The 115,343-nt window shown below is 45.4% G+C and carries 108 protein-coding genes and 1 pseudogene (1 of these 109 running past the window's edge); 54 read left to right on the forward strand and 55 right to left on the reverse strand.

The genetic code is table 11. From position 1 onward, the window contains the following. Window positions 1-103: 103 nt before the first annotated feature. On the forward strand, window positions 104-382 hold the full coding sequence (locus FBF61_RS13910) for a hypothetical protein (protein ID WP_166444519.1): 279 nt from the start codon (window positions 104-106) through the stop codon (window positions 380-382). Between the two features lie 173 nt (window positions 383-555). Here the strand turns inward: FBF61_RS13910 and FBF61_RS35545 are convergent, their stop codons facing one another. The 3 genes from FBF61_RS35545 to FBF61_RS13925 form a co-directional block, all read right to left on the reverse strand. Then, window positions 556-699, reverse strand: coding sequence for a winged helix-turn-helix transcriptional regulator (locus tag FBF61_RS35545; protein ID WP_374756613.1), 144 nt, complete (start codon window positions 697-699; stop codon window positions 556-558). Beyond that, entirely contained in the window at window positions 683-1,558 is an 876-nt protein-coding gene (locus FBF61_RS13920; protein ID WP_138478152.1) for a HEPN domain-containing protein, read from the reverse strand. The genes FBF61_RS35545 and FBF61_RS13920 overlap by 17 nt, the downstream gene beginning before the upstream one ends. 157 nt (window positions 1,559-1,715) lie before the next feature. Further along, window positions 1,716-2,606, reverse strand: a complete 891-nt coding sequence (locus FBF61_RS13925; RefSeq protein ID WP_166444520.1) for a LysR substrate-binding domain-containing protein — start codon at window positions 2,604-2,606, stop codon at window positions 1,716-1,718. A 114-nt stretch (window positions 2,607-2,720) separates the two neighbouring features. Here FBF61_RS13925 and FBF61_RS13930 point away from each other — a divergent pair, with 114 nt between their 5' ends. The 9 genes from FBF61_RS13930 to FBF61_RS13970 all read left to right on the forward strand — a co-directional run bounded on the left by FBF61_RS13930 (window position 2,721) and on the right by FBF61_RS13970 (window position 10,560). Then, window positions 2,721-3,272: a hypothetical protein gene (locus FBF61_RS13930; RefSeq protein WP_138478156.1), complete on the forward strand. Its 552-nt coding sequence runs from the start codon at window positions 2,721-2,723 to the stop codon at window positions 3,270-3,272. 220 nt (window positions 3,273-3,492) lie between these two features. Then, window positions 3,493-5,574, forward strand: a complete 2,082-nt coding sequence (locus FBF61_RS13935) for a sigma 54-interacting transcriptional regulator (RefSeq protein ID WP_138478158.1) — start codon at window positions 3,493-3,495, stop codon at window positions 5,572-5,574. Between the two features lie 195 nt (window positions 5,575-5,769). Beyond that, entirely contained in the window at window positions 5,770-6,510 is a 741-nt protein-coding gene (locus FBF61_RS13940; protein ID WP_138478160.1) for an SDR family oxidoreductase, read from the forward strand. A 42-nt stretch (window positions 6,511-6,552) separates the two neighbouring features. Beyond that, window positions 6,553-7,308 carry an SDR family oxidoreductase gene (locus tag FBF61_RS13945; protein ID WP_138478162.1) on the forward strand — a complete coding sequence of 252 codons (756 nt, stop codon included), beginning with the start codon at window positions 6,553-6,555 and terminating at the stop codon, window positions 7,306-7,308. A gap of 225 nt (window positions 7,309-7,533) precedes the next feature. Continuing rightward, on the forward strand, window positions 7,534-8,016 hold the full coding sequence (locus FBF61_RS13950) for a hypothetical protein (protein WP_229215045.1): 483 nt from the start codon (window positions 7,534-7,536) through the stop codon (window positions 8,014-8,016). 28 nt (window positions 8,017-8,044) lie between these two features. Continuing rightward, a complete protein-coding gene (locus FBF61_RS13955) occupies window positions 8,045-8,323 on the forward strand; it encodes a hypothetical protein (protein ID WP_138478164.1) in 279 nt (92 codons plus the stop codon). 115 nt (window positions 8,324-8,438) lie between these two features. Continuing rightward, on the forward strand, window positions 8,439-9,542 hold the full coding sequence (locus tag FBF61_RS13960) for an adenylate/guanylate cyclase domain-containing protein (RefSeq protein WP_138478166.1): 1,104 nt from the start codon (window positions 8,439-8,441) through the stop codon (window positions 9,540-9,542). 288 nt (window positions 9,543-9,830) lie between these two features. Next, complete coding sequence (locus FBF61_RS13965) at window positions 9,831-10,160, forward strand: hypothetical protein (protein ID WP_138478169.1); 330 nt, start codon at window positions 9,831-9,833, stop codon at window positions 10,158-10,160. A gap of 97 nt (window positions 10,161-10,257) precedes the next feature. Next, window positions 10,258-10,560: a hypothetical protein gene (locus FBF61_RS13970; RefSeq protein WP_138478171.1), complete on the forward strand. Its 303-nt coding sequence runs from the start codon at window positions 10,258-10,260 to the stop codon at window positions 10,558-10,560. A 1,379-nt stretch (window positions 10,561-11,939) separates the two neighbouring features. On the opposite strand, the gene FBF61_RS13975 is transcribed toward FBF61_RS13970, so the two are convergent. From FBF61_RS13975 to FBF61_RS13985, 3 genes are all read right to left on the reverse strand, one after another. Beyond that, on the reverse strand, window positions 11,940-12,311 hold the full coding sequence (locus tag FBF61_RS13975; protein ID WP_138478173.1) for a hypothetical protein: 372 nt from the start codon (window positions 12,309-12,311) through the stop codon (window positions 11,940-11,942). Beyond that, window positions 12,304-12,702: a DoxX family protein gene (locus FBF61_RS13980; RefSeq protein WP_138478175.1), complete on the reverse strand. Its 399-nt coding sequence runs from the start codon at window positions 12,700-12,702 to the stop codon at window positions 12,304-12,306. The genes FBF61_RS13975 and FBF61_RS13980 overlap by 8 nt, the downstream gene beginning before the upstream one ends. Before the next feature lie 69 nt (window positions 12,703-12,771). Next, a complete protein-coding gene (locus tag FBF61_RS13985; RefSeq protein ID WP_166444521.1) occupies window positions 12,772-13,188 on the reverse strand; it encodes a YciI family protein in 417 nt (138 codons plus the stop codon). Between the two features lie 62 nt (window positions 13,189-13,250). On the opposite strand from FBF61_RS13985, the gene FBF61_RS13990 reads away from it, so the two are divergent. Next, window positions 13,251-14,225: a GlxA family transcriptional regulator gene (locus FBF61_RS13990; RefSeq protein WP_166444522.1), complete on the forward strand. Its 975-nt coding sequence runs from the start codon at window positions 13,251-13,253 to the stop codon at window positions 14,223-14,225. Window positions 14,226-14,329: 104 nt separating this feature from the next. Here the strand turns inward: FBF61_RS13990 and FBF61_RS13995 are convergent, their stop codons facing one another. The 6 genes from FBF61_RS13995 to FBF61_RS14020 form a co-directional block, all read right to left on the reverse strand. Then, window positions 14,330-14,458, reverse strand: coding sequence for a lmo0937 family membrane protein (locus FBF61_RS13995; protein ID WP_138478182.1), 129 nt, complete (start codon window positions 14,456-14,458; stop codon window positions 14,330-14,332). A 240-nt stretch (window positions 14,459-14,698) separates the two neighbouring features. Further along, window positions 14,699-18,643 (reverse strand): Ig-like domain-containing protein, encoded by a 3,945-nt coding sequence (locus FBF61_RS14000; RefSeq protein WP_138478184.1) that lies wholly within the window; start codon window positions 18,641-18,643, stop codon window positions 14,699-14,701. Window positions 18,644-19,576: 933 nt separating this feature from the next. Continuing rightward, window positions 19,577-21,619 (reverse strand): heavy metal translocating P-type ATPase, encoded by a 2,043-nt coding sequence (locus FBF61_RS14005; protein WP_138478186.1) that lies wholly within the window; start codon window positions 21,617-21,619, stop codon window positions 19,577-19,579. Between the two features lie 40 nt (window positions 21,620-21,659). After that, window positions 21,660-23,960 (reverse strand): multicopper oxidase domain-containing protein, encoded by a 2,301-nt coding sequence (locus tag FBF61_RS14010; protein ID WP_229215046.1) that lies wholly within the window; start codon window positions 23,958-23,960, stop codon window positions 21,660-21,662. Between the two features lie 96 nt (window positions 23,961-24,056). Further along, entirely contained in the window at window positions 24,057-24,917 is an 861-nt protein-coding gene (locus FBF61_RS14015) for a DUF3347 domain-containing protein (RefSeq protein WP_138478187.1), read from the reverse strand. Window positions 24,918-25,812: 895 nt separating this feature from the next. Continuing rightward, window positions 25,813-27,921, reverse strand: a complete 2,109-nt coding sequence (locus tag FBF61_RS14020; protein WP_138478189.1) for a CBM96 family carbohydrate-binding protein — start codon at window positions 27,919-27,921, stop codon at window positions 25,813-25,815. Between the two features lie 501 nt (window positions 27,922-28,422). On the opposite strand from FBF61_RS14020, the gene FBF61_RS14025 reads away from it, so the two are divergent. Continuing rightward, on the forward strand, window positions 28,423-28,836 hold the full coding sequence (locus tag FBF61_RS14025) for a hypothetical protein (protein ID WP_138478191.1): 414 nt from the start codon (window positions 28,423-28,425) through the stop codon (window positions 28,834-28,836). A gap of 29 nt (window positions 28,837-28,865) precedes the next feature. On the opposite strand, the gene FBF61_RS14030 is transcribed toward FBF61_RS14025, so the two are convergent. Both FBF61_RS14030 and FBF61_RS35550 read right to left on the reverse strand, forming a co-directional pair. Further along, a complete protein-coding gene (locus FBF61_RS14030; RefSeq protein ID WP_166444523.1) occupies window positions 28,866-29,318 on the reverse strand; it encodes a DNA adenine methylase in 453 nt (150 codons plus the stop codon). After that, on the reverse strand, window positions 29,231-29,647 hold the full coding sequence (locus tag FBF61_RS35550) for a DNA adenine methylase (RefSeq protein WP_374756614.1): 417 nt from the start codon (window positions 29,645-29,647) through the stop codon (window positions 29,231-29,233). Before FBF61_RS35550 ends, FBF61_RS14030 begins: the two co-directional genes overlap by 88 nt. A gap of 276 nt (window positions 29,648-29,923) precedes the next feature. Here FBF61_RS35550 and FBF61_RS14040 point away from each other — a divergent pair, with 276 nt between their 5' ends. Further along, a complete protein-coding gene (locus tag FBF61_RS14040; RefSeq protein WP_138478198.1) occupies window positions 29,924-30,517 on the forward strand; it encodes a hypothetical protein in 594 nt (197 codons plus the stop codon). 127 nt (window positions 30,518-30,644) lie between these two features. On the opposite strand, the gene FBF61_RS14045 is transcribed toward FBF61_RS14040, so the two are convergent. The 10 genes from FBF61_RS14045 to FBF61_RS14090 all read right to left on the reverse strand — a co-directional run bounded on the left by FBF61_RS14045 (window position 30,645) and on the right by FBF61_RS14090 (window position 36,392). Then, window positions 30,645-30,968, reverse strand: a complete 324-nt coding sequence (locus tag FBF61_RS14045) for a dihydrofolate reductase family protein (protein ID WP_205748284.1) — start codon at window positions 30,966-30,968, stop codon at window positions 30,645-30,647. Between the two features lie 147 nt (window positions 30,969-31,115). Further along, window positions 31,116-32,054 (reverse strand): alpha/beta fold hydrolase, encoded by a 939-nt coding sequence (locus FBF61_RS14050; protein ID WP_138478200.1) that lies wholly within the window; start codon window positions 32,052-32,054, stop codon window positions 31,116-31,118. Window positions 32,055-32,170: 116 nt separating this feature from the next. After that, window positions 32,171-32,812 carry a DNA alkylation repair protein gene (locus FBF61_RS14055; RefSeq protein ID WP_138478202.1) on the reverse strand — a complete coding sequence of 214 codons (642 nt, stop codon included), beginning with the start codon at window positions 32,810-32,812 and terminating at the stop codon, window positions 32,171-32,173. Between the two features lie 13 nt (window positions 32,813-32,825). Next, window positions 32,826-33,260, reverse strand: a complete 435-nt coding sequence (locus FBF61_RS14060) for a class I SAM-dependent methyltransferase (protein WP_138478204.1) — start codon at window positions 33,258-33,260, stop codon at window positions 32,826-32,828. Next, window positions 33,250-33,765, reverse strand: a complete 516-nt coding sequence (locus tag FBF61_RS14065; RefSeq protein ID WP_138478206.1) for a VOC family protein — start codon at window positions 33,763-33,765, stop codon at window positions 33,250-33,252. Before FBF61_RS14065 ends, FBF61_RS14060 begins: the two co-directional genes overlap by 11 nt. Window positions 33,766-34,004: 239 nt before the next feature. Next, window positions 34,005-34,460, reverse strand: a complete 456-nt coding sequence (locus FBF61_RS14070; RefSeq protein WP_138478208.1) for a DUF1905 domain-containing protein — start codon at window positions 34,458-34,460, stop codon at window positions 34,005-34,007. Window positions 34,461-34,493: 33 nt separating this feature from the next. Continuing rightward, complete coding sequence (locus FBF61_RS14075; RefSeq protein ID WP_138478210.1) at window positions 34,494-34,976, reverse strand: DUF4385 domain-containing protein; 483 nt, start codon at window positions 34,974-34,976, stop codon at window positions 34,494-34,496. Window positions 34,977-34,985: 9 nt separating this feature from the next. Further along, window positions 34,986-35,375: a VOC family protein gene (locus FBF61_RS14080; protein WP_138478212.1), complete on the reverse strand. Its 390-nt coding sequence runs from the start codon at window positions 35,373-35,375 to the stop codon at window positions 34,986-34,988. Window positions 35,376-35,478: 103 nt separating this feature from the next. Continuing rightward, complete coding sequence (locus FBF61_RS14085) at window positions 35,479-35,808, reverse strand: hypothetical protein (RefSeq protein ID WP_138478214.1); 330 nt, start codon at window positions 35,806-35,808, stop codon at window positions 35,479-35,481. Then, the gene (locus FBF61_RS14090) at window positions 35,805-36,392 is read right to left on the reverse strand and encodes an RNA polymerase sigma factor (protein ID WP_138478216.1); all 588 of its coding nucleotides are present in this window, start codon (window positions 36,390-36,392) and stop codon (window positions 35,805-35,807) included. Before FBF61_RS14090 ends, FBF61_RS14085 begins: the two co-directional genes overlap by 4 nt. A gap of 145 nt (window positions 36,393-36,537) precedes the next feature. Between FBF61_RS14090 and FBF61_RS14095 the strand changes: the two genes are divergently transcribed. Then, complete coding sequence (locus FBF61_RS14095; protein WP_138478218.1) at window positions 36,538-36,891, forward strand: DUF6249 domain-containing protein; 354 nt, start codon at window positions 36,538-36,540, stop codon at window positions 36,889-36,891. Window positions 36,892-36,894: 3 nt separating this feature from the next. Next, the gene (locus tag FBF61_RS14100; protein WP_138478220.1) at window positions 36,895-39,288 is read left to right on the forward strand and encodes an ABC transporter permease; all 2,394 of its coding nucleotides are present in this window, start codon (window positions 36,895-36,897) and stop codon (window positions 39,286-39,288) included. Window positions 39,289-39,625: 337 nt separating this feature from the next. Here FBF61_RS14100 and FBF61_RS14105 read toward each other — a convergent pair whose 3' ends face one another. Continuing rightward, complete coding sequence (locus tag FBF61_RS14105; protein ID WP_138478222.1) at window positions 39,626-40,477, reverse strand: ThuA domain-containing protein; 852 nt, start codon at window positions 40,475-40,477, stop codon at window positions 39,626-39,628. A gap of 198 nt (window positions 40,478-40,675) precedes the next feature. On the opposite strand from FBF61_RS14105, the gene FBF61_RS14110 reads away from it, so the two are divergent. Together FBF61_RS14110 and FBF61_RS14115 are read left to right on the forward strand one after the other, a co-directional pair. Further along, window positions 40,676-41,890: a parallel beta-helix domain-containing protein gene (locus FBF61_RS14110; protein ID WP_138478224.1), complete on the forward strand. Its 1,215-nt coding sequence runs from the start codon at window positions 40,676-40,678 to the stop codon at window positions 41,888-41,890. Beyond that, complete coding sequence (locus FBF61_RS14115) at window positions 41,880-42,926, forward strand: SO2930 family diheme c-type cytochrome (protein ID WP_138478226.1); 1,047 nt, start codon at window positions 41,880-41,882, stop codon at window positions 42,924-42,926. Before FBF61_RS14110 ends, FBF61_RS14115 begins: the two co-directional genes overlap by 11 nt. 307 nt (window positions 42,927-43,233) lie before the next feature. Here the strand turns inward: FBF61_RS14115 and nhaA are convergent, their stop codons facing one another. The 3 genes from nhaA to FBF61_RS14130 all read right to left on the reverse strand — a co-directional run bounded on the left by nhaA (window position 43,234) and on the right by FBF61_RS14130 (window position 46,035). After that, on the reverse strand, window positions 43,234-44,436 hold the full coding sequence (nhaA, locus tag FBF61_RS14120) for a Na+/H+ antiporter NhaA (RefSeq protein ID WP_138478228.1): 1,203 nt from the start codon (window positions 44,434-44,436) through the stop codon (window positions 43,234-43,236). 83 nt (window positions 44,437-44,519) lie between these two features. Beyond that, window positions 44,520-44,834 (reverse strand): HPF/RaiA family ribosome-associated protein, encoded by a 315-nt coding sequence (locus tag FBF61_RS14125; RefSeq protein ID WP_138478230.1) that lies wholly within the window; start codon window positions 44,832-44,834, stop codon window positions 44,520-44,522. 46 nt (window positions 44,835-44,880) lie between these two features. Further along, the gene (locus FBF61_RS14130) at window positions 44,881-46,035 is read right to left on the reverse strand and encodes a baeRF3 domain-containing protein (RefSeq protein ID WP_138478232.1); all 1,155 of its coding nucleotides are present in this window, start codon (window positions 46,033-46,035) and stop codon (window positions 44,881-44,883) included. Between the two features lie 1,121 nt (window positions 46,036-47,156). Between FBF61_RS14130 and treA the strand changes: the two genes are divergently transcribed. Together treA and FBF61_RS14140 are read left to right on the forward strand one after the other, a co-directional pair. After that, on the forward strand, window positions 47,157-48,722 hold the full coding sequence (gene treA / locus FBF61_RS14135) for an alpha,alpha-trehalase TreA (RefSeq protein ID WP_138478234.1): 1,566 nt from the start codon (window positions 47,157-47,159) through the stop codon (window positions 48,720-48,722). A 51-nt stretch (window positions 48,723-48,773) separates the two neighbouring features. After that, on the forward strand, window positions 48,774-50,045 hold the full coding sequence (locus tag FBF61_RS14140; protein WP_138478236.1) for an NAD(P)/FAD-dependent oxidoreductase: 1,272 nt from the start codon (window positions 48,774-48,776) through the stop codon (window positions 50,043-50,045). A gap of 126 nt (window positions 50,046-50,171) precedes the next feature. Here FBF61_RS14140 and FBF61_RS14145 read toward each other — a convergent pair whose 3' ends face one another. The 7 genes from FBF61_RS14145 to FBF61_RS35555 form a co-directional block, all read right to left on the reverse strand. After that, window positions 50,172-50,762: a hypothetical protein gene (locus tag FBF61_RS14145; RefSeq protein ID WP_138478238.1), complete on the reverse strand. Its 591-nt coding sequence runs from the start codon at window positions 50,760-50,762 to the stop codon at window positions 50,172-50,174. Window positions 50,763-51,085: 323 nt separating this feature from the next. After that, a complete protein-coding gene (locus FBF61_RS14150; RefSeq protein WP_138478240.1) occupies window positions 51,086-51,520 on the reverse strand; it encodes a cupin domain-containing protein in 435 nt (144 codons plus the stop codon). A 73-nt stretch (window positions 51,521-51,593) separates the two neighbouring features. Next, window positions 51,594-52,337 carry a Crp/Fnr family transcriptional regulator gene (locus FBF61_RS14155; RefSeq protein ID WP_166444525.1) on the reverse strand — a complete coding sequence of 248 codons (744 nt, stop codon included), beginning with the start codon at window positions 52,335-52,337 and terminating at the stop codon, window positions 51,594-51,596. Window positions 52,338-52,372: 35 nt separating this feature from the next. Next, complete coding sequence (locus FBF61_RS14160; protein ID WP_138478244.1) at window positions 52,373-54,469, reverse strand: Ig-like domain-containing protein; 2,097 nt, start codon at window positions 54,467-54,469, stop codon at window positions 52,373-52,375. A gap of 592 nt (window positions 54,470-55,061) precedes the next feature. Further along, complete coding sequence (locus FBF61_RS14165; RefSeq protein WP_138478246.1) at window positions 55,062-57,233, reverse strand: cation:proton antiporter; 2,172 nt, start codon at window positions 57,231-57,233, stop codon at window positions 55,062-55,064. A 5-nt stretch (window positions 57,234-57,238) separates the two neighbouring features. Further along, window positions 57,239-57,997, reverse strand: a complete 759-nt coding sequence (locus FBF61_RS14170) for a carbonic anhydrase (RefSeq protein WP_166444526.1) — start codon at window positions 57,995-57,997, stop codon at window positions 57,239-57,241. Between the two features lie 168 nt (window positions 57,998-58,165). Further along, window positions 58,166-58,621, reverse strand: coding sequence for a DUF2254 family protein (locus FBF61_RS35555; RefSeq protein WP_138478250.1), 456 nt, complete (start codon window positions 58,619-58,621; stop codon window positions 58,166-58,168). Between the two features lie 250 nt (window positions 58,622-58,871). Between FBF61_RS35555 and FBF61_RS14180 the strand changes: the two genes are divergently transcribed. From FBF61_RS14180 to FBF61_RS14185, 3 genes are all read left to right on the forward strand, one after another. Beyond that, a complete protein-coding gene (locus tag FBF61_RS14180) occupies window positions 58,872-60,335 on the forward strand; it encodes a porin family protein (RefSeq protein WP_138478252.1) in 1,464 nt (487 codons plus the stop codon). 196 nt (window positions 60,336-60,531) lie between these two features. Further along, window positions 60,532-60,708 (forward strand): hypothetical protein, encoded by a 177-nt coding sequence (locus FBF61_RS34640; RefSeq protein WP_166444527.1) that lies wholly within the window; start codon window positions 60,532-60,534, stop codon window positions 60,706-60,708. Between the two features lie 61 nt (window positions 60,709-60,769). Then, the gene (locus FBF61_RS14185) at window positions 60,770-62,191 is read left to right on the forward strand and encodes an alanine/glycine:cation symporter family protein (RefSeq protein WP_138478254.1); all 1,422 of its coding nucleotides are present in this window, start codon (window positions 60,770-60,772) and stop codon (window positions 62,189-62,191) included. On the opposite strand, the gene FBF61_RS14190 is transcribed toward FBF61_RS14185, so the two are convergent. Next, window positions 62,188-63,657: a HAMP domain-containing sensor histidine kinase gene (locus FBF61_RS14190; protein ID WP_138478256.1), complete on the reverse strand. Its 1,470-nt coding sequence runs from the start codon at window positions 63,655-63,657 to the stop codon at window positions 62,188-62,190. The two genes, FBF61_RS14185 and FBF61_RS14190, sit on opposite strands and share 4 nt — an antisense overlap. A gap of 1 nt (window position 63,658) precedes the next feature. After that, complete coding sequence (locus FBF61_RS14195; protein ID WP_229215048.1) at window positions 63,659-64,363, reverse strand: response regulator transcription factor; 705 nt, start codon at window positions 64,361-64,363, stop codon at window positions 63,659-63,661. 139 nt (window positions 64,364-64,502) lie between these two features. Between FBF61_RS14195 and FBF61_RS14200 the strand changes: the two genes are divergently transcribed. The 6 genes from FBF61_RS14200 to FBF61_RS14225 are packed head-to-tail and all read left to right on the forward strand — an operon-like array spanning window position 64,503 to window position 69,517. Beyond that, window positions 64,503-65,789 (forward strand): spondin domain-containing protein, encoded by a 1,287-nt coding sequence (locus tag FBF61_RS14200; RefSeq protein WP_138478260.1) that lies wholly within the window; start codon window positions 64,503-64,505, stop codon window positions 65,787-65,789. 47 nt (window positions 65,790-65,836) lie between these two features. Beyond that, complete coding sequence (locus tag FBF61_RS14205; protein ID WP_138478262.1) at window positions 65,837-66,304, forward strand: YHS domain-containing (seleno)protein; 468 nt, start codon at window positions 65,837-65,839, stop codon at window positions 66,302-66,304. A 15-nt stretch (window positions 66,305-66,319) separates the two neighbouring features. Continuing rightward, the gene (locus tag FBF61_RS14210) at window positions 66,320-66,763 is read left to right on the forward strand and encodes a YHS domain-containing (seleno)protein (RefSeq protein ID WP_138478264.1); all 444 of its coding nucleotides are present in this window, start codon (window positions 66,320-66,322) and stop codon (window positions 66,761-66,763) included. Next, entirely contained in the window at window positions 66,760-67,158 is a 399-nt protein-coding gene (locus FBF61_RS14215; RefSeq protein WP_138478266.1) for a DoxX family protein, read from the forward strand. The genes FBF61_RS14210 and FBF61_RS14215 overlap by 4 nt, the downstream gene beginning before the upstream one ends. A 56-nt stretch (window positions 67,159-67,214) precedes the next feature. Next, a complete protein-coding gene (locus FBF61_RS14220; protein ID WP_138478268.1) occupies window positions 67,215-67,721 on the forward strand; it encodes a DinB family protein in 507 nt (168 codons plus the stop codon). Further along, complete coding sequence (locus tag FBF61_RS14225) at window positions 67,709-69,517, forward strand: NRDE family protein (RefSeq protein WP_138478270.1); 1,809 nt, start codon at window positions 67,709-67,711, stop codon at window positions 69,515-69,517. Before FBF61_RS14220 ends, FBF61_RS14225 begins: the two co-directional genes overlap by 13 nt. Here FBF61_RS14225 and FBF61_RS35405 read toward each other — a convergent pair. Next, entirely contained in the window at window positions 69,475-69,819 is a 345-nt protein-coding gene (locus FBF61_RS35405; RefSeq protein WP_138478272.1) for a four-helix bundle copper-binding protein, read from the reverse strand. The two genes, FBF61_RS14225 and FBF61_RS35405, sit on opposite strands and share 43 nt — an antisense overlap. A gap of 213 nt (window positions 69,820-70,032) precedes the next feature. Here FBF61_RS35405 and FBF61_RS14235 point away from each other — a divergent pair, with 213 nt between their 5' ends. The 10 genes from FBF61_RS14235 (at window position 70,033) to FBF61_RS14280 (ending at window position 83,885) form a co-directional block, all read left to right on the forward strand. Continuing rightward, entirely contained in the window at window positions 70,033-70,608 is a 576-nt protein-coding gene (locus FBF61_RS14235; protein ID WP_138478274.1) for a DJ-1/PfpI family protein, read from the forward strand. Window positions 70,609-70,714: 106 nt separating this feature from the next. Next, complete coding sequence (locus FBF61_RS14240; RefSeq protein WP_166444528.1) at window positions 70,715-71,731, forward strand: LacI family DNA-binding transcriptional regulator; 1,017 nt, start codon at window positions 70,715-70,717, stop codon at window positions 71,729-71,731. A 187-nt stretch (window positions 71,732-71,918) separates the two neighbouring features. Then, window positions 71,919-75,005, forward strand: coding sequence for a SusC/RagA family TonB-linked outer membrane protein (locus FBF61_RS14245; RefSeq protein WP_138478280.1), 3,087 nt, complete (start codon window positions 71,919-71,921; stop codon window positions 75,003-75,005). A 21-nt stretch (window positions 75,006-75,026) separates the two neighbouring features. Further along, window positions 75,027-76,742 (forward strand): RagB/SusD family nutrient uptake outer membrane protein, encoded by a 1,716-nt coding sequence (locus tag FBF61_RS14250; RefSeq protein WP_138478282.1) that lies wholly within the window; start codon window positions 75,027-75,029, stop codon window positions 76,740-76,742. 39 nt (window positions 76,743-76,781) lie between these two features. Beyond that, a complete protein-coding gene (locus tag FBF61_RS14255) occupies window positions 76,782-78,164 on the forward strand; it encodes a sugar porter family MFS transporter (RefSeq protein ID WP_138478284.1) in 1,383 nt (460 codons plus the stop codon). Window positions 78,165-78,185: 21 nt separating this feature from the next. After that, the gene (locus tag FBF61_RS14260) at window positions 78,186-79,658 is read left to right on the forward strand and encodes a glycoside hydrolase family protein (RefSeq protein ID WP_138478286.1); all 1,473 of its coding nucleotides are present in this window, start codon (window positions 78,186-78,188) and stop codon (window positions 79,656-79,658) included. An 18-nt stretch (window positions 79,659-79,676) separates the two neighbouring features. Continuing rightward, entirely contained in the window at window positions 79,677-80,648 is a 972-nt protein-coding gene (locus FBF61_RS14265; RefSeq protein WP_138478288.1) for an ROK family protein, read from the forward strand. Between the two features lie 19 nt (window positions 80,649-80,667). Continuing rightward, on the forward strand, window positions 80,668-82,734 hold the full coding sequence (locus FBF61_RS14270; protein ID WP_138478290.1) for a glycoside hydrolase family protein: 2,067 nt from the start codon (window positions 80,668-80,670) through the stop codon (window positions 82,732-82,734). A 279-nt stretch (window positions 82,735-83,013) separates the two neighbouring features. Next, a complete protein-coding gene (locus FBF61_RS14275; RefSeq protein WP_138478292.1) occupies window positions 83,014-83,571 on the forward strand; it encodes a hypothetical protein in 558 nt (185 codons plus the stop codon). Window positions 83,572-83,573: 2 nt separating this feature from the next. Then, window positions 83,574-83,885, forward strand: a complete 312-nt coding sequence (locus tag FBF61_RS14280; RefSeq protein WP_166444529.1) for a helix-turn-helix transcriptional regulator — start codon at window positions 83,574-83,576, stop codon at window positions 83,883-83,885. A 12-nt stretch (window positions 83,886-83,897) separates the two neighbouring features. Here the strand turns inward: FBF61_RS14280 and FBF61_RS14285 are convergent, their stop codons facing one another. The 4 genes and pseudogenes from FBF61_RS14285 to FBF61_RS14300 all read right to left on the reverse strand — a co-directional run. After that, a complete protein-coding gene (locus tag FBF61_RS14285; protein WP_138478296.1) occupies window positions 83,898-84,179 on the reverse strand; it encodes a Txe/YoeB family addiction module toxin in 282 nt (93 codons plus the stop codon). Then, complete coding sequence (locus tag FBF61_RS14290) at window positions 84,161-84,421, reverse strand: type II toxin-antitoxin system Phd/YefM family antitoxin (protein ID WP_138478298.1); 261 nt, start codon at window positions 84,419-84,421, stop codon at window positions 84,161-84,163. Before FBF61_RS14290 ends, FBF61_RS14285 begins: the two co-directional genes overlap by 19 nt. Before the next feature lie 60 nt (window positions 84,422-84,481). Continuing rightward, a complete protein-coding gene (locus FBF61_RS35560; protein WP_374756615.1) occupies window positions 84,482-84,619 on the reverse strand; it encodes a hypothetical protein in 138 nt (45 codons plus the stop codon). A gap of 53 nt (window positions 84,620-84,672) precedes the next feature. Beyond that, window positions 84,673-85,088: pseudogene (locus FBF61_RS14300) on the reverse strand (XRE family transcriptional regulator); the annotation flags it as partial. Between the two features lie 242 nt (window positions 85,089-85,330). Between FBF61_RS14300 and FBF61_RS14305 the strand changes: the two are divergent. Beyond that, window positions 85,331-85,675 carry a nuclear transport factor 2 family protein gene (locus FBF61_RS14305; RefSeq protein ID WP_138478300.1) on the forward strand — a complete coding sequence of 115 codons (345 nt, stop codon included), beginning with the start codon at window positions 85,331-85,333 and terminating at the stop codon, window positions 85,673-85,675. Between the two features lie 144 nt (window positions 85,676-85,819). Next, complete coding sequence (locus tag FBF61_RS34645; protein WP_166444530.1) at window positions 85,820-85,993, forward strand: VOC family protein; 174 nt, start codon at window positions 85,820-85,822, stop codon at window positions 85,991-85,993. 13 nt (window positions 85,994-86,006) lie between these two features. On the opposite strand, the gene FBF61_RS14310 is transcribed toward FBF61_RS34645, so the two are convergent. Beyond that, a complete protein-coding gene (locus FBF61_RS14310) occupies window positions 86,007-86,228 on the reverse strand; it encodes a hypothetical protein (RefSeq protein WP_138478302.1) in 222 nt (73 codons plus the stop codon). A gap of 85 nt (window positions 86,229-86,313) precedes the next feature. On the opposite strand from FBF61_RS14310, the gene FBF61_RS14315 reads away from it, so the two are divergent. The 11 genes from FBF61_RS14315 to FBF61_RS35090 all read left to right on the forward strand — a co-directional run bounded on the left by FBF61_RS14315 (window position 86,314) and on the right by FBF61_RS35090 (window position 93,345). After that, window positions 86,314-87,087, forward strand: coding sequence for an alpha/beta fold hydrolase (locus FBF61_RS14315; protein ID WP_138478304.1), 774 nt, complete (start codon window positions 86,314-86,316; stop codon window positions 87,085-87,087). Between the two features lie 28 nt (window positions 87,088-87,115). Continuing rightward, window positions 87,116-87,934, forward strand: coding sequence for an alpha/beta fold hydrolase (locus FBF61_RS14320; RefSeq protein ID WP_229215050.1), 819 nt, complete (start codon window positions 87,116-87,118; stop codon window positions 87,932-87,934). Between the two features lie 60 nt (window positions 87,935-87,994). Then, entirely contained in the window at window positions 87,995-88,858 is an 864-nt protein-coding gene (locus tag FBF61_RS14325) for an alpha/beta fold hydrolase (protein WP_138478308.1), read from the forward strand. 24 nt (window positions 88,859-88,882) lie between these two features. Beyond that, window positions 88,883-89,470, forward strand: coding sequence for a Crp/Fnr family transcriptional regulator (locus FBF61_RS14330; RefSeq protein WP_138478310.1), 588 nt, complete (start codon window positions 88,883-88,885; stop codon window positions 89,468-89,470). A 78-nt stretch (window positions 89,471-89,548) separates the two neighbouring features. Beyond that, the gene (locus tag FBF61_RS35565; RefSeq protein WP_374756619.1) at window positions 89,549-89,605 is read left to right on the forward strand and encodes a thioredoxin domain-containing protein; all 57 of its coding nucleotides are present in this window, start codon (window positions 89,549-89,551) and stop codon (window positions 89,603-89,605) included. 239 nt (window positions 89,606-89,844) lie between these two features. Next, a complete protein-coding gene (locus FBF61_RS14340; RefSeq protein WP_166444531.1) occupies window positions 89,845-90,027 on the forward strand; it encodes a hypothetical protein in 183 nt (60 codons plus the stop codon). An 83-nt stretch (window positions 90,028-90,110) separates the two neighbouring features. After that, entirely contained in the window at window positions 90,111-91,226 is a 1,116-nt protein-coding gene (locus tag FBF61_RS14345) for an alpha/beta hydrolase-fold protein (RefSeq protein WP_138478314.1), read from the forward strand. 441 nt (window positions 91,227-91,667) lie between these two features. After that, window positions 91,668-92,012 (forward strand): DoxX family protein, encoded by a 345-nt coding sequence (locus FBF61_RS14350; RefSeq protein ID WP_138478316.1) that lies wholly within the window; start codon window positions 91,668-91,670, stop codon window positions 92,010-92,012. A 10-nt stretch (window positions 92,013-92,022) separates the two neighbouring features. Next, window positions 92,023-92,922, forward strand: a complete 900-nt coding sequence (locus FBF61_RS14355; protein WP_138478318.1) for a helix-turn-helix domain-containing protein — start codon at window positions 92,023-92,025, stop codon at window positions 92,920-92,922. Between the two features lie 7 nt (window positions 92,923-92,929). After that, complete coding sequence (locus FBF61_RS35085) at window positions 92,930-93,253, forward strand: (2Fe-2S)-binding protein (protein WP_229215089.1); 324 nt, start codon at window positions 92,930-92,932, stop codon at window positions 93,251-93,253. Next, window positions 93,208-93,345 carry a 2Fe-2S iron-sulfur cluster-binding protein gene (locus tag FBF61_RS35090; protein WP_229215084.1) on the forward strand — a complete coding sequence of 46 codons (138 nt, stop codon included), beginning with the start codon at window positions 93,208-93,210 and terminating at the stop codon, window positions 93,343-93,345. The genes FBF61_RS35085 and FBF61_RS35090 overlap by 46 nt, the downstream gene beginning before the upstream one ends. Here the strand turns inward: FBF61_RS35090 and FBF61_RS14365 are convergent. The 4 genes from FBF61_RS14365 to FBF61_RS14380 all read right to left on the reverse strand — a co-directional run bounded on the left by FBF61_RS14365 (window position 93,342) and on the right by FBF61_RS14380 (window position 97,465). Then, window positions 93,342-94,577, reverse strand: coding sequence for an MFS transporter (locus tag FBF61_RS14365; RefSeq protein ID WP_229215051.1), 1,236 nt, complete (start codon window positions 94,575-94,577; stop codon window positions 93,342-93,344). The genes FBF61_RS35090 and FBF61_RS14365 overlap by 4 nt on opposite strands. A 19-nt stretch (window positions 94,578-94,596) precedes the next feature. Further along, window positions 94,597-95,700, reverse strand: coding sequence for a zinc-binding dehydrogenase (locus FBF61_RS14370; RefSeq protein WP_138478320.1), 1,104 nt, complete (start codon window positions 95,698-95,700; stop codon window positions 94,597-94,599). Between the two features lie 97 nt (window positions 95,701-95,797). Next, complete coding sequence (locus FBF61_RS14375; RefSeq protein WP_229215052.1) at window positions 95,798-96,490, reverse strand: phosphonatase-like hydrolase; 693 nt, start codon at window positions 96,488-96,490, stop codon at window positions 95,798-95,800. An 81-nt stretch (window positions 96,491-96,571) separates the two neighbouring features. Next, window positions 96,572-97,465 carry an alkaline phosphatase family protein gene (locus FBF61_RS14380; protein WP_138478322.1) on the reverse strand — a complete coding sequence of 298 codons (894 nt, stop codon included), beginning with the start codon at window positions 97,463-97,465 and terminating at the stop codon, window positions 96,572-96,574. Window positions 97,466-97,741: 276 nt separating this feature from the next. Between FBF61_RS14380 and FBF61_RS14385 the strand changes: the two genes are divergently transcribed. Continuing rightward, on the forward strand, window positions 97,742-98,605 hold the full coding sequence (locus FBF61_RS14385; RefSeq protein WP_138478324.1) for a DMT family transporter: 864 nt from the start codon (window positions 97,742-97,744) through the stop codon (window positions 98,603-98,605). 171 nt (window positions 98,606-98,776) lie between these two features. Here the strand turns inward: FBF61_RS14385 and FBF61_RS14390 are convergent, their stop codons facing one another. From FBF61_RS14390 to FBF61_RS14425, 8 genes are all read right to left on the reverse strand, one after another. Continuing rightward, window positions 98,777-100,174, reverse strand: a complete 1,398-nt coding sequence (locus tag FBF61_RS14390) for a PKD domain-containing protein (RefSeq protein ID WP_138478326.1) — start codon at window positions 100,172-100,174, stop codon at window positions 98,777-98,779. 169 nt (window positions 100,175-100,343) lie between these two features. Beyond that, complete coding sequence (locus tag FBF61_RS35570) at window positions 100,344-100,496, reverse strand: Tn3 family transposase (protein ID WP_138478328.1); 153 nt, start codon at window positions 100,494-100,496, stop codon at window positions 100,344-100,346. A gap of 158 nt (window positions 100,497-100,654) precedes the next feature. Further along, window positions 100,655-102,769 carry a CBM96 family carbohydrate-binding protein gene (locus tag FBF61_RS14400; protein WP_138478330.1) on the reverse strand — a complete coding sequence of 705 codons (2,115 nt, stop codon included), beginning with the start codon at window positions 102,767-102,769 and terminating at the stop codon, window positions 100,655-100,657. A 235-nt stretch (window positions 102,770-103,004) separates the two neighbouring features. Further along, window positions 103,005-103,253, reverse strand: a complete 249-nt coding sequence (locus tag FBF61_RS14405) for a T9SS type A sorting domain-containing protein (RefSeq protein ID WP_138478332.1) — start codon at window positions 103,251-103,253, stop codon at window positions 103,005-103,007. Between the two features lie 167 nt (window positions 103,254-103,420). Then, window positions 103,421-104,854 carry a flavin monoamine oxidase family protein gene (locus FBF61_RS14410; protein ID WP_166444532.1) on the reverse strand — a complete coding sequence of 478 codons (1,434 nt, stop codon included), beginning with the start codon at window positions 104,852-104,854 and terminating at the stop codon, window positions 103,421-103,423. A 93-nt stretch (window positions 104,855-104,947) separates the two neighbouring features. After that, window positions 104,948-107,836: a hypothetical protein gene (locus tag FBF61_RS14415; protein ID WP_138478336.1), complete on the reverse strand. Its 2,889-nt coding sequence runs from the start codon at window positions 107,834-107,836 to the stop codon at window positions 104,948-104,950. A gap of 690 nt (window positions 107,837-108,526) precedes the next feature. Next, window positions 108,527-110,047, reverse strand: coding sequence for a SusD/RagB family nutrient-binding outer membrane lipoprotein (locus tag FBF61_RS14420; protein ID WP_138478338.1), 1,521 nt, complete (start codon window positions 110,045-110,047; stop codon window positions 108,527-108,529). Window positions 110,048-110,060: 13 nt separating this feature from the next. Then, window positions 110,061-113,246: a SusC/RagA family TonB-linked outer membrane protein gene (locus FBF61_RS14425; protein WP_138478340.1), complete on the reverse strand. Its 3,186-nt coding sequence runs from the start codon at window positions 113,244-113,246 to the stop codon at window positions 110,061-110,063. Between the two features lie 473 nt (window positions 113,247-113,719). On the opposite strand from FBF61_RS14425, the gene FBF61_RS14430 reads away from it, so the two are divergent. Beyond that, window positions 113,720-114,661 carry an RraA family protein gene (locus tag FBF61_RS14430; RefSeq protein ID WP_138478342.1) on the forward strand — a complete coding sequence of 314 codons (942 nt, stop codon included), beginning with the start codon at window positions 113,720-113,722 and terminating at the stop codon, window positions 114,659-114,661. Window positions 114,662-114,721: 60 nt separating this feature from the next. Further along, a protein-coding gene (locus tag FBF61_RS14435; protein WP_138478344.1) for a mandelate racemase/muconate lactonizing enzyme family protein crosses the window boundary here: on the forward strand, window positions 114,722-115,343 show its beginning. The gene runs 662 nt beyond the window's last position; 622 of the gene's 1,284 nt are visible here — the first part of the coding sequence; the start codon lies at window positions 114,722-114,724; its stop codon lies beyond the right edge, outside the window.

Raw genomic sequence — 115,343 nt, forward strand, 5'->3', positions numbered from 1 at the left:
AGCCAACATTCTCGTTACTTCCTGCTTAAACTCAGCATCATAACTCTTTCGGGTTTTGCTCTCTTTCTGAACTCCCATTTTGCATCATGTTGTGCAAAAATGTGTGCCGCTTTCGGGAGCCACCTCAGGTTTCCTGATCGCACTGGGAATGCATAACAACTGGCTTCCGTTCGTGGACTGGTCGCAAGTGCCTTTCCTGGACAGAATGGGCTGGGTCTTCGTGATCTGCGTGATCGGAATGTTTATCCTGAGCTACGTTTTGCCCGACGAGAAACAGGGACTGGAAGTGGACGCTTCCATGTTCCGCGCGCATAAAAGTTTTATGCTGGGCGCGGCGGTGATTCTGGTGTTGCTGGTTTTCTTGTATAGTTATTTTTGGTAGAAAGAACCGGCGGGGGGTCGACCATGTAATCTATTTTCTACGGATTCGTTTTTCCTGGATTGATGTTGCAACCAGTCAGATTACAAATGGCCACCACCTGGTCGATAATTGGTTTGGTTCTGACAGATGTCAGCATAATCGGCCAGTTATAGCGCACGATTCAACAACATCACTCAGATATTGTATTTCAAAGACCACTTGAACATCTCAGATATAACAGGCTCTAAATCCCGACCGCAATTTGTTAAACTATATTCCACATGTGGCGTAACAACTGGCAAAGAAATTACCCTAACACTCCTATGATAGATCGGCACTAAACCCCGCAATCCGCTCCCTGCAAATCCGTTCCGTCAACTCTTTCAGCAAAGTCACCCGACCGCCAAGGTATTCTAATTCCTCTTTTTCAATCTTATAATTCTTTTCGTACCTCGCGTCAATGTAGGCCTTTTTTAGAAGTTTAAACATCCGGTCGTCCTCGGCTGTATTTCTAGGAAAAACCGTAGCAAAATTGGAATGGAGTTTTATCGCTTGACTTCCCAATTCCTCGATATCATGAATCTTTGGCTTGTAATCTGTGAAGACCAAAAGAACCGCGGTATAAAATCTTTCCGCCGCTTGGTGAAGTTCAAAAGCCGCATCGGTGTAGAAATCTGAATCTTTTTCTCCTTCCTGTAAATAGAATTTAAAGCCTATTAAACGTTTACTGGCAGATTTGAACCAATGCTCAAACGCATCCGTAGCTTTTATATGCCTTTCTTCTGAGTTCATCAATTTTGGCTCAGATAAGCTGTATTTCCCGGAATCGTAAAGGATAATTCCTTCCCTCAAAATATCGACAAAGAAGTAGTAATTCCGTTCGATCTTGTCGTTCACGAAGCCAATGCTGTGGTAAATAATGCTAGTTCGCGTGATATCCTCATTGGCTATCAGCTCTTCCTCGAGCTCACGCGATTTCTTGACTTGTTTTGCCGAATTTTTGTCTTTGGTGACGATCAGAATGTCAAAATCGCTCACATACTCATACTTTTCCTGATAATCCTCGACCCAGTCACCCCGCGCATAGCTGCCGAAGAGAATGATCATTTCTGCCGGGACTTTGTCGAGTACAATTTGGGTAAGCGCCTTTAATTGGTCTTGTTTGTTTTGTGGGAGATGAGCGAGGGATGTTTTCATTCGTGTGTGGGGTTTTTTAAAATTTCGGTAAGATACAAAATTTCAAAAACCATCAATGGCGAGCCCTAATGTTCAATCGCCATCATCCGCACTTTTCCATTTTCGAAGGTATAAGTATGAAATAGCAGCGCGCCGCTTAAAATCTGCCCGTCCGAATCTATGGTAGCTGATAGTCTGCGGCATGCAGAATCAACATGTCAGCCAATGACGAAGCGGACTTCTTTCTGTAAGCACCTTTTAGCCAGGCAATGGTTGCCCGGCGCTGCATGTCGGCTCCGGTGATAGGAATGGCCTTTAATTCGGGATGATGAAGTATTGTCGAGTTCATTAGCACGGTCACCCAGCGACTTGTTTGTGCAAATTGGAGCAGGGTGTGTATGTCATTGACCTCTATGCTCAGTGAAGGCGATACATCATGCTTTTGCATTACCAGGTCCAGGTAGCTGCGGATGCTGTATCCGGCCGAGGGTAAAACCAGTGGCAGATCAGGCAAGTCTTTCAGCTTAATATCGTTCTTGGCTGTCACGGGATGGTCGCGATGGGCGATCAGGGATAGCTGAGCGGAAAATAAATGATCTGTTGTAGTGCGTTCATTGTCTGGCTCATCGTAAAATGATAGCATTAAATCCAGATTGCCTCCTTCCAAATTTCGGAGCAGCTCCTGCGTTGTCCCGAAACTGATCATCAATTTGATCTGTGGGTGTTTTTCATTAAAGTCAGCTACTGCCTTGGTAAGCAGATTACTAAGGCCATACGTAACTCCAATAGAAAGTGTTCCTGTTTTGAGATTCATCAGATCCTTGAGAATATCCTTTCCATCTTCTGAATCCTTCAATGTTTTCAAAGCGTACGGCAAAAATGATCTCCCCGCTTCTGTGAGCCGCACGCGCTTGGCAATGCGATCAAAAAGCGGCAGTCCAAGTTCATCTTCCAACTGTTTGATCTGTTGCGACAATGTGCTCTGTGTAATAAACAGTGCTGCGGCTGCTTCTGTGAAATTTTGCAGCTCAGCCGCTTTTTTGAAATATTTCAATTGGCGTAACTCCATGCAGCAATATAACCACTTGATCGTTTTTAGCGATGAACCTGATCGAAAAAATGAGTTTAGACGATTAACTTTTGCATCGGACATTTGGACTATCAAACGAAAACAAAACAGATCATGGAAATCAAACAAACCACTGCCAATGCGTTGTCTCATGTTGTAGCCAAAGCGATCATCAACGCGCCCATCGAAAAAGTAAACATTGCTGACTGGCTGCTCAACCTGCCTGATGCCGAATATCAAAAATGTTCCGTCAATCATATCGCTGCCGGGGCTACGAGGACATACGACGGTCAGCCGATGTCGATCAATGTCGAGATGATCGGCGAGGCATTGGTAATCCAGCATTATGTTGCGACCGAATTCCGTGCCGACTATTGTCGAATGCTCTCGCAGTCTGATGTGATCAGCCAGAACGGACGCAGCAAAGTTCAGGTGCTTTGGGAGCTGAAAGCCACCAGAATTGATGATCAGCGTTGTGAATACACCAATGAAATTCATGCAACGGCAACACCGCAGTTTTTGGAATTTATTGATAAACACGGCATAACCCTTGCACAGGCAGCCGCAGCGCGCCAGGCTGCATCAGATCTTCACAACCAGGAAGAAACACCACTATTTGCAAAAAGTATTGAAGCAAAAGCACTGAATGGCATTTATGGATTTTAAGTAAAAAAACATGGAAATGATTTTGGGAACTTTGGACTAGAACCCCGTCCCTGGCCTGTGCATTAATTATGTTTTTAAGTGAATCCATTCTTGGCTGTTTTATATCTTTGGTTGATTTGTTTTGTTGATGCAAAGCACGCATAGTCGCGGATTTTAACCGCCGGACAATTTGGCGCAAATGGCGGACAAATCAGCTTAAATTCAGATATTCCTAGCACAGATGAAGCAGTTTTTAAACATCATCCAAAACGAAGAGACCCTGCAAAAGGAAAATGAAAAGTCATTCCTGCTTGATTTCAGCAATGATATGACGGCAGTCCGGACCAGGGAAGATCTGGCCATTGTCGTTAAAACAGCACTACGGAAGCTTAACCCTGAAAGAGGCTATGTGATTCGCAAGATCAATGAAGATGGCGAAACAATGTCTGCTTACCTGTACGATACGGGCGCTTCTGCATTCGATCCGGCATTGCTGGCGCTGGTGCTTGCTGAGAAGTACCCGATCAATGACGGCCTCCAAAACCGTATTCTGGATAGCTACATTCCGTTGCTTTTCAATGTGAGCCGCGAGTTGCAGAGAGGCTACAAGCTTTCCTACCTGGACCTTTGGGAAAACATGGGTTTCAAAACAATGGTAGGCATTGCACTGCGGAACGGTAACACGAATATTGGTCTGCTCTGGCTGAGCATTGACGAGATCAACATTCCGATCTTGCAGGGCATCTGCTCGCAGATTGCCATTGCGATGGGCAACATTATGGCCAACGAAGACATTTTGCGCAGGCAGGCCGAGCAGCAGCTGATGCTCACGTTTTCAAAAGATATCACGGGTGTTAAGTCCAAATCGGACTTGGATCATGTCATTTCCAGTGTTTTGCAGGGCCTGTTTAAAACCCAGATCGCCGTTTTGTATCTCTTGGCAGAGGACCAGGTTACCCTGCGGCCTTACCTTCTCGACCGGCGGTTTTTCAAGGAAAATGAGGTTGCAGAAAATGAGGAATTTTACTCCTTGAATATTAATGAACAGCATATAAAACAGGTTTTCGAAAGTAGCCAGCCGATTTTGCTGCACATTGATGAGAATCTGGAAGCGAAGTGTCTAAAACTATCCATCCAGCGTGAGCAGCGCGGGCTTAACAGCGTATATGCATCGGCGCTCAGATTGGGTGAACAGAATCTGGGGATGGTTTGGATGCTGGGTGAGCAGATCAGTGGGCCGCTTTTGCAAGGCATTTGCGCCCAAATCTCCACCGCGGTTTCCAATGTGCTTGCGCACGAACAGATCCTGCATTTGAAAAAGCAGCTGGAAGACGAAAACGACTATCTCAAACAAGAGCTCAATAAAGATTTTGACGAGATCGTCGGTGGTGGCGAGGCCATGCAGCAGGTGTACCGGCTGATTTCCCTGGTGGCTGAAAGCAACTCGACGGTGTTGCTGCTGGGCGAGACGGGTACTGGCAAGGAGCTGATCGCAAAGGCCTTGCATAACGCGTCTGCCCGAAAAGAAAGGCTGATGATCAAAGTCAATTGCGCGGCCATGCCAGCCAGCCTGATAGAGAGCGAGTTGTTTGGCCATGAGCGCGGCGCATTCACTGGGGCTGTCGAGCGGCGCATCGGAAAGTTTGAGCTGGCAAATAACAGCACCCTTCTTCTGGACGAAGTGGGGGAGATGCCATTGGAAACACAGGTGAAGTTGCTGCGGGTTTTACAGGAAAAAGAAATGGAGCGCATAGGCGGCAAAACCACCATCAAATTAAACGTCCGGATCATAGCGGCCACCAACCGCGACCTGGAAGCCGAAGTGAAAGCGGGCCGGTTCCGTTCGGACTTGTATTACCGTTTAAATGTATTTCCCATTAAGCTCCCGCCACTTCGCAACCGCCGCGAAGATATCGAAAGCCTTGCCGAATTTTTCTTATCCAAATTCAGCAAAAGTATAGGCAAGAAAACCGTGAAGCTCTCAGCCAATGCATTGCGGCAATTACAGGCCTATTTGTGGCCCGGCAATGTACGCGAACTCGAACACCTCGTTGAGCGCTCGGTCATATTGACCACAGGTCCGATGATCAGCGAGTTTTTCTTGCCGCAATCGGCCGCGGCAAATACCGACGCTAAGACGATGCAATCCGATTTGCCATTGGAAGAGGTCGAGCGCATGCATATCATACAAGTGTTGCGCCGGTGCGGCGGCAAGATTTCCGGCATAGGAGGGGCAGCCGAAATACTGGGCATTCCCGGAAACACCCTGCATTCTAAGATACGTAAGCTGGGCATCTCAAAAGCCGATTACTACGCTCATTAAGTCTTCTAATCAGACGCAACATTCCATCCATTCTCATCAAATAAGGTGATCCTTTTCATGATTTCACTAAATAAAGTGAAAATCAGAAGGAGCTATTTTAATTATATAGCTGATAATCAAATTACTAGCCAATTGGCATTGAAATGGCAAGTTTAAAGTCATCTGTAAGATTTTAAACTTAAACATTTCAAAACCATGAAAATTGTAATTGTAGGCGGCACCGGGTTAATCGGGTCAAAGGTCAGCGAAAAACTGCGGATATTGGGTCATCAGGTGGTGGTAGCCGCTCCTTCAACGGGGATCAATGCTTTGACTGGCGAAGGACTTGCTGAGGCCATGGAGGGTGCCGAGGTTGTCGTTGACCTCTCTAACTCGACTTCTCCCGAGGAGGAAACTGCGATTAATTTCTTTCGTACCGCCGGAAAGAACCTGGCTGCGGCGGAAATGACGGCCGGCGTTAAACACCACATCGTTCTCTCAATCGTAGGAACCGACCGAGCCTTGTACATCGGTTACCTTCGCGCCAAAAAAGAGCAAGAGGATATTATCAAAGCGTCCGGCATCCCTTACACGATCATCCGCGCAACGCAGTTCCACGAACACATGACGACTTTGATTGCGGTGCAATCCGACGAACAGGCTATCCATATTTCTAATGTTGATTACCAACCTATTGCGGCAGAAGACGTGGCCGCATTGGTCACGCGGCTCGCATTGGAAGAACCAAAAAATACGACGGTGGAAATCGCAGGGCCGGATCGTGCTCCCATGAACGAGTTCGTCAGCCATTATCTGTCTGTGAAAGGCGGGGAAAAGCCTTTGAAAGTAAACAACGACAATAAGTACATGTTCTTTGAAATCCCAAAATCCCTGTTAGTCCCTCAAGGCGATTTTTACCCTGGAGCAATCCGGTTCTGCGACTGGGTTAACCAATAAATCAAAGCTTATCCATTTTAATAATTCATAAAACCAAAAATCATGAAAATTGTAATCATAGGCGGCACAGGCCTGATCGGCTCCAACGTCACCAGAAAACTTCGCCAGCTTGGCCATACTGTCATAGCGGGATCACCTTCCACGGGCATCAATGCACTCACAGGCGAAGGCCTTTCGGATGCATTGGAAAATACGGATGTGGTCGTTGACCTTTCCAACTCTCCTTCATTCGACGAGGGACCGGCCATCCATTTCTTTCAGACCGTAGGCCGTAACATTTTGTCGGCCGAGCTGAATGCAGATATCAAACACCATTTGATCCTGTCCATTGTAGGTACACACATGATGGAAGGTATGGGGTATATGAAGGCCAAGAAAATCCAGGAAGACCTGGTAAAAAGCTCCGGCGTACCGTATACCATAGTCCGCAGCACCCAGTTCCAGGAATTTGTGCCGACGATTGCTGCCGGAGGCACGCAAGGGAATGAAGTTCATGTCTCAAAGATCGACTTCCAGCCCATTGCCGCAGAGGAGGTTGCGCTGTTCATTGCCCGGTTTGCAATTTCGGAACCTGCGAACGGAACTGTCGAAATTGCCGGCCCTGACCGTGGGCCTATGAATGAATTTGTCGAGAAGTATGTCAAGGCAACTGATGCGGGCAAATCAGTTGTGGTTAACGACAGTAATGAATACTTCGGTTTGGCAGTGCCAACATCGACGTTGGTACCGAAGGGAAATGCGTACTTGGGTGAAATTCGTTTTGAGGAGTATCTGCGTTCCCTCTCACCCCAAGCCTGACAACCTTTCAGTTTTTAAAATAGTCCTGAACATGCACGGTCGGTGGCTGCTACCGACCGTGCATGTTAGCAGCTTCAAATGCGTATTCCATGAACATTCGAAACTATAGAAGAAAATTAATTAAAACCTCGCATTACATATCCGGTGTTACGTTGTCGGTCTTGATAGCATTCTACTTATTAACATCTCTTTACACTGGATGGATCAGAAAAACATATACAGATCATGAGCCGGTTCCGGCTCGCCTACAGACATCCGGTCGTGGAAACGCTTCTGCTGGTCGTCATTTTATTCCAGATCGTTATGGGCATCAGATTGATTTACAAACGGGATGCCCAGGCGATTGCCGAGAAAATCCAGGTGTATTCCGGCCTTTACCTTTCATTTTTCCTCATTGCCCTCATGGGGGCAGTTCTTTCCGCACGGTACATCGAGCATCCGGACACCAATTTATACTTCGCAGCGGCCGGACTCAACTACTATCCTGCGACGTCCATTTTAATACCCTACTATTTCCTGGCCGTCGCTTCCATTAGCTTGCACCTTTCAACTATCCATTATTTGAAGACGAGATCAATGGGAATGGCAATCGGAATTGCGGTTATCGGTATTGCCACTTCATTTGTTATCATATTAAAGGATAGAATAGTAGCCCTATCAAAATTATTATTTCTGACTTTTAACTTTGAGACGTTCACTTTAACATAATTCTTTTTGATAATAAAAAGGACTTATCTTGGAAAATCAGCCTACTCATCACGACATACTTGGCGTGGAATATTTGGTCGATCAGATGACCAAAGCAGGATTTACGAGAGCCGCAACAAATGTTGCGACTCGAACATTAAAAAGAAAGAATCTCATAGATTTCACGCAAATCGAGGAAAGCTACTACAATGATAGCCGCATGATAACGCACTGTTTCCTAACAGAACTGGGAGTCGAGTGGCTAATTAATAATCAAGATAAAATAAGGATTAAGTTTGACGCTTCTGAAAGAGACATCCCTATGTAAGTATCCCTAACCTTGACAAAAATCAGGAGACAGCTATAATTTACATTTTTTTATTTTTTGGGCTTGTATTGAAAATTTAGGGTTATTTTGATGGTCGGTCCTCAATATCCAATCCATGCTGTCACCGAAAACCAAAAGAGATGTTGCCCTTGTCATTCCTTTTGGAGGGTTATGGTTTATTTTTAGCCTGATTTATTGCATACTAGAAAAAGGTATTCTCGGAGATCTGGACTACTATCCGTCTACGGGGAATCAGTACAAATTTGCAGCGAACATTTTTGCAGTCCCTATTGCGGGCCTGATGATGGGTCTAATTACCGGCGTTCTGGAGATTGGTTATTTCAGTAAGTGGTTTATAAAGGATAGCTTCGCCAGAAAGATCGTATTCAAATCCTTTTTTTACCTGATCATTGCTATCATTTTTCTTATTGTCATACTGTTGGTGAATGCACTATATACGCATAGTGAGCACTCTCTTGAAAATTTAGCGTCACCAGTCTGGGCATTTTTTACTGACTACGCTGCGGTCGGTCTTCTGGTATACATTGCTTCGGTAATTCTGATTACGCAATTCTACACTGAATTTAGCCAAAGTATCGGTCCAGGTACCTTGAGTAATTTTTTCTTAGGGAAATATCATCATCCGATAGAGGAAGAGCGGATATTTATGTTCCTGGATATGAAATCATCAACTACAATAGCAGAAAATCTTGGGCATGTCAGGTACTTTGAGATGCTGAAAGAATACTTTTTTGACTTGTCAGTTGCTGTTATTGATTATGCGGGCACAATCTACCAATACGCTGGTGATGAAATGATTGTCAGCTGGAAACTAAAAGACGGATTAAGAAATAATAACAGTATCGAGTGCTTTTTCGCGATGAAACGCGCTCTGGATATGAATGAGGAAAAATACATTAGTAATTTCGGCATCTTACCTGCGTTTAAAGCTGGGCTGCATTTTGGGATAGTGACTGCCGGGGAAATCGGATCGTTAAAAAAGGAAATCGTCTTTACAGGCGACGTCCTTAATACTTCCGCTAGGATACAGGGACTTTGCAATCATTTCGAGGCTGACCTGCTGGTGTCAGAAGACCTGGCCAAAATACTTAATCTTCCGGCTGCCTACGAGATCAGATCGGTGGGAGAGAACCTGCTGAAAGGCAGAAGCAAGACAATGGAGATATTTGCCATTTTCATTTCTAAGCAATCTATTTGATAAATTGCTTATTTCGTAAATCGCTGTTTTTTCGTGTGTCATTGTTTGCCTTGATTCTTGCAAACGCAAATTTAAACCCTCAAAAAGTGCTAGAATACCACTTAACGATAAGATAATGTGTTGCTCTTACTTCCCACATTCCTGCCAAGGCGGGACCCCTACATTTTTTTAATGTTAAGATTCGTCTTTGTTTGTTAACTTTAATGTGTCCTGACACCATCCATTTTTGCTTTTTAGCCAATTCCAGAAGATTCCAGTTAATGACCCGGTATTCTTTTCAAATAATATATGGCAAACGTTACAAAGGCAGCCCGCAGCAGCAGATCTTTAAATCTTAAACGACAAATCCGCAGAACTTTTTATGCTGTCTATGACTGTTGCATCAGCAACAACATCCCTAGCTGCGACGTTGCTTTCATTGAGCAGCGCTTTGGCCCTCGCAGTAAGCACGAACGAGTCGCCAGCGGCGAAAAATATTTCACATCTCTAAGCGCAGCCCAAAGATACGTAAAGAACCATTTCAAATCCGGCGGTGAATACTTCTCATTAAAACAGTCGTCACAACCTGATAACATCCTGCATGCAATCATTGACAAAATCACCTATCTTATGGCTTAACTTGGAGCGCAGGCCGGGTCGATTATGTTTTGTTAACTGGTGGTTTGCCTGGATACTTTTTTGTAAATTCACCCCTCGCATCACACACTAAGCAATCATGGTCTACGAGAAAATCTTCACAATGCCCGGTGGCAAACAGATAAAAATGGTTATCAGGGCGTATTACAGGCACCAGCAAACAGAGATTGAGCCGTTTATTGAAATATACATAAAGGAGCCCGTTCGGGCACATTACATTAAACCGACGGGGCTGAACCTGCCGCAATATGGAAGGTTTGGAAAAGCTGCGTCAAAAAATATTAAACAGCTGGTGGTTGAAGCCAATGGCATATCTGATCGGCAATATGACCAGGTGATGGATGAATTCAAGCAAATTAGCGGATCTTCCGTGCTGTTATAAGATCTGAAACTTTATATTGAAATTACATTTGGATCACAAGCCAATGGTCTTGAACCAGCCTGTGAGCAGATCGGGACCGGATATTTTGTAAGCGGTGGAGTACTGGTTGAAGTGATGACTTCGCTGGCGGCCGGATACAGCTAGCTTCTACCTATGGGAAAACAACAGCTTTTCTTCGATGTGGCATTGCTCGACAGTTACGCAGCTCGCGTCGATGAAGTCTTGTTAATTAAGCTAAAGCCTTCCAAGCAGCGGTGAGAGGACCTATAACGATACTGGCATCCATTATAAGCATGGGCTCAGCCAGGCCAGGGCGTTGCTGGAAACTCACGGCTTGTAATAATTATTACGTATATATAAGTGCGGACAAAAAAGGCAACATTGCGCAAGGCCGATAAGTATTACTTTTGCACCTTGCACGGTAAACAATGCACTTCACATGAAATGAAAACAAAGCAGTTCACAGCAAGTATTACAGAAACACTTTAAGACAAACTAAAAGACATAAAGGCGGATACAAAAAAAGCTTTCCAAAGCCATTAACAAGACGGCCAAAAACTAGCGAAGAAAGTGATCAAGGGGGCTATTAAGGAGCGAAAGAAGCTTGAAAAACAAAAAGGAACTAGCGATCTTGCTTAATCAGGATGAGACGAGCCTGGAATCGAAAGCTGGCTGAAAGGCATCAACGAGACGGAAGATGAATCGCTTGGCGTGCAGCATTAATTGCTAGCGATTTGAGATACTCCATATCATGCGTGATAGCTTGAACGCTTTTAGACCCTCATTCAATGCCAAACCCTAATACAAGTACAATGGCCTAAATGAAGGTGGACTTCCCTGATCTATTCGCAGTGATTAACTTTCTCATTAAAACCGCGTTATTATTATAAAAAGCTATTGGTTTGACGGTGAGCTTATTAGAGGAGCTATCTCACGGAAGATCTAGTTCGCGAAGATCTGATATTAGAGAACTCAGCTTTTGTATGCATTTTTCATGATGAAAAGTTTGACAAACGCAGACCTGTCGAGGCTCATACATTCGCCCAAGGTGCAGCAGTGTACTGCCAATGGCGCCGCTGCCCCCGCGGATCAGGATTCGCTGCCTGGATCTGACATTTGCATAATGAACAAACATCTGATAGGCAGAAATACCCGATAAAACCATGCAAGCGGCGGAGTGAGGGCCGCATGCTGGGGGATCCGGGTAATGGGCGGGTAAATGCCTTTCTTTATAAAAATATCCGTTGCCGAGACCGTGGAGGCTTCAATCCTGACCCTAACCTGTCCGGGTTTTGGTTCAGGAGATCGGTCCTTCCACGATCCGGATCGTACCCGGCTTTCCCGAAAGCGCCGATCATTGCTTTCCGGTTTTTCATCGCTTATCCAATAAACCGTTTGTCTTCCGAAAAGGCCAAAGCATACATAAATGCGCCGCCGATCATGTTAACAACCCTGAAAACGTTCAGCATTTCCATTGGGTCTTTGGCATTGGGCAGGTTGATCATCACCGTGACCAGCAGCAAGTAGACAGCCAGCAAAACGGCAGCCAGCTTATCGTATTTGCCGATAACGCAGCTGATCATAAAAGCCAGCATGCATACGCCTGTCAGGTAATTGAAAAAGTACGGATAGGGCAGGTATGTGGGGACATACCGTTGGACACCTACATCGGCCAGGAACAAATGCAGGAAGACGTAAAAGGAAAATGTGAACACATAGAGCCATTTTCCAGACTTTAAAACTTTATCCATTTTGCGGGCTTGTTAATGGTTTACTAAAAAATCGATGGTCTTTTGCAGCGTATCGTGCATATAAAAGCAACCCGCCAATCGTCATCAGGTTTCTGAAAATATTGAGCATATCGTTTTGGGAATGCGGTGCCCTGGGAATGTGTATAATGAAGATCATCAGCAACACGTATAGGGCCATCAGGATCGAAGAAAGCTTGTCGTACCGGCCGATGAGGCAGCTGATAATGTAAAGCAGGATAAGAACGCCGGTAAAGTAATTCAGGAACAGCGGCGCGGGCATCCAGGATGGGACAAAAGACGCACCAACCTGCGGCTGGCCAAAATGCAGGCCAACATAAAGCAAAAAGGAAAGAGGAAAAAGATAGCGTCCGATGTTCAAGATCTTGTTCATTTGGTATAAGATTAAGAGGATTGAAAGAGCAGGAAGGCCGGTTATCGTCCGTTACTTCCTGCTATTCATTTACATTTCAAACGGGATAATCGGACGCACTTCGACACTGCCGCCGAGTTGCAGGACCGGGCATTGCCTTGACAACTCGACCGCCTCGGCCAGATCCTGAGCTTCGAGCGTGAGTGTGCCTACGACCAGTCCGTGGCCATCCTTAACGGCGTCCTGAACCTGTCCGCCTGGACCGAGGATACTTCCGGACTGATCCAGACGCTGGGTGCCGATGAATTTACCCTGACGGGCGATGTCGGCGATGAAGTGTTGCCAATGTGCGGTGACGGCTTCCATGTCAGATGCCGAAGGTTTGTTTTCCGGCGAAAGCGGGAAATGATGAAAATTCAGGAGATACTGTGCCATTGTTCTTATTGTTAATAGGTTAGCGATCTTTTTCTTTGTCGACATGGCAAAATTACTCCTGCTATTTGGCATAAATGGATGGCATATCTGACAATATGGTATGGTATATTTGCCAAACATTAATCCTCATTCCTATGCGCGTAATCATCCCTGTTTTCAAAGATTGCGTCTCGGCTTCGGTAGTCGGCATGATGGATATGCTCAAACTGACCGAGAACTTTTACAACCATTTGCCCCATCAAAAAAAGAAATGGTTCAGCGTGCAGCTCGTATCTCTTCATGAAGAGCGTACCGTCCAAAACAATGGGTTCGACATTACCTGCGATATACTGCTTGCCGACTGTGATCATGCGGACCTGGTGATCGTCCCGGCCATTGTCGGTGACTTGCCGACCCTGATCGAGGAGCACCGGGATTTCGTCGATTGGTTAAAAGTCCAGTACAAAAAGGGCACGAGGCTGTGCAGCACCTGTAATGGCGCGTTTTTTCTCGCTTCGACCGGATATCTCGACGGGAGGGAGGCGACCACTTCCTGGTTTGCTTCCGGGGATTTCAGGAATATGTTCCCGAAGGTGAAGCTGATCGACGAAAAGATTATCGTGGATAATGGGGCGATGGTAACCGGCGGCGCGACGCTATCGTTCCAGAACCTATGTATTTATCTGATCGAAAAGTATTACGGAAAGGAAATTGGCACCTATGCAGCGAAAATGTTCCTGGTCGAGAAAGGTAAACATTCACAGCTCAACTATTCCATTTTCAGTGCCCAGAAAGGGCATAATGATGAGCAGATTCTTGAAACCCAGAATTTTATAGAACAGAATGCGGCCGAAAAACTGATTGTATCCAGGCTCGCCGAGGACGCAACGATGGCGGAGCGTACGTTTATCCGGCGGTTCAAAACCGCGACCAGCAATACACCTTCCGAATACATTCAGCGTGTAAAGGTGGAGCTTGCCAAAAAGCTCTTGGAAAACGAAAATACGTCGATCAAGGAGATCTGCTATGAAACGGGGTACGAAGACCAGAGCTACTTTCGCAATGTCTTCAAAAAATACACCGGCCTGACACCCGCCGATTATAAAAAACAATTTACGTTTCAGTTGTAGAGTGCCGGCCCTGTTGCGTTTAAGATCTTATACTTACCCAACATAATCGGCACTCTCTTTTTTAAGGGAGTTAGGCTCGTCTTTTTAGTCAGCTCCCTTGTTCACTAAACGACCCGATCCCCACGAATCAGTCGTAGAACGATAGCTATCACTGCAATAACAAGCAGTATGTGAATCACATTACCCATTCCAAAACTCGCAAATCCGAAATAACCAATAAGCCATAAGATCACGGGTTTGCTGCCGCTACATCTATCTCGGCATTTTTGAGGTTGGCAACGCTTGCTTTTATCTGAGCCCGGGATTTGATAATGAATAGATGGGCTGAGTACAGTACCATACCGGGCAAGCCAATCGACTTAGATTTTTATACGAGATTTTGATTGTCTTTTCTCAATAGTTAATCAAAAAAAAGAGGGTGCCCCATTTGTAAAGGCACACACCCTCTTTTAGAAATCCAGCAATTGAGTGGACTACTCCATAATGAATCGCGATTGCTCCATACCGGAGGCGGTATGGGCGTTAATGATGTACATACCAGGTTTCATGGCCTTGGTGACAGGCATTTCCATGGAAGTGCCACCTTGCGCATCGGTTTTAACTGTTTTCGCTTGATATAGCTGCCCAAAGCGATCGTGCATGGTAATGGTTATCGGCTCTTGTTTTGCGAAGTTGGTTAGATCAATGTATATTTTTTCCCCATTCCGGATTGGGTTGGGATATATCTTAAGAGCAGGCCGTTCAGCCGTTGCCTGATTGCGGGTCGTGTCAATAACCTGCTCTCGGGCATTTGCAAGGGAAGCGCTGGTAGTAGAAGAGTCAGCTTCGTAAGAAATCCCTAATCCCGATAACTCGACGGATACAATTTGATCCTTTTTCTTTTTGTTGCTGACAGCTTCTAGTTTCGCCTTTTTCTGTCCTGCTGATTTAGGATAAAAACCAAGATTAAAGGTAACAGAACTATTCTTGCGGATTTTTACTGGCTTATTTGGCTTTACACCTGGCTGACCAAACATTTGAAATTCGTCGGCATTAGCCCCGGTAATAGCCAGTCCTTTTAACACTAGGTTACCCCGGCCGGTATTGGAGATAGTAACTGTGTGCAGCGCCACCTTTGAGAAATCGCGTATGTCGTCAGGATCATGTTTATCATGGCCGTCGTTTTCCTTGTCTCCGCTCACTGCATTGGATCTCAAAGAAATTGGGGGGGAGTTCTCTGTGGAAGTAGCAGTGGTTGTGACTCCTACTACTTCTACAGCGGATATTTCCTTGGGAAAAGCGGTAGCAAACCCTTCATTATCGGATAAATTGCTCACTTGTAATAAAGTAATTTGAGAAGTCCTATCGGGTATATTATTCCAGTTAAGCTCAATCACGTACAAGTTTCCCGTTTTTACGTCTTCCACAATATCCAGAGGATTAATAAAACCAGACATACCCACTAAACCATTTGTGCCGGCCCCGGTATAGGATTTTGTAATGTCGTAGAGGCTTTCTTTGCTGCCTTTTACCAGCGAGCCTGGTTCTAAAACAATTATATCGCCCCCGCCGCTGAAGCGGCACACCAGCAATTTACCTTTCAATGCCCCATTAAAAGCATCGCTTTTATATTCAATAGCGCCATTAGGCGACCGGTTTAAGTCGAAATCAAAGGCTGCTCCCTGGTAATTTTTATCGGGGAGCACGGTAGTAGGATATCCGCCATTGTCTTTATTGCCCCGATTAGAAACATATTCTCCGCGCAAAGGATTAGGGTGACCATAATAGCCATTCGGCTTGATACGAAATAACCAATCATTTTGGACCTGCACCCCTGACGTAGCTGGTATTGATGGGCCATTATAAAAGGTGCCGTCCAGCCGCCGGGTTCCTGCTACGGAAGCCGGCGTATTACCCCCAGCCGCAGAGCCGTTAGCCGGAGCGTATAATTGTCCGTTAGAATGCCACACCAGGTCGTATGCATTTCTGATACCGGAAGCATAGATTTTAAGCGGAGCATTCGTAGCATAGGGGTTATAAGTGCTATCGGCAAGACGCAACTGGGTTGTGCCAGCCTGATTGATCAGACTCTGATTAGAAGTTGTTTTAACATCAAGTGTGGTACCATTTACTTTTGTTAAATCCAAACGCAGTACCGCCGCGGATAGCAAACTTTCAGTGCGCTGCCAGGAACCATCGTAAGCCCCCATAGAACTATTGCTGCCTTGATTAAAATATAAAGCTTTATCAGGACCAAATGCCAGACTATTCACCAAGTGGTCTTTGGCCGAGCGGGGCAGATTGGTAACCAGTAACTGCTCGGCAGCCAAACCCGCTCCCGTAAGTTTAGAGATTTTACCATCGAATTCGGGCGCATCTACCAGCCCGGACGAGCAATGAGAAACATAAGCTATAATGTTGGTCGCGGTGGAGACCGGATCGAAGACCAATCCTACTGCCGAACGGGTTCCGTATTTATTCACCAGCGTGGTAATCGATTGCTGATTGACAAGCATACCAGTGGTGCGATTTATTGTAAATCTTTCAATCACACCATCTAACCTTAGGGCGTAAAACTTGTCGTCCGGACCAATAACCAAAGAAGCATATTTTTTATTTTGAGTTCCGGCGACGGCAGCCTTGGTAAATTCAACGGATAAAGGATCGGTTGGCTCAAGGGCGGCACCAGTGGTAAAACTAGCAGTATACGGAATAAAAGAAGCTTGGCTATATGATTTCACACCTTCAGTTACCATGAACTTATAAGTCGTATTAGCTTCCAGGGCAAAAGTAGGGGAAAAGCTGATAGCGTCCCCGCCGCCCGTACCCTGCACCACGCCCTGGATTTGGGTGGCAGTGGTACCAGCTACTTTCATTAATTTTACAGTGCTACTTGTAATAGTGCTATTATCTACGCCGCCTCGATATCCGTCTACCTCCGTCACATAAAGATTATTGGCGGCAATACTGGAAGTATTTACGCTGACATTAGTGGCGACATCTCCTGGTGTAGAGGAAATCACGTACGGGCGGGGAGCGCTTACTTTCACCTGTATATTGAAGCCGCCACTGCTGAAACCGGCCGCCGCAGCTCTAACCGTCGCTTTATATGTACCTACCGGCAACTTTTCGGCAGCAGCATAATTAAAAGAGACATTAGGCTCCGTGCCGTTATGGGTAGTATTAAAGCTTAGCCAGCCACTGCCGCCAGCGTCGTATACGGCAGATAAGTTATATTGGACATTTCTATTGCCGGAATTGCTTAACTCTAAGGAAAAGGTTTTGTTAGTAGTGGAGCTGCCTTTCTCAATGGCTAGTTGCTGCTCGTTTACAGACCAATATGCATAAGGCCCGTTGGTAACCGGCACAATGCGGACAGAATTAATTTTCGTATTAAAACCGCCATCCGCATTAATAGTCAGCTTATTATCAGAAACCATTACCCGTACGGTAGCCGATTTTAAGCGTGTTGCAGAATTAATCGATCCAACGGGTATAAATTGATCGATTGCCTGCATACCCTCTACATTCAGACTATGTTTTTCGGGAAAAGGATAAATGCCAGCATCACCAGCAGAAACAGTTACATCATAGAAGCCATTCGGTACTTCTATCTCCCAGTAGCCTTCTGCTTTTGTACCATTAAAGTTACCTACAATATCATCAGCTTGCATGTGAATTAAAGTGCCTTGTAGCACATTGGCCGGCCAATTCCGATTTCTACCGTTGCCAGGAGTATCGCCGCCAACAGCAATATTAAGCAAGCTACCATCCGAACGATTTTTCCAGCCATATCGTAAGTTTTTTCCCTGGTAAGTGCCAGTCCGAAAACCAAAAGGCTGGCCATAGTCCCGAACCCAGCCCGTAGGCGGAACTGTAACCGGATCTTGAAAGGTTACCTGAATGGTTTGCGGATTTACAACTTTGAAAGAGATGGAGCCGATTGTGCCAGCTGTGCCGGTGCCCTTAGCTGCCGAATAAGGAGTGGCTTTCAAGGTATAACTTCCAACCGCCGGGGTCCAGTCCAGGCCGTCGCCAAACAAATCGTAAGGGCCCTGGGATTCAATTTGACTTCGACTTTCAGTACCGCTCAAGGCAAATACAACACTACCGACAGTACCAGGGTTGGTATTTGCCCTGATATTAATGTTCTTGGTAGGCAAGGCAGCTAAATTAAGTGTACTGTTATTGGTAAGTGTTTGTATGATTTCTTTTGTAGCTGAGTTAATTAAAGTAAAGCTCGTTATTTGCTCACCTGTTAGATCATCATTCAAATACTTTGTAGAAACAAACTTTTTGTTGGGAGGTTCGGCGATATCTGATGCCAGATTTAAGGCTTGGCTGTGACCGATAATTAACAAATTACAAATCAGGAATACCCACCATTTGTATGGTAATACCTTAATTTGTTGCACTGGGGGAGTAAAATTTTGATCCATTTTTAATCAGTTTAAAGTTTAGTTTAGCCCCTCACGGATTGTGAGAAAGTTTGAATTAGAGGTTCTGGTGTTTCGTGAAGGAAATCAACAAAATCTTTCTGCGTTAAAACATTCATCGAGCTGTGTGGTTGGAAGTTTTTACATTCCAATGGAAATCTTCCATGTTCTTTTACGTCGTTTCTAAAGGAGAAGAAGTTGCCTAAAGACATTCATCCACGGCGGCCGTTCTAAATTTCCCATTCATAGCTTACACCGGGACCCAGTTAACGTAAGGATCTTCAGCGGCTGCCATACAATTGGCTTCCAGGTCTTAAAAAGTTTGTGGCGGCCCCGTTTGAATACTTCCTTAAATCCATTTTCTTGGAAATGCACGTCGCCGGCGACTGTTCGCTTTCATTATTGCTTTGTATACAATCCGCTCGGAAAAACATCTTTCTTCCAAACATTTTGGTTAATCAGCCACAACATTAACTGCTTCGAGCGATTTCTTGGGCAACAATGAATGGGAAATTATACTACAGTTAACACTCCGAACGGTTCGCTGATGAACGGCCACAAAAACCATGCCGTGTAGCATCCATTCCAAACTTTATTTATTGCCTCAGTGTCCAACCCCTCAAGCTGAAAATTACAGAGAAAATGAATCACCTAAATCCGGTTTAGGCGGATCAGATCATTTCGTATTGTCCATCCTATTTTTTTGATAATTCAAGAAGGTTGCATTCGTCGCTGAACTACTTAAATCCGGTAGCCTTTGAAGCAGAATATTACCGGCAAGCAGGATGAAATTTGAGATTGTAAATATTTAGATAACCCGCAAAAGTGTGAACTAAAACGAAGCACGTCAAATGCTACACCATGCAAATATTGAAGAAGCAATTGGAATCGTTCCACCTGCTCTTGCTATTACCAGCAAAGGCTTCATTATTTTAGCTACATAACTATTCGAAGCAGTTTCGCATTAATGGCAACCACAATCGTAGATGCACTCATCAGGACTGCCCCCATTGCCGGGCTTAACATAAAGGAGGGGTACAAGACACCGGCAGCCAGCGGAATGGCTATCACATTGTAACCTATTGCCCAAGCAAGGTTCTGCACCATTTTTCTATACGTAGCCCTGCCAAATGTTATCATTTGTACTACATCCATCGGGTCACTGTTAACCAGAATGATGTCGGCAGTTTCGGCTGCAACGTCAGTTCCCGAACCAATCGCAATACCAACATCGGCCTGAGCCAAAGCCGGTGCGTCATTAACACCATCGCCTGTCATGGCAACGATTTCACCTTTACTTTGAAATTCTTTGACCTTGTCTTGCTTCTGGTGCGGCAAGACACTCGCCAGATAGCCATCCATGTTGAGCTTTTTGCTTACGGCTTCCGCAATTTTTTCATTGTCCCCCGTAAGAAGAAAGGTTTTAATATTCATCTTTTTTAATGCGGCAATCGCATCAGATGCACTATCTCTTATCGAATCTGCGAAGGTTATAATGCCAGCCAGCTTCCCGTCTACCAGGATGAAATTTACTGTATCGGTAGCCTGGTCGATTTGGTCGGGAATTGCGGGAAGGGAAATGTTTTCCTGAGTAAAATAATTCGGTCCGGCTGCTACCACTTTTTTCCCATTCACAGTTGCCATCACGCCTATGCCAGGCATGTAGTTAAAATCAGCAGATGGCCAGAGCTCCAATCCTTTCTCCTTTATTTTCCGGATAACCCCGTGGGCGATATGGTGTTCAGAGTTCTGCTGAACAGCGGCTGCATATTGCAGGATCTGATCGGCTGAAAATTGATTATCCTGGATGATAATTTGCTGGATTTCATGGGAACCTTTGGTAAGTGTCCCTGTCTTATCAAAAATAATCGTAGTAAGATTACGTGCATTTTCGAAAGCGGTTCGGTTACGGATCAACAATCCGTGGGTTGCTGAAAGCGTTGTTGAAATTGCAATCACAAGGGGGACGGCTACGCCCAGTGCATGGGGGCAAGAAGTAACCATGACGGTTACCATTCTTTCCAAAGCAAAGGACAAGGTTTCACCGCCTGAAAACCAGACCATAAAAGTCACTACGCCAACCGTGATAGAAACCAGTGTTAGCCATTTGGCAACCTTATCTGCCAGATTCTGAGTATTGGATTTAGCACCCTGCGCTGTTTTGACCATAGTGATCACCTTTTGCAGATACGTGTTGTCCCCCGCACCGGTAACATGGATTTTCAGAACACCGTTGCTATTTATAGCACCTGCTATTACTTTGTCATCTTTCTTTTTTTCTACCGGGACACTTTCTCCCGTCAGCATACTTTCATTCACATAAGAGCTGCCATCCTGTACTACTCCGTCAGCCGGTATTTTCTCGCCAGGCTTAACAATTAATATATCTCCGGAGCGAAGATCTTTTAAAGCGATATCAGTTATGTGATTATCCTTTTCCACATGCACCACAGCGGGAAGTAAAGCCACCAACGATTCCAATGCCCGTGATGCCGCCATTTGGGATTTCATTTCCAGCCAATGCCCCACCAGCATGATGTCGATCAGGGTGGCCAGCTCCCAGAAGAAATCCATGCCTTCCAGTCCGAATACGACTGCCACACTATAGACATAGGCAGTCGTAATTGCTACGGCCACCAGCGTCATCATGCCGAGATTTTTATTCCTGATTTCACTGACGAGCCCAGTCAAAAAAGGCCAGCCACCATAAAAATAGATAACACTACTAAGGATCAAAAGCACATATTTGTCCCCGGAAAACGTCCAGTCGAATCCAGCCATTTGCTGGATCATGTGCGAGAGCAACAGTACAGGAACTGTAAGTACTAGACATATCCAGAAGCGTTTAAGAAAATCTTCTGTATGATGCCCTGCGTGTTTATCATGCCCTTCATGCGCATCCATTTGCTTTTCAGCGTCATGATGCCCATGCATCGAAGCATCTTTCTGCACGTGGTGATGACTGTGGTGATGTTCCATTTTATTTGGCTTATGTGAAAAAGGCAATCTCTTTTATGGGTCAATAATTCAAAGTCAATCCAACACCAAACCCCATATCGCTATCGTAATGCGCTGTGGCACCCACATACCTGGTAAAAATATACCGAAGAGCCGCCATATATTCTTTATCGGTGTTGACCATCAGGTTCATCCTAAGTCGTTTGGAAACCGGTATGTCCATCCGTTCCAGTTGAAAACGCAGGTTGCCATCGGTGAATATTTCAGCTTGGGCTGTGACCAGCATAGGTAGCATATAGTTGACACCAGCACTAAGGATTGATCGTTTGTCTTTAGTATTTCGCTGGCCGAAATGATTAGTTTCTACTTCGCCCATTTCCATTTTCCGGTACCGCCAGTCAAAACCAATAAATGGCATCAGCCACTGCATTTTGCCAATGTAACGACCCAGGTGCGTTTCGACCTCGTATCCGTGGTGGTCGTTATAGCCCAACCGCCACTCGGTACCAATACTCCAACGGGTATTTTGTATCATCGCTTCTCCATCATTTCCATTAGTCGCAATATCGTTCTCTGCCATAAAATGGAACTGGCGGTCATCGGCAAACAATTTGCGTTGTGCTAACCTCGTGTTAGGGATTTCTGGGTTAGCAGGGGAATTTTCATAGGAGAAGACCGCGCCCATGCCGCTCATCATATGGTAAAGGATATGGCAATGAAAAAACCAGTCACCACTTTCGGTTGCTGCAAATTCCAGCGTGTCGGTTTCCATCGGCATGATATCAATGATATTTTTTAGTGGCGCGTTAACGCCCTGGCCATTGAGCACCCTGAAATCATGGCCATGAAGGTGCATCGGATGCCGCATCATAGAATTGTTATAAATGACCATACGGACATTTTCTCCTTTTTTAATCAGGATCTTATCGCGTTCTGAAACCACTTTATTGTCCATGCTCCACACATAGCGGTTCATGTTGCCAGTCAATACAAAGCGGAGCTCTTTTACCGGTGCATTTTTTGGCAGAGATGTGTTGCCCGGTGATTTTAGCATCGCATAGTTCAGGGTCGTAATTGAAGATAATGCATTGCTAATGTACATGTTATAATCAGCATGCTCATTTTCACCGGCCTTCCCCGGATCATCCATTTTCATGTTTCCCATAGCAGTTGCATTATTTGTCTCCTTCTTTTTGCTTTTCGAAGCACCGGTAATTTCAGGATACATGACCACATTCATATCCATCTGGTTCAGGCTCATATTCATGCCCATGTCGTCCAAATCACCATTCATTTTCATCATGCCATTCATCATCTTCATGCCCTCGAAATATTTGAGCCTGGGCAGCGGTGATGCGAGTTGCTTCACACCTTCACCCAGGTACAGGGAAGCAGATTTGGTCCGGTCTTCCGATGTCGCCAAAAACTCATAGGCAGTGGGGGTAGATCCAGGTTTAACAGCCGGAATGGTAACAATCACATCGTAGGTTTCAGAAACGGCTATGATCAGCCTATCTACTTCTACCGGCTCCACATCATTTCCGTCATTAGCGACAACAGTCATCTTACCACCTGCATAAGTAAGCCAGAAATAGGTAGAAGCACCACCGTTTGAGATTCTTAAACGCACTTTATCGCCTGGCTTGAACTGGGAGAGCTGGCTTTCATTTTTCCCATTAATAAGGAAACGGTCATAGTATACGTCACTTACATCCATGGCGGTCATACGCTTAAACTCGTTGCCTACTTTGGTCTTGAAATAGCCTTGACTGATTGCTTCTGAGTAGCTTTGTGTTGCGCCTTTTTTGATGGCGAACCAGTCATTGGCATTATGCAGCATTCGGTGCACATTATGCGGGTTCATATCTGTCCACTCACTTAATATGACAGGCACCGTGAGTATGGCCGGCTCCTTTTTCTTGTTCAGGATCATCGATCCGTACATGCCAATCTGTTCCTGCAACTCGGTATGGCTATGATACCAGTGCGTACCGTTCTGAATGATGGCGAAACGGTACAAGTGCGTGGTATGGGGCTTGATTGGCATCTGGGTCAGATTCGGAACCCCGTCATACTTATTGGGCAAGAACAGTCCATGCCAGTGCAGGGATGTTTCTTCGTCCAGCTCATTGTGTACATATATTTCAGCTGTATCGCCTTCCGTAAAAGTTAAGGTAGGCATCGGGATTTGCCCGTTTACTGCAATGGCCCGCTTCGGCGTTCCCGTAAAATTTACGGTAGTATCGTTGACGGATAGATCATACCGTACTATTTTTTGGCAGTGAACCTGCCCAGAAATAGAAAAGAGGATTGCTACCGCGAGAAGAGCTTTATATATAGGGATTTTAAGAAAATCCATCATGTGTTGTTATTTAAATATGAAGAGAACGCTGTCCTGATGACCATAAATCGTTAACCTACTAGCAGGTAATTTACATTGCCATCAGGACAGGCCTTACTATTTGAGTATTTCAGTGGTTTTGCCACAATTCAACATCTGCGCGCCATAATAAGGGTTTTTAATTGCCGACACCTGGCTTAGCCAGTTGGCACCTTTTCCTTCTTTGGCCATCGGGCAATGTTGATAGTACACTGCTTGTGAGGGTTTTGCCGACTTGATGAGTTTATACATATTCTCAGAAAGCGAAGAGAAATGGTCTTTTTGGTGAGATAGATCTTTGGTTTCTTCAATGTGTTCAGCATCAAAATTCAAGTCTTTCACAACCTTCATCCAAACCATGTGTTGCTCGCTTCCCAGCTCGTCCATCTTAACAGCTTTAAGTGCCTTTACCAGGCTTGCTGCTTTCACAGATGTCGCATTTCCGTCAGAACTTACCAAGGCATCTTTCACAGCATAATAGGCATCTAGAACTGGCTTTAATGGGTCAGCATTGGCTGAAACGGCATTCGCAGCTGTATCCATAGCCGTAGCACCATGCTCATGGGCACTCATTTTCATTTGGACTACCACTTCATTTTTTCCAGTGCGTTCATAACGGCAGCATTCTTCCAGCTTAGCATAAGCATCATCGGGTGCCAGATAGCTTGTGTTGTCATATCCAGCTAATGCAACCTTTTTCAGGATTGCATCCAGAGAAGTCTTTTTACTATCGAAAGTTACAGCGGCAACCTTCGTTTCTTTATCCCAGCTTGCCTTGGAAATATTTTTTTCAAATGCAGCTGCTTCAATCCCTTCTTTGCACTGTGAGCATGAACCGGCAATTTTTACATTCTCGGTAGTGACATTTCTAATATCTGCACAGGATATAAAAGTGGGCAGCAATAGCAATGTTGCCATCAATATTTTAATTGATTTCATCAGAATAAGATTTTGAGCTTTAAATAATTAGGTTTTTGTCCGAAGTAAAAAGTGCTTCGGAAGGGCGCACCTGTGGCTACAGGGAACCTAGCAACCTATGTTTGGGGGCATCCACAGTGAAAGATACACTGGCTTTGGAGAGACCTGCTGAAAGAACCAGGAGGTAGAATTATCAACAGCAGTAAGGGAATTTTGGATAAGCCCTGCCGGCTGAACTTTTAAGGCGAAAACAGGAACAGAGTGGGCACAATCGCAACCGGATTCATTACAGCTATGGCCGCATGTCTTATTATTATCACCGGGTTTATGATTCCAGTGCCTGGTGCAACATGCTTTTTTAGGAACAGCCACATGCTTTAATTCTTTTTTCACGGGAACGTGTTTGCTACCACATGCCTGACTGATCCCCACTGATCCCAGCAGGCAAATCATCATCAGCAGTAAGAAAACACATCCTTTCATAATAAATCATACGTTTTTATAAGGTACAAAGATCACAAATTGTTCCTGGATGTTTCTACACAATTACCATGCAGAATTGCATAATTATGGATTTCTGAGTGTGGGAGTGGAAAATTGAGAATCCAACGTCTTTTGTAGGAAGGATGTTAGCAAAGACACAGAGCGGGTAACGATCGCCATGCATGGTTCCCATTACGCAGTACTGTAGAGAACGATCAAACGGTCGGACAGGAGCATGTGGACGATATCTGAGTTTTAAATCAGCTTTAAAATGAAAAAAGTTGCCAGACACCCAGGCAGCTTTTTGCTTACTTCAATCCAGTTCTTATTTTTAAGAGCAGTATTTAATATCAGTCAGAATAGGAGACAAGCCTGCTCTGACTGATATTTTTATTGATACCCGTCTGTTTGGTATTTAATGTGGCAGTGGTTTTTAGCGCACGACCATTACTTTGATCACTTCAGTGCTGGCTTCCGATCTGATGACTAGCAAATGCATGCCGGGCTGCAAAGAAAGCCCTGAAAGGTCCACCTCCGTACTGGTATTGCCGACCGGTTTTTCGGAAGGATTCAGCTTGTAGACTATGCCGGATGCACTCACTATGTCCAATGTGATGTCGGATTTGTGTTTGTTGCCTGTTTCTAATGTGAACTGCTTCCGCACGGGATTGGGAAAAATACGTGAATCGTTGATCTCCATTTCATCCGCTGTAGATCCTTTTTCCTCCGCCGTTCTTGCACTTGCGGATGCGGCGGTAGTAATGACCAGCTGTGGCGGATTAGTCGCACTTTCCTTGCTGTTAAATGCCAGTTTGGTATTTTTTCCTGTCGCATTCCGGAGCACGAAACTCGCTGTTTTATCACCGGCAAGCTGCGCTTTTACATAATTGGTTACATCGAGCTCATAATATTGCAAGCTGCTCACGGCAGTGGAAGCCAGTAAAGTGTTACCCGATGCAGGCGCATTGAGCCAGTTAATTCCCGTTTCTGTCCAGCTATCATTGCTGACAGAATAAGCTGACAAGTTTATGGAATTGCCGGCCTCAACATTTCTTCCGAAAACGCGAAGCTTCGCTGTACCGATCTGATTGACTGCATTCAGCGCAAATTTGAGATAGGACGCTCTGTTTACACCGCTCGTCGTACTGTTTTTGACCTCCAGCGCTACATTACCTCCAAAGTTTATAGGCGCAAAACTTCCGTCACGTACGTAGGAATCAGCCACAGGCCGGAGATACATGATTTGCGGCTGCGGCGATTGCTGGTAAGGGGTCAGGCGTATGACCTGAGTAGCCTCGTAAGTTCCTCCGGCAAAGATGAAGCCTGCATCGGTCGTCTGCTTTATACCGGTTTCCGCATAGCCATCGAGCTGGCTGCCAGGAATCGTTTTTTCCCATTCAACAGAGCCAGCGCCTGCCACCTTCACACTCCAGAAAGCAATCTCCTGGTTTGTGCCCTCGCTCTTGTCGCCCGATGCGTCCGAGCTGGATGTACCTCCCAGGATGTAGCCGCCATCAGCGGTCAGTTCAAGGGATTTCAACTTGTCGTCGCGGTTTCCGCCGATTACCTTGTCCCAAATCTTGGTACCATTGGTCGCCAGTTTTATCAGCCAGAAATCGGAGCGGCCTTTGGAGGCTTCTGTCTTATCACCGCCAATCGGCGCGTCCGACCAGCCGCCCACCAGATACCCCAGATCAGAAGCCTGTTTCACCATACGCAGTTCTGTTCCACCTGTGAGCGTATTATCCCATTCGTTGGTACCATTGGCTGAAACCTTCACAATCCAAAAATCTCCGTAGGTATTTCCTGATTCCGACTTGTCAAACCCGGCATTCGAACTCGATAAGCCACCCAGAATAAACCCTCCATCCGCAGTCAGTTCCATCGAAGTAAGAATATCTGCCTTCCCACCGCCGATGGATTTATCCCAAAGCTTTGTTCCCGTAGCATTCAGTTTTACCAGCCAGTAGTCCTCAGACTGGGACAGGTTAGCCCCTTTCGGCCCTTCGGTTTTGTCCCCGCCTGCGCTCGATGATGAGTAACCGGCTACCAAATACCCGCCATCTTTCGTTTGATGTACAGATGCGAAGACGTCATCCAGGTTTCCGCCGAGCGTCCGGTCCCATTGGCGACTACCGGTAGCAGAAAGCTTGATCACCCAATAATCAGAAGGGATGTAGCTGCCGGTTGAATTTGTCCCTTTTGGATTTTCACTTTTATCCCCACCCGCAGGAGCGCTGGAAGATCCTCCCAGGATGTAGCCGCCGTCGGCAGTTTGTTCCAGTGAGCGCAGTCCTGTTGTTGTAAATGGCCTTTCCCACTGCGTCGCCCCGGCGGCTGAAAGTTTAATGAGCCGGGAGGCTACCAGCACGGCAAAGCCTCCGTCGGTTGTCTGGACTATGGCCGTGGGCGTACCGTAGGGCAGCACTTTTTCCCAGACGGTTGCAGGTTGTGCCTGTGCAGCCAAACTGAGAAAAAGCAGCGCTGCGAGGTAGGGGCTGATGATCTTCTTATTCATGTGATGAAGTACAATTCTGAACATAGATTTCAATTGAGTTTCGTAAGTTAATGGTTTGCATTCCAAGCGGTAAATTACACGAATGTAAGGGCATTGTGCCCAGGTATTTACTTCTTCCAGGTATTGATAATCGGTTTTTTTTAAAATTTAAAATACATCTACAAACTACCAGAGGATTTGGATAGCGTGGTCAATAGTTTGGCCGAATTAAATGTTACAGATTTGCCCACTATTTCCTGGCCACTAGACGCAATTAGTGGCGTTTTATTGAATTAGAAGCTGCAGTGGTGACCTTTCAACAGCGAGACAAATGAAACCAGCGATTCTTGGTCTTTATTACCCTGAAATAGCCTTACAAATGTGTGTATAAGGCGAAAGGTAGCGCTGGCCGCCGGCAGGTGTTAGGAAAGTTGCCTGACCGGCAAATAATCTAATAAGAATTGGTACATATTAATACCGTATATTGGATTTGTCGATCATTAAATCGATTCGCAACGAAATGTCTCTTAAAAAACTTACGGTCAAATGAAAAAGATAGTATTCCTGTTGATTAATCTTGTGATTTTTACCGGATGCAAAAAGGATGAAACAGAAACTCTATACGACCAACTTGTGGGTAAATGGCAGCTGTTAGCGGCAGAGCATACAGAAAATGGCGTATTAACTTGGCAAGTTCGACCCTTCGATGAACAGGACAATTTAGAGTTCACATCTGACGGAATCGCCAATGTAAAAAAGGATTATGGTCTTTGCTGCGCCCCAGAATTCTTAATAGTTGGCGGCGCTCCAGTTAAACTTAAACCTAAAGCAGACCGTCCGTCTTATAATGAACGATGCTACTACACTTGCGAGTGTCCTAACTGGCGAGTGGAAATAAGCGGCGATGATGAGATTATTATAACATATTGTGAAACCAGGTTTAAATACCTTAGAATCTGATTTTCAACTACCTAAATTTTCTCGAAGAGCTAATCTTGGTAATTAGTGATCAAATACTCAGTCCGTCTATTTTTCAGGTTTTTCCTTTCACCGATCTCGATCACGTTTAGCTTTAGGTCGCTGGCCGTGTCCATAATAAAGGGATGGTCAAACTCGCTCATCGCCCAGCGGATCCCCGAATCGGTCAGCGTCCGGAACAGGTCCGTACTGTCCTGCTGGGTGAAGCCGCTGCTGTAGTTATTGGCCGTGCCCAGACAAGGAGGATCTGCATAAATGAACGCACGCTGTTTCTGGCTGCGCTCCCTGACTGCAACCTTGTCCAGGATCCGGCGAAAATCGAAATGGGTAAACTTTGTATTGACAAAACTCTGCCTGATCAGTTCGATCGATCCTGTCAGGTCTGGCTTGTTGTTACCAAATCCCAGGCGCAGCGTTTCGCCCTGGCCCATATAGCTGAAATTGGAAAGCACCAGGAACCGCACGGCCTTATAAATAGGGTCAGTCTCCTGTTTTTTACGCTAGGCCAAAAATTGCAATGTGCAGATCGGGGATTGTGCCAGGCTTTGATCAGATCGTTGGGCCTATGCCAGATGACCTGATAAAGGTTGTAAACATCATCGTCCAGGTCGTTGACGATATTGTATTTGGCCAACGGTTTGTTAACAAACATGCCGCCCGCACCGAAGAAAAGCTCGATGTATAAATCGTGCTGCGGGACATGTCGGTGGACCTTTTCTGCAATCTTCTTTTTGTTACCTAGTCTGTTAAGGATCATTGTTGCTGTACTTAAATTGTTGATGAAGAGATTCATCAGCAATTTTAATAGGCAATCGGATACAAAAGAGGAAAGTTGTAGAAATAATTGTATAATTAAATAACTCTTACGAAATCAGTGACACAAATAATATGAGACATTGATAAATTAGATAACGATTTGAGCCGCCATTTAAAAGGTTAACCAGTTTTCTCATAATACTGGAAACAATCTCAAAAAATGGACATTTAGTGAGATAACTGTATAAAACATCTTTTGTAAAATGTACGATGGTAGGTCACCGTTTGAAAATTAAACAACATTGAAGGTATAATGAGGCTAACATCTATAATTGCTATTGCGGTCTTGACAATATTATTATCATGTGAGAAATATCAGGATTACCAAAAAATTGACGAAAACTACATGGACAGGAAATACTCCATTAAAAACATAATTCCAAATAAGGAAATTTTCTATTGGAGGTACGTAGAGACATCTTCAAATAAAGTAGTTAAAGAAGTTGGTGATAAAACGATATTGTTAGATTATGAAATAAAGGAACCAACTCATGGATTTTTTCCTGAATGTATGCCTGGTTTTTGCTACTCGTACGTAGTTTATATTGACAGCAGCGGGTTAAATTATGTCACAGATGAAAAATTATTTGGGGAATTTATAGGAAATATAGATAATATGTCCGAGGCTATTTTAATTGGAAAAATACAAAATCTTTGGATTGATAAAGAGAACAAAAAGGGAGGTTCATACATAAAAACAGACTCAGGGTATGAGATGAATTTATTAAAGTATGAAGGATGCCCAGAAACATATGAGTCTATATTTTTTAAAATTGGTTTTAACGGGAACTTTACGTTAAAATCAAATGGCGTATATAAGACAACGGGAGATTGTATTATGTTTTGAAAAATCCGGTAAGAATGCTTCTATATCGAATATAACTGGATTATTTCAAGAACGTTGCCAAAAAGCCTCTCCCCCTCTTTTTCTGTGTTTTCTCATTTAACAAAAAATCCGTTGTTCAGGCCAAAACCTAACTATTAGCCAGCTTTTCGTGCGTAAGCACATATACGTCGGCTTCATAGAGGTCATCCACCCAAGCCACTTCGCCTTCCTCGAACATCCGCTTTCCCATAATGTACGAACCTGTCCGGGCAAATACATCGTCGATCAATGTCCCATCTGTGCCGTCCTCCTGGCCGCCTTCCATTTTGATGTGTTTCCAGAATGCCTTTTGTTTGAACATCCACTGATGAAGTCTGCCCGAAGCGCCGCCCATCGGGTTTTGCGGACTTCTGTTGTCACCGGCGAAATAGCCGTCGAAAGAAATCCCGCTGTCAAAGATTATTTTGCTCATGCTGATGCTGAATTATGGTTTGGAATGCTTTGCGATTTTTCCAGTTTGTCAAACATCTCTATCCAGCCGCGATACGCCCCGGTTTTCCGGGCTTTCTCTTCTGATACGGCTTCGTAGATCACTGCCTTTCTCTACTTTGATGAAAACCTAAAAGGTCGGCGGAGCTGTATTCAGGTCAGAGTCCAGAAAGTTTTTAACCATGGGAATCAGGATGTCTGGTTGGGAGATCAAACCAATATGGGTTGTCCCTGGCAAAATGGCAAGCCGCGATTTGGGCAGTCCATTAATATCCCCCATTTTTCCACCGCCTTTCGCCCTAAACAATTCCAGCGCATGTTCGTAACGTATACCATCAGAATCGCCTATCGCCATGAAGATGGGAGCCTTGATATTTTTGACCTCTTTCGACCAATCATACGCCTTCCGATCGACACCCATCACCTTATCAATGAAGTCGGGAAATTTGGCCGGGTCGTTTCCTAGGCTATCATATTGTTGCTGAATGGGGCTTCCCTTGAACATCTCTGCATTCATTGTTTCAAAGCTTTTTTCAACCTCGGGCAGCCATCCGTCATTTTTATAAACACCCGATAAAATAACTAGTCGACGAACTTGATCCGGGTGCCGGATGCCCATCTGAAACCCGACGCCTGCCCCCATACTGTAACCCAGTACATCGATGCTATCCAGCTTTAAATGTGTAATTAGCCCCGATACATCGTCGGCCATATTCTCATATGTAAAAGCGCGCTGAATATCTTTGGTCCGTCCGTGCGCCTGCATCTCTGCCACAATCACCTTCCGATCCTTTGCCAGCATCGGGATTATTTGTGCCCAATTCATCGGAATTGTCATAAAAGAACCATGAACCATAAGCAGCGGCTTGCCTTGTCCGTAGACTTCGTAGTACATTTTGAGTCCGTTCACATCGGCATATCCACTTTCATTAGGCTTTATAGGCAGGCTTTCGGTCGCGTCCATTTCTTCCTTGTTTGTGTTGTTAAAATCTTTGTTTTTCAGTTCGCAAGAAATGGCTGCTAGTATGACTACAAAAGCGGCAAAGCTGCTAAGAATTTGACGTTTCATGATTCTGTCTATTTGTTGAAGTACAAAATTCGCGAATGGCACCACAATTACTGCTGTGCGTTTGCGACAGTTATGCTGGTAGATAGCGACAGCCTAGTCAGAAATCGTGCGATCATTTATAGTTTCCGTTTTTTGCTTTCAATCACTATGAAATCCGGCAGATAATCCGGAGTACAGCCTTTTGAGACTATTTGACCTTTGTAAAGACCAATGTCTTGGCCGATGGCAATACAGCGATCCCGATACTGTTTTTCATAGACTCCAATCCAGCCCGTTGTAAAGTTCATCGCCCACTGAACTTCCGGTTCTTCTTTGGCAATGTTGGTCTCTATTTTGGCCAGCAATTCCGCCGTGTTATCAGGGGGCGTTTGTCCCATCCATCTCAGACGCGCCTGATGATACCAGAATACTCTTCTTTGAAGAGCAGACGGGCTGTTTTCCCATGAATCGATTAAAGCGGTGACCTTCTTGTCTTTAAGAAGTTGATTCGCCATGAGCCAGTCAATCAATTGATTCCGCTCGACTGGTAGATGGGTTTGCATATCACGATCAAGTTCACTGATCAGATCTTGTGAAATGCGTTTATTATCCATAATTAAAATGGCCAGTTGCCTTGGCAAAAATCTCCCGGTTGACCATAATTCAAGAGCAAGCTCATGATCTTTCTTAATGTCCTTGGCAATTTTCCGTAAGTCTCCCAGCTTGGTATTGCTATTGATCTGTCCCAGGATATTCTCTGCTTTTGAAGAAAGTTTCATTGCTATGTTCTGATTACCGGTCCGTAATATCAAGCAGCTTCAACGGATTTCCGCCATCGATGTAAAGTTTACCATTTCGTTTTAGAGCTTTCCGGATTTTTTCAATAGCCTGCCTCTCTATTTCGGGATGTCTTCCATCCAGCGCACCCACGCGAACCGCAAAGGCAATATCGAATTGTTCTTCGCCGTCTTGGAGCTCAAAGTTTTCGATTGATTCGGCACGAAAGGAAAGTATCCCGGAAGCAATCTCTGCCTTACTACTTTCAATGGCCTGCCCGATAGCCTTGGATGAACGATCAATTCCCAAAATTCGGCCACCTGGAACACGTTTGCAAACCTCGCGGGCAGCTGCACCCGACCCGCAGCCGATTTCCAATACCCGCATACCTTCTTTCAGTGGCAGTGCATCCACAATTTCTTGAAGTCGTTTGGAAAGCTTATTGGCCATTCCCTTTCTTCATTTGTTCAACCGCATTCCATCCTTCGGGAGTAATTCCCATGATTTCAGTGACTGCCCCAATCGTTTCATAAGTATCGAAAAATGCCATTCTCGCGATAGGATGATCCACTTCACTGATGATTTCATATCCTTTTGCCCGAAATTTCTCGACGACCTCCTCGAAATCGCTAACCGAAAGCCTGTATGCGAAATGCTGTGCTCCGCCTGCTGGATTTTGATTCAAATAATCATGAAACATGCTTTGCCCCGATAAAGGCTGAACGAGTTCTACGAAATTTAGACCATTGTATGCCTGCGTGGTGAGCCATTCTGCGGCCACCACTTCGCCCCGGTAAGTCATGCCCAGGTCCTGCGCACGAACTAGCTCGGGTGCAGGAAAGGCGGGGATGCCAAGGTTTTTAGAAAAGAAATCCGCAGCCGCGTGAATATCTTTCACTACCCAGCAAATCTGGGCAAATTCAAGTTTTGAGATAACATCGTCAATGCCTTCCATATGAGTACATTCTTGGATTGATGGTTTACAAAACTATCAATTGCGGCATTGACAATTGTGGGGGATTTGAGACAACAGCGAGGGTAGATCGGGACGTTGTTGTAGATGCTTTGATGATGTTCAACGCATTCCCAGTTCAGGGTTTAAGTCTCTGGTTTTCCTTAAGATCTATAAAAACCGTAAATGATCACGGCTGCCAGTATTGATCCAGATTAGCAATTTCTTAATATTCATACCTGTCACGATAACTTCTTAATTGCGGCCATGATCTTTTGTTCCTGCCTGCTTTCATTCGGTTGCGACAAAATCGTATCAATTATTTCTTCCTGCTCGTCATTTGGCAATGCTTTGAATTTTGTTAACATTCCAGCATCATTAAAGATATCAAACAGTTGATCTTCTGACCTGAGCTTGTTGTCTGAGTTCTTGTACATGGTTACTATCACTTCATCGCCACCACCCTTGTTAATGGCTTTCCTGATGGTGCCATTAACTGAAATCATTTTGTCAGCGTTTGTCACAGGAGCCAGATTCAGATCCTTGAATTCATAACCGTCGATAGTACCCGATACCTTCATCGCTCCCCAGCTTCCCCGAATGTCTTTTGTTCCCGGTATTACCAGATGATAAGTCCATGCGCCCTTGCCGGGTTCGTGCCGGAGAATCAGCTTTTCATTTTCAAGAATTGTTTTCATCTTCCGGTTTTGATGCAATATTCAAATTTTGGATCAGCCTAATTTGCTTTTCCATTCCTTTTTCATTTGCGCATACTGTTCATTGCTTTCTGCCTGCTTCCATTTGGAATAAAATATAACAGCAGCTTCCGCTTTCTCTTGCTGCCCGGTGCCTTTTTCGAGCAGTGCATAATCGTTGTCTTTATCGTATTTCTTTCCGCCCTTATAATTGGCGTAACGCCGCGCTCTGGTAAAACCCATTTGCAAATACTTGCGTGCCATGTCTGCTCCCACAAAGTCGTCTAGTTCCAGATAAGCCAAAAACAGTTTATAAATTTTGTTGCTGCTTTCTTCGGCAATGATCTTTGTTTTAAACCGCCAGAATTGTCCGATCTCCGATTTGTAAGGCTCACAAATCAACACTCCCTGCTCACCCTTGCCAACCCGGTAAAGTTCCGGATGCTTTTTGTAGTCAATATCGGGCTTCCACTCGTAAGCTTGATTATTGAAATCCAGGTAGGACGGTTTATCTGCCATTCGCTTTTTTTAGTGAAGAGGACATCCAATTTCCCAAATGTGCCCAAACGGATCTTTGAGCTTCCCGATTTTCCAATCCTCTTCAACCGTGACTGGACAGATTTGGGTAGCTCCGGCCTTCAATGCGTTGGCGAATATTGTGTCGGGATCCGAAGTTGTCAAAATCATGCGAACTGGCGATCCTCCTATTGTTGATGGACTAAGATTGTGAAATTCCGGTTCCTCATCCCCAATCCAGAAGTCTGCATTTCCTATTCCAATTCTCGCATTTGTTCTGCCATCGTTGGTATACTTTTCCAATATCGTTGCACCAAATGCCGCTTCACAGAAAGCGGCTGCTCCGGAAGCATCGGAGACTACCAGGAACGGTGTAAGGTTCAATTTTAAGTCTGCGCTCATAATGAGATTTAGAATTTGAGATTACAACTTGATCACATCGCGCCAAAGCTTATCGGTTTTTATTCACCCAAAAGGTATTGGCTATAGTGGACTGGCACTGCTTCTAAACTGAATCAATTTTTGAAAAAATACTCTTTTTAACAATAGTGAGTAACACCCAAAGACCAATTATAAGGGCTATTGCTGCAATAGGGCCTGCGGGTTGAATGGAAAATGGCCGGGCATAGTAAAGGAAGACGATCAACCAGGTAAAGGCAATCCCAGCGAGTGCTCTGCCCAGCCATTGGTTGATCACCAGTTGTTGCGACAGTTTCCTTTTAGATTGTTCCCGTATCAAGTCATTGAGATGTGCGGAAAATTGGTCAGATGTTTTGTTCAGGCCGTTTTCCTTCAAAATCATCCGGATGTTTGAGTCACTATGGTTCTCTTTCATAACAAATCTTTCATTTCCGTATTTAATAAAATTTTTAATTCTGCTTCAAGCTGTTTCCTGCCTCTGAGTAACCTCATTTTTATGGCAGATGTTTTTAGCCCCAATATTTCACTAATTTCTGAAATGCTTTTTTCGCCGATATAGAAATACGAGATCACAATATGGTCTTCTTCGGATAATCTGTTGAGGGCCAACCCTACAAATTTTTCCCTTTCCCCCTTTTTTAACAGATCGTACTCGGTGTGGTCTGATTTGTCAAACGCATTGTCGTCCAACGGGTTACCAAGTTCTGATAACTGTATTTTTTTGTCTTTGACTTTTGTAAGCGCGGTATTGTAAACGATGCGGAACAGCCAGGTTGAGAATTTAGAAGCCCGTTTGAATTTCTCGAGTGAGGCAAAGGCTCTCAAAAAGGAATCCTGGACAACTTCTTCCGCGTCTTCTTTATTCATGACAATCCGAAATGCAACTGTGTAGGCCAAATCTTTATAGGCACCCACCAGATATTCAAGACCTGCTCTTTCACCACGAGTGGCTTGCTCCAGAAACGCATCTTCGCGATGATTTGTCTTCCTGAAAATCATTTCATGTTATCGAATTTTCCGGTGATCGAATCAATCCCCCGACAAAGCCTTAGACTATTTTTTCAGAAAAGTGGTCACATTTTGTGACCGTTTTTCTTTTTTACGAGTCATATCCGAAAAACAGCAACCATTCAATAACGAAACCATGGATGATACCACCGCCGACCTATTCCTTGCCATGTCGATCACCTTCGCGATTTTTGGAATATGTTACCACTATCTGATCATAAGATACAAAGAACGAACGGCTATTGTCGAAAAAGGACTGCCCAAAGACTTTTTTAAAGGCAGCACCAACTACCTGCCACTCTTATTGTTGCTTGCTATTGTGAGCATCAGCGTTGGTTTTGGGTTGCTGGCAGGGGCTTTTTTAGAGTCGGTCGCTGCTTATCCATTCGAAGGTTTTATGCTGCCCTTTGCGATGCTGCTCTTTCTGGGCATCAGCTTGCTGATCTCTTATTATGTGCTCAAAAAATTGGATAAGAATAATAATGTATAAGCCATGATTTACAGTTACATCAAGACTTGTTTCAGGACCCTTCTGCGGCACAAGCTATTTACAATGATCAACATCATCGGGCTTTCGGTCAGCATGGCGGTAGGGCTCCTTGTGATTGCCTTTGTATTCGATCTGGCTTCCTACGATGATTTTCACGAAAACAATGACAAGATTTACCGGGTCTTTACCACCTTTCAACAACAAGGTCAAAAGCCAGTGAACTTTGCTTCCGCTTCCATCGCAGCAGGCAGGAAAATCCGTGAGACGGTAAGCGGCATTGACCATGTAACCATCCTTCGTCCAGGGTTTGGAGGGAATATTTTAGCAGGTGAAAAGACAGTGCCGTTAAACGGCCTGTTTGCGGACGACTCCTTCTTTAAAATATTCACTTTTCCACTTCTGCAGGGCAATCCGGCTACTGCCCTGAAACAGCCGTACACTTTGGTGTTGACTGAAAAAACTTCAAAAAAGCTATTTGGTACCGCGAATGCATTGGGCAGATCTGTAAAAGTGGGTTCCGATAATTACGTAGTTACCGGTATCATGAAAGATATACCAAAGCTTTCGCACTTGAGGTTTGAAGCCCTGGCCTCATTTGCGTCGGCCGAAAAGTCCCGGGACCCGGACTTTTTAAGTTGGGAAAGTATTTATCAAAACTATGTTTACATGTCCGTTGCTGAAAAAAGTGACCTTAGCACGATCCAAGCCAGCCTGAATGGCATTAGCCGCGGGGGTAACCTGACCGTGGATGCGGGACAGATTTCCCTGGGGGTTCAGCAGCTGAAACAAATTGTTTTTAACAGCAGCGGCATCAGTGTCACCAATGAATTGGGGCCGGTAATGAATACGCTGGCGATCTGGGTATTGATCGGGCTGGCAGTGCTGGTCATGCTGTCGGCCTGCTTTAACTACACCAACCTGTCCATCGCACGTTCCCTCAGGCGTACCCGGGAAGTAGGTGTCCGGAAGATGAGCGGCGCGATGACCCGGCATGTCATTGCGCAGTTTTTGGTCGAATCGGTGATCATTTCGCTGCTCTCGCTCACATTTGCATTTCTGCTATTCCTGCTGTTGCGCAGGGAGTTTCTCGCGCTTGATTTTTCCATCGAAAACATGGTCTCCTTAAAGCTCTCTCCCACAGTTTCGTTGGGGTTCGTTTCCCTGGGCATTTTTGTAGGCATCGTTGCAGGAATTACACCCGCTATCTTTTTTTCAAGGATTGATTTGGCAACTGTGTTGAAAACTTCTTCTTCCCTGAGGTTGTTCAGGCATATTAATCCGCGAAAGGCCTTGATTGTGAGCCAATATACACTCTCGATTATCTTTATCGCCACAACGATCATCGGTTACGGGCAATACAGGAATTTTGTAGACTTCGATCTTGGTTTCAATACCAAAAACAAGCTCAATATCAAACTTCAGGGCAACAATGCGGACTTATTGATAAAGGAACTGTCGGAATTGCCACAGGTGAGCAGTCTTTCGCAATCCAGTTTGGTTATGGGCCTGGGCAACATTTATACCGGGCCAGTGAAACATCAAAGTTCAAGCGATTCCGCAATGGTTTGGATGAATTTTATTGACAGTCAGTACCTTAAAATGCATGGTCATACCTTACTGGCTGGACGGGATTTTACTCCCAGATCGGACCAGGCGGAGGAAAGTGAAATAATTGTGACCCGGCAGCTTCTGCAAAAATTTGGTATGGACGAAAAAGACCCGGGCAAAGCCCTTGGCGAGGTGTTGGACATCGAAGGAAAGAAACTGGCCATCATTGGTGTCATTAAGGATTTCCACTACGAAACGGTAGAAGATCAGGTTGAACCTGTGATCCTTCGTAATATCACCAGAGATGCCGGCGGTTACCTCACTGCCAGGATCGAAACCGAAGACTGGCCAGAGACACTCGATGCCATCAAAAACGCGTGGCAAAAAGTCGATAAAACCCATCCTTTGGAGGCGACACTTTACGATGATCAGATCGAGAAAGCGTACAGTCCATTTTCCATGATGATCAAAATTATTGGTTTTCTGGCATTCCTGACTGTGTGCATTGCTTCTCTGGGACTGTTCGGAATGGTTGTATTTACGACCGAAACAAGGTTAAAAGAAATCAGTATCCGGAAAGTGCTTGGGGCCAGCGAAGGCAGCCTGATCCTGTTGCTGAGCAGAAATTTTCTTGTTATGCTGCTGCTGGCAGCACTGATCGCACTTCCGGCTACCTATTTTTTCTTTGCTAAAATCGTCCTGGTCAATTTCGCATATCACAAAGCCGTCAGCGTTGCCGAGCTGCTGATCAGTCTATCCCTTGTCGTCGTCCTGGCATTTGCCATGATTGGTTCACAAACCTTCAAAACGGCCCGCACAAACCCTTCCAAAGTTTTGAAAGCAGATTAGAAAGAGGTCGGGAAATTGAGAACGATGTATATCTCGCCCAATGACCTGAACAATCGTGCCTGCTGGCTTATGGACAAGCGTCATACCTACTGACCGGCAACGTGACAGATGCCGCGGATATATAGACCAATCAGGTCATAGACGGGACTGTTGGCAGGATCTTTTAGCGGCCAGGTTTGTCCCAAATCCGCTTGAACATAGGTTGAGGTGGAATGGAAAAACAGGCCAAGGAGCATCATAATAGCCCGAAAGCATCGGGTGAATGTACGCGTTCCGGGTTTTGAATCTTAGATTAAAGCAAGCTCATCAGTAAGGAGGGTGTTGCAGTGATAAGAAACTACCGGATTGACCAGCGTACGGCATTTTCTAGCAAAGCAACAAAGCGAGCATCCTGCCAAACTGCCGCATCGTGGCCCATCGAGGTATAAAATGTTTTTCCCTGGCCCACATCCCGGTGCCAGGCAATGGGATGGTATTTGCCCATTCCGAAATCTTTATCGGTGATGAATAATATGTTACCGCTGGGAAGGATTTTTTCCCCGTCGATGTAAGCCACAATCTGCGCGTTTTTGGGTTGGGACAAGAAAACGTACCATTCGTCTGTGTGCGTCCATGACACGGGCAACCGGCTGATTAGTGCTGAGTCTGAATTTTTTTCGATGTGGACCTGGGCAGCTTGTAGTTGCGGATTTAATGGGTGATGGGAAAAGCTGGCGCCAACCATATTTGTTACCAGCCAGGGCCAGTCATCATGAGAGAAGTCGCCGGAGCCGTGAATGCCCATTAAGGCGCCGCCTGATTCAACGAACTGCGTAACTGCTTGCTGCTGTTCAGCATTCAGCAGCCGCCCTGTTGAATTATTAATAATAATGACTTTGAATTTTTTCAGCTGCTCAGCGTTAAAGACACCTCCTTCTTCTGTCTCATAGACAAACCAGCCATTTTTATCTGCCATTTGATGAAACGCTTTTTTAGCCGCGTCAATGGACTGGGAATGCCGGTAACCTGTCGTTTTTGAAAACAATAACAGGGCAGGTTTGTCGGCTGGGAAGTTAATTGTTGGCTGATTGGTTTCAAAGCCAGCCGGGAAGCCATTTTTGATTTTGTAAACAAACAGAAATCCGGCAGCGACCAGCACCACGGCCAGTGCCAACATGCTTAACAAAGCGATTTTTAAAGCTTTTTTCACTAGGGTTTTGTTTTAGGAAAAAGATCTTCCAAACTGAAATACTATGTCTGGGTGAATCGCTAAAATTAGAAAATGGCTTTTGCAAAATCAATGAGCATTTAATAGCTCAAACAGGCTATTGAACAATTAAAAAGGTTTGTCTACATTCGCTGTTTTCCAGCCTCTTAACCTAGAAATTTAATCGTAACCCTCCCTCTTATGAAACTAACCTTACTGATATTAACCGCCATGCTTTTTGCAAGTAAAGTCATGGCACAGCCAGGCATTCAAAAACGTTACCAAACCAAGTTCATTATGGCTGAGGACGGCAGCACGATTGAGCTGGATGCGGGGACATTCTCTTTCACAGGCAGCTTGTCGCTCCAGGATAAAAAACGGATCGTCATCAGTGGAAAAGGTATTGATAAAACGGTACTCAGTTTCAAAGGGCAGACCGACGGGGCAGAGGGACTTCGTGTATCGAATGGCGAAAGCATTGTAATAGAAAACCTGACTGTGCAGGATTCCAAGGGTGATGGCATCAAGACGATGAACGTGAAAGGCATAACTTTCCGTAACGTGAAAGTTGAGTGGACAGAAGGCCCTAAACCCGAAAACGGTGGTTACGGGTTGTATCCGGTTCAGTGCGAAAATGTGCTGATCGATGGTTGTACCGCCATTGGAGCTTCCGATGCAGGTATCTATGTAGGGCAATCACGGGGGATTGTTGTCAAAAATAGCAAAGCATACCATAATGTGGCAGGCATAGAAATAGAGAATTCGCTTCATGCGGATGTGTTCGACAATGAGGCTTACGAAAATACAGGCGGAATCCTGGTATTCGATCTGCCCGATCTGGTACAAAAGAGGGGAGGGAATGTAAGGGTTTTCAACAACTACATTCACGACAATAACCTGCGAAATTTTGCTCCGGAAGGTAACATTGTCGCCAGCGTAGCGGACGGGACCGGCATGCTGATTATGGCGGCTACCGGAGTGGAGGTATTCAATAACCGGTTCATCCGCAATCAAAGCGTAGGCACGGGCATCATCAGCTATTTGTTCACCGGCCTACCTATCAAGGATAAATCCTACTACCCATTTTCGACGGCGATTTCCGTTCATGACAATGTCTATGAGCGCGACCCCGGCCCGGCGGCAATTTTGCGTGGTTCATGGGATGGGCTTTTTAAGACGATCCGGCAAACAGGCCAACAGATTCCTCACATTCTGCTTGATGGCATTTCTGATTCGGCAAAGCTGGACAAAGATGGAAAATTGCAGTCCGACCTGCGCATTTGCATTCAAAATAATAAGGATCAAAGCCTGATTAATCTGGATGCGGGAGGCGGTTTCAAAAACATGTCTTATGACCAAAAACCATTTGATTGCCAGCTCGTACCCTTAAAGGCTTCGACTGTCAATGTCCGTTAAAAAGATTTTCCTGTTAGGGGCCTTACTGCTCACCTTTTGGCTGACGCTGGCCAGCTGGCAAACTAAGGTGGTACCCGAGAAGTTATCGGACTATGGCTTTTTTATTGGGGATATCTCGCGGCAGCACCCGGCACCTGGCGTGGTGCCCTATACGCTCAACACGCCTCTGTTTTCGGATTATGCCGAAAAGCTAAGGTTTATCAAACTGCCTTCGAGAAAATCTGTTATTTACAATGACACTGCAGTTTTGAATTTTCCTGTGGGTACCACACTGATCAAAACGTTCTATTATCCCAACGATTTCCGGAACCAGAGCAAAGGCCGACGGTTGCTGGAAACGAGGTTACTGACTCATGAGTCCGAAGGTTGGAAGGCGCTGGTTTACGTTTGGAACACGGAGCAGGACGATGCATTGCTGGAAGTGGCCGGCGAGAACAAAGCTGTACAGTACGTGGATGATCAGGGAAATACACGTCAACAAAACTATCTCATCCCTAACCTTAACCAGTGCAGTGGGTGCCACAACCGCAAGGAGGTGATGGTGCCAATCGGCCCGTCGGTACGTCAGCTGAATGGTAATTTTATTTACAAAGGGAGTCCGGCATCCGAAAATCAACTCCTGTACTGGCAGCGGACGGGAATGCTCACGGGAATGCCCGCTCTGGCCGACTGCCCGAAAGCTCCGGTTTGGAACAAACCGGAAACGGGCTCGCTCAATGACCGGGCAAGGACCTGGCTCGACATCAACTGCGCCCATTGTCACAATCCTGACGGACCAGCGATGACGTCCGGGCTAAACCTGAGCTACTCGGAAAAAAATCCGACTGCATTAGGCATTTTGAAATCGCCGGTAGCAGCCGGGCGAGGGTCGGGCGGTCGTGCCTTCGACATCGTTCCGGGCAAACCTGAGCAGTCAATCCTGATCTACCGCCTGCATTCGACTGATCCCGGGGCTATGATGCCCGAACTTGGTCGCAAGGTGGTTCATACCGAGAGCCTGGATTTGCTTAAAGCGTGGATCAAAGCGATGCAGTAGTCTTTGCGTATCGCACCTATGTCTCATTGTCCGGACGCAGTGGCCACTATTAATCCCGCAAACAATTCTGATAAGAAAATATCTACAAATGATTTTGGGTACATGCAAATAGCTTATTTAAGCTATTGACGGGGCAACGCTTGTGATGTTGGTCACTTACGTAAAACCTTCCATATACGTTCAAACCGGTGTCCAAACACTGCTTAACCATACCCCTGACTTTATCTCCATCGTAGACCTTGAAGGAAATTAACTGTTTGTGAATGAAAAACATAGTCTGCTCTTGGAGCCGATATTAATGAGATATTTACAGTGCAGGTATTTCATTTGCCGAGTTGCCTGATGCATTTCCTACTTTTCTTAACCAGAGAAAACCAATCAATCCGGAAATGACCGAAGCAGTTAATATGGCGAACTTTGCCTCTGAGAGGATTGATTCATTTCCAGAAAAAGAAAGCAGGGCAATAAATATGGACATAGTAAAACCTATACCGCCAAGCATCCCTACGCCAATAATGTGCATCCATGTAGAATGCTCAGGCATTCTTGCAACCCGAATTTTGACAGCAAGCCATGAGAAAAGGGTTATGCCTACTGTTTTACCAATAACAAGCCCGGCGATTATACCTATTCCCAGCGGTGTTGTAAGCCCGGAAACCATATTTGCTGCGAAGGCAATGTTGGTGTTAGCCAGCGCAAAAATGGGCATGATGATAAAATTGACTGGATTCAGCAAAGCATGTTCCAATTTTACCAAAGGGGATAGAGTTGCATCTTTATTAGTTGGTATCGCCAAAGCCGTTAGCACTCCGGCAATGGTGGCATGTACCCCCGAATGATGGATGAAGTACCAGATAAAGAGCCCCGGGATCAGGTATGCAGCCAGAGATGTAACATTTAGCTTGTTAAGTATTAATAGGAAAACAAAAATACCGAACGCATATAATAGGTAAGTAAATTGAATATCAGCAGAATAAAAAACAGCAATGACCAGGATTGCTATCAAGTCATCAACGATAGCCAGTGCCGAAAGAAAAATCTTTAAGGATGACGGTACGCGTTTTCCCAGCATAGAAATAATCGCCAGGGCAAAAGCGATGTCTGTTGCCATCGGTATTGCCCAGCCATCGGCTGTCTGAGTACCCGCGTTAAACGCCAGATAGATTAAGGCCGGGGGGAAAATTCCGCCTAATGCGGCCAAAATGGGAAGAGAGGCCTTTTTAACAGATGAAAGTTCCCCTTCGATCATCTCCCGCTTGATTTCCAGGCCTACAAAAAGAAAGAAAATCGCCATTAATCCGTCATTTATCCAAAGCAATACAGGATATCGCAAGTTTATTCCTGCCATTTCGCTGCCAATTTGCGTGGACAATAATTCCTCAAAGCCACGTCCTGCCCCCAAGTTGGCAATAAGAAGGGAAATTATTACGCAAGTCATCAACAGAATGCCTCCTGCAGAGCTGGACTGGAAGAATTTTTGGAAAAAATTTGGGTAGATTGTTTTTACCATTGTTACTAATGAGCTTAAAAGTATGGGTATTGGTCAAGGAATGCCCCGGGTGCAATATTCACACCTGGGGCCAACCTGCACATTTAATGGTTTCTGGCTTTTCCAATAACCGTTTCAAGGGCATTTTTAAGCTTCTCGCTCGCGCCACGGACAGCCAACGAGCCATTATTTGCATCGTTTGAAACAGCAATGGGCTGCCGACCTTCAAGCCTGGCCTCAATTAAGCAACGAATATCATTTTGACCCTCTTTGTGCCCATTTTCGTCCGAAAGATGTACTTCTAGACGGGTAATATGCTTACTAAACCTAGCCAGGTCAGTCGTAAGGAAATCGATAAGCGGAGCGCTCTTTTGCTCGCTTCCAGTAATATTTTTATCTGTGTTAAATTGAATGGTCATATTTCTGATTTTTTAATTCTTAAATGCTTTGCTAATAAGTCTTCTGTCAATACCTGTAAAGTGCTACGCAGCCTGACTCAAATTTCATTTGATCGGCAGGTATTACTAAGACTCTTCCACCCATTTTTTCAACGATTTCTCCGATGTCATCCAGCAGGTCATCTGTTTCAGGATTTGAAAGCTCGCCGGTTTCCACACGTCCACTGACTTCATCCACTATTTTACCAGGCAATATCAGGTCTGATTCAATCAACAAGGTTTCTACTCGGCCTTCTGTTGCGGCAGCCACAATGTCACTGATCAAATCACTGCCTTTTTGGTCGGCAATTGCCTGACCTGCTTTTTCAGACCAACTCTTTAACCTTTGATTATATTCAGGTTCCATTACTTCCCACGCCATCGTGGCCAGCTTGTCAGCTGAAAGCGCGTCGGGGTTCAGTGCAATCCCGCTTTCAAGCAAGAACGGGTTTTTGTTAACTTTGTTAAAGAGGTTGTGGTGCTCGGGAAGAGCTGCTAATATGAGTGGTAGTTCAGATTCTTTTGAGAATTTTTCATAAACCGTATCGGCCACAACCCTGAAAAACCGCTCGGCGTCAATATCGGTTTCATCCTTTTTAGATCCATGCCCGTGGTGCATGTTTCCACTTCCCCCGCCAACTCCGCCATAAGAGGCAACGGTGGTGTGTTTTTCCGTCAATTCGTCCCCTAAGGCATCCTGTATTGTTTTTGGAACATCATTACCTAATTCAATTTCTGAAACAGAATGTCTGTTCCCCTCGTATAAGCGCATTTCGTGCAGACTTAATCCAAGAATCTGAAACCGGTCTTCTGTTTGTAGATACTTGCGCAGGGGCTTAGTATGAAAGCTATCAGACACAACCACCAGCTCAGTAACTATGACAGGTATACGTACCAATTCAAAAACATCTTTTGAATAAAAAACCGCAAGACCGTCCAAATTCTGGTTCCAAACGTCTCTGTCTTCCTTGATGTTTTCAAAAGGCTGCAAATACGATCTTACTTCCCCCACTGAATATTTCTGGGATAATGAAGCCTCCAATTCTTTAAGCAGATTTTGAAAACGAATTGTATCCTGCCCATTGTCTGGATGAGTCCTATGCGTAGGCATATAGATAGATATGCAAGGCCCGTTCGAGATGGATGATAGTCTATGAATTAATTCTCTGGTAGGTAATTTCATAATTTTTATAATTTAATAAAACTTTGATGACGATATGATAAGCATTACCATGCCACGTTTTCATTTATTAAATTAGAATTACATTAGACTTGCAATTGCAATCCTTATCATCTTCCATTTCTGGTATTATTACGATCAAGCCCTTGGTTGAATAATCAGAATCTCTTAATTCATTTTAATAACTCAATCACTAAAATCATTTATTTCCTGCATGATATGTATACCGTCGGACACATATAAACTATTGAAAATAAAATATGAATGGACTTGAAATCAAACATATTTTGTAAGCGATATTAGCTAGCTAAGTATACCCATATAAACCTAACACCAGTCATACTTTCTCTAACAAAAACGATCATTGGATTATAATTATGTTTGATCTGAATTCTTGTTGGCTCAGATTAGCGTGTTTACGATGAATAACGCAACTAGGTAAACGTTTTATAATCCAGCAAGACTTATCAATTGATATTTTTCGCTCAGGCATTTTAGAATACTATTTCCGACATATTAAATTGGGATTAGAATAATGCAATCACTTTCAAAATTTCTGGTAGTCGGGTGAAATTTACAATTACAAAAAAAAGTGAACGGTGATAACTTAATTGTATCATCAATTTAAAAAAATTACAGCCGTGCCAAGGGTCGCGTTTTAAGGTTAGAAAAACATTAGACTTTTAATAATCCTGGATTTGGATAGGCGATTTGTTGGGTTTTTCTAAATACGAATTTCTTTTTCATTAACTACCTGATTTGCCTTACATGACAAATATATCAGGTAATTAGACATTGGCGATAATTACGAATATCATATTCAAACAACTGATTATTAAATTGTTAAAAGTTTTATTTGAGCCAGTTGTCGTTTCTCCGGCAGCAATGTATGCAATTGAATTTTCTATATCCGGTTTTATGCTGCCAGCCAATGTCGGCAGGGTAAGTAACCCTGTTTCTACATGCAATAAAGTATACCTACTCTGATTTTACTTCTGGATTAACTACTGGTATCATTATTGGTAATAGTTAAGGAAGTACTTTTTGTAATTCCATGTACGAATTCTACCAAGCACTCAGAGTTTACTATTTCATGTCAGTTTGATGACCTAATCAATATTATTTTGAAAGAATATATTTTCCCTTCGGTTACTTCCAAACGTTCGTATGCATCTCCCGAGGAAATTTTCGGAACGTTATTCGCCGACGTTCAGAACAGTCATCTATTTGAGGATTCCAAAACATTTGCTGACGCAATTCCGCTTAAAGATCCCCCATTAATTATGGATGAATATGACCAGGAAAAGCAACAACCTGGATTTGATATTGCCGGTTTTGTCAAATCAAATTTTCGCATTCCTGACCACATTGCTTCCACATTCGTTGCAAACAAACAGGGAACTGTCTCTGAGCACTTAGAAAAGCTATGGGCCGTACTTACACGGCAACCTGATGATCAGGAGAGTGGCTGTTCGCTTATTCCACTTCCACATCCTTATGTTGTTCCGGGCGGGCGCTTCAGGGAGATATATTACTGGGACACTTATTTTACAATGCTGGGATTAAAAGAGTCGGGCAAAACTGACCTGATCGGGCATATGATCAACAATTTCGCATATCTCATTGAAACCTTCGGATTTATTCCAACCGCTAACCGCACGTATTATTTAAGCCGGTCGCAGCCGCCATTCTTTTCATTGATGCTCAAACTGTATAGCGATATAAAGGGAAAGCACATCCTGACAAAATATCTGACGCATATGCAGCATGAGTACGACTACTGGATGGATGCAGGCGATTCAAGCCAACCTTTTAGTGCGAATAGGAGGCTCGTGAATTTGCCAGATGGAGCTATTTTAAACAGATATTGGGATGATCGTTCCACCCCAAGGCCGGAATCTTACCACGAGGATGTGGAGCTGGGACATGAAGCATGGGAAAAGTACGGTTTAGCTCCCCAGGACACATACCGCCATATCAGGGCGGCAGCCGAATCCGGCTGGGATTTCAGCAGCCGCTGGTTCGCAGACGAACATGATTTCTCAACAGTTCATACCACCGACATATTACCGGTTGATCTGAATTGCCTGATGTATTTTCTGGAAAAAACGCTGGCAGAAGCTTATTTGCTAACAGACGACAGGGAAATGCATCTTGCATATGAACAAAAAGCGGCCAGACGTGCCCTTGCTATCCAGACGTATTTCTGGGACGACAAGAAGAAATTTTATATGGACTATGATTTTCAGAGGCGTGATTTTACAAAACACGTGACACTGGCAGGCGCTTTTCCTTTGTTTTTTAAACTTGCATCCGGCAGACAGGCGAAGTCTGTGAAGGGGTACATCCGATTGTACTTTATGAAATCCGGCGGTCTGCTCACAACCAAGGTCCGGTCCAACCAGCAGTGGGATGCACCCAATGGTTGGGCACCCTTACACTGGATCACATACAAAGGACTGCGTAATTATAACTTCCACGAGACCGCAGACGAAATATCGGATGAATGGCTTAGATTGATCGACAAGGAGTTCAAGCATTCCGGAAAGATGTTGGAAAAATACAATGTTTCAGACACCAATCTTATAGCGGGTGGGGGAGAATATGAGGTCCAGGAAGGGTTCGGATGGACAAACGGCGTGTACCTGAGAATGAAAAACAAAAAATACCTGAAAGCTGTGGAAGCTTAAATATCTGTCTCAACAAGATTTAGTGCCATTTAACAAACCAACCCATTTGAAATGAAGATAGTAATAGTAGGTGGTGGCTTTGCCGGAGTGAACCTGGCCCGCTCTTTAGGAAATGACAAACGATTTGAAATAACCCTGGTTGACAAGAACAACTATAATTTTTTTCCTCCCCTGATTTACCAGGTGGCAACAGGATTTCTGGAACCTTCCAGCATTAGTTACCCATTCAGAAAACTGTTCCGGAATTTCACAAATGTAAAGTTTCGATTAGGTTATCTGCAGCGTGTGGTCCCCGAGGAGAATAAAGTCATATTATCGAGTGGAGAGCTGACTTATGATTATCTGGTTTTTGCAACGGGAGCAAAAACCAATTATTTCGGTTCCGATAATTTTAAAAATAATGCTATCTCAATGAAAACACTGGACGATGCTCTGGAAATGCGCAACAAGCTTTTACGGCAGATGGAACAGGCCAGCGTTATAGAGGATCCCGATCAGCTCAGGAAATTGCTTACCATTGTCATAGCGGGAGGAGGCCCAACGGGCGTTGAATTATCCGGTATGTTTGCGGAAATGCGCAACGGAATATTACAGAAGGAATATCCTGAACTGATAGGGAAGGGTGGAGAGATTTATCTGCTCACAAGCGCTGGGGAACTGCTTTCGCCCATGAGTGAAAAATCGCAAAAGGAGACCTATGATCAGCTGCGGCTTTTAGGTGTGAAGGTCAGGTTAAATTGCCGCGTCAAAGATTTTGTGAATGATACCGTGATACTTCCCGATGATGAAACCATTTCAACCAAAAACTTGATTTGGGCTGCTGGCGTCACAGGTAAGTTGTTTGATGGCATATTGGCCGAAAGTTACGGAAGAGGTGCGCGGTTGCTCGTGGATGAACGCAACAAAGTAAACGCAACGGAAAACATTTATGCGATAGGTGATATCTGTCTGCAAATGACCGATCCTGATTTTGTCAACGGGCATCCGCAAGTTGCACAGGTAGCGATTCAGCAAGGCAAGCGCCTGGCGAAAAATTTTAAACTTCTGATTGAAAATAAGCCTTTGAAGCCCTTCAAATATGTTGACAAAGGTTCCATGGCCATTATTGGCAGAATGAAAGCGGTGGCAGACCTGCCCAAACCAAAAGTACATTTCAATGGTATGATTGCCTGGTTTGCCTGGTTATTTGTGCACCTTATCTCGCTGATCACCAAAAAGAACCGTTTCAGGACTTTGTTCAATTGGATGGTCGCTTATTTTACAAAAGATCAATCACTCAGAATGATCTTCAAACCCAGCTGGAATAAATTCACTGACGAATAAATCGAAATCAGGTAGCTCTATTTTATCTTCTGTTACGTTTTTTTCTTTGCCACTAAAAAGCGTACTAATCTTTTTCATGGGTTTGCCTGCCAGAATACCAGCTGTAACCCGAATCGCCCCAAAGCATCAGGGCCGGTCGACATTTACCCGTATCTCAAATTCACCGTGCCGGATGCTATGTTTTCTAGAACCTGATTGGGAAAAATAAGCCTGGAAAGACCCCTTTACGATCAAATAGGCACTTCCTCTTTCAACCACTTCCCATGTGATAAAACTCTTCCCGTTTCCATCTGGCGTTGTCAGGTATTTGAAACCATCTGGCCCTGCGATTTGTATCGCAACGGTTGAATTAGTGGCAAGGGGGCCGGCAAATATTACTTTGCTAGGTTTATGCAGCACAGCCTTGGATAGGTTGATATCTTTCAAAAAGAATTCAATTCCCAATGCCGCATCCGTCCCATAACTTGCGAATCCGCTGAATGTGAGAAAATTGCTATCTGCCAGGTATTGTGACTGCATGATACTGGAAGCAGTACCGGCATAATCGGCCAGCCACGGCTGATTGTCGACCGTGCAGCGGATGTTTGGCGAATATTCCTGAGGCCTGGTTTTAGGAGCTATCAAATCTTTACTTCGCTCGAAAACACAGGAAGTCAGCACCGAGCACGCAAGCAGGGCTATGCACAATGCTACGCATGTAATAGCGGATGGTTTCATAAGACATGAGGGTTTGCGTAAAATTAGAAAGGCTATAATTATTATGTATTTTGGAGAATTCGGGAGTATGACCACCATAATTTAGTTTAGACTGACCATACTATTTTGGACTAACTTGACCGTGTTTTTATACCAGTTAACAGATAGTGAGAAATGGATATTACTATTTCAAAATTCCCATTGAGCGAACTTTAGCAAACCTTTTTTGAGATGGGTTCTTCCATAATATCAGGCGACATCCAAATATTCCTACCGAAAAATTTGGATATAGAAATCCCTAACCGTCTTTAAACGGCTGGTAAAAAATCAAGAAATAACAGGTGTTAGCTGACAACCGGAACAAGTCCGTATTCCAGCATTGTGCTTTTAAGCTTGCCCATATCGGGCGGACCGCCAGCTTCGAATATCCCTAATAGGTCTTTGAAGTAATTCGCTGTCAGAACACCAGGATTGGCAAAAGCAAGGACTTCAACGGTTTCATCCGTCTGATTGATGAAATTGTGAACTCTTCCTCTTTTGACAAAATGAAAGTCGCCCGGTCCAAGAGTGATAATCTGATCATCAACCGTTAGTGTCAGCGACCCTTTAAGTCCGTAAATAGTCTCATCAAAATTTTCGTGATAATGAGCAGCAGGTACTTTTGCATTGGGATGAATTACTGCTTTAAACATGGTGAATTGTGCATTCGTATCAGTAGCGTCCAAACAAAAATGGATTTCCAGACCATTGCCCAGATTTATTATTTCAAAGGGTTTCATAACATATGTTTTTTTATGGCATACAAATCAAGTCTTTGAAATCTTTTAAAAAGTTGATTCAAATCAAGAAATTTCACAAATGCATATTTCTTTTCCGAATTCTGCTGAGCGTTTCCGGTGTAACACCCAGGTAACTTGCGATGTGGTACTGCGGAAGACGGTTTATCCAGTGAGGTGTTTCCTTCAGGATCCTTCTGTATTTTTCATCCGGTGTCTCAGTGGCCATGTTGCTGAGCAGGTTTTTAAGCCATGCGACATTACGGCCCCTGTTTTTTATTTGATAAAGCGCATAATCCGGAATAGTCCGGGTAGCGTGCTCCCAGTTTTCCAGATCAATGGATAGAACCTCACAATCTTCGAGTGCCTGCATACTCATGGTAGAAGGTGTCCGGTTGATAAAGCTATCCATTTCACCACACCACCATCCCTCTTCTGCGAAAAATATAGTCCTCTCAATGCCTTCCTGCGTAAGGTGATATTGGCGCATGCAACCTTTTAAAATAAACATAAGCTGCTTTACAACCTCTCCCTGATGAAAAAGCATTTCATTTTTAGCAATATTTCGCGGTTGAAAAAGAGCGAGGAATTTTTCGAATTCAGACGATGGAAAGTCGTGCCTGGACTGGAGAGTTGAGAGTAACGGATGCGCAGCCATGTTAAATTTGCTTAAGGAAAGTATGCCAGATGCAGAAGTGAGCGCGCCCATTCCCGGACAGCTAAAACTGAATAATTTGTTGGCATCGATTCCATCGGGGCAAATTACATACAATCGACAACTTTTCAACAGATGCCGTCCCAGGGACAGAGAATGCCTCATGCTCAGTAAAAGGGGATTTGCCGTTTTTGTTAATATCATTTAGTAAAAAACATTTCTAGCAAATAACCAGTATTACTGCCTTTGAAAAACATTTGTTTATTGTCTTCGGAGAACGTCACGGAATGTTGTTGCACATCTGTGCCTAAACCACTGATTTTAATGAAAGTCGGACCTGTGGTAAACCTAGAGGTGACTCCGGGCCTGGAATAGGTGGTAGACTTATAAGATCCGTCGTCAAAGAATTCAAAAATCTTGTTTTTATAAAGCTGAGTTGAGGGGGCTTTGTCAGGCCCAGCCCAGTAGATGTTGCTTTTTTCCAGAATCCATTTTCCCAGCAACCGGCTACGTATTTCTCCCGGGTCCACGGTGAATTTGAGCGGGGATCCATCCAGCGGATAAAAGTTTTTCTTTTTTGCGGATACCTCTACCTCTTGTATTCCTGTCGTGCCTAGCTTCCATTTAGCCTCAGCAAGTCCCTGCGCATTGGTTGCAATATCTGCCGTAGTGAGTGACCCACCCGATCCATTTTTTATCCGCCATTCCACTGCAACTCCTTCCACGGGATCTCCGTTTGCATCAGTAACTTTAACTATCAGGGGTTTGGCCAATTCCTTTCCGGGAGTATCGAGCTGCTTATCTCCGCTAACGATTTGAATACGTTGCGGATCCTTTCCTTCTTCCGGCTTGATAAATGCAAAATTCAGATGATTAGACTCGAAACCGTTTTTTGCTTTTAAGTATATGGTGACTGGAATGCTTTTGAGGGTGTTTCCAAAATTGATACATGCCCTGTAACTGATATTTCCGTCAGAGGATCTGGGAGCTGAAAAGGTTACGGGATTCTGATTACCGACTTTTTCTACTATCTGCCAGCCCATATTATTTTCCAAGTCAAAAATATCGCTTACCTCAAAGGACACCATCGTAGAATAGTTCCTGTTGGGGGTTTGGGGAGCACCGCAATCACCGTTAAATGTGATCAGCGGTGAATCTATTTTAAGGAAATCTGCTTCAATTAATCTTTTGTTTACCATACTACTGCTCATGCTATACGAGGTGGGTGTTGAAAACCAGAAATTGGTTTTGATCCCACCAGTAACATCCAGTTTATAGTCCAGCGAAACATTAGGCGATTTTTGCTGCATAACAAAATCGAAACCACTAGGTACTTCGAAAAAGCCTTTCAAAGCTTCAAGTCCATATGGTGCAATTTCATAGATAGGTTTGAAAATAGTACCAGAGGCCGTTATGCTGAAATCTTTGCTGAAATCAGAAAGCAGCATGTTTATCAGAGAATTGTTGATTTTGTAGGAACTGACATTGGACCATACATCATTTTCGTATTTAGTTCCAGCAGTTGCTGTCATCAGTGGGGAGATCTTCCATTTTGCTTTTCCTGATACAGTGATGGGCAGTACATTTAATTTAATTATTTGTGCCAAGGAAATAAAAATTGGTGTCCCTGGAATCGGGACTCGTATAACAGGTAGCCTAATTCTCTTTAAAGTTTTTTCCTTAGCAACTTTCACAGGTTTGTCCGATTGGTTTGCAATTTGGAATGAACTTCCTTCTGAATTCATCACTGCTTGTATGAGCATTTTCTCAGGCTCAAAGAATCCTTTGTTTTTTACATATTCGATGTCTACACGCTGGAGATTTATCTTTAGCCGACCGGAATATGTAAGTCCATCTACTTGCCCGATTCCATCACCAAAAGAATAGTCAATCAGAGAACTGGTTCTCAGATTACCATCAATTAAAGAGGAATCCGAATAGGAGGTTTTTATGTAAAGCTGTTCAAATGCTTCATTTAATCCTGCCGGTACGGTTTGGTATGTCGTCTGGGAGGTACCAGGCGTAATCCGGACTATTTTGGACATAAATCCAAATTCGTTTTCAGCGGTAGGATTAGCAATTACAATATCATCAACCTGCGGTTTATACCTTGCGGAATTATTGAGTGAAAAATGGACACTATCCGATGTAATTATGGTATTAGTTTCTAAAACATGTGTTTTTTTTCCAAGTATAGTGCCTTTATCTTCCTCCGGCTGCACATCTACAGCGGTCTTTTTTGTACAGGAACCGGAAATAAGAGTGACTAGAGTCAAGACAAGTAAAAGTCTTTTCATTTTTTGCTTTGAAAGGAGTTTTGATAAATAGCAAATACCGGCGTAAGCAGAGTATCACCTATGGCGCGGCTGGTATAGATCTTGGACAGCTGCAGTAGGTTGATGTATTTTTATTCAATATGAATTTGGGTTGCACAAATGTTGCTCAGTGAAGGGCCGGCAAGCAATACCCCCATAGGGGTATTTTTGAGGTGACAGCAAAAAGCGGCACACATTTTCGCACATGCATGATGCAAAATGGGAGTTCAGAAAGGGGTTAGGACCCGAAAGATTTATGATGCCGATTTTAAGCAGGAAGTAACTAGGATGCTGGCGTCTGGCAGGAGTGCCATGGAAATCTCGGAGACATTTGGAATTGCTGAAAATGTGTCTTGCTTTGCAGGCAAGCTTCGCTCCATTTCAAGAAGACACTGATCATCTGCCAGTTTGAGAGAAAAGTCCTTTTCCCTTTAAGAAATTTGCTGTTCACGAAGCTTCAGCTGCTGCGAGCTGTGATGGTCTTGGCATCCAAGCAGCCCAAAACAAGCCATGATCAGGAAGTATTTCATAAATGAACGGGTCTGGGAAATTGGTTTTGGCTCGTATATTCAGCTCAATTTCCGGGTTTCAAAATGTTGCGGATCAGTTTATCACCAGTTTTACTAATTTGGTTAATCCCTTTTTGCAGTATTTCCCCAGTACGTTCTGTTTGAGCAGTTTGCGCGGAAAAATTAGCTGGAAGATCCGGGTACATCAAGAGATAATTATAAGCACTGAAATATTTGGCCAGATGCCGTGGAACTTCATCCAAGGCGTCATGATAACTTATATTACCGGGACGAGCGCATATTACAATAAACAGATCTTCCGTTCGAACGTCTCGGGAAAGGATCAAGAAATCACTCCAATCGTCAAAAACCGTGAACTGCGCACCGGGCCCCTTATTGGCCTGATTGTATGCCTGGATTGAGGCAAGCGTAGTCTCAGTGCTGTAATAGTGTACATCACAATTGAGCTGTTTGCCGATGGTCGATATCCGCTCAATCAACATCGGGAACGAGGCTTCCAGCTCAACCCGGTCCGAACATACAACCGTTATTTTTTCAATTGTGTTTAGAGGCTGCATGCCATGGATCAGGTAAACAATCTGCGGGCACCTGGCCAGAAGTTTTTGCGATTTTAATCCGGTTACCGAACCACGTTCTTTCTCATCTTTTTGCTGACCGATAATCACTTCATGGATCCTTTTCTCTTCAAGTGTGTGTTGAATGCCGGAAGCGTAACTAACGTCATAGCGGATCAGCGGCGATACGATCACATCCGTTGCCGCTGCTGTGGTGACCATTCTATCCTGATATTTCCTTAACCGTCGTTCTTCCGACTCACGGTCTACGGTTTCTGAACTGATCACAGACAGCACAAAAATATTCTGCTCGTGTTTTCTGGGCTGCATCAAAAGTGCCAGCTCGATCATCGGATCAATCGTATCTTCTTTAGAGGCTGCGATTAAGATATTCCGTGTTCCCTCTCCGGCCGCCTGATTGGCACCTTCATTCAGTTTACGGGCTAACTTGACCGACGCCCGGCTAGTCTCGATCGAAGCGATGGTGCAGGTGATCAATATCATGATCAAACAGCCATTAAGCACATCTTCATTCAATAAGCGAATGGGCTCCCCCAATTCATTTTGGCCGATAATGATGTTATACCCCACAAGAACTGTTGCAAGCGTTGCCGCTGCCCGCGCTGCACTCAGGCCGAAGATCAGCGTCCGTTCATCGCCGTTCATTTTAAATGATTTCTGCGTTACTAGCGCCGCAAGCCACTTTGACCCCAAGGCAGCAACGGTCATAATGCCCGCTACTTTCAATGATTCCGCACTTTTAAAAAGAACTTGAATGTCGACGAGCATGCCCACGCCAATCAGAAAGAAAGGAATGAAAAGCGCGTTGCCGACAAAATCAATCCTATTCATTAAAGGTGAATGATGCGGGATCAGCCTATTCAATGCAAGTCCGGAGAGAAAAGCGCCAATAATAGGTTCAATCCCTGCAAGTTCTGCCAAAAAGGAACCCAGAAACACCATTGCCAGCACGAAGGTGTACTGTGCGATGCTATCGTCAAAATGCTTGAAGAACCAGCGTGCAATAATTGGAAACACAAACCAGACAATCAATGCAAACACGATAACGGATACAATCAGCTGAATCCAAAAAGCTTGATTGATCTCGCCCTGGCTCATCTTGGCAATAACAGCCAGCACGAGTAGAGAAAGGATATCGGTAATGATTGTTCCGCCGACTGCAATGATGGCAGCTTTTGTTTTGTGCACATTAAAACGCGCTGCGACGGGGTAGGAGATAAGTGTGTGCGAGGCCAGCATACTTGCAAACAGGATACTGGAAATCCAGCTGAAACCCAGCAGGAATCTGGCAGCCGGGGCCGCAATCAGCATGGGTACGGCAAAAGTAAAGACTCCAAAAATCAGGCTTTTTGAGCTGTTTTTTTTGAATTCCTTCATGTCAATTTCCAGTGCGGCCAGAAACATGATGTAGATCAGGCCAACCGTTCCAAAGAGGACAATGCTACTGTCACGCCGGAGTAGATTGGCCCCGTGTTCACCAACTGCCACGCCGGCCAGAATGAGCCCAATGACATATGGAACTTTAATTCTGTTGAGCAGCAAGGGCACAAATAAAATGATAAACAGCACCAGCGAAAAGATGAGCACCGGGTTGCTGAGCGGCAGCGCAAACATGCTTTCTGCATTCAATAATATGGCCATACGGTCTATTTTTTAGCGGATGGGTTCAATGGAGCTTCACGGTCCAAAATGGTCACAGAACGTTTGCCAGCATCAAAAAATGCACTTTTTAAAACCACCTTCCCACTGTCTGCCAGCATTTTTATCTGTGGACTGCTTTGAAGGATCTTTTCCAGAGTAAGCCTCGATTGGCTCTGTGCAATGTTATTTACAAAATCTTTATTGGCAGAAGAACGATCTGCAAATTCCGGCGCTGATTTTGTGGCTTGCGAGAGCTCGTTTACAATACTTGCGAAATTTGCAGTTTGCACATTGTCTACCGCAGCACCAATAATACGACTATTACTGCTGGAAAGGACGAGGATAACCTTTGTACCACTATAATTGACCGCATATTCCATCACCGCAATCTGTTTGGGATCAACCAGGCAGGCAGGGCTTGACAGCTGCATCAACATCGAGCGTCTCAGATCAAAGATCTTTTCGACAGACTGACCAAGATCAATATCTGTCATGACCAGGACAGGCTTTATCCTGGCCAGCGAATCCGGGATTTTATTGTCAGAGTTGTAAACAAAAGACGAGTCCTTCGAAAACCTGCGATGGCCTTTCATTAAGTTTTGAAAAACATTTTTAGGCGAGTGCTGATAAACAGAGTCGATTACCATATCGAAGCTCAGCCCTGTGGAATCTTCCTCAGCTAAACTGGTGGTGCTGTCTGCTGTGGATATAATTGTACTGTCGGTATTAGTTGTTGTTTTCTTATCGGCAGAATTACAACACAACAGGCCAAAGATTAAAATTGGTAGTAGGGTTGCTCGGAGACCGAATAAAGCAAGGTGTAGCATAGACTTTCAGGATTTTACCAGGGTAATATTTACCATTATACTTAAAATATCAACTAAATCATAAATATTCATTCTATTATACCAGAGTTTGTATATAAAACAGGGCTATTTAAGGCAGTGCAAATTTTCCCGAATACTTTGGTCAACTGAAATAGATGCCAGCTCAATAATTTCATTCTGAATATCTTTTGTCAATAATTTGCTTGTTGAAAATATGGGAATCCCGGGCAGCAGGAATGTTCCAGGCGTGATCAAAATAGCTATTTCAAAATCATGCTTGAGGCACAGCGAAGATAACCTCTCAAGATCTATCGCTTCGAAAATGCCTGACCTTACAGAATTGATGCTATGCGGTGTAACTGGAATTGTGAAATTAGATGGCGGATCCTCTCGCGGACATGCTTTCTTTAGGGCATCGAGTGTATCATTGAATATCCTTGGTATTACTACCTCATATTTGACAGACTGCGTAATGTAATGCAGAAAGTAAATAAATAGAAAGATATCCAGGAATATCGTTTCTGAAAAAAGTTTTTCACTGTCATCACATTTAATATGCATGATGCATATTATCAAGTTTTTATTTTACAGAGTCTCATAATCATGCCAGTGAGTACCTTAACATATGCCTGTGCGGGCATCAGAGTATCGCAGCGCATCATTGTTTATTTCATTCATAGGCATGGTATTTTACAACCCTTAGGTAGCTTCACCAGTGCAACTTCCCAATTTCGGCGAATTATTCTTGTCAAGTTCTACCATCTCATTGGCTGACTGCACTGGTTAATTTCTTCATTAAATAAACATCCCTATGAAAGCCAAACTTACCCATTTGTTAATTTCTATGCTGTTTGCTGCACCTGCATTTGCACAACCTACCTACAAAGATTCTTTGCAAGCTTTAAATAACCAGCAGAAAGTGATTGAGTTGAGCAAGGAGATCAACGAAAAGAAGATCGAGGTCGCTGAAAAGCAGAACGATTTACAAAAGAGACAAGTACTGATGCAAGAAACGGCGGAAAAAGCTCAGGCGTCAGCAAATGCAAACACGGTGGCTGCCAACCAGCTGACCGAAAACCCACAAGACAAAAAGTTAGCGAGAAAAGCCTCCAGTGCTGCCAATGATGCCCAGCGTGATGCAAAAAATGCCCGGAAAGCATCTGACAACTTTGACAAGCTGAATGAGGAAATCGCAAACCTTCAAAAAGAAATACAAGAAAAAGAGCAAGAGATGGCTTCGAGTGTCAGGATAACTGCCCCGGCTATAGAGACATCCATTGCAGAAACTGCTGATGTCCCACAGACAAGCGCTTCGCAGAGCACTTCGTCGATCCAGTCTAGCGCCAATGCACCATCTGTTATACAACGTAACATGACGCTAGACCCCAATGCGGGCAGCACTTCTGAGGTGGCACAACGTGTTTTGGAGTCGACTTACAAAAATTATCCGCAGCAGACCGGACAACCGACCATTATCATAAACAACATCATTGTTCCATCTGACTACAATGGTCAACAATCCAAGGAAGCCCAGGCTGTCAAAGAACGGATAGCAAATCAGGGAAACGATGATTACGAAGATTATAAAGCTTGGCTAAGATACAAGAATGGTCAACCATCTGCCCCAAGCTCTGCACCTTACTCTTCCGCTCCACGTCGATATGAATCAGGTGATAACGAATCAACAGATAAAGATTCGCGACTGGGTTTCAGGGAAAGGTTCGGAGAAAAACCGGAAAGAAATTCAGGGATGTGGGTAATTCCAATGGTAGGAATCCATGCTTCGAATTTTAAGGCCGACTTTCAGGATGATCAGTATGAAGGACGGGCAGGTTGGAATGCGGGCCTTGATTTCCGATTCAGGATGCGCAGGTTTTTTATTCAGCCAGGTGTACATTATTTCAGCTCATCCATCGATGTCACCAGCGAGGATAGCATTTCGACAGCACCACTTTTAACCGGACCACGAATCCATTCTTTAAAAGCGCCGTTGATGCTGGGCGTTTATCTTACCAAAGCAAAAGGCGGCTTTTTCAGGTTTAACATCAAAGGCGGAGTAGTGGGGAACTATGTCCTGAATGTCGACCAGAATGGGTCTGAGCGTTTCGATAAAGACAATATTGAAGATTTTTCTTACGGACTGAATGCGGGATTCGGTCTCGAATTTGGTTTTGTGACCCTGGATTTTTCACATGAATGGGGAATGAGCAAATTGTTTAAAGAAAGCAATCAGAAAAATAACATACTCAGAGCCACTCTGGGCTTCAAGCTCTAAGGTGTTAACCATTTATTTTCTCACTTAAAGAACTCAGTTATTATGAAAGCTATTAAGATTGAGGATAACAAAATCACAAAGTCGAAAAAGCTACTTTAAGCTGCTTTTTGGGCCTTTTTATCAGCTCAATCTCTTGTACAAAGCAAAAGAAGGACGATGAAAATATGGATAAACAAGTACTACGGACGCCATTGAAGTGAAAGAAAACAATAGTACAGTGGCAGAGTATGTCACATTTGTCAAGAATGATCAAAACAAAATGGCGCTTGACCATGCTTATGCTAGTGAGGCACTTGAAAAAATGACATCAGCAGTTAATGCCATGGCTGGTGATGTCATTTTGATATTAAAGGGGTTACCCAGGTTTAAATAAATTTCGCTTTATTTGGCATTTGGGCCTGTAAAATTCACCCTTCTAATTTTCGTCCTTTGAAATGGAGCAAATAGTTAATGCTATCAATGATATTATTTGGAGTAATGTTCTGATCGGCCTTTGTCTGGTCACCGGAATTTATTTTTCTTTTGTAACAAGATTTTTACAGGTCCGATATATCAAAGATATGGTTGCACTGCTTTTCAACGGACAGTCATCGACCAAAGGAGTTTCCTCTTTCCAGGCATTTGCGATCGCCATTTCAGGCCGCGTGGGCACCGGTAATATCGCTGGTGTAGCCACAGCCATCGCCATGGGTGGGCCGGGAGCTGTGTTTTGGATGTGGGCAATTGCATTTTTGGGTGCCGCATCGGCGTATGTCGAAGCAACGTTGGGACAGATTTACAAGACTGTTCAGGATGGCCAGTATCGCGGCGGTCCGGCTTATTACATTGAAAAAGGGCTTGGTATGAAATGGTATGCCAACCTTTTCGCCATTGCCACGATTGCAAGCACAGCCCTGTTTTTGCCAGGTGTACAGAGTAACAGCATTGCCACCAGCGCATTCAGCGCATTTGAAATACCGGTTGAAATCACCGGTGGCGCCGTTACGATTCTACTCGGACTCATCATTTTCGGAGGTGTAAAACGGATCGGAAAAGTGGCCGAATTTGTGGTGCCGTTTATGGCGGGCGCCTACATTTTAATGGCCTTGATTGTCATTGGCCTTAATATAACCGAAGTGCCCGGCGTTTTCGCACTGATCTTCCGCTCGGCATTTGATCTGGAACCGGCGTTTGGAGGGATTTTTGGGATGGCAGTTTTATGGGGGGTGAAGCGGGGTGTTTATTCCAACGAAGCCGGACAGGGAACTGCGCCCCACGCTGCTGCGGCTGCTGAAATCAGCCATCCGGCAATGCAGGGTCTGGTGCAGGCATTTTCAGTATATGTCGACACGCTTTTTGTATGCACCGCCACAGCATTAATGATTCTTTTCACCGGCCAGTATAACGTATTGAATCCCAAAGGTGGATTTCTCGTCGAGCACATTCCCGGCGCAGCGATGGGTGCCGAATTTACACAGTCTGCGATTAACGTACATTTCCCTGCGCTGGGCAGCGGGTTTGTTGCTGTGGCGCTGCTGTTCTTCGCTTTTACCACCGTGATGGCTTACTATTATATTGCCGAAACAAATCTGAGCTATCTGCTGAAAGGCAAGAACAGCAAAGGTTATCTGTGGGCACTGAGAATCCTGATCATGGCCGCTACCTTTTACGGTTCAGTGAAAACGGCCGCACTTGCCTGGACGATCGGCGATATCGGGGTTGGCTTAATGGCATGGCTCAACATTATTGCCATTCTTTTACTGCGCAAACCAGCGCTACTAGCCCTCAAAGATTATCAAAATCAGAAAGACGCGGGTAAAGTCCCTGTTTTCAAACCTGGGGAGCTTGGCATTAAGAATACCGAGGAGTGGCATTAGCGTGAGAATAATACAAACTCAAATGCGGCGCCGTTTCCCTGCTCGCTGAAAACGCGGATGGAGCTTTGGTGTAATTCAAGGATCTTGCGGACGATCGCCAGGCCCAGCCCGATGCCTTTTGCCGAAGCTGCTTGCAAGTCTGCTTGTTTGTAGCGCTCAAATATCTGCTCCTGATATTCTTTGGCAATGCCTACGCCCGTATCTTCCACTCTGATCCTGACACCATCGCCTGCCTCAGACAAGGCAATTGAAATCTGCCCGCCGTCGGGGGTGAATTTGAATGCATTATCCAGCAGGTTTTGGAAGATCCGCTCCGTCAGACCAATATCCGCGAAAACAGCAGGAAGAATGCCGGATGTGTCGAGTTTCAAACGGATATTCCGCTGTTCGGCTTTCAGCTGATAGGCACTGAGAATGTCGGAAACCAGCTCTCCAATCGGAAACAGCTCCTTTTGCGGTTCAACCACATTTGATTCCAGTTTTGAATATTGAAACAGCTGGTCAACCAGCATAGAAAGCTTTTTGGTGCCTTCCAGCACAATTGAAAGATAACGTTCGGTTTCGGGGCCGGACAATGTTTCGCGTTTGATCGCCAGCGTTTCGGCATAACCCTGCATGATCGAAAGCGGCGTCCGCAGGTCGTGAGACACATTGGCGATCAGTTCCTGCCGAAAGCGGTCGGTCGCGGTAATTTTCTCAAAATTCTGCACAATAACGTCGGCCATTTCATTGAAAGTAGAGGTCAAAACGCCCAGGTTTCCCTTTGCATACCCATGTATACGCGCCGAGTAATCGCCATCTTGAAAGCGCTTTACCACGCCTGCAATGCTGCAAATGCTGTCGGTGATCAGAAAAAATGTGACTATGCCGACAACAAACGCACCCAGCAATGCCGCGAAAAAGATGTAAAGAGCTAGCCTGAAATTGAGATCACTATTCAGTGAGCCCAGGATTTCCTGTTGCTTTTCACTGGCGAGTACCGCATAGACATAACCTGCCAGCTTCCCGTTTTCCAGAACCGGGGCTGCCGAAAAGATACTGGCCTCGCCCTGATGCTTGGGATTGTCGCCCAACGGCCGGTGGTTGTCGTCGGCAGCCAGCCACTCATGCACTTTATTCATATCCACTTTTTTCATGTGAACGGTCGCTTCGGGCACTACATAATCCGTGATATTTCCAAGTGTATCAAGCAGATACACCTCTATGCTCGGGTTGGCCACCATTGTGGAATGGATAATGTCGTGGGTGACGGTCGTATCGGGTCGGCCGTTTTTGATCGGTTGCGTAAAAGTGGCCAGGTGACCGGCAATATCACCATAAAGCTGCTGATGTGCGGCCATATAGTAGGTTTTGGAAAACCGTGAGCCGATGAGTACGAACACAAGCGCAAGTACCAGCAGCAAACTGGCAAAAACGGTGCTGATCTTCCAGAATAGCAGGTTACCGCTGATGGTTTTTACAGACATATCACAATTCTTCGTTAAACCGGTAGCCAATGCCCCAGGTAGTAAGTATATAGGTTGGGTTCGACACGTCGGTTTCTATTTTTCCTCTCAGCCGGTTGATATGCGTGTTGACCGTGTGTTCATATCCTTCAAAATCATAACCCCAAACGAGGCTCAGCAACTGTTTGCGGCTGTAACTCCTGCCCGGATTGGAGGCTAGTAGTACGATCAGCTCAAATTCCCTGGGTGAAAGCTCAATCCGATCTCCTCGCAACATCACCTTGCGTTTGTCTACATCAATTTCCAGGTCGGCAATGGTTATCTGTGCAGATTGCGGCGAGCTGTAACGTGCTTTTTCTTCATTGCGCCGGAAGATCACGCGTACCCGGGCAATAAATTCCCGCACGCTGAATGGTTTGGTCAGGTAATCGTCCGCGCCGGTTTCCAGCCCCATCACCTTATCAATTTCCTCCGATCGCGCAGTCAGCATCAGGATCGGCGTCTGCCTGTCGCTTTGCCGGATCTTCCTGCACACTTCCATACCATTCAGGCCGGGAAGCATGACGTCGAGAATGATCAGTTCGAATGTCTCGGCCAATGCTCTGGTTAGCCCGTTCTGCCCGTTTTTTTCAGCGCTGATTTTGCAGCCCAGGTCCGACAGATGGATCGTCAGCAGCTCGGTGATAGCGCTGTCGTCCTCAATGATCAATACATTTTTTGAGTCCATGCCGTGCCGTTTTTTTACAAAGTATATAAATAAAACAGCGCGATAGGCCGCTGTGATACTTTTGTTATAATTCCGTGACTGCGGCGGGATATCGTCTTTTTTGCTTTGCATCATTCAAACACGCAAAACTGACAACGACATGATCAAATCAATGCTCGGGCTTTCCATAACAGCCCTTATTTTATCTTCCTGCACCAAAGACCACGAACCGCAACCGACAGCCCAAACGATCACCATCGAGAATGTGCTCGACAGCAAACCATTAGTCCAGTCGGGCACCTTCCAGGGAGCGGGAACACCGCCGGTGATCCTGCCAGGACAGTCGGTATCGATCTCTTTCTCAGCGGCGAAGAACCAGCGGCTTACTTTTGCGACCATGTACGGATGGAGCAACGACCTGTTTTTTGCACCGGAAAATCCGGGCATCAGGCTTTATGGCGACGACGGAACGCCCATTACCGGTGACGTGTCGGCACAGGTTAAGTTGTGGGACAATGGCAGCCGGATAAATGCCGCTCCGGGCGCCGCGCTCGTTCACCCAGGAACTGCCGAGTCCGCACCAATAAATATTAAGGAAGTAAAGGGCACTGACGACTATGGGCATACATTCCTTCCGGCGGCACAATTGATGAATGTTTCGCTGAAATACGACGGTAATTCAAGATTTACTATCACATTAAAAAACGAGTCGGGTGGCACTGCCAATGAGACGCCGTTCAGTCCCGGCGTGTGGGCGATCTCTTACACCGCCGGCACCGACTTTCTTCTGCCCGAACCGATTTATTCCAGCGGAAAAGCCACCACGGAAGGATTAACCCGCATTGCGGAAGCAGGCGACAATGCGCCAATGAGCGCGATGTTAACCTCGCAGATAGGCATTTTCACGCCACTCTCGCCGATCTTGGTGGTGGTTTACAGCGGAAGTGAAAATCCATTTTTCAAAGCAGGTGAAAACGACCGGGGCGAAGGATTAAAAGAACTGGCGCAGAAAGGCAATGCCGACGTGCTGGCAGCCGCACTAAAAAACAAAATCGGGATCAAAAATGTGTACGTGCTCAAAGAACCCACCAGCACTGTACTGCTTCCCAAGATCGGTGGTAATGCAGGAGGCAAGGTCTCTCAGCAGCTGACGCTGGCACCCGGCGACCGCATCGCGATAGCGACCATGTACGGATTTTCGAACGACTGGTTCTTCGCTACGCACGGCAATGATATCGATGCCAATGCAACCGGCGACTTTTCCAGCTCGGTAACACTGTATGATAACGGAACGGCCATCGACCAGTTTCCAGGTGCAGGCATTACGCAGTTCAACCTGGCCGGAACTCCGTTGACTGAAAGCAAGGTTATAGCGCCCGTTCCAAATCCTAACCCTTTCACCACGCTGCCAGCGATCAATAATATCGTTAAAGTAACGCTTCAATAACCATAGTGGCCCCCGGCAGTACGCCGAGGCTTTTATCCCAATCATTTATGAAAAAACAAATTGGCATACTACTGTTCCTATTTCTCATTTCAGGCCACGGTTTCGGCCAAACGGCAGAAGTACGCAAACAGCAGTTTAATCTTGAAAAATCAAGCCTGGCCATCCAGGGCTATGATCCGGTCGCTTACTTCACAAGCCACAAGGCACTTGAAGGAAAAAAGGAGATAACCACCATGTACAACGGAACCACTTACCGGTTTATCTCGCAGCAAAACCGCGAGGAATTTGCAAAGAACCCCGCCCGCTATGAGCCTCAGTATGGAGGCTGGTGCGCCTATGCGATGGGTAAACAGGGCGAAAAAGTGGAAGTGGATCCGGAAACTTTTAAAATCCTGGACGGTAAGCTCTTTCTTTTTTATAACAAATATTTCAATAATACGCTCAAAAGCTGGAATCAGGACGAGAGCCGTCTGAAAGGCCGGGCTGATCAGAATTGGGCGCGGTTTGTACCTTAAATTTTCCAAATCACAATGAAAAGATTCATTCTAATAGCAGCATTCATATTGTCCGCATTGGGCAGCTACGCCCAGCATTCAGAGATTTTTGCACCCGACGGAAAGGCCATTAAAGGCTACGATGTGGTGGCGTTTTTCAAAGAAGGCAAGCCGGTCGAGGGAGTGGACAGCCTTGTTTACAAATACAAGGAATCAGACTGGCTTTTCGCGAGCAGCGCCAATCTGGAAGCCTTCAAAGCCGAGCCCGAAAAATTTGTTCCCCAATACGGCGGCTACTGCGCTTATGGTACTTCCGAAGGTCACAAAGCGCCCACCCAGGCAGAAACCTGGACCATTGTGGACGATAAGTTATATTTCAATTACAATATGAAAGTGAAAAACAGCTGGTCTAAAAACCAGGAACAGCGCATCGAACAGGCGGATGTGCAGTGGCCACTCATTAAAAATTCGAAGCCATGACGACCAGGAACCGTAACAGATGGTCGTGGGTGCTGAGGCTGGTAGCCGCAGGGATCATGCTGCAAACGCTTTACTTCAAGTTTACAGCTTCGCCCGAATCGGTTTATATCTTCTCACAAGTCGGTATGGAGCCGTGGGGACGCATTCTGGTGGGGATTTTTGAGCTGGTCGCATCGATATTGATCCTCATTCCACGGACTACGCCTTATGGCGCGTTGATCGGCATGGGTGTTATGACCGGCGCATTGTTTATGCACCTTACACGTCTGGGCATTGAAGTGCAGGGTGATTCTGGCCAGCTTTTCATCTACGCTTTACTGGTGCTGTGCAGCTGCCTCACATTAGCCTATTGGTATCGCGGCAGCCTCTCGGGAATCAATGTGCAAGGAAGATAATAATAAATCCTGCCGTGCCGGCGCGGCAGGGTTACCAGATCATTAAAAAAAGCCTTATGAATAGGAAAATAACAGATTCAGTTACATCGGTGGTGGAACAGATCGACAACATGCTTCATGAGCTGAGTGATGCGCAATTCTCAGTCAAACTAGAGGTGCTCTCAGGCGCTTCAGTAGGCGAACATGTCAGGCATGTGATCGAATTCTTCCAGGAGCTTAGTCAGGGTTTCCAGACGGGTTGCATAGACTATGATGCCAGGCGCCGGGATAAAGCCATCGAAACGCAGCGCCAATACGCAATTGTACGATTGCAGGAAGTGGCGGCCAGTTTAAAAACTGAAAACAAACTGCTTCACCTCGCATACACAGACACATCTTCGGGCCTCGAATGCCAAATCCTGACCAATTATGAAAGGGAGCTGATCTACAATCTCGAACATGCCGTGCACCACATGGCGTTAATGAAAATCGGCGTGCTGACTATTGCCGACATCCGTCTCCCGGACCATTTTGGTGTTGCCCAATCAACCATTCAATACCGGCAGGCCCAATGTGCACAGTAACCTATGTCCCAACTGCCAACGGCGTGTTCCTTACCTCGAACCGTGACGAGCGCGCGGACCGCCCGGCAGCCTTGCCGCCGCAGACGTATGATTCGGGGAATAAGTCAATTGTATACCCCAAAGACACGCAGGCGGGCGGCACGTGGATCGCGTTGCGTGACGGTCACTCGGCGGCAGTTTTGCTCAATGGTGGTTTTGAAAAACATACGCGTCAAACAACATACCGGCAAAGTCGCGGGATCGTGATGCTTGAAATTATCAGCTCAGATGAGCCTGTCGAAAGATTTGACACTATTGAACTGGACGATATAGAACCATTTACATTGATTCTTTTTTATGAACACCAATTGCGGCGCTGTACCTGGGATGGAAAACTAAGGCACATAAACTTTTTAGATCCAGGCAAAGCGCATGTTTGGTCATCGTCGACATTATATGATCGTACCGTGCAAAAACAGCGTGAGAGTAATTTGAAAGAATGGCTTAGTGAAGAGTCTTTGATCACCCCCGAAAAAGTGCTTTCCTATCATCTGGGCGATGATTTAAAATACGAGACCTGCCAGACCCGTATGGTGCCAAATATGCGAACGGTAAGCGTCACCTTGCTGGAAATTTCTTCGGCTGGTCAAAGCAGGGTACACTACCAAGATCTTCATTCGGAAAAAAATCTTCATAAGCCGTTTGAAACCAGAAAACATCATTTTGACAACTTTTATTGGAAAACGAAAAGGTTCCTGATCCGCTTACAGCATTGGGAATACTGGCCGTTCGAATGCGTTTACTTACCGCTTGTGCCGTTGTGGCTGTGGCTCAGTGTGCGCGCGAGGTCTCTTTGGTTCTTCAGCGCAGCTAATCCCGGGATTGAAAATTCCGGTTTTATCCATGAACGCAAGAGCGATATTTATCCGCTGCTTCCTGCCGGATACTACCCCAAAACTATCCTGTGTAAGGCCGGAATGTCGGTCAATGTAATCGAATCGCTTGTCCGGGAATCATCATTGACATTTCCCTTAATCGCCAAACCCGACATTGGAGAGCGCGGCCTGCAAGTGAAGCTGTTGCAGACGGCTGATGACCTGCAAGATTATCGACAAAATAGCAGAGTAGATTTTCTGTTGCAGGAATATATCAATTATCCCCAAGAGATCGGCGTTTTTTATTACCGGTTTCCCGGAGAAGATCGTGGACACATTTCGGGCATTGTCGGAAAGGAATTTTTGATTGTGACGGGTGATGGTAAAAATAATCTGCTGACATTGCTCATGCAAAATGAAAGGGCCGTGCTGCAACTTCCGGCATTGTCCAGAACATACGGTAATCGATTTGATGAAATCCCGGCTGCGGGCGAAACGCTGAACCTGGTTCCCTACGGCAATCATAGCCGCGGCTGCAAATTTGTTAATCTTCAGGACCGCATTACTCCCGAACTGATCGGCGTGATCGATCGTGCGTGCAAACAGGTCAATGGCTTCTATTTCGGCCGCCTCGATATCCGTTTTAGAAGCTGGGAAGAGTTGACAGCGGGGCGAGACTTTTCGATTATTGAGTTAAACGGGACCGGCAGCGAGCCCACGCACATATACGATCCGGAACATTCACTATTCCATGCCTGGAAAGAAATTTACGGGCACTGGAAAGTCGCATTTCAAATTAGTATGGTGAATGTTAAGAGGGGCGAACAGCGGCTAATGACTTTTAAGGAGGGTATTGAAATGTATCGTTCGCACCAATTGTATCTAAAAATGCTTAATGCTCACACCGATGTTGCCATCTCCTCGCAAATGTCAGCACAATGACGACAGGCTTCTGCACACTCGTGGCAATGATCCATACCCATTTGGGCATGTTGCTCACATTCTTGCGCGCAAGCTATGCAGGCATCGGCACAAACTCTGCATAAATGTGCACTGAATTGGCTTCCCAGGCTCATTACTTCGGCAGCGCTTCGGCAGATGGCGGCGCATTCAAGATCAAGCTGTATACATTTAGCAAGATTTTTCGGGTTTTCCTCTTTTAAACACTCAGTTGCACAATAACTGCAAGCCACCGCGCAAGCAACACAAGCATCAATACAGTCCTTAAATTGTTGATTTGCCATGATTTTCCAGAGCTAGTAGTATATTTTAAAGCCTGAGAGTCTTCTCGTTTCGCGGATCATCGTCAATCAACTTAATTAAAAAATCTGGGAGTGATTAAAAGGATTGCAATCAGGATCTAACTGTATATTTGGGTAGGTCGCCCTTCGCACTGACTTTTGATTTTTTAGCCCGGTAATGGCCCTACTAACACTTAATGTCCTAATTTTTTTATTATGAATCGGAAAATCCTGATCGTCACCGGAGATGGTGGCGAAAGTTATGAAACCCTCTATGCCGTTCACCGTTTTCAGGAAGAGGGCGATATCGCTGTCATTGCCGCACCCAGCAAGCGTCGGCTCAACCTGGTCATGCACGATTTTGAAATCGGTTGGGATACGTATGTAGAACGACCTGGCTATTGTCTTGCTTCGGACCTGACCATTGAGGAAGCAAGAGCTGACGATTTTGACGCAATCCTGCTGCTGGGCGGCCGTGCCCCCGAGTACTTGCGCAACTATGCTCCGCTGCTGGAACTAGTCCGCGATTTTGACCGGCAGGGAAAATGGGTCTTCGCCATCTGTCATGGGATCCAGATTTTGGTGACGGCCGGACTAGCCAGGGATCGCAGGTTAACAGCTTATGAACATGTGCGTACAGAAATTGAGATGGGCGGCGGTACGTATTGTACCCAACAGTCTGTCCGCGACGGAAATATAGTTACCGGACAGACCTGGCAATCTCACCCTGAGTTTTATCGGGAAGTCTTTGCCTGTTTTAAAAACGCAGAACTCGTTGATCGGACGGTTTGATGTTTTGTGAAAAATATTTGGGAAAAATTTTGTCAACCTTTGCTTTAATCGTTTAAAGTAATTATTCTTGTCCTATAATTCTATTTTACCTATAAATATTGATAAGTTGGCGAAGGTTGGCTTAAAGGATATCGCTGAACAAGCCGGCGTTTCGATTGCGCTGGTGTCTTACGTGCTGAATGGCCAGGCTGTCCAAAAGCAGGTGAACCATGACACAGCCATTAAGATCAAGCAGGTGGCCAAAGAGCTTAACTACCAACCTAACCAGATAGCAAAAAGTCTTAAAACAAATAAGACGCGCACAATAGGGTTAGTTGTAGCGGATATCAATTACCGGTTTAGTACGGGGATAACCAGGGCAATAGAAATAGAGGCAAAGAAAAACCACTTAACGGTGATTTATGGTAGTTCCAATGAAAACCGGGAAAACCTCGCCGAGTTGATTACGACATTTATTAACCATCGGGTAGAAGGTCTGATTGTGGTGCCCGTTGATAATTCGCAGGAAGAAATCAGGATGATCCAGAGGGCAGACATTCCGTTTATTCTTGTAGATAGAAATTTTCCCGAACTGGAAACCAATTATATTACCCTGGATAATTACAAATCGGCCTACAATGCAACAAAACATCTGATATCACTTGGGCACAGAAAAATTTCATTTATCAACTACAGTACTACTTCATTTCATTTCAAGGAGCGGAACAGAGGATATATGGATGCGCTGAAAGACCATCAAATTAAATTTAATAAGAATTGGCTTCAAGAGGTAAGCAACAGCAACAGGGACGAGGAGGTGCCTGTTGCGATGAATGCAATTCTAAGCCTGGATGAACCTTGTGACGCGGTTTTTTTTGCAACCGATACGCTAACGCTTAACGGTTTGAAATACCTGATCAAGCATAACATTAAAGTGCCTGATCAAATCTCGGTGCTTAGTTTCGACGAATCCGAGGCATTTGAGCTATTTTATTCATCTATCACGCATTCCCGGCAACCGTTGGACGAAATGGGTAAGCTCGCTGTAAAGAATTTGTTAAATCTGATCAATCATAAAAAAATTGAAATGCATGTGCATTTGGAAGCGAGTCTTGTTCTGGGAGATTCGTGCTATAAAAAATAATTTTTTTACCATTTACTTTAAACGTTTAAATTTTTAAACTTATTGTATATCAGCTAATTGTAAAAGACAAATGAAGAATTTAAAGCCTCTGGTTTTGGGATTATTCCTAAATGAATTTTTACGGGCACCTCCCTGACCATCTCCCGGAATAGCCCAGTCCTTAACCATTTCTTACCAAACGGATCATATGAAAATAACTTTAACAATCCATCTTCTCCTTTTATCTCTGGCAGTATTTGCTCAGAATAGGATAGTGACTGGCACCATAACCAGTATGGAACTACAAAGCCCGCTTGCGGGAGTGACTGTGATATCAGAGCAGGGATCGGCCATATCAGATCAAGATGGCCGGTTTTCAATCAGCGCGGCGGTGGGCGGAAGAATAACATTTTCTTTTGTGGGTATGAAAACGACCACCCTGGTGGTAAACAGTTCACCGGACCCTGTTACTGTTTCCATGGAGTATGAGACGCTTGGGCTGAACGAGGTCGTAGTTACTGGTTACCAGTCACAAAAAAAGGCAGACCTCACTGGAGCTGTCAGCGTCGTTAAAACCACCGATATCAAGGATGTCCCTTTGGGGAATCCCATGAAAGCATTGCAGGGGAGAATTCCAGGAGTTTACGTCACCACCAATGGTTCGCCGGGAGGTGGTGCAACAGTCAGAATACGCGGGATTGGTACGATCGGTAACAACAATCCCTTATATGTAATTGATGGAATGCCGACAGAACGCGGCTTGAACGAAATCAATCAGGCGGATATCGAAACCATGCAAGTGCTGAAAGATGCTTCATCGGCATCGATCTATGGATCGAGGGCGGCCAATGGGGTGATTATTATTACGACTAAAAAGGGGAAAAACGGCGTAACAAAAATCGATCTGAATACATCTTTTTCTCTCCAGCAGTATGTGTCCAAGATAAAAGTACTGAACACGGAGGAAAGGGGCCGGGCATACTGGCAGGCGGCAGTCAATGACGGGCCGGGAAATGATCCGAACAGCAACCAGACTTATCAGTATGATTGGAATGGCGATTATGCCAATCCCATCCTGAACCAGGTCATTCTTCCGGAGTTTGTGGATGCAGCCAAAACAATGCGGCCGGCCGACACGCGGTGGTTTGATGAAATATCTCAATTGTCGATGATCAAGAGTACAGACCTGACCTTGTCAACGGGAACCGAAAAAGGACAATCCCTTTTCTCGTTAAGCCATTATGATAATTCAGGAATCATACGCGGCTCCTCATTGAAACGTATAACGGCAAGGGTTAACTCGGAATACCGGCTTTTTAACAGCCGGTTGACAGTTGGCGAAAACCTTTCGGCAACATACAGCGTGGGTACGGCAGTGCCTGCGGAGAGTAGCGTGGACTTGTCTTTACTGGCACAACCGATCATCCCGGTGCACACGATTGACGGTGGTTGGGGAGGCCCGGGACCAGGGATGACCGACAGGCAAAACCCGGTAAGGTTGATCGAAGATAACCGCCAGAACAAATCCAATTTTTACAGGTTATTTGGAAACGCTTATGCGAATTTGAAAATTACTCCGGCTTTAACGGCAAGAACATCGATAGGAATTGATTACAATGGCACCTATTCACGTAACCTAAAGAAATCGTATGTGTCCGGATTTCTGGTTGATCCTGCAAACCGGGTGACCACTTCCCAGGATTACAGCGGCAACTGGGTATGGCAAAATACGCTGAATTACGATCAGACTTTTGGTAAACACGCATTCGATGCGATGGTTGGAAGTGAACAGATCAAATTCATTTCACAGACCTTCTTTGGGTCCAGAATGGGTTATTCGCTCGAAAATATTGATTATTCGTATCTCGACGCCGGCTCCACTACCAAGGACAACGGAGGGTCAGGAAGCGGTAATTCTCTATTATCATTTTTCGGAAAATTGAACTATACCTACAATGACAGGTATCTGGCGTCTGCAACGGTCAGAAGGGACGGGTCTTCCCGATTTGGATCTGAGAACCGGTATGGTGTATTTCCTGCGTTTTCGGTAGGCTGGCGTTTAAGCGAAGAGGATTTTATCAAGCAGAACATCCCGGCCATTTCAGACTTGAAGTTCCGGTATGGTTGGGGTAAAAATGGAAATCAGGCACTGCCCAACAATGCTATATATAATCTCTATTCGGCTATTTATGGTACCGACAATACATTCGACAGAGATCGAGGAAGTGCTTACGATATCACCGGATCAAACACAGGTCAGCTGCCATCCGGTTTCACAAAGACACAGCGGGGGAATAGCGCATTAAAATGGGAGTCAACCGTACAATCTAATTTCGGGCTTGATTTTGGATTATTTGACCAAAAAATTTCGGGTTCGCTGGACTATTTTATCAAGAACACAAGCGACATTTTGCTGACACCTCCAAACCTTGCCGTGATCGGGGAAGGAGGGGACCCGACGGTCAACGGTGCTTCCATGCGAAACAAGGGTTTTGAGGCCATTGTAAATTATGATGGAAAAGTGGGAGAAGAATTTACATTCACCATATCGGCCAATGTAGCTACCTACCGTAACAAAATTACCGAGCTTCCGGCAAATTCATTGACCGCTTTTCCAGGTAATGGCAATGATAAGGTGATTATCAACAGATCTATCAATAGTTATTATGGATATGTTGCAGACGGACTTTTTCAAAACCAGGAGGAGGTGGACGCCCATGCAACCCAGAATGGAAAGGGCGTCGGGCGGATCCGGTATAAAGATGTGAATGGTGATGGAAAGATAACCGGTGACGACAGGGACTATATTGGTATCAGCGATCCCGATTTCACCTATGGTATTAATGTGAATGGTAGTTACAGGAAACTTGATATCAGCTTCTTTTTTCAGGGTGTGCAGGGTGTAAGTGTCAATAACCAGAGTAAGATTTACACGGATTTTTCTTCTCTCTGGCCGGGTACCAACTGGGGGGCAAGAACTAAGGATGCCTGGACACCCCAGAATACGAAGTCGACCATTCCTGCCCTGACACTTGTAAACAGAAATCAGGAGGAACAGTTTTCCACTTATTATCTGGAACCCGGCTCTTATCTGCGGCTGCGAAACGCACAGATCGGTTATGATCTGAGCAGTCTTGCAAATAAGATCAGGATCAAGCGGGCCAGGATATATGTGCAGGGAAGCAATATTTTCACGATCAAAAGCGGAAAATATACCGGGCCGGATCCGGAGGCGCCGAATGCCACATTCCCGATCCCGACCATCTACACCCTGGGATTAAACATCACTCTTTAAGACTTTCTAACAAAGACAGCAATGAAAAAACTCAGATATATAGTGCTGGCGATGACAGGTTTTTGCCTGTCCTGCTCAGACGCACTGGACCAAAATCCGCAGGGTGTCATTTCCGGAGATGAATTGAATTCACCTGCTAATGTCGAAAAAATGGTAATTGCGGCGTATTCCGGACTTGGAAATGACGATATACATACCTCTTATTCCTTGTGGCCATGGGGAAGCATGCGTAGCGGCGACGCTTATAAAGGAGGCGATAGTCCCGGCGACAATACCAACTGGCATAACTACGAAATATTTACTGGTAACAGGCCTGAAAGCGGAAATACAGATAAGATGTGGTATTTTCTGTATGTAAGCATATCCAGGGCCAATGACGCTTTGAGGAGAATAAACGCATTGGAAGAATCTGCCTTTCCCAATAAAAAAACGAGGCAGGCGGAAGTTCGGTTTATACGGGCACATTTCTACTTTTTATTGAAAGTATTATATAAATATGTACCTTATATCGACGAAACAATTCCTGAAACCAGTTATGCGGAAGTATCTAATAAAGATTTGAACAATGACGAGTTATGGAATAAAATCGCGGAGGATTTCCGGTTTGGAATCGAAAATCTTCCTGTTTCCCAGCCAGAGATCGGGCGCGTCAACAAGCAGGCGGCCATGGCTTATCTTGCAAAAACGCTATTATACAAGGCATATAAGCAAGATGAGAACAACAATGTGACAACCGTTGATCCGGCAGAATTGCAAGAGGTGATTTCTCTTTGCGATATGGTTACGGCGTCGGGGAAATACAGTTTGAATGCAGATTTTGCCAACAATTTTCTCACCCAGTTTGACAATGCGCCTGAATCTGTTTTTTCTGTTCAGTATTCAAAAGAGGACGGTACGCCAAAAGGCAGGCTGAACATGGGTGTGGCTTTGAATTACCCGATGAATAAAGAATTCGGATGCTGTGGTTTTCATCTTCCCAGCCAGAACCTGGTCAATGCTTTTAAAACTGACAATGCTGGTTTACCTATGTTTGCTACATTCAACAATACAGATGCGAAGGAAGGGGACGATTTCAAAGTAAACAGTTTTGACCCCCGCCTCGATCATACGGTGGCCATTCCCGGACATCCCTATAAATACAGCACAAATTTTATTTATGAAAAAACCTGGGCAAGGGCGCCGCAGGTGTACGGCTATTTTTCGACGCTGAAAGAAACCGTCGCGCCCGACGATCCGTCTTTCCAGAAGGTTCCCCCGTTCATGTCGAGTTCCAAGAACTTCCAGGTGATCCGCTATGCGGACGTGTTGTTGTGGAAGGCCGAAGCACTGATCAAACTGGATAAAATTAACGAGGCTTTGCCTATTATTAATTCGATCAGACAACGCGCTGCTGCAAGCACCGCCAGGCTCAAATATGCGAATGGTACTTTTGTTTCCAACTACAAGATGGATGTCTACAAACCGGGAGTAAACTGTACGTGGACCAAAGACTTTGCGTGGCAGGCGCTTGTTTGGGAACGCCGTCTTGAATTTGCAATGGAAGGTTCCCGTTTTTTCGATCTGGTACGGTGGGGTATTGCGGCTGAATATCTAAATAAATACTTTACGGAAGAGTCCTCCAAACGGGTCTATCTGAAAGATGCCAGGTTTCAGAAGAACAGGGACGAATACCTTCCGATTCCGTTGGCGCAGTTAAATTACAGTCGCGGCTTATACAAGCAGAATGTCGGCTGGTAACGCCGATCACTTCAATTGATTCACAATAACACCGGTTCAATGAAAAAGGAAAGAATAAGACCAAATGTCTTGATGATCGCCCTGGTTGCTGCCACGGGGGGCCTGTTGTTCGGTTTTGATACGGGTGTTATATCCGGGGCACTGCCGTTTCTCAAACAATACTGGCAGCTGAGCGATGCCAGTATTGAATGGGTCACAACTACTGTTCTGATCGGGGCAGTGGTTGGGGCAGTAGGCAGCGGAAAACTTTCTGATATCATCGGACGGAAAAACATGATCATCGTCAATGCGGTCATTTTCTCGCTCGGTGCGGTCGGGTGTGCATTTGCTCCAACCGTCACGGTTTTGATCATTATGAGATTGCTGATTGGCGTTGCCATCGGCATTACATCCTATGTGGTGCCGATGTACATCGCCGAAATCTCTCCAACCAGGGTCCGGGGCGCCCTGGTTACGCTGAACCAACTCATGATTACCATCGGGATCCTGGTTTCATACATTACTGATTACGCATTATCGGATGATAGCAACAATGAAAGTTGGCGGTGGATGTTTCTGGTTGGACTCGTGCCGGCACTGATCCTGCTTGTCGGCATGTTTTTCCTCCCCGAAACGCCACGCTGGCTGATCAGCAGAAACCGGCTGGAAGATGGTATTAAGGTTCTGAAAAAAGTGGAAGATCCTGACTTGCTTGAAAAAACACTGGAAAATATCAAACAGGAGGTACATCAGGAATCAGAAAATCACACCAGCGTGATGGAAGTGTTCAAGCCCTGGCTTAGAGCCCCGCTGATCATTACAGTGGGGATATTCTTTTTTCAGCAGCTGTCCGGTGTAAACACCATCATTTATTATTCTCCTATCATCTTTAAAATGGCAGGTATAGTCAGTAATACAGAATCCATTATACCAGCCATCATTATCGGAGTGGTCAATGTATTAGCCTGCCTGCTGTCTGTATTTCTTTTGGACAGGATCGGGCGGAGGAAGTTGTACATGATCGGGATTGGCGGTATGATCCCCTCATTAATCCTGCTGGGAGCTTGTTTTCATTTCAAAGAAGCCCTGGGAGCCAGTTTGCCGGCTTTTGCGGTGCTGAGTATTGTGGCATACATCATCTTTATCGCCATCAGTCTCGCTCCGCTGGGCTGGCTGCTGATCTCTGAAGTATTTCCATTGAATGTGCGGGGAGTAGGCATGAGTATCGGCTCGCTGGCCCACTGGGGTTTTAATGCAGTCATTGCATTCACATTTTTAAAACTGGTAAACTCGCTCGGCATCGACATCACATTTTGGTGCTATGCATTCATTTGTGTTATCGGGGCGGCCTGGGGATATTATTACATTCCCGAGACAAAAGGCAAATCACTGGAAGACATCGAAGCGTTCTGGCGGAAAGGTGGCAAACCAGGGGACCTTTAATCCAATTAAACAAAATCAAACATGAGAAAATACTTATTACTGGGTATACTGACTAGCTGGTACCATACTTCTGATGCCCAGTTAGGGACAAAATACGACCCTTCCGTTCAAGCGACTACGAACATTCAGTATTCTAAACCAAAAGGAGATCTTTTTGTAGGCGATTGTATGCCATTTTTCCGTAATGGGACCTATTACAATTACTGGCTTTTAGATTCGGCGCACCATGCAAGTTTAAATGGTTTAGGCGGGCACCAGTGGGCTCTGAGCACGACAACGGATCTGAAAACATGGAAGCATTACCCGGTCGTTCTGGGCATTGACGAGGAGTGGGAAAAGTCGATCTGTACGGGATCCATCGTTTTTTACAAAGACAAGTTTTACGCCTTTTATGCAACACGGCTTGTCGATAAGGATGGAAAAACGAACGAGCAGCTAAGCTATGCCATCAGTTCGGACGGTATCCATTTCGAGAAACAAAAGCCAAACCCTTTTTACACCTCGGCTCCGGGTTACAGCAAGCGTGATTTCCGGGACCCGAAAGTGTTTGTGGACGAAAAAACCGGAGAGTTTCATTTATTCGTTTCGAGCTGGCAGGAAAATCCTGTGATGCAGCACGCCGGCGGAGCGTTGGTACATTTGACCTCCAAAGATTTAAAAACCTGGACCGTACTTGACCCTATATTAACCGGGCAGCCCACCATACCTGAGTGTCCCGACTATTTCTTCTGGAAAGGATGGTACTATTTGCTGTACAGCGACATCAGTGATACGTATTATGTCAAATCCAGAAATCCCTACGGCCCCTGGGAAGCGCCCCGTTATCAGGCTTTATTCGAATCATGGGCGAATGTTGTCAAGACGGCGTCATTCCACAATGACCGGCGTATTTCGTCAGCCTGGGTTCCTGGAAGACGAGGGAACAAGGATAGCGAATGGCAGGTATTTGGGGGTAATCACATCTTCCGGGAGGTCACACAGGAAGCGGATGGTACGCTCAATACCCGGTTCCCGCAGGAAATGATACCTGCGACAGGCAAACCGCTTGACGTAAAAATCAATCCAGATCTGCTTGCGACCCAGTTGGGTAAATCAGGGGTGGGTATTGATGCACCCGGTGGCGTAGGTGCAGCGCATATTGAAAACATACCTATGAAGTGCCGCATTACCATGGAAATAGAACCGTCGGGGCCATTTGAGGAATACGGATTTTACATCAGGTCAGACGCAAAAGCCGACAAAGGTTATAAGGTTAATTTCTCTGCCCATAATAAGATTGTATCTCTTGGAAATGCAGATATGAAAGCCGTCGACGGTTTGGACAAAACCATAAAAATTGATTTGATTCTCAATGACGACATTGTCGATATGGACATTAACAATAAAAGATGTATTGTCAACCGCATGACAGAACAAAAGGGAGATTATTTCTGGCTGTACGCCAAACATGGAAACATCAAATTTAAATCGATCAAAATCAGTCCTCTTTTGTAGGAAATAAATGGAACAGTCATGTTATTAGGAATAGATATCGGCGGCACTAAATGTGCTTTGGTCATTGGGAATTTAAATGATAAAACAGAAATTGATATTATTGATAAAAGAGTTCTTTCCACAGACAGGCCGGTATATGAAATGATAGAACTGATCTTTCAGACAGCAGAAATTCTGTTGGCTGAAAATCACTCTTCAACGGACCAGCTGAGTGGCATTGGGATAAGTTGCGGAGGCCCGTTGAGCAGTAAAAAAGGACTGATATTGTCTCCACCTAATCTGCCCGGATGGAATGAGGTGCCGATTGTCGAAATGGCCACGCAGCGTTTTAACACAACAGTCACTTTACAGAATGACGCAAATGCTTGTGCGATTGCCGAATGGAAGTACGGCGCTGGCAGAGGCTTCGAAAATGTAATCTTCCTGACATTTGGTACGGGAATGGGCGCGGGGCTGATATTGAACGGAAGCCTCTACTCCGGCACCTCCGACTTTGCCGGGGAGGTAGGGCATCTTCGTTTGTCGGAAATGGGGCCGGTAGGTTTTGGAAAATCCGGATCATTTGAGGGCTGGGCAAGCGGCGGCGGTATTGCCCAACTGGCACAGATCAAGGTCCGTGAACGTCTGCAGGTAGGAGAGCAAATTTCTTTTTGTAACAGCCTCGATGATTTGCCGAAACTTACTGCCAAAACGGTAGCCGAAGCCGCCCACAGCGGGGACGAACTGGCTATCGATATTTATAATACCTGCGCTGAATATTTGGGGCGGGGGCTATCATTGCTGATCGACATCCTGAACCCGGAAGTCATTATCATCGGCAGTATTTATGGCCGGGCCAGATCATTGCTGGATAAGCGAATGATGCAGGTGATCGAACGCGAAGCTTACATCGGCGCGCGGGAAGTCTGCAAAATTGTCCCCGCCGGATTAGGCGAAAATATTGGCGATCTGGCAGCCCTGAGTTTGGCGGTCGTGAGCAAGTATGACTGATAACCCTTAATAATAATCAATGAAAAAGAAATTAGCCTATCGGCCCCTGGCCATATTCGCGATTGTAGCCAGCCTGTTTTTTTTGGGGTGTGCCGTAAAACGGGAGCCCGTTCAACTTTTATTAAAATCGTCTCCCTGGCAATTTTCGGAGGGTTCCGCGATGAGCACGCTATTGCCTGAAAGGTCAACCGGAACCGTTAAAGCCCCGTTCGACAGCAGCAGTTTTACCATTAAAATGAGGGTTAACCTCAAATTGGAAAAAGCCACGAAAACGCTTCTGGAGATACCCGGTGTACTGCGCGTCACTACCTCCCAGCATGATGTGAAAGATCGGAAACATCAAAACTATCCTGCTTATCCGATGCCTGACGGTTCTGTTCCTGTACTCGAAGCTGCTCTCCGGCTTTACCCGCCGGGAGAACCTCAGGGCGCCCGTGATATGTCCGTGGGTATCCCCCTGGGAATGCTCGGGAAGCCTGAGGGAGAACATGAAATTGTGCTACATTTTTCCGGTATCCGATGGACATTATACGTAGATGGTGAACTTCTTGATAACGACTTCGCCTTAGGCTATCCAAAATGGGGGCAACAGAGCACCTGGGAAATAAATCCCTCGACTGTTGGGAAGGCCGAGATTTACCTGCCGGGAATAGAGCCACAGCCGGTAGCTTTGCCAAAGCCCCGTGTACAGAATGAGATTCAATACTGGACCCCGGCAGGGCACAACTCCTGGGTCGGAGATGTGGCGACTTTCTATCATCAGGGTCGTTACCATATATTCTATCTGTTTGATCGCCGGGGCCATGCCAGTAAGTTTGGAAAAGGCGGACATTACTTTGAGCACCTTTCAACATCCGACTTTAAAACGTGGACCGAACATGAGGCTGCAACACCTATAGAAGAGCAATGGGAAACATTCGGAACAGGTACGCCTTTTCGGTTCAATAACAAACTTTCTCTTAGCTACGGCCTGCATACGACAAGGATTTACCCAAAAGAGCAAACCACTCTTCCGTTGCAATGGGACTACTACAACAAACATGGCGTCACAGGATCATTCCGATATGATACGCTTTCCAGCTATCCGGCCGGATCCACTTACTCCGTGAGCGAAGATGGCATCAGCAGTTTCAAAAAAACAAAAATCTTATTTCATCCTTGTGAAAATCCAAGTGTATATACCGATCCCGAGAAAAGATTGCGGATGTTAGCGAACTATGGCGCAAAAGGAACCTGGGAGTCCAAATCCATTGATGGAGGCTGGCGTTCTGTTAATCCCAATTTCCCGCCCGGTGGCGACTGCACATTCTTCTTCCGCTGGGGAAACTTTGATTATGTTATCGGTGGTTTCACGGGCTTCTGGTCAAAACCTGCAAATGCGACGGACGACAAATTTGAAGACGGTGTTAAAAAAGGGCTGGACTTTTACAATGGCATGAATGTGCCGGCTGTCACCGAAATCGATCACGGTCGTTTCTTACTGGCCGGATGGATTCCCATGGCGGGCTGGGGAGGTTCGCTGACCATTCATGAAATGGTTCAGTCGCCCGATGGCAGGATCGGGACAAAGTGGATGGACGAAATAATCCCTGCAACCCAAAAAGAAAGGACACTGGTAAAGGAAATCAGAGAAAACACATCTTTTGAAACCGGAACATCGTCCTTCCTGCTCACCTTTGACGTTGAACCAGGCACCGATCCGGCTGGAAAACTGGGGGCACTTTTTCTGAACGGGGACGGTGAAAATCAGGCGTGTGAAGTTCAGATCAACCCACAATTAAAACGGGCACAGTATGGGAAAGGTCAGCTAAATGATTTTTCAGAGGCCGAAAAATCATTGCGTGAGGGAGGTTCTACAAGCGGCGCACGTAATTACGCTATTGAGAATCTGGCCAATACGGAAAAGCCTTTTACCGTTCGCATCGTCGTCAAGCACGACAATAAATTCGGTGGTTCACAGATTGACACAGAAATTGCCGGTCAACGCACGATGATCTCCTACCGCCCGGATTTGAAAGTGGAAAAAATCCTTTTCCGATCGACACAAACCGGAATCAAGAATGTCAGGATAGCGGCGTTAAGATGACATGCGGGTTAATTCCGCGTTTCTGAACTGAAAGTCTGTAAATCAATGATTTGCAGGCTTTTTTTGTTTTTGTTATTAGCAACCTTTTTAGTTTGGAATGCATAGGCTTTCCCGTCCTTAATAAGAACATTCCACCTGATCGACGGTGCTATTCGATTGGTAAAACGCATCAAATAATAAGGTTATAATCTGATTTTAACAAAATTTGGCTAGCTTTGAAAACTAGTACTTGTTAATCTGTACACACATTATCGACCCGCAAACGAGCGGGGAGTATCGATGAGAATTGTTGAGCTTACACGCATTGTTCCCGAGACGCTTTGGGCGGCGCGGTTTGAAGGAAATGAAGAAAATGAATTTGACCGCACATTCAACTGCTGGGACAATCCGGAGTATTTGGATGCATTTTTTACTACGCACGAGCAGGATCTTGTAAATGACTTTTACGGCTATTGCTCAGTGAGCCAGGCTGTTTCGATTACAATGTCTGAAGCAGATGCATTTGAAAAACAACTATTGAGCGTAGCACAAGGACAGGATTTAGAAAAGAGACTGGGAGATATTTTCAGGCCGCTAGACAAAACTGCGAGAATCAAAATCGTGAATGAAAAGAGCAAAGCCTATGGAACGGGCGCAAAATCATGGCTCCGAATTTATGCTGTTAGACTTAACTACGACTTTTTTATAATATCAGGTAGCGCCATCAAACTGACAAGAACGATGAATGGGCGTGATCATTTGCAGGAAGAACTCAAAAAGCTGAATGTGCTCGTGAAATTTTTGAAAGAACTGAATATTGAAACCGTGGAAGATTGGGGATACATTGATTTTGAATGACTATGCAAACGAGAGAAGATATATTACAAAAATTGGAGTCTGTCACCGCTGCCGAATCCAGCAAATGGAAAGAGCGCGCAGCCCGCAAAGCCGAAAATCCGAAGGCGCTTGAAAAGTCGAGGATTATTGCGATTAATATTCTTGCCCAATTGCGAAAACTTGGAATGAGTCAAAAGGATTTAGCGGAGAAATTGCATGTGACGCCTCAGACTGTGAATTCCTGGGTGAAAGGGAATAGCAATTTCACGATTGAGACGATTGTAAGGATCGAGGAGGTTTTGGGGGTGGAGCTGATTGGGGTTAGGGTGGGGTGATTTAAATCCCAACTACTTATCGTCATAATGCCCTTTCGCAGCAATTACAAACACAGTAACAGTTTCTTCAATGATCTGGTAAACAAGGCGATGCTTCTTATCAATGCGCCGCGACCATAGTCCGCAAAGATTATTTTTGAGTTGCTCAGGCTTGCCGATTCCACTGTAAGGATTTTCACCAAGCTCCTCAAAGATGCGTTCGATGCGCTTTACGAGTGACTTGCCGCAGGATTTATGTAAAAATGAAAGGTCTTTTTTTGCTCTGTCGGAAAAGGTTACAGAATATCTCCCCATATGTTTTTGAGATCGCGAATGGAAGTCACTCTTCCAGCCTTCACGTCTTCAATACCTTCTTTAATGGCATTTAATACTTGCGGGTCCGAAAAAAAGACATCAGTTTCAGTACTTTCATCAATTGGCGTGAGTAAAACTGACTTCTTATTCTTTCCCCGGTGAATAATCACCCGTTCCTTCTCGGCAAGGTCCAGATAATCCTTCTGTTTGCCACGAAATTCCCTGGCTGATATGATTCTCATGGGTGTACGAATTTGTGTACACGAAGATAGGGAAATTTTAGGTTGTGTGAAAGTCGGTACCTAGCTAAAAATGGATGCTCGCTTTGATGATGATACCACGTAATTTGTGCAAGTGCCGCTTGCACAAAATGCCCGGTCAGGATATGCGGTAGCAAATTGACGCATGTATTTCAGATTTCTGGGCGAAAGTCCCTGCATATCAGTAAATTCCTTTCGAAGGTCAGAGGCCAGCTGATCAATGATTTTTGCGCCCCAATCAACCGCTCCAAACGCCCATCATCTCATCCTTCTCTTTCAACATACGCTCATACAATCCAATCTTTTCCTCATGAAGCTGAATAATTTCTTCAATAGGATTTAAATAAATGTTACCCTGATTAAAGGAGTTGTCATTTGCATGATCATTGTAAGTATTCGTAATAATATTAATCGCCTGATCTTCGTCAAAATTCCGAATCGGCTCAGCCGGTATTTTCAATATCGCCGCAACCTGCTCCGGAATATCAGAATCGATTTTTTCTCTTTGTTCAAGTAGCGAAATCTTTTGCTGGTTCCAGTCCTCGCCGAGTTCGAAAGCCTATGCATCTTGTTTGATTGCGATCACCTCCCTTAATTTCTTTAAGTTACGGCCTTCGTGGATCTTTGGATTGGAGGTAGTATGTGCCATGTGGAAAGGGTGTTTGGTTAAAAAAAGCAATTAAGATAAATCTCCCGGGAAGTGCCCGGATATCTAACATGCTTTGCAATGTATGTTACCGGGAGGAGGTGTTGGGTACTGCTCGCGCAATGCCAAGTGGCGAGACCCGGCACAGTAATTTCTGCAGGGAAATTCTAAATGTTTGATCAAAACGAACTCATCGATGGCACTTTGGATCGTTCGGGAAATAACAGACAAAACCAAATGTAGAAATGAACAATAAGCAAATATTGGAAACAGCCAATGCCGCAATAACGCAGGGTGACTATGAAGGATTCTTGGCGTACTGTACGGATGATACGGTGTGGACATTTGTAGGCGAGCAGATTTTGCAGGGAAAAGAAGCTGTCAGACAGTACATGGCTGCGACCTATCTGGAGCCGCCGAAATTTATGGTCAAAAACTTGATTGCAGATGGAGACTTTGTCACCGCGCTCGGCGAAATTGCCTTGAAGGATGCACATGGAGAGGTGTCTGGCTATACATACTGCGATGTTTGGCGATTTCGCGATGGTAAGATGGCTGAATTAACGGCTTTCGTAATCGAAAGCAAATAAGTAGCCGGACAACTTTTAAAAATGGAATAAGTGGAATTCTTTGAAAATCCCTGCTTAAAAACGCGGAAAAGGTTTATCACATAATTCGGGAACTACATGAATAAAGCTCTTATTACAGGATAGCGCCGTTCTTTATTGTAAGAGATGTTCCAGTTGCACGTCCCTGACCCTGATGGGCTCGCTAAGGAATTCGAGGCACGGGGGATTGCATTTTTTACAACGATCAGCGGAAATGAGAACGGTGATGATGGCTTGCGCGGATTCGAGCTCATGGATGCCGATGGATATATTCTATTTTTTGGCAGACTTGATAAATAAGTCTGCGATCTGGTTACCAGTGGCCGGAGAAATATCTGATTACTTCGGGATTAGATTCATCAGCTCCATGGCTATACGGATGAGCATTAACCGAAATTAGTCTCACCGGGAAGTGCGTCTGTTCCTGCACCTCAGTTGGAATTTTCCACGCGCCGAGGTAACGGAGCAAACCCTCGATGTTGCCTATTGTAATGGAAAGTATGTCCAGGTCGTCGTCACCAACGGACTCATCCACACTTCCATCAACGCATTACTTGCCACAGGACAAGTGTAGCCCATTTTATTAGCCATTCCTTTGCATAGTACTAAACAATCATGTTATGCAAAGCAAAGGCAATATCCAAGAAATGAGTCAAGGCCACGGGGCTTTGAAAGGGAATAACACAATAGTAATCGTCCACGGAGCATGGTCATCTGCGAATGACTGGCACAACACGGCCGAACTTCTCCGCCCGGTTGGAAACAATGTAATTACGGTGAATCTGCCTGGTCATGGAAGTGATGACACGCCGGTTTTGAGCATCAGCCTGCAACTATATGTTGATCAGGTTGTAAAGGCAATCGGCTCAGAAAAAGACATCACGCTTGTCGGCCATAGTTTTAGCGGTATCGTTGTCAGGGCAGTTGCCGAGTTGATTGCACCTCAGATCAAAAGGATCATATATGTCGCAGCTTTTGTGCCACAAAATGGCGACAGTCTGTTATCTATCGCCCAAACTGACCCAAAAAGCCTGATTGGAAAGAATCTGATCATTGACGAAAAGGCAGGAGTGGTAGGAATAGTAAAGGATGCTGTCGCCGAGGTTTTTATGGCCGATGCTCCCGCACACGTGGCAAAATATGTGGCCGATCACCTCAGAGCTGAGCCTTTGGCACCACTTGGCACACCAGTCAAACTTACGGATGCCATTCCGGGCAATACCAAAGAGGTATATGTCCATACCGAAAATGACCGGACTGTCAGTTATTCGCTTCAACGCAGGATGGTTCAAAATGCGGGTATTTCGAAGAGGTACATGCTCCCGTCCAGTCACACCCCATTCATTGTGTACGCGCCAATTTTGTCGGCGATCATCGCTTTCGAATCCCTATAAATGTCTCAAAACTTTAAAAATATCAATCGTGAAAAATCTTAGATTAATCCAGTTCCTGTTCGTAGCTTTTGTCATTCTGGTCAGCTCTTGCACAGAAGACCATCCACAGCCTCTAGAGGCCAAAGAATACGTGCTCGTACATGGGGCGTGGCAGGCACCTTACGCCTGGGAATCGGTAAAAAAGGGCCTTGAAGGCCAGGGTGACAAAGTCACCGTTGTGGAGTTGCCCGGCCATGGAAGCGACCAAACTACCCCGGACAAAATAACGCTGGACGTTTATAAAGAGAAGGTAATTGCCTCCCTTTCCGGGGTTAGTGGTAAAGCAATTTTGGTCGGCCATAGTCTTGGTGGGATGATCATATCGTCGGTGGCGGAAGCGGTGCCTGAAAAAGTCGGGAAACTGATCTACGTAGCTGCCTATTTACCCGCTTCCGGCCAGACCCTGGATGAACTTGCACACACCGATCCTGACTCGCAGTTAGGCATTTCTGGCAACCTCATATTCAACTATGCCGGCGGTACAGTGGATGTCAAGCAGGATCAGATTGTGAACCTGTTTATCCAGCATGGTACTCCCGATATCCAAAACCTGGTGTTGAAAAATTATCGCACCGAACCGCTCATTCCGTTCATCAATCCGGTCACGCTGACCGAAAAGAATTTTGGATCAGTTCCAAAGGCCTATATCAAAACGCTGCAAGACCATGTTGTCTCGCCATCCTTACAAACCAAAATGATCGCAGCCGGTGGCGTGGGGGCCGTTTACGAGATCAATACCGGACATAGCCCGTTTCTTTCGCAACCAGACTCACTGGCAGCGTTGCTGGTACAAGCATCAAACAATTAACATCAGCGATCATTTTTAATACAAGCTATAAAACCAATTAAAACATTAAGATCGGAATTCATGGAAACCTTCGAAAATTTTCAGTCCCAAAATGCATTCACGCATCAGACTGCGCCGACAAAGACGATTGACATTAACGGGACGGACTTTACCTACCGATCATTTGGCAGAGAAGACGGCATACCCGTCGTCTTCTTACAGCACTTCACGGGAAACATGGACAACTGGGACCCGGAAGTAGTCAACGCCATCGCTAGTTACCATCCGGTGGTGCTATTCAATAACCGAGGAGTGGGAAGCTCGCAAGGGTCTGCTCCGGACAACGTGCCCGATATGGCAAAAGATGCCGTCGACTTTATACATGCCCTGGGTTATGCCAAAGTCCACCTTTTGGGTTTTTCACTTGGGGGCTTCATCGCGCAATGGATCGCGGTCCACGTCCCCGAGCTTGTAGAAAAGCTTATTTTGGCGGGGACAGGGCCGCAAGGGGGTAAGGCTATCGCACAGCTGGAAAACCACCTGCAACAGTCATTCGTCGACGGTCCGGATCGCGTGCTGATCAATTTATTCTTTGAAAAAACGCCGACAAGCATCAGGGCCGGTGAGGCCTTCCTGGCCCGGCTGGCAGAGCGGGAAAGCGACCGGGATTTGCCCAGCAGTGACGAAACGATTGGAAACCAGGCCAAAGCGATCATTGGATATGGATCTTCAAGAGGGGAGGACGACAACCTGGCGGCCATCCGGCAACCCGTGCTGATTGTCAATGGAAACAAGGACATCATGGTGGATTCCATCAATTCTTATACGATGGTCCAGAAAATCCCTAATGCCAAATTAGTAATCTGGAGCGATTCGGGACACGGCGGTCTGTTCCAGTACAGCAAGGACTTTGCGAAGGAAGTAAATACCTTTTTATTAAATTAACCCCATACATAGCAACCCAGTCACATGGACAAGCAAGGATTGAAAAACTACATTATAAGAAATCTGCCGTTCCCGGAAAAAACGCTGGATCAGGTGGTTGAATATTTCGAGCAGCTCCGTTTTGCCAAGGACGAATTTTTCCTGAAGGAAGGGACGGTCAACGATCGCTACTTTTTTTTGCAGACCGGCTTCATGCGTGCCTTCACCTTCGACATGGATGGAAATGAAATCACGACCAATTTCTACCAGCGCGACAGCGTCGTGTTTGAGGTGTCTTCTTTTTATTTAAAGACAAGGTCCACCGAAAATATACAGGCAGTGACAGATTGCGTGGGCTTTTCGATCAGTTACGACCAGTTAAATGTCCTCCTGCATGATGTGCCCGAATTCAGGGCCTATGGTGTAGCCATGCTGGCGAAGGAATATGTAATGTTCAAAAAAAGGGCTTTGGACCTGATCAATCTGAGCGGGGAAGCTAGATATGAAAACCTGATGGCGTCCAGTAAAGAAATTTTTCAGCACGCCCAGCTGAAACAGATCGCTTCCTACCTGAATGTTACCGACACCTCCCTGAGCCGGATCAGGCGCGAATTTTCAAGGAAGAAGATCTGATCGCCTGGGCATAGCTGCTTCTTCAATTAGCTTGGACCGTAATCCTATCGAGCTTTCCTCATTCAGAGGCGATGCGTTTTGGTTGACTTTTGGGCCATGTGGTGTGGGCCGTGTCGGGAAGAAATCGGCAGATGAACTGTCACCCGGTCAAGCGAGCCCAGAAAAGTACATTGATGGTCTTTCAAATCGATCAGGGTTTCTTTGTATTCGATATACGAGCCCAGCTGTACGTGCTTTTAAAACGCTTTCTCAAAACCGGAACAAATAAATGCAAGGCCCACATTTACCTGGTTAAGTAGATTTGCTCGTCAAATAGCTTGATTAAAGTGGGACGACCTATTCAAATAGCCCGAAACCAGTTGATTCAGCGATCAATGCACCCGAAGGAGGCGGATATAAAGGGTATTACAGCTTTGAACGGGAAAAAATGTGGCATCCCGAAATCCCGGAATCCGAGCTTGCTTTCGCTGATTATCCCGGCGCAATCAAACCTGACTTTAAAGCTGACCGCCGCTGGAAGTAACGGAACCCATGGTATTCCGGAATACGGGCGCTAACTCACGCGACTTCCTGACTTGCCTGGCAGAAGTCTTGTCTTTGGTAACTATATATTTTCAAGATGTATTTAACTAAAAAACACATGAAAAAACAATGTTTAACCTTACTTGTGACAGCTTCGCTAACGATCGGTGCTACCTGGGCACAGGTGGACATGCCCGCTGTCAAGGACGACTTTAAGCCTTCGGAACTCAATCAGCCGGGCCAGGAATATCCTCAGGTGAATTCGCAGGGATATGCCCGTTTCCGGATCAAGGCGCCGCAGGCTGATAGTGTGAGGGTCAGTCTTGGATTGGGCGGAAGGGGAGGAACCAGACTCACCAGGGACGCGGAAGGTTTTTTTACCGGAACCACCGAAGGGCCACTGGACGAAGGTTTTCATTATTATCACCTGAATGTCGATGGCGGAACGTTTAATGATCCGGGTACACTGAACTATTATGGCTCCGTTCGCTGGGAAAGCGGTATTGAAATCCCGGCTCACGATCAGGACTTTTATCAGCTGAAAAATGTACCTCACGGCCATGTGCAACAGGTATTGTTTCCATCCAAAAGCACAGGCACTTCCCGCCGTGCATTTGTGTATACCCCGCCGGGCTATGAAAAGGGAAGCAAACGCTACCCGGTGCTGTATTTGCAGCACGGATGGGGAGAAGACGAAACGGCATGGAGCAACCAGGGTCGCGCGAATCTGATTATGGACAACCTGATTGCCGATGGCAAAATTGAGCCGTTCATCATCGTGATGACGTATGGAATGACCAACGAGGTAAAATTCGGAAAGATCAGGGAATTCAGGATCGAACCCTTCCAGGCCGTACTGGTCGACGAGCTCATTCCGTATGTGGACGCTACTTTCAGAACATTAGCCAGCCGGGACAAACGCGCCATGGCAGGTCTTTCCATGGGAGGAATGGAAACCCGGATGATTACGGTCAACAAACCAGACGTTTTTGGCTATTACGCACTGCTCAGCGGTGGCGTGTATTCACCCGAGGATCTCAAAGATAAAACCAAACCTAAGCTTGTTTTCCTCAGTGCCGGCAGCAAAGAGAAACCCGACGGTGTGAGGAATGCGGCTACTGCGCTTAAAGCGGCCGGATATAATGCGGTTTCATACGTTTCCGAGGGCACGGCGCATGAGTTTCTTACCTGGCGCCGCAGCCTGTATCAGATGGCACCGCTGCTCTTTAAATAAATTATCGACTTGAAAAATAAATGCACGGCCGGTAACCGCTTCCGACCGTGCATGAACGGCCGGACCATCCTCAAACGAAGTTGAATTGGAGCGGATAGGTCGTTCACTGTCCAGCATGATACCTTTGGTGGGCAGTTCAATGCTTCATTTTAAAAAAAGGGCTCCGCGATAAACGCCTCACTTGTGGTCATGCGCACCTGGGAAACCATGATTTCAGACATGGCGTAATCCGGCACGCGGATACCTACCTGATTTCCGATAATACCTGCGCGGTTGACCGGGTTATCGTACTTTCGACTACATCAAAATGCGTTTCGGCTACACCTGATTTTTATTCCCGATGTAATTTTACATAAACGAAAACAGGATAAAAATGAAGCAAAAAAGCAGCATGAAGAAGAGCCGCTTTTTTATTATTAATGGTATTTAAAAACCTTTTCAATGAAAATCGTAAGTATCATACTCATTCTGGCCTCCGCCTTTCTGAGCATCAAACATGGCTGGGATGCCTTTCAGCCGCCAAGTCCGGAGCAGGCAAAAATGATGGGTAACCTGGGCGTTACCGAGTCTGTCATGCCATATTTCGGCGTGTTTTCAATCATCATTGGCTTGATGTTGTTATTTCCGCAAACCTTTTTTCTGGCCAATGTGCTGAATGCCGTCACCATTGTTCTGATCATGGCTTTGTCTTTACGGGCGGGCGACTTTAAAACCGCCTTGATGGAAATCCCTTTCCTGGCTTTGCCGTTGCTATTGATCTGGTTCAAATATCCTTTCAAATTCTAAATTAAGTACGATGAACGCACCGATTAGAATTAGCTCTATCTCTCAGGCGTGCAAAATGCAGGGGTTGGGTCCGCCCCCGCACCCCATGATCAGCATTATCGAATGTAGCCAGCTGAAAGAAAGTCCCGGTATAAGCGTCATCCTGGATTTTTATATGGTTTCGATCAAACGAAATTGTAATAACCTGATGTACGGGCAGCAGAAATACGATTTTGACGAGGGCTTTATGGCTTTTATGGGACCTAACCAGATTTTAAGCGGGCAGAAGCATGAGCCCGGATATGAGCCCCAGGGATGGATGCTTTCTGTACACCCCGATTTCTTCTGGGGAACGCCGCTTGCGAGAAAAATCAAGCAGTATGAATTTTTTAATTATTCGGCAAATGAAGCCTTGTTTTTATCAGACAAGGAGGAAAAGGTGATGAATGACATCGTTGCCAATATCAGACACGAATGCAACGGGAATATCGATGGTTTTACACAAAATATCATCATATCGCATTTAGAAACCCTGCTCAATTATTCCGAACGCTTCTACCAGCGACAGTTCATTACCCGCAAGATCACCAATCACCAGATTCTTGACCGCCTGAATGAGTTATTGATCAAGTATTTTGATAGTGATGACCTGGTGAACAAAGGTTTGCCGACGGTGGAGTTTATTTCTGAGTCACTTCACGTGTCACCGGGCTACTTGAGGAGTTTGCTTAAAAATTTAACCGGACTGAGCACCCAGCAGCACATTCACGAAAAGCTGATTGATAAGGCCAAAGAAAAGCTATCCACCACCAGCTTGTCGGTCAGTGAAATTGCCTATGGGCTGGGCTTTGAACACCCGCAATCGTTCAACAAACTTTTTAAGACCAAAACCAAAGTTTCTCCTTTGGAATTCAGAGCTTCGTTCAACTGATGATTTTTTGGAAAACCTGAAAATAGCGCTCAGAATCAATGCCGCCAGCACATTTGAAGCGAACCAGGATATGCCTCTTATGTGGCTCATCAGGGACGAAGCGAAATTGAAAGAAACAAAGTTTGGGTGCGGTAAGGGGACATCCGGGGCTTGTTCTGTCCGTTTCGACGGGGAATTGGCGCGCTCATGCGTATACCTGCACAAATGGCTGATGGAAAAGAGGTTACTACCATTGAGGGTCTGTCGAAGGATCAGAATGAACTTCACTACGTACAGCAGACCTGGCTGGAAATGCAGGTGCCTCAATGCGGATATTGTCAGCCCGGATTGATGATGTCCGCCTGCCCCATGTGCCCAAAAATACCTCCGAAGCCATCTGCCTTCTATTGGCACTTTACTTTTTCGCCCAAGGGAGCTTACTAACGATATGCCATATACGCTTTTGGGTTTATGGTTGAAATGACCAGCGCCGAGAGCAGGCAAATCAAGGAGATCAGGAGAAAGATATGCGATGTACTTCCTGTGATATCGATCAGCTTTCCCAGAATAGGCTCTCCGAGTGCTGCGAACAGGTATCCGCTCATGTTCATGAGCCCTATCCCTGTTCCGGTACGGTTGTTGCCGAGCATTTCCGGACATAATGTCCAAAAGTTCGCCTGTGGACCGTAGACGAAAAACCCGGCTGCCAACATAACAACGGCTTGAAGCCCGGTGTTTTCCGCAGGTGCAACGAAGATAACAAGTGCCACCACCGCGCTGGCAAACATTCCAAACCGGATCGATGCAATGCGGTTACGGCGGAACAAGTTGTCGGACAGATTTCCGAACGTGACTGCACCTGCCGCCATTCCAACGGGCAAAAGAAATGTGACCCAAATGTTGTGCGCATTGTCCTTCCAATTTGTGCCCAGGTAGTGGACAGGTACCCAGAAAATGAAACCATATCGCGCCATACTTTCAAAAGCGAAGGCAAGGGTTACGATCACAAAGTTTTTGTTGCCCAATACCTCTTTGTATCTGGTTAGCCAATCACCCTGATCATCGGTTTTTGTCTCATGATCCAGATCTGTGTATCCCAGGTCCGAAGGGCGGTCTTTAACAAAAATCAGAAACAGCGTTGCGGTGACAAAGAGCAATAGAACCGGTAACCGGAAGAGCATCCTCCATTCCTGATCTTGTTTTAAAATCAATATCGATAAGAGATAAGTCACTACCGACGAAAGCCCCGCTGCCATGGTATAGAAGCCGAATGCTTTACCTTTCTCTTCATTGCCCCACCAGTTTGAAATGATTTTGCCCCCTGGCGCCCAGGCCATCGATTGGAAAAAACCATTCAGCGCCCACCATACCATCACCATTTCAATGGATGTTGCAAAGCTGACTGCCACATTAGCAGCGATCGATAGGTAGGCTCCCGCGGGGACCATGATTCTGGCACTAAACCGGTCGGCCAGGTTGCCGTTGACAAATTGTCCAATGGCGTAACCAATCAGCATCGCAAAGCTGATCCAGCCGATCGTTTCAAACGGCACATTGAATTCTGCCGCAATCCCATGCGCTGCCCAACCGAAATTATGTCTTCCTGTGTAAAAAAACAGGTAACACATCATCGTGAGCAGTAGCATTTTCCATTGCTGTTTTCTGAATGATGCCATTTGCTCTTTTAAGTTTTGTTCAATCAAAATAAATGCCCACCCTTAGCGGCTTGTGCTCGATAGCATATTCAAAGGCAGATTGCGCGTCTTTTAGCGGAAATGCTTTGCCTACTACGGTATTAAAGGGAAATCGGCCGTGGCACCTGCCAATAAAATCGACTGCATAAGCAAAATCCTGATAATTATAGTTGTGCAAACCTTTGATGGTAATGAGCTTCCTGACAACCTGTTCTGCATCAATACATACCTTCCGACTATTGAATACGGCGCCAACCCACACCGCAACCCCACCAATGCCAAGTGACTGGAGACCGGCCTCCATGGCGTCCGGGGCTCCGCTCATATCAAATACCACGTCAATGTCATCTGGTAATGCGTCTTGGTCAAAATCCTTTGAAAGCAGGTATGCCCGGTCAGCACCAAAGCCAAGAGATTGATCGAGGCGGTCCGGATTAATGTCGGCGGTAATAATCTGTGCCGCGCCGGCGTCCCGGCAAATGGAAGCACACACCACGCCCAGTAATCCCAGCCCGGTGATCAGCACCCGTTTTCCTTTGATGTCGCCTGCCAATCGCAAAGCACCTGAAACGGTTGCCACAGCGCAGTTAATTGTCGCAGCGGTATCGAGTGGTACTCCCGCGGGTATTTTCAAAACCACTGTGTTCTTTCTCAACACGCAGTACTCGGCCAAACCGCCGTGAAAAGAGTCTTCATCGGTAACTGTTGCATGACCGTATTTAAAAAGTCCGGATGCCTTTTGGGGCATTCCTCGACGGGCTTCTGCTGATTGAGGGTCTGAAGAAAAAATGCTCCAGGTGACCAGGTCGCCCTTTTGCAGCACATCACCGGCATAATCTGTTCCCGGATGCCTGTTGCCGATTTCAACCACTTCTCCCACAATCTCATGACCGAGGATTGTCGGAGTTTTCTCATGTCGCAGCCCACAAAAAGTATGCAGGTCGCTTCCGCATATCGTCGTGTAAAGGTTTTTTACCAAAATTTCGCCTGCTCCGGCAGATGGCATCTCTTTTTCAAGCAACTGCATATCTTCTCCTGCACGGTTAAATATCAAAAGGTTCGTTGTACTAGTCAATGTGATGTCAGATTGTGGTACAAATATCATTCATCTATTGTTTATTAATATTAAACAATAGTTTATCAAATTGTTAAGTCTGGTTCGCTTCCGCGGTAAAACCTTCTCGCATTTTGTTATGCATATGTCAGGCTGGCACCCCGCTGTTTTCCCGCTGGATAATGGGTATCAGGTCGATCAGATTATCGATGATATACTCCGGCTGCGCAGCCTGCAATTGGGCATAAGTTTGCGCTCCTGTGGTAATTCCGATATTCATGCGGCAACCGGCATTTTTGCCTTCCATGACATCAACTGCGGAGTCACCGATCTTGATAACCGATTCAGCGTCCCTGATTCCAAAGTGTTCCATTGCCAGCAGGATCATGTCTGGCTCTGGGCGGTTTTTAGACACGTCAGATGCTGTAACCAGCAGATCGTAGTCACTACCTATGTTCCAGCCAATCTTTTGAACCAGGCTTTCTGCGGTTTCCCTGTTGTAGCCGGTATTGAGCACGACCAGCACATCAATTTCTTTTAAAGTGCGGAACAGTGCGGTTGCATTGTCTTGCTCGGAAATGTCCTGCGTGCGGTAAGCATCATCCAGGAGTTGAAGAAACCTGGCGAAAATCTGTGCTGCCAGCTGCTCTTCTTCTACCTGCCTCAGGCGAAGAATGCTACGGATCGCTTCCAGCTTCTCTTTTCCCGCCCCGGCTTCAAGAACCTCGTCTAACGAGATATCAAACTCTGCCTCATTGATAGCACGTTGAAGGGTTTTATAAACCACATTGTTTTCATTGACCGTCGTGCCCGCCATGTCAAAAACAACCATTTTAATCATACATTCTTTTTTAGTGATGGATAATTTACAAAGTTCAGGAATAGGCAAATTGAGGTGTCAGGTAATGGGTCGCATGATATTTCACTTAAATGCAGCGGTCACCGGCCTGCCGATCCATACCTGCGGCTGTTTGAGCCGGAATATCGCCGCGATGGTCGCAGCTGTATCAAAAGTCATGACGCTTTCTTTTATTTCATTGTTTTTGCGAATGCCCGGGCCTGCTATGATCCAGGGGATCTGCATTTCCTGCATCGTGATAGCTCCATGCCCCTTGTTAATCCCGCCATGGTCAGCCGAAAAAATAATCACCGTTTTTTCCATCATCCCGGCTTCTTCAATGCTTTTGATAATAGTGCCGATGTGCGCGTCTGTCCGTTCGATGGCTGCGATATACTCTGGCGTACCGTGCCCTGCATTGTGGCCGACGCTATCGACGTCATGCAAATGAATAAAAAGGAAGTTGGGTTTCTTGTCTTTAATATAGGAAATGGCGGCTTTTGTCAATGCAATGTCGCCGTCACAATTCTGATCTTTGTTGACCGCTTTTTTTGGAAACAAATAGCCTATTCCGTCCCACTCATAAATCACGCCGATCTCACTTTTGGGCTTTTCCTTTCTTAATAATCCGTAAACCGTCGGGAACATTCCGTATTCGTCGAGCACACGCGCCGGGAGGTCAGGCGATCGGCTGCCCCATTTGGTGTATCCATGCAGCTCGGGCCCGGCGCCCATTACCATCGAGGCCCAGTTGGGCGCACTCGATGAAGGAAGGACGGTACGCGCCTGCAGAGTCCACGAGCCATTTTCCATCAGCTTGCGGAGGTTAGGCACTTTGGCCTTTTCAAAAGCATACGCACCGAACCCATCCGAGCCAATTAAAATCACATGCTCGATCTTGCCTTGTGAAAAGGCAGAAATGCAGCAGGCCAGCAGTAAAAAGACCGGAGATAGTTGTCGTACAATTTGCTTTTTCATGAGTTTTGGACAGATTGAAGTGAATCGTTTCACAAAAATAAAAAGCAATTGTTTATTTATACTAAACTATTGTTAAATAAATATGAATATATATACCCTATAGATGTTTACTTATACTAAATTTGTAGACAAGCAGGTATTTCGTTTACAGTCGTAATAGAGCGATGTCAATGACGCCAAATAAGAAAAGTGATGAGCAAATTTGGTTACGCCGCTCCACCTGTGTAATCGACTACTGTCGCCTGTCTAAGCCGATTCAACGTTTTAGTTAATGGAATGAGCTTTTATGTGTTAGCGCTGGTTCTTACTGCGGCTGTTTTACACGCCTGCTGGAACCTGCTTTCCAAAAAAACGCTGGGCAAGGTTCCTTTCATCTTTCTGGTTTACCTTGCAAGTGCTATTTTGTACTCGCCAATTATTGTCTTTCAGATAAATGGTAATGGTTCGATTTCTTCACCTGCTCTTTTGTATTTTTCGTTAAGCAGCGCGGTGCTGCATTTGGGTTATTACATTGTCTTGCAAAAGGGCTACAGAAGTGCTGATCTCTCGGTAGTATATCCTCTCGCCCGGGGATCAGGACCTCTGATTTCCTCCATTGCAGCTATTCTGTTCTTGCATGAGCAACTGAAATGGCTGACGACTTTTGGCCTGTTTTTGATTGTTGCAGGGGTATTGCTGATTACAGGACTTAGCCTGAGAAAACAAGGAAACCGGAAGATGACAACTGGCCTCGTTTACGGCGTACTTACCGGCCTGTTCATTGCCCTGTACACGATAAACGACGCGATCGCAATAAAATCCTATTCAGTCTCACCTTTGTCGCTCACGCTCGATACCAATCTTTTTGGCGCCATGATGCTTTTTCCTTTTATTCTTTCTCAAAAAGAAGAGCTTAAAAGAGAAATCAAGCTGAACAAATGGATCATCATTGCCATAGCTATACTTAGTCCGGCAGCTTATATGCTGGTGCTGGAAGCTCTAAAATATGCGCCTTTAACTGTCGTTGCACCAGCAAGGGAAACCAGCATTTTGTTGGGGGTATTTATGGGTTCGAAGGTTTTCAATGAAGGTGAAGGCAAAAAAAGGCTTATCGCCAGTGCATTGATATTGGGTGGAATTGTGGCGCTCAGTTTTGGTTAAAACTTAAGTTTAAGTATACTACGCGCCGGAAAAAATGACTGAAAAAGCACTGGCTTTCATTGAAAAAAAGACATATTTCATGTCCCTCTCTGGCGCAAGGCCGGTAATAGTTGGCCTGAACCTCAATGTTGGCATGAGCCGGTGCTAGCATGGCACTTAACAGTATTTATGCTACAAAATGTCCCCATTCTCATTTACCTTGACCAGATACATAGAGCTTTCCTCCTCTTTCGGGCAATCTTTGTAACTGATGCCAACGAATAAAATCGATTTGTCTCTCAACTGCGATGCGAAAGTGCCGAATCCACGTTCTGGGAAACACCTCGTGTTACGTCTTCCCAGGCGTTTAGTCCATTTCATGACACCTGTTTCATCGAAAATCGTTAGCAGTAAGCCATTCCAATGCGTAAATCCCGAACCGGCAATAAAGAGCCCGGTAGAAGTACTGCTTACCCAATTTGAATGGTCCGAAGGCATCGGGAATTCTCTGGAAAACTTACCGGTGGCATCCAGCAATGTGAATGCGGGGCCTGGGCCGTTGGTAAATATATAGTTTTCAGTGGCGGCCAAACAAGTGCCGCCGACAGCATTTATTGGGTCACGAAGCAGGGATCTGCGAAATGTGATCTTGCCCGCGAAATTAGTTTTTAAGACAACCAGGGAATCGTAGCAATTAGCGCATCCATTCAAACTGGTGCCAGATGCCGCAAACTGGTACCCATCGGACAATGGAAGAATGTTTCCGGCGCCGAAAAAGCGCTCCTTGTTGTAAACTTTTCTCCATGCAAGGGTGCCGTCGGTAGATAGTTTGATCATGGAAGTAAAACGTATTCTAATGCCGTAACCTTCGAGATCGCCTTGCTCCTCAGCAATAACGATAATACCTCCGTCGGAAGAACTCCGCATATCAGTGGCTAAACCATCGTCCAACGGATACGATTTTGTCCAATTAACATTGCCGGCACTATCGGTTTTCATGATGCGTAATGGCCCTCGATAATCATGTTCATCCCAACTTCCGGCCATTAAAAGCCCTCCATCGGGTGCGACATCGATTTTACGATAAACTGTGCTATGATTATCTGACCAATATTTTGTCCATTTCAGCTTCAGGTTTTTATCAAATTTGGATAGATACAGCTTTTCGTCCATCTTATTACTTGTGTTACCAATCACATAAATCGAACCATCTTGTGCTTCAACAAAATCTGTGGGCTTAGTGACCGAAAGCAGATCTACATAACGCTCTTTGATACGTACCGTGATCCTCTGTTTCTGTACGACCGGTGTTTTTCCTGACTTTGATACAGTCAATTTGACTTCGTATTCGCCAGGTCCAGCGTAGGTATGTGATTCATGTCGGCCGCTACCCAAGTTACCGTCTCCAAAACTCCATTCGTAGGATACACCAACTGAATCGGAGCAGTTTGTAAAAGTGATCTGTGATTCGGTTGCAAAGTCCCGAGCTGGTGAAAGATAAAAACAAACAGATATGGGTGCCGGAATGCGGTCTTTTTCACAGGACAAAATGATTGCGGCGAGAAGCAAAACAAAGTTAGTCCAGCGCATATAGGGTTAAATTTAAAGTTGGTACAAAAGCGCCACGAGTTTTTGCGTAACAAAGTTTGCTGGAAATAATCCTCCGGTGTTTTCAAATCTCAGCGCCATCTTTGAAGATTTCGTTAAAGTTAAAGGTTTGAAAGTCTAATTTTTTGAAAAGTCGTACGCTTCGAGCATTTTAATATGTTCCCAGCTGTGGGTAGATGTGGGCCAGTTTGGCAAACTTATTACTGTTCTCAACTTTGCTCAAAACCCTTTCAACAGATTTGCGGAAAGCTAGTTTATTTATATACTGAAGTGTATAAAGGGTTTTTTCGAAAGGCTGATGCAATGCTCCGAATTACCTGGATGTCTCGGAATTTTCTGAAATACCTGTTTGGGACAACCGCCTGCCAAATTCAAGGGAGGAGTTCTAACATGAATTCCTCCCTGCTATATCATATAAGTAGACGCTCTATAAATCAGTAACAGTCTTTGCCGCTCATGCACTTATTGCACTACCATCACTTTGATGGTCTCCGTGCTGTCAGGTGACTTGATCCGCAGCAGGTGTATGCCTTCATTCAAAGGAAGATCTGACAGGTCTACTTCCGTTTGTGTGTTTTTGGCTGGCTTTATGGCAGGATTGATGTTGTAAATCATCCCGGACGTGCTGATCAGGTCCAGCGTTATGTCCGACTCGTGCTGATTCCCTATCTCCACTGTAAATTGCTTTTGTACCGGGTTTGGGTAAATTCTGGATTTGACAACTTCAACTTTTTCTTCCGTATAGTCCGTTTCTTGTGACACTCTTGCATTTAGGGCTGCGGCAGTAGTGATTACCAGCTGTGGTGGATTGGTCGCGGCTTCCTTGCTGTTAAAAGCAAGTTTAAGGTTTTTGGCTGTTGCGTTTTTAAGTACGAAGCTTGTTATTTTGTCCCCTGCGAGCTGCGCTTTCACATAGCCCGTCACATCCAGGTCGTAGTATTGTATTCTGCTCACCGCCGTTGAGGCCAGCAAAGCGGTGGCAGCGCCCGGCGCATTAAGCCAGGTAATCCCTGTTTCTGTCCAGGTATCGTTCGCTACGCCATAAGCCGATAAGTTTACAGAGTTTGTAGTCTCAACATTTTGTCCAAAAATGCGAAGCTTTGCAGATGCGATTTCAGTAATGCCGCTGACGGAGAACTTCAGATAAGATTCCCGTTTAATGCTGGTTGGAGTGCCATTTTTGACTTCGAGTGCTGCATGGCTGCCAAAGTTGGTAGATGCAAAGCTGCCGTCGCGGACAAATGCGTCAGCAATGGGCGCCAGATATGTAATCTGGGGTTGTGACGATGGGTTAATTGCACTTAGCCTGATTACTTTGGTCTCTTCGTATGTCCCTCCTGCAAAGATGAAGCCCGCATCGGTGGTTTGTTTCACGCTGGTTTGCGCATAGCCGTCTAATCGGTTACCTGTAATTGTTTTGTCCCACTGAACAGAACCCGCAGCCGTTACCTTCACTATCCAGAACGCAATAACCTGATTTGTGCCTTCCGTTTTATCGCCCGAGACATCCGAACTGGATGTGCCCCCCAAGATATAGCCGCCGTCAGAAGTAATTTCCAGGGATTTAATTTTGTCATCCCGGTTTCCTCCGATCGTTTTGTCCCAGACTTTGGAACCATTTGCTGCCAGTTTTACAAGCCAGAAATCGGAGCGTCCCTTTGAACCTTCGCTCTTGTCGCCACCAATAGGCTCCTGCGACCAGCCACCAACCAGGTACCCGAAGTCTGAGGCTTGCTTGACCATCCGCAATTCTGTGCCCCCAATCAGTGTATTGTCCCACTCTTTTGTACCATTCGCCGAAACTTTGACAATCCAGAAATCTCCAGTGTTTCCTGCTTCTGATTTATCAAATCCAACAGCGGAGTTTGATGAACCTCCCAAAATGTAGCCGCCATCCGCAGTCAGCTCCATGGATGTCAGATAGTCGGACTTCCCGCCACCGATTGATTTATCCCAAAGTTTTGTACCGGCAGCATTCAGTTTCACAAGCCAGTAATCTTCAGGTTCGGAGCGGTTGGCTCCTTTTGGACCTTCGGTTTTGTCTCCGCCTGCGTTGGAAGAAGAGTGTCCAGCTACCATATACCCGCCGTCTTTTGTTTGATGTACGGATGCAAAAAAGTCCTCAAGATCGCCGCCAAGGGTTCGATCCCACTGGCGGGTGCCGGTTGCAGAAAGCTTGATTACCCAATAATCATAGGGAACGTAGCTCCCAACTGGTAAGCTCTTTGAATTTTCACTTTTATCACCACCAGCCGGATCACTGGAGGAGCCACCAAGTATGTACCCGCCGTCGGAGGTTTGTTCCAGTGTGCGCAGAACATTTGTTGTAAAGGTCCTTGTCCACTCAATTGTACCCTCTTTGGAAAGCTTGATGAGTTTTGAATTTACAAGAACTGCGTAACCGCCATCAGTTGTTTGGATGACCGCGGTAGGCGTACCTTGGTCAAGAGTTTTCTCCCAGACCGTTGCTGGTTGAGCCCAGGCTAACATGTGAACGAAAAAAAGAAATACAAAATTTGCAAAATATTTCAGGCGAATGCGTGCAGCTGCATTGTGAAGAGGTAAAAATTGCTTCATAGATTTTCGTTGAGCATTTAGAATAGTAAGAATAAATACTTTAAGGCTCGTAATGTACGGAATTTCGGATCAATATTACCTTGTGGATACCAGTCTAAGGGCAATACTGGATGTAAACTTTTTAACATCGTAAGTCTGTCAAATTGAAACTAGCGTTATAGGTTAACAGGCAACACTAAAAAGTGAGAGCAGATTTTTGCCCTCACCCACCAGTGGCAAATAAATTCCTGACTTACTATTTCGCAAGAAGTACCTTCAATATTTCCGATGCCGAGTCGGATTGTACCTTCAACAGGTAAATGCCCGTTGGCAAGTGCATGCTGCTGATGTCGATTTTCGCTTTGGTACCGGCATCAAGCGATTCTGCCAAACTGATCGGATGGGCCCGGCCGGCATTGCTGATCAGCGACAAAGTGATTGATCTTTGATGTCGGCTTCCTACCTGAAAAGTGAACTTTATCTGTACCGGATTGGGATAGACCACAGAGCCGTCTCGGCTTCTCTATCGTTGGAAAAGCATGGCGGTAACGTCGCTTCATGCGCCTGCAAGATATCGAATTCAACTGAAAAGTACCGGTTGAATCCAGCAGCAAAGACAGCCGGGTAGGCCTACCTGCTGCCAGTTGTGAATAGGTGCGTGAAATACCCTTACTAATGCCTGGTAATTTTCAGAGTTTTGATAATTTGCTCGGAGGCTCTTCGGCCGGTTTCAGCTGCACCATTCATATATCCCTGAAACTCCTGACTGCAATGTTCTCCGGCAAATAAAATGTTGCCTAGGTTTTCACCCTCGGTATTCCCTATGGAAGATACCTGTCCGACTTTGTAACAGGCGTATGCACCTTTAGTCAGCTCATTTTGATTCCAGTTATAGAATCCTTTTCGGCCATTGGCAGCCCGGGTCATCCCCGGAAAAATCTGCTCACAGCTTTCCAGATACGTTTCATACTGCGAAATATTGAGATTTTTTCCTTTGTCTGCCCCCAAAAACAGGCTGTACCCTCCTGGTCCGAAATTGTCGTTCTGCATTTGACTGCTATCCCAACCATTATGGATTTGATCACTCAGGACATATCCTGAATATCCTGCCGGTCGCCATATGCGTTCGTTCACGCCGATGAACAATTTGGATTGCATACCATAGCCTAGTTCTTGGATACATTTCCGCTTTCTTTCAGGCATTTCTATGGGAATGTTGACATTGCGTAAAACGGAAAAAGGCAGGGTAACTATCAGGTAATCGGCAATGACCTCTTTTCCATTTGCAAAAGAGAGCGTGTAGCTTTTGCCTTTTGCAGAAATCCTTTCTAAATGATGCTGCGTGTGAATTGGACTTTTGATCCGTTTCTGCAACTCGGTAATTAATTGGTCGTTTCCCCCGGCGATTTTGTAGCGCTCATCGCTTTCTCCATATATTTCAAAACCATTTGTAGTATCTGTTTTCAGAACAACCAATAGGTTCAAACTCGTTTGATCGCCTGCCGATAACCCCAGTTCACTTGTAAAGGAAGTACAAAGCAGGTTGAGCAGCCATCCGCTTACGCCGATTTTAATGAGATATTCTTCAATCGATAGCCTATCCAGAGATATCACCACGGGGTGACTGGCATCCAGATCGTCGGGTAGGCTGTCAATATCTTGCTGAATGTGTGTTGCGAAAGGACGGAAAGCTTCAATAATTTCTTTTTCTGTAATTCTTCGTCCATCGAAATGATAATCAATACCGATTAATTCTTTTTCTCCAGGCGTTTGGGTGTCTAACAAATGGAGGTTGAAAGCACGGCAGAATGACAGAACATCAACATGATTGGAATCAATAAATTCTCCACCCATTTCGGTAATAATCCCTTGAGCTACGATATTCCTAGCCGATAGAATTCTCCCCCCGGTTCGGTCGGAAGATTCGTATAAAGAAGCCCGCAAACCCGCATTTTCAAGGTGCCAAGCGGCCGTGAGCCCCGCCATACCCGCTCCTAAAATGGCGATACGCGGCTGGTTTGTTTTGGGTATTGGATGTAAATCGGTTATGATATTACTGCCGATCATCAGCCCTACACCTCGTTGGATAAATGTTCTTCTAGACAATAAATCTGTGTGGATGGTTTGGGTACTTTTTTTTATTAATTGGGCGATTCGAGGTATTCTGGGCATTGTGATTGTTGATAGATTGGTTCAAAATCAGACCTCACTTTTATCTGACATGTAATTTCCCGGTCCTAATACTGAATTGCGCGAGCGGTACCAAAAAAAGAAGAATAACGCCAACACAATTAGTGGCGCAACAATTAATAACGTCGTTTTGAGCAAAGAATAATGTTCGCGATCACCACCGATTTCATCAATACATAGCTGCGCCAGATCTTTGCTAAAAGCAAAAATGGTCGTCAAGCCGATAATGAATCCGATTGTTTCCACCGTCTTCTGATATTTGCTGTTCCTTTTACTTGTCAATTGATCAATAATGACATCTATCTGCTCAAGTCTTTCTTTTGCGCTATTGATTCCATCTGAAATTCCTCTGTGCATCGATCCATATTCGTAAAGATCTCTTTCGGTTTTATAATGGAAAACGTTTTTAAGGTAATCGTCGTTTAGCAAATCATTAATGTAATTTCTTCTTTTAATGAATTTACCCAATTTAGTCTTAAATGCTTTAGTGTGATCTTGCAAATCTTCTCGCAGTGTCTCTAAAAGATCATCGGCATCCAGCAGAACATATTCGTTGTGCGTCAGCACTGCGTTGGGTATGATAAGGTATGGGCTCGAACCTAATGTATCCCGGGAAGATTCAAGAACGCTATCCGTTTGGACGTGATAAGATGTAATTGCACCTCGGTTGATAGTCAGAAAACTGTACTTTTTTGCACTGACAGGTCGAGGCGAAAGTGTATCATCAATTTCCTCAAAACCCATTCGCTCAAAATCAAAAATGCCCAAAGTTGTTCCGCAAAGCATTTTCGCAGCATCTTCCCGGAAATTGGTTACATCCAGGTTGATATCTATCACTTCAGTCGCATCATCGTTTGCATTGGATTTAATGGATTTGAACAGATCAGTAAACAAGTCACACAAGAGCTCCTTCCAATTAGGGGGATAGTGGCTTTTGTTGTATATATCGAGGTAGTCATCGCTCATGTCAACTTGGACAGTGCCAGTTTTGATATTTTTGTAGGTTATCCTCTCTGTAAATAAGGATGAGGTATGTTCCTTGGACTCCTTGCGTTTAATTATATGGTTCAAAGCCCTGTAATTAACGTCAATAGCAGAATTTTCTCCAAAGAAAGTATCTGGAAAAGATCTGAATTGGCGCTCTGACAAATGCCTATTGCTGTGGTGATTGACCAGGTCCATGGCTTGATGTTCATCACAAACCAAAAATTTAATCTGATCAAGAAGCTCATCTTGCTTATCCAATAATGACTTATTTTCCTGAGCTCCGGTAAAAAACTTTGCGAGTTTAATGATTACAAATTCGTTGATCGGAAATTTGTCGGAAGAAGTGAACGATATATTCCAGACACGAATATTACTGTGAGGAAAGTATGTGTAACTCACAGCTAATGCAATAGGTACATATTGAAATTCTGTCGTTTCTTCGCGTAAATAGCTGTAGTTCGTTACCTTTTGATAAGATTGAGGAAGGTAGATACTCTCTTTTCGACCTTCCGAAGTGAAAAAAATGTGAGACGGAAATTTGACAATCACATATGAGCCAAAAAGATAACTTTTAGTATAATAGGGTACACTAAATTGATTATGATAAGCAAATAAATCAGTTTCGTAGGAGTGGCATACCGGGCAATATGATAGTTCGCTCTTCACGACGGGTGTTTTGGAAAAAGAATCATCAAATTCCTCTCCGTTTGGGTTATCCGCATATCTCTCCTTGACGAAGTGACCATTACCCTCAGTGAGTGTTTTACTCTGTACAGCAAAATAGTCTTCATCCACCAAAACGTGCATGGTAACCGAGGCCTGCTTGAATATAAATTTTGGCTCTTCGGTACGGGGGATTTCCGATAAATAAATCAGGTCAGTTCCTGTGTAGGCTTCTTTTAAAAGTCCTTCGAACATTATCTGAAGAATATTGTCGGATGCAGAGGAATCGGGATATCCTACAAGCGAATATTCGTTATTATCACTGAGAAATTGCCGCATATCCAAAGTAGCACTTGCACCTCGTTGTTTTTCGATGATGTTGCTAATCTTCTTCAAGGTGTCCAAATCCATGAAGAATCGGTCTCCATATAGTTTTATTTCAGCCTCTGGTCTGTCCAGGGATTGCCGGGCGGCATCCGGTTTTTGATTTTTATCTAAGCTTTTTGCAAGCTCCAGAAGAAACGTAATAATGGTCAGGACAGGAAGGAACATTGAACCAGATGGGCTGTATTCTGGAAATGTAAGTAGAAAAAGATTGGTAACTGGCGGCTGTCCCACTCCTATAGACGGCTGGACGTAATTGAAATTGATACGTTTGGCGCCCAATTTTCGAAAGAATTTAAGTCGTTTGTGGGGCGGCATCGAATCTCTTTCTGTTTCCAGCGGGTTGTTAGATTCAAAGAAGACACCTTGAACTACACCATTTTTCCGACTTTTTCCAGCATACGTGGCATTGAAATAAGCGATCAGAAAAGGCAGGCCTTGTTGTTTATCGGTCAAGAGTATCTCGGCTAATAATCTTTCTTTGCCTCCATTCATAAATTTAACCCCTCTCCAGTCTGGGGCTACAAAAACGTAGGTGATCAGCGCTGACATGCTGATTGGGTAATATTCCACAATACACCCGGCAGCCAGCTGTGATTTGCCGGCCGCATCATCCACTTGCAAGCATAATAAATGGGTAAATGGGTCGGGCTTGTTTTTTTGAATCTGATCCAAGGTTGGATCGGCCATCATTTCTCTGATTCTATTAAGAATATCTTCCGGTTCCTCGCGCTCGCTTTCATCGGGAAAATTGGCTGCATCTACATATAGGTTAAAAAAATCACGGACCAATTCCGTATGTGACAGCAAATCGGCGCCATTCAATATTTTTATGATCTGGATCGAATCAGTTGTTAGCTTCATGCCTGAGATTTATTTCGCATTTTAATGAATTTTATCCAAAAGAATCAGATTTCGAAATGATTATCATCGAAGAGCCGCAGCAAACAACGGTTATTAATGAGACCATAGTTGCATCGTTAGAGCTCTCGACCTGCAGGGCAGCCTGGCAAGTCTGTTACTCATTCGGATAGTTCGCTCTTGCACATAGCATTCGGACGGTTGATATGAGTGTACCGGCAGTCAGGTCGCTTTTCGCTGAGGTTGTATGTCGCCACCATTTGTCCGAGATATTGAAGATGCACTAACCGGTTCTATTGTCAAATAGCCTAACGGATTGGCGTAATCTGAGTAAACTGTACAGATGCTAACAAGAATTTTTGGGCGGGCAAAACGATTGTCATTAGTTCAAATCATCATTAGGTTTGCGCTCAATTGCAGCCAATTAAATCCTGGTGAGCAATTCGGGCCGAGTCAAACGTGCTCACCGCGAAATGGCTTCAGGGTGTTGGTGATTCTGCCAACTTGTGGTACATCGGAAATCAACACAACGCGTAGGGGCCAAAAGAAAGTCTTTCACTTGCCATTCTCTAAAAATCCCCCTCGCCATGATGACGAGGGGGATTTCGATCTCTTCCGCTTGCAGGAAACTTTGCCGTGAAATAACAGTGGTTGTCCCGATGTTTGTGTTGATAGATCAGTTCATGAGAAAAACTATTTATCCCACCATACCCTGGTGTCCAGATCATCTTTTCCCATTCTGGCGATCGCCGCGTTTACATTTTCGCTGTTCACCGAAATTTCTGAGTTGGGGTAGGTGAGGCGACGGATAAAACTTCCCGTGATCGCTTTGCCCGGAAAAGGATTTGGCGTCAAAGTGGGAAAACCGCTTCGACGGAAATTGGCGAATGCCTCCGGTCCGTTCATCAGCGAGGAAATCCAGTACTGGGTATTGATCTGTTCAAGAGCGGACGCTGGAACAAACGGATGATCAGTGATGTACTTGTCAATAGCTGCTGCATCGATCGCCGCACCAGCATCGTATTCGGCCATTTGCGCCATGTGAGCCCTAACACCCGCCTCAAAAAAGGTCGCGGCAGACCCTTCTATCCATCCACGCTGAGCAGCTTCTGCTAATAAAAGCTGGGTTTGTGAATGTGTGACCAAATACATAGGACTGGTTTGTTTGGCCAGTCGGGTCCTGTCCAGCTGGCTATAGTCATAAAAGCTGGCCAGGCCATCAGCGGTAGCACGTGCAGTGATCGTGTTGTTATCAAAACCAAGCGGCATACCAATCTGTACGGCGGGATCCGACACTCCCCGTGCAGGCACCTGCTGCGGCCCCGAAGTCGCACCAACGTAGCGCAGAGCTATAGATTTAAGTCTCGGGTCATTTGTGGTTTTCAAATAAGTGACAAAAGGTGCTGCAAGGTAATAATTGTTGGCTTCGGTAGCATTCAGCGTTCCACCGAGTGCGTTGGTGTAATTCGCATTGTGCCTAACCACACTATTATCCGCATTGGATGCCAGTACGCCGCCTTGGAATGCTGCCAAGGCGGTTTGTTGAGCCAATGCAGGATCCACCTTTGACAACCGCATGCCAGCTCTCAGTAACAACGAATAGCCCAGCTTCTTCCACTTACTGATCTCACCGGTGTACAGGATGTCGGCCGTCTCTATGGGCTTCGATGCATCCAGAGCGGCAGACGCTTCCTTCAGCTCCTTAATGATGTCTTTGTAAATCAATTCCTGTGCATCATATTTGGGGGAGAGTATTTGATCCGAAAAACCCATTCCTGCCTCAAAATAGGGTATATCGCCATAGGTGTCCGTGAGAACCATGTAGGAGAATGCCTGCCATATCCTTGCCATGTTTACAAGGTTTGAGCGCGCAGGATCGGGAGAAGCGAGTCTGATTGCATCCAAAGTATGCCTGGTAACGGTTCGGTAATATCTCTGCCAGATCTCCTGCGTCACATTACGGTTGTCCTGGTTAAAGTTGGCACCTGCCAACACGCCCGAATTAGGAGTTACGATCTGCTGTACAATACCCAGATCATACACCAGAATTCCTCCTGGGAAAGAAGCATTCAGTACCGCATTGTTGAGAAGAAATGCGGGATTTAGTGTTGTGATCGCCGTTTTGTTGGTATTCATCTCATCGTAACCTTTGTCACAGGACGTAGTCACTGCAGCCAGCACGAGGGAAAGCCCGAGCATTAATATGTTCTTCATGATTGATATCGGTTTAAAATTTCACGTTAAGATTAAAGCCCATGCTGCGTGTCGTAGGCAATCCTGTTGCTTCTAGCCCAATGACGTTATCGGAGCCATATCCAAATGATTCGGGGTCAATATTAGGCACCCACTTTTTCAGAACCAGGATGTTATTGGCTACAAAGCTGACACGAAGGCCCTTGATAGGATAGCTGGCTGGCAATAATCTGGTGAGGTCATATCCGGCGGTAAGCTGGCGCAATTTCCAGAATCCTGCGTTGTAAACGATAGGTTCCACCAGTGCTTGCGAGCGAACAACTTCCCAATAGGGCTGAACCCCTGCCACTACTTTGTTAACTTCGCCATTTTGGTTTACACCCACACCTACTACACCTCCTTCGCGCCCCTCCAGGGTCATTTTGTGCAGCCCATGCCTGGTTGCATTAAAGTTAGTCCCCGACATCATTTTGTGTCCAAGCTTAAAGTCAATCAAGAAGGATAGATTGATTCCCTTGTAGTTGAGTGTATTGGTAATACCGCCAACCCATTTTGGTACTGCTGAGCCAAAAGAGATCAGGTCGGGCGTCCGGAGTGGAATTCCGTTGCCACCAAAAACCTTTTGGCCCTGAGTATCACGCAAGAAACCAAATCCGTATAATTGTGCCATGGGCTGCCCTACCACCTGGCGGAGCTCACCATTGAAAACGTGCGTTCCGACAGTGATTCGTTCGCCTGGTTTGTCAGTAAGTAAGCTTAATACTTTGGTTTGGTTATAGGATCCATTTACCGAGATATCCCATTCAAAGTGATCCGTCCTTACTACGCCCAGATTCACTAGTAACTCCACTCCCTGATTTCTGCCACGCCCGCTATTGATCAGCGTATTGGTAAAGCCTGATCCATCGGAAATCTGCGCGGACACAATCTGGTCATCGGTGATTTTACGATAAAGTGCGAAATCGATCCCAAACCGATTATCGAGCATTTTCAATTCCAGACCCACCTCAGTCTCCGTGGTACGCATGGGTCTCAGGTTAGCATTGGGCACTGTATTACCACTGATGGAACCTATTGGCTGCAGGGCACCGGATAGGTTGGGGAACAAATTAGCGTTGATTCCGTAAAACAGGTTGTTGGAATAAGGCGAAACGTCGGTATCACTACCTACTTCGGCATAGGCAGCGCGGATTTTACCAAAATTGAGCCAGGCTGGCAACGTTTCGAAGGCCTGTGAGAAAACGAAACTTCCGGAAACCGAAGGATACAGGATACTACGGTTGGCTGGCGCAAGCGTTGAGAACCAGTCGTTTCTTGCCGTGACATTCAGATAGAGAAAATCCTTATAGGAAATTTCGCCAGCGCCATATACAGAGTTCACGCCCCGTTCGGAAAGCCCATACAAAGGGTCCTTGACCCGGGCATTCATGACGGTGTAGAGGCCCCGAACGATAAAGTCTGTTACCTGCTCGCTGTTGAGGTCAGACCGGCGGTACATCTGGTTTCCTCCCAGGGTAAGGTCGAACCCTATATCTCCAAACTTCTTGTTTGCTCCGATGAGGAAATCCTTGTTGAGCTCACGAAAACGACGAGACTCCTGGGTGTATAGACCATTGACGAATCCTGCAGGTGCAGGGGGGCGGGACGCTTGTCCGGTTGGAAAGTTGTTATAATCCTGATCTCTTGACCAGTAATCTTGTCCAACACGCACCTGAGCGTATAGCCAGGGCAGAAAATTATAGCGAATAGCAACGTTTCCAAATATCCGGTCACGGCGTATGTTCTGGAATTGTTCCGCCAATATAAAATAAGGATTGGTACGGTTGCGGAAGCGCGAATAAACAAACTCGTCGCCATTGGCATCATATTTTTTTTCGTCCAGCAGGTTCAAAGGCATCGAGTTCGCCAGATTGTAAAGGCTGGTCGGGATCGAATTGTCCTGCTCTGCAATAATGGGAGGATTTTTATTTTTCTCAAACGAATAGTTGATGTTCCCAGTCACCGAGAGCTTTTTGGAAAGGTCGTAGCTAAATCCCAGGTTAACTGTCTTTCGGTTAAATGAGTTATTTGGAACAATCCCCTTGTTGTCCGTATTGGAAAGAGAAAGATTGAATCCGCCCTTTTCCGATGCCGACGATAGGGAAATGGTATTGGTAAAATTTGTGCCGTTTCTGAAAAAATCACGAATACGGTTTCTGACTGGTTCGTAAGGCAATGTAACGCCATCGAAAAGTACCTGTGTCATGCCTGGCTGGAATTTTTCCCCGAATGACCATTGCCCGGAGGTTGGGTTTGGTGTGGTAGGACGGACACCATTTTCACCTTGTCCATATTCGTATTGATAATCCGTGAAGTCCAAGGGCGTGTCAACCGTAAAATTGGTATTGTAACTCACGCCAAGTCCCTTGCGATCACCTTTGGTCTTCGTGGTCACCATGATCACCCCATCCTTGGCTCTTGACCCATATAGTGCCGCAGCAGTGGCTCCTTTCAAAACAGTCATGCTTTCAATGTCGTCGGGGTTTATACTGGAAAGACCGTCTCCGCCATCCGATGTATTTCCCCCTCCGGCTCTTACGCCAATGGAATTGTCAGAGGATTGATTCCCCGGGTTTGTACTGAAGTTGGTATTGTCAATCGGTACGCCATTGACGACAAATAACGGCGAATTCTGTCCCGAAAATGACGATTGACCCCTGATCCGGATCTTGGAGCTACCGCCCGGACCGGTTCCGAGGCTGGTGATATTTACACCGGCTATCTTCCCCTGGAGGGTATTGACGAAATTGGGTGTGCGGTTTACGTTGATCTGATCTGCACCCACCGTGGTGGTGGCATAGCCAAGCTTCTTGGATTCCTTTTTGATACCAAGAGCTGTTACCACAATTTCTTCCAGGCTGGTTGCGGCCTCCACAAGCGTTACATCCAGTTTGCTGCGGCCGTTCAGGGCGATCTCCTGCGATTGGTATCCAATAAAGCTGAAAACCAGAGTCGCGTTGGCCGCGGCATTGATTTCAAATGCACCTTCGACCGTTGTCAATGTCCCGGTTGTGGTCCCGGAATTACCCTTCACGACCACCGATACCCCCGGAAGCGGTTGGCCATCCCGGCTATTGACCACCGAACCGGTCACCTTGTTGGGCTGACCGTGGGACGGGCTAAAAACAAAAAATGCTAATGCAAAGATTAACAGAAATTTAAGGTAGAAAATGTGTTTCATATTTTAATGTAGTTAGGTCTTAGTAAAAAAGCCAAATATGACACAATCTACTAATATTAAAATAAAATAGCCATATAGTTATATACGGTTACTTGTATGGTATTAGAGCTCTGAGGCAAGCCTGTCGGGAGTAAAAATTTCGGGAAACATGGTGATTGGTGACTATGCTTTGATAACAGCGGAAACGAGCAAGAGCCAATTTCCCGGCATCTGCCCAAGCCAGCGGTTACTGATGGCAGTGATTGGTGACCATAACGAGTCAATCATATTTGATGGGGCTGCATTCCTTCCGAATGCGGTGAAAAGTCTGGACTAAAGAGTTGAATAAGCAGAACGGCTGGGTTGGAGATTGGTTACGCATATGAATGAAAAAAAATGATGTTTAATATGGATTTTTTTGATTGCCTGCTGTTTCTTTTTTGCTCAAAGTAGAACGATGTTGAACTGGTCTTTATCAAACATAATCTGATATTATGAAAAGACTGCTCATACTACTACTCGGTCTGCTTTATACAGAAAACGTTATTTCTCAGCAAATCACAAAAAATGAACTGCTGTTTCTCACTCCGCTCTGGAAGGGTGAACGGTTTTCCGACGGCCGACCGAAAGTTCCGGACGCAATTCTGAAAAGAATGAAACTTGTGACATTGGAAGAGGCTTGGGCAGTGTTGAAAGGAGAAAACTTCAAACATCAGTACGACGACAACTGGCAGACTATTAATCCAGACTCAGTGCTTGTTGGACGGGCCTTGACGGCTTCATTTATACCAGGGAGGCCAGATATCCACCTGGCGATCGATGAACGCGGTCATACCCAGGATGGCAGGGTAAAGTCACAAAATTCCTGGCCTATTGATATGCTCGTGAAAGGTGATGTGTATGTCGTCAACCAATTTGGAGCCCATGAAGATGGCCCAACGATCGGCGACAATCTGGCAAATTCTATTTATGTCAAGAGTGGAAATGGCATTGTGTATGATGGAGCGGTCCGGGACATTAATGGTTTGAAAGAAATAGGTTCATTTACTTCATTTTTCAGGAGTTATCACCCATCTCACCACCTTACCAGCCCTGGTAAAGAGATAAACACCACCTTGGTCGGCATCAATCAGCCGACAAAAATCGGAAATGCTGCCGTCATGCCAGGTGATATTGTACTGGGTAGGGATGGAGGTGTGATATTCATTCCTCCCCATCTGGCTGAGAAAGTTGTCAAAACTTCTGAGGTAGTGAGATTGCGGGATATGTTTGGGCACCAGCGCCTGCGTGAGCAAAAGTATACGCCCGGACAGATTGACACCAGGTGGTCTGATGAAATTGAAAAAGACTTTTCGCAATGGCTCAATGACCGTATCGATCAATTGCCGGTTCCAAAAGAGCAAATCCAGGAGTTGTTGAAGACCCGAACCTGGTAAGTCCATGGGGACAAGGCGGTTCGTAGCCCAATTTTTTTAGCAAACCTCAAGTCACATTCTATGGCAAGTCCTACTTCAAGACGACAGTTTTTCAAAAATGCCGCAATTTCAACCGCCTTAGCAAGTGCACCCCTTGCCGGGTTCGGCGAAGTATATGAAAATGCGATTGATAAAACACCAAAAAATTCGGCACCTTCAGATCTGAAAATCACTGATATCAAATGTGGATACATCCGAAATGGCCATAGTCTGTTTGTTAAAATATATACCAATCAGGATATCGTGGGGCATGGCGAAGGCGTGGATGCAACACCCGGGACATACCATCTGGTAAAGATGTTCGGTCAGCGGATCAAAGGCAAAAGTCCGCTAAATATCCATCGGCTTTTTGAAGATATCAGGAGAAGTGGTTTTTTCGAAGGTGCTCAGTCGGGCATGTATATTGCCGTCCTCACCGCAGTGGAAACTGCACTCTGGGATTTGGCTGGGAAGGCTCTGGGATTGCCGGTATATCAGCTTTTGGGCGGTAAATTCAGAGACGATATCCGAGTTTACATGGATACCGCTTTGTATCAAAACCGGCTGCCCAAGCCCGAGGATTTTGCCGCGGCGGCAAAAGAAGCTGTAGGTATGGGCTTCACTGCGGTGAAGTTCGATCTGGACCAGGCAAACGACCCAAATA

Origin of the sequence: Dyadobacter bucti, assembly GCF_005869225.1 — a bacterium.
Taxonomy (GTDB): Bacteria; Bacteroidota; Bacteroidia; order Cytophagales; family Spirosomataceae; genus Dyadobacter; species Dyadobacter bucti.

Coding starts and splice junctions, on each gene's coding strand:
- FBF61_RS13920 (WP_138478152.1), bottom strand. CDS start 1,558: ATGAAAACATCCCTCGCTCATCTCCCACAAAACAAACAAGACCAATTA.
- FBF61_RS13925 (WP_166444520.1), bottom strand. CDS start 2,606: ATGGAGTTACGCCAATTGAAATATTTCAAAAAAGCGGCTGAGCTGCAA.
- FBF61_RS13930 (WP_138478156.1), top strand. CDS start 2,721: ATGGAAATCAAACAAACCACTGCCAATGCGTTGTCTCATGTTGTAGCC.
- FBF61_RS13935 (WP_138478158.1), top strand. CDS start 3,493: ATGAAGCAGTTTTTAAACATCATCCAAAACGAAGAGACCCTGCAAAAG.
- FBF61_RS13940 (WP_138478160.1), top strand. CDS start 5,770: ATGAAAATTGTAATTGTAGGCGGCACCGGGTTAATCGGGTCAAAGGTC.
- FBF61_RS13945 (WP_138478162.1), top strand. CDS start 6,553: ATGAAAATTGTAATCATAGGCGGCACAGGCCTGATCGGCTCCAACGTC.
- FBF61_RS13950 (WP_229215045.1), top strand. CDS start 7,534: ATGAGCCGGTTCCGGCTCGCCTACAGACATCCGGTCGTGGAAACGCTT.
- FBF61_RS13960 (WP_138478166.1), top strand. CDS start 8,439: ATGCTGTCACCGAAAACCAAAAGAGATGTTGCCCTTGTCATTCCTTTT.
- FBF61_RS13965 (WP_138478169.1), top strand. CDS start 9,831: ATGGCAAACGTTACAAAGGCAGCCCGCAGCAGCAGATCTTTAAATCTT.
- FBF61_RS13970 (WP_138478171.1), top strand. CDS start 10,258: ATGGTCTACGAGAAAATCTTCACAATGCCCGGTGGCAAACAGATAAAA.
- FBF61_RS13975 (WP_138478173.1), bottom strand. CDS start 12,311: ATGGATAAAGTTTTAAAGTCTGGAAAATGGCTCTATGTGTTCACATTT.
- FBF61_RS13980 (WP_138478175.1), bottom strand. CDS start 12,702: ATGAACAAGATCTTGAACATCGGACGCTATCTTTTTCCTCTTTCCTTT.
- FBF61_RS13985 (WP_166444521.1), bottom strand. CDS start 13,188: ATGCCAAATAGCAGGAGTAATTTTGCCATGTCGACAAAGAAAAAGATC.
- FBF61_RS13990 (WP_166444522.1), top strand. CDS start 13,251: ATGCGCGTAATCATCCCTGTTTTCAAAGATTGCGTCTCGGCTTCGGTA.
- FBF61_RS14000 (WP_138478184.1), bottom strand. CDS start 18,643: ATGGATCAAAATTTTACTCCCCCAGTGCAACAAATTAAGGTATTACCA.
- FBF61_RS14005 (WP_138478186.1), bottom strand. CDS start 21,619: ATGGAACATCACCACAGTCATCACCACGTGCAGAAAGATGCTTCGATG.
- FBF61_RS14010 (WP_229215046.1), bottom strand. CDS start 23,960: ATGATGGATTTTCTTAAAATCCCTATATATAAAGCTCTTCTCGCGGTA.
- FBF61_RS14015 (WP_138478187.1), bottom strand. CDS start 24,917: ATGAAATCAATTAAAATATTGATGGCAACATTGCTATTGCTGCCCACT.
- FBF61_RS14020 (WP_138478189.1), bottom strand. CDS start 27,921: ATGTTCAGAATTGTACTTCATCACATGAATAAGAAGATCATCAGCCCC.
- FBF61_RS14025 (WP_138478191.1), top strand. CDS start 28,423: ATGAAAAAGATAGTATTCCTGTTGATTAATCTTGTGATTTTTACCGGA.
- FBF61_RS35550 (WP_374756614.1), bottom strand. CDS start 29,647: ATGAATCTCTTCATCAACAATTTAAGTACAGCAACAATGATCCTTAAC.
- FBF61_RS14040 (WP_138478198.1), top strand. CDS start 29,924: ATGAGGCTAACATCTATAATTGCTATTGCGGTCTTGACAATATTATTA.
- FBF61_RS14045 (WP_205748284.1), bottom strand. CDS start 30,968: ATGAGCAAAATAATCTTTGACAGCGGGATTTCTTTCGACGGCTATTTC.
- FBF61_RS14050 (WP_138478200.1), bottom strand. CDS start 32,054: ATGAAACGTCAAATTCTTAGCAGCTTTGCCGCTTTTGTAGTCATACTA.
- FBF61_RS14055 (WP_138478202.1), bottom strand. CDS start 32,812: ATGAAACTTTCTTCAAAAGCAGAGAATATCCTGGGACAGATCAATAGC.
- FBF61_RS14060 (WP_138478204.1), bottom strand. CDS start 33,260: ATGGCCAATAAGCTTTCCAAACGACTTCAAGAAATTGTGGATGCACTG.
- FBF61_RS14065 (WP_138478206.1), bottom strand. CDS start 33,765: ATGGAAGGCATTGACGATGTTATCTCAAAACTTGAATTTGCCCAGATT.
- FBF61_RS14070 (WP_138478208.1), bottom strand. CDS start 34,460: ATGAAAACAATTCTTGAAAATGAAAAGCTGATTCTCCGGCACGAACCC.
- FBF61_RS14075 (WP_138478210.1), bottom strand. CDS start 34,976: ATGGCAGATAAACCGTCCTACCTGGATTTCAATAATCAAGCTTACGAG.
- FBF61_RS14080 (WP_138478212.1), bottom strand. CDS start 35,375: ATGAGCGCAGACTTAAAATTGAACCTTACACCGTTCCTGGTAGTCTCC.
- FBF61_RS14085 (WP_138478214.1), bottom strand. CDS start 35,808: ATGAAAGAGAACCATAGTGACTCAAACATCCGGATGATTTTGAAGGAA.
- FBF61_RS14090 (WP_138478216.1), bottom strand. CDS start 36,392: ATGATTTTCAGGAAGACAAATCATCGCGAAGATGCGTTTCTGGAGCAA.
- FBF61_RS14095 (WP_138478218.1), top strand. CDS start 36,538: ATGGATGATACCACCGCCGACCTATTCCTTGCCATGTCGATCACCTTC.
- FBF61_RS14100 (WP_138478220.1), top strand. CDS start 36,895: ATGATTTACAGTTACATCAAGACTTGTTTCAGGACCCTTCTGCGGCAC.
- FBF61_RS14110 (WP_138478224.1), top strand. CDS start 40,676: ATGAAACTAACCTTACTGATATTAACCGCCATGCTTTTTGCAAGTAAA.
- FBF61_RS14115 (WP_138478226.1), top strand. CDS start 41,880: ATGTCCGTTAAAAAGATTTTCCTGTTAGGGGCCTTACTGCTCACCTTT.
- nhaA (WP_138478228.1), bottom strand. CDS start 44,436: ATGGTAAAAACAATCTACCCAAATTTTTTCCAAAAATTCTTCCAGTCC.
- FBF61_RS14125 (WP_138478230.1), bottom strand. CDS start 44,834: ATGACCATTCAATTTAACACAGATAAAAATATTACTGGAAGCGAGCAA.
- FBF61_RS14130 (WP_138478232.1), bottom strand. CDS start 46,035: ATGAAATTACCTACCAGAGAATTAATTCATAGACTATCATCCATCTCG.
- FBF61_RS14140 (WP_138478236.1), top strand. CDS start 48,774: ATGAAGATAGTAATAGTAGGTGGTGGCTTTGCCGGAGTGAACCTGGCC.
- FBF61_RS14145 (WP_138478238.1), bottom strand. CDS start 50,762: ATGAAACCATCCGCTATTACATGCGTAGCATTGTGCATAGCCCTGCTT.
- FBF61_RS14150 (WP_138478240.1), bottom strand. CDS start 51,520: ATGAAACCCTTTGAAATAATAAATCTGGGCAATGGTCTGGAAATCCAT.
- FBF61_RS14155 (WP_166444525.1), bottom strand. CDS start 52,337: ATGAGGCATTCTCTGTCCCTGGGACGGCATCTGTTGAAAAGTTGTCGA.
- FBF61_RS14160 (WP_138478244.1), bottom strand. CDS start 54,469: ATGAAAAGACTTTTACTTGTCTTGACTCTAGTCACTCTTATTTCCGGT.
- FBF61_RS14165 (WP_138478246.1), bottom strand. CDS start 57,233: ATGGCCATATTATTGAATGCAGAAAGCATGTTTGCGCTGCCGCTCAGC.
- FBF61_RS35555 (WP_138478250.1), bottom strand. CDS start 58,621: ATGCATATTAAATGTGATGACAGTGAAAAACTTTTTTCAGAAACGATA.
- FBF61_RS14180 (WP_138478252.1), top strand. CDS start 58,872: ATGAAAGCCAAACTTACCCATTTGTTAATTTCTATGCTGTTTGCTGCA.
- FBF61_RS14185 (WP_138478254.1), top strand. CDS start 60,770: ATGGAGCAAATAGTTAATGCTATCAATGATATTATTTGGAGTAATGTT.
- FBF61_RS14190 (WP_138478256.1), bottom strand. CDS start 63,657: ATGTCTGTAAAAACCATCAGCGGTAACCTGCTATTCTGGAAGATCAGC.
- FBF61_RS14195 (WP_229215048.1), bottom strand. CDS start 64,363: ATGGACTCAAAAAATGTATTGATCATTGAGGACGACAGCGCTATCACC.
- FBF61_RS14200 (WP_138478260.1), top strand. CDS start 64,503: ATGATCAAATCAATGCTCGGGCTTTCCATAACAGCCCTTATTTTATCT.
- FBF61_RS14205 (WP_138478262.1), top strand. CDS start 65,837: ATGAAAAAACAAATTGGCATACTACTGTTCCTATTTCTCATTTCAGGC.
- FBF61_RS14210 (WP_138478264.1), top strand. CDS start 66,320: ATGAAAAGATTCATTCTAATAGCAGCATTCATATTGTCCGCATTGGGC.
- FBF61_RS14215 (WP_138478266.1), top strand. CDS start 66,760: ATGACGACCAGGAACCGTAACAGATGGTCGTGGGTGCTGAGGCTGGTA.
- FBF61_RS14220 (WP_138478268.1), top strand. CDS start 67,215: ATGAATAGGAAAATAACAGATTCAGTTACATCGGTGGTGGAACAGATC.
- FBF61_RS14225 (WP_138478270.1), top strand. CDS start 67,709: ATGTGCACAGTAACCTATGTCCCAACTGCCAACGGCGTGTTCCTTACC.
- FBF61_RS35405 (WP_138478272.1), bottom strand. CDS start 69,819: ATGGCAAATCAACAATTTAAGGACTGTATTGATGCTTGTGTTGCTTGC.
- FBF61_RS14235 (WP_138478274.1), top strand. CDS start 70,033: ATGAATCGGAAAATCCTGATCGTCACCGGAGATGGTGGCGAAAGTTAT.
- FBF61_RS14245 (WP_138478280.1), top strand. CDS start 71,919: ATGAAAATAACTTTAACAATCCATCTTCTCCTTTTATCTCTGGCAGTA.
- FBF61_RS14250 (WP_138478282.1), top strand. CDS start 75,027: ATGAAAAAACTCAGATATATAGTGCTGGCGATGACAGGTTTTTGCCTG.
- FBF61_RS14255 (WP_138478284.1), top strand. CDS start 76,782: ATGAAAAAGGAAAGAATAAGACCAAATGTCTTGATGATCGCCCTGGTT.
- FBF61_RS14260 (WP_138478286.1), top strand. CDS start 78,186: ATGAGAAAATACTTATTACTGGGTATACTGACTAGCTGGTACCATACT.
- FBF61_RS14265 (WP_138478288.1), top strand. CDS start 79,677: ATGTTATTAGGAATAGATATCGGCGGCACTAAATGTGCTTTGGTCATT.
- FBF61_RS14270 (WP_138478290.1), top strand. CDS start 80,668: ATGAAAAAGAAATTAGCCTATCGGCCCCTGGCCATATTCGCGATTGTA.
- FBF61_RS14275 (WP_138478292.1), top strand. CDS start 83,014: ATGAGAATTGTTGAGCTTACACGCATTGTTCCCGAGACGCTTTGGGCG.
- FBF61_RS14280 (WP_166444529.1), top strand. CDS start 83,574: ATGCAAACGAGAGAAGATATATTACAAAAATTGGAGTCTGTCACCGCT.
- FBF61_RS14285 (WP_138478296.1), bottom strand. CDS start 84,179: ATGGGGAGATATTCTGTAACCTTTTCCGACAGAGCAAAAAAAGACCTT.
- FBF61_RS14290 (WP_138478298.1), bottom strand. CDS start 84,421: ATGAGAATCATATCAGCCAGGGAATTTCGTGGCAAACAGAAGGATTAT.
- FBF61_RS35560 (WP_374756615.1), bottom strand. CDS start 84,619: ATGCAGGGACTTTCGCCCAGAAATCTGAAATACATGCGTCAATTTGCT.
- FBF61_RS14305 (WP_138478300.1), top strand. CDS start 85,331: ATGAACAATAAGCAAATATTGGAAACAGCCAATGCCGCAATAACGCAG.
- FBF61_RS34645 (WP_166444530.1), top strand. CDS start 85,820: ATGTTCCAGTTGCACGTCCCTGACCCTGATGGGCTCGCTAAGGAATTC.
- FBF61_RS14315 (WP_138478304.1), top strand. CDS start 86,314: ATGCAAAGCAAAGGCAATATCCAAGAAATGAGTCAAGGCCACGGGGCT.
- FBF61_RS14325 (WP_138478308.1), top strand. CDS start 87,995: ATGGAAACCTTCGAAAATTTTCAGTCCCAAAATGCATTCACGCATCAG.
- FBF61_RS14330 (WP_138478310.1), top strand. CDS start 88,883: ATGGACAAGCAAGGATTGAAAAACTACATTATAAGAAATCTGCCGTTC.
- FBF61_RS14340 (WP_166444531.1), top strand. CDS start 89,845: ATGCACCCGAAGGAGGCGGATATAAAGGGTATTACAGCTTTGAACGGG.
- FBF61_RS14345 (WP_138478314.1), top strand. CDS start 90,111: ATGAAAAAACAATGTTTAACCTTACTTGTGACAGCTTCGCTAACGATC.
- FBF61_RS14350 (WP_138478316.1), top strand. CDS start 91,668: ATGAAAATCGTAAGTATCATACTCATTCTGGCCTCCGCCTTTCTGAGC.
- FBF61_RS14355 (WP_138478318.1), top strand. CDS start 92,023: ATGAACGCACCGATTAGAATTAGCTCTATCTCTCAGGCGTGCAAAATG.
- FBF61_RS14365 (WP_229215051.1), bottom strand. CDS start 94,577: ATGGCATCATTCAGAAAACAGCAATGGAAAATGCTACTGCTCACGATG.
- FBF61_RS14370 (WP_138478320.1), bottom strand. CDS start 95,700: ATGATATTTGTACCACAATCTGACATCACATTGACTAGTACAACGAAC.
- FBF61_RS14375 (WP_229215052.1), bottom strand. CDS start 96,490: ATGATTAAAATGGTTGTTTTTGACATGGCGGGCACGACGGTCAATGAA.
- FBF61_RS14380 (WP_138478322.1), bottom strand. CDS start 97,465: ATGAAAAAGCAAATTGTACGACAACTATCTCCGGTCTTTTTACTGCTG.
- FBF61_RS14385 (WP_138478324.1), top strand. CDS start 97,742: ATGAGCTTTTATGTGTTAGCGCTGGTTCTTACTGCGGCTGTTTTACAC.
- FBF61_RS14390 (WP_138478326.1), bottom strand. CDS start 100,174: ATGCGCTGGACTAACTTTGTTTTGCTTCTCGCCGCAATCATTTTGTCC.
- FBF61_RS14400 (WP_138478330.1), bottom strand. CDS start 102,769: ATGAAGCAATTTTTACCTCTTCACAATGCAGCTGCACGCATTCGCCTG.
- FBF61_RS14415 (WP_138478336.1), bottom strand. CDS start 107,836: ATGAAGCTAACAACTGATTCGATCCAGATCATAAAAATATTGAATGGC.
- FBF61_RS14420 (WP_138478338.1), bottom strand. CDS start 110,047: ATGAAGAACATATTAATGCTCGGGCTTTCCCTCGTGCTGGCTGCAGTG.
- FBF61_RS14425 (WP_138478340.1), bottom strand. CDS start 113,246: ATGAAACACATTTTCTACCTTAAATTTCTGTTAATCTTTGCATTAGCA.
- FBF61_RS14430 (WP_138478342.1), top strand. CDS start 113,720: ATGAAAAGACTGCTCATACTACTACTCGGTCTGCTTTATACAGAAAAC.